Genomic DNA, 115,343 nt, shown 5'->3' with positions numbered 1-115,343 from the left:
TAAAGAGCCTGGCCCCATCAGCCAGATCCTCAGCTCCATACGCTCGCGTCTGCTTGTTGCCGCCGTTCTGGCGGCTTTGGGTTCCATGCTGACCCTGGTGCCTTTGGCAGGAGTCGCCCACATCGCCACGCTGGCGTTGGGCAATACCCCGTCTGGCGAACTGCAAGGCGATATAGGCTGGACGGTGCTCTTTAGCATCATCAGCATGTTTGCAGGCCTGGCCCTGATCTCGGCAGGCGAGCTGCTGGCCCATCTGGCCGACAACCAACTGACACGCGGCCTGCGTCTGAGCGCGGCCCAACGACTGGCCAAAGTGCCACTGGGCTGGTTTACCGGCCAGGCTTCAGGCGAAGTGAAGCAAGCCATGCAGGATGACATTGCCACCCTGCACAGCCTGACCGCCCACTTCTACACCTCGGTAGGGCGCGCTGTTGGTGCCATTGCGATCTCGGTGCTGTACCTGTTTTTCATGGACTGGCGCATGGCGATTGTGGCGTTGCTGCCCTTCCCCGGCTTCTTCCTGTTTTTGCGCCACGCCATGAAAGCCAGCAACGCGCACATGCAGGGCTTTGTTGCGAAACTGGGCCGTCTGAACAGCGCCACCGTGGAGTTTGTCAGCGGCATTCCTGTGGTCAAAGCCTTTGGTTCCAATGGGCAAGCACATGGCGGCTATAGCAAGGCCGTGGATGGCTTTGCCGACGCCTTTCTGAACTTTGCCCGCCCACTGGTGGCCCGCATGGCCCATGCACACGCCATGATCGCCCCCGTCACCGTTCTGGGTGTAGTGCTGATTTTCGGTGCCCTGTTCAGTTATCTGGACTGGATGGCGCCCGTCGATATCCTGCCCTTCGCCCTGGTAGCCCCCGGCATTTGCGCCCCCCTGCTTTTGCTGCACACCTTGCTGCACGATCTGGGCGGCGCAACAGGTGCCGCACAGCGCGTGCAAGCCTTGATGAAAACTCCCGTGCTGGAAACGCTGACCACCGATCAGCAACAAGTCCCCGCAAATCAGGAAGTGCGGGTCGAAAACGTCAGCTATGCCTATGACGAAAGCCATCAGGCACTGAGCAATATCAGCTTCACCCTGGAACCGGGCACGGTCACCGCCATTGTGGGTTCCTCCGGTTCTGGCAAATCCACCATCGCTCGCCTGCTGCTGCGCTTCTTTGACCCCAGCGAAGGCCGTATCACCCTGGGCGGTGCAGATCTGCGCCAGATTGAATCCACCCAGTTGTACCGCCGCATTGGTTTTGTACTGCAGGAAGTGCGCCTGATCAATGCCAGCGTGCGCGAGAACATTGCGCTGGGCCGTCCATCCGCCAGTCAGCAAGAGATTGAAGACGCCGCCCGCGCCGCCAATATTCACGACCGCATCTTGAGCCTGCCTCGTGGCTACGACTCTGTCGTGGGTGAAGACGCCCAACTATCCGGTGGCGAACGTCAGCGCGTCAGCATTGCCCGCGCTGTTCTGCTTGATCCGCCGATTCTGGTGCTGGACGAAGCCACCGCCGCCGCCGACGCCAGCAATGAAGTCGCCATTCAGGATGCGCTGTCGCGCTTTGCACAAGGTCGTACCTTGCTGGTCATTGCTCATCGTCTGGACACCATCATGCACGCCGATCACATTCTGGTGCTGGAAGACGGTGCCATTGTGGAGCAAGGCCATCACGCCAGCCTGCTGGCTGAGCAAGGCCGTTACGCACGGCTCTGGACCCTGGGTGGCTACGACAATCCTTCCAAGGACACATCATGCTAAAGACCCTGATTCAGTTGCTGGGTACGGATGCCCCCATTTTCCGTCGCTATAGCTGGATGGCAGTGCTATACGGCCTGCTGTGCGGCCTGACCATGACCACCTTGGTCCCCGTTTTCACTCATCTGCTCAATGGCGAACCCAAACAGGCAGGCGGCTGGCTGCTCATCTTGCTGCTAGGCGTGGCCATCTGCTGGGCATGGCGTCGCCATGTGGAGCAAGCCGGTGTGAATGTGGGAGCCGCCATCCTGCAAGGTGGCCGTCATCGTCTGGGCGAACATATCGCCCAACTGCCCGTCGGCTGGTTCTCCGCTCAAAACACCGCGCGGCTGGGGCACATCGTCACCCAGGGCATGATGTCGGTGGCCCAATTGCCTGCACACGTCTTCACCCCACTGATCGCCGGAGTTGTGACGCCGCTTGTGCTGGTCGTGGCGCTGTTCATTCTGCATTGGCCGCTAGGGCTAACTGCCTTGATCGTCTTGCCTTTGCTGGCCGCTGTCTTGGCCCTGACCGCCCATTTGGGACGCAAGGCCGATGATGCCTTCCAGGCTCATTTCGCCCATGCCAGCCAGCGTGTGGTGGAGTTTGCCCAAGCCCAATCCGTGCTGCGCGCCTTCAATGGTGAAGGCGGTGGTACACGCCTGCTGGAAGAAGCCATTGAGCACCAGCACCAGGCGGGCAAGAAACTGATCTGGCAATCCACGGCCTCGGCGGTGCTCAATGCCTGGGCGGTGCAAGCAGCCTTCGCTGCCCTGCTGATTACCGCCACGCTTTGGCTGAACAACCGTACAGGCCTGGGCATGAGCAGTGCAGAAGTCATCGCCGTCATCGTGTCCTTGCTGCTGAGCGCACGCTATATCGACTCCTTGCTGGAAGTAGCCAGCTACAGTGAAGTGCTACGCGGTGCACGCGGCCAACTGGATGCCATTCAGGAACTGTTTGCCGTCCAGCCCCTGCCCGAACCCGCCTCGCCCCAAACCCCAAGCGACGGCTCGATTGCGCTGAGCAATGTGCATTTCCGCTATGCCGCCGACAAACCGGATGTACTGAACGGCATCAGCCTGAGCATTGCAGCAGGCAGCATGGTGGCCTTGATCGGGGAATCCGGCTCGGGCAAAACCACCCTGGCCCGGCTGATTGCCCGCTTCTTTGATGTCAGCCAGGGCAGTGTCTCCATCGGTGGCGTGGATGTACGCCAGATCAGCAGCCCGGTACTGGCCACACAAATCAGCCAGATTTTCCAGGACGATTATCTGTTCGCAGGCAGCATTGCCGAGAACATCCGCCTGGGCAAACCGGATGCAACCGAGGCCGAACTGATGGAAGCGGTGAAACAAGCCGGTGTCAGCGAAATCATCGCCCGTCTACCAGAAGGTTTGAACACCACGGTAGGCGAAGGCGGGGCCCGTCTGTCCGGTGGCGAGCGTCAACGCATCGCCATTGCCCGCGCCCTGATCAAGAACGCCCCCATTTTGCTGGTGGACGAAGCCACTGCCGCACTGGATGCCGAAAACCAGGCTGCCATTGCCCAGGCATTGGCCCGTCTGCGGGGCAAACGCACCCTGATCGTGATTGCCCACCAGCTCTCTACCGTCGCCATGGCCGATCAGATCGTAGTGCTGGAAAACGGCCAGATTATCGAACAAGGCCCGCCAGCCCAACTGCGCGAAAGCCAAGGCCGCTACGCCCACTTTCTGAACCAGCGTCATGCCGCCAAAGGCTGGCGTATTGCCACCGCAGCCCAGAATAACGGTGTGTAATGCAAGCTAGATCTTTTGTGCTCTTGTTCCTGATGCTGTGCAGCCTGTCCTTGTTGATAGGCGCACGGCAAATCAACTGGGCACAGCTATGGAGCTTTTCAGGCGACGCCTGGCTGACACTGACCGCCAGCCGCCTGCCCCGTCTGGCGGCGCTGGTCTTGAGCGGCATCGGCCTGTCCGTCTGCGGGGTGATCTTGCAGCACATTGTGCGCAATAAATTTGTGGAGCCAGCCACCTCGGGCGGGCTGGATGCCGCCAAGCTGGGCATTCTGATCGCCCTGACTCTGGCTCCCAGCAGCGGCACTCTGGGCAAGCTGCTGTTTGCCCTCTTGTTCTGCTTTGCCTCCAGCCTGATCTTCATCGCCGTGGTGCGCCGTATCCGCTTCAAGAACACCGTGCTGGTGCCGGTGATTGGTCTGATGTACGGCGGCGTGCTCAGCGCCATTGCCGAGTTTTATGCCTATCAGCACCAGATTTTGCAAAGCATGCAGGGCTGGATGCTGGGCGACTTCTCCAAGATCGTGCAGGGCAACTACGAGATCATTTATCTGATTCTGCCCATTGTGCTGCTCACCTATCTGTACGCGCATCGCTTTACCGTTCTGGGCATGGGCGAAGGCATGGCCACCAGTCTGGGCCTGAACTATTCCGCCACTGTCGCCCTGGGTTTGATACTGGTCGCGATTACCGTCTCGGCCACGGTCATTACCGTAGGGGCCATCCCTTTTATCGGCCTGGTCATCCCCAATCTGGTGGCACTGCGCTACGGCGACAACCTGGGCCGTACCTTGCCCATTGTGGCGCTGGGCGGTGCCAGCCTGCTGCTGGCTTGCGACATTCTGGGCCGCCTCATTATCTACCCGTTTGAAGTCCCCATCGGCCTGACCGCCGGTGGCGTGGGTGGTGTGCTGTTTCTGTTCCTGATCTTCTGGAGGAACCGATGAAACGGCAGCATCTGGTCTGGATACTATTGCTGGTGCTGGCACTGAGCTTTGTGTTCTATCGCTCCGGCCTGGACTGGGACTACATCATCCCCAAACGCCTGAACCGCTTGGCGGCTATGGTCATTGGCGGCATCTGCATTGCCTGGTCCTCGATTATTTTCCAGACCATGACCGGCAACCGGATTCTGACGCCCGCCATCATGGGATACGAAGCGGTTTACCTGCTGTTCCAGTCCCTGCTGATATTGCTCTTGGGTACACAAAGCCTGGTGATGCTGGGGGCCAATGGCAATGTGATGCTGTCCATTATGCTGATGCTGGCTTACTCGCTGGCTATCCATCACTGGCTGTTTCGCCAGGGCAAGAACAATGTGTATTTCCTGCTGCTGATGGGGCTGGTACTGACCATGATCATCAGCACCTTCACCCAGTTTGTGCAGTTGAAAATCAGCCCCGGCGAGTTCTCCATTCTGCTGGGCTTTAGCCAAGCCTCCTTTAACCGGGCTGAGCCTTTGCAATTGCTGGTGTCCGCGATTCTGGTGGGTGGCATTTGCCTGGGCAGCCTGCGCAGCTTGCCCACACTGGACGTGCTGTCTTTAGGCCGCGAACAAGCCATTTCTTTGGGTGTCGATTACCGCCGTACCGTGCGCATCCAGTTGGCCCTGATTGCTGCCCTGGTCGCCATTTCCACCAGTCTGCTCGGGCCCACTGCCTTCATGGGGATTTTCGTGGCCAACACCAGCTATGCGCTGGCCCGCAGCTTCCGGCACAGACTTACGCTGCCGCTAGGCTGCGCCATTGCCATCATCGTGTTTTTGCTGGCACAGATAGCGGTGGAACACATTTTCAATTACCGCACGACCGTCGGGATACTCGTCAACCTGGTGTGTGGCGCGTACTTCCTGGGACTGATGGTTCGTACCCGAGGCACTGCATGATTACGATCAATCAGCTCTCCAAACACTACAAGAACAAGACCGTACTTTCCAAAGTCAGCACGCAGTTTCCTGGCGGACAGCTCAGTTCCCTGATCGGCCCCAATGGGGCCGGTAAAACCACCTTGCTGATGAGTATCGCCCGCTTGCTGGAAGCCGACGAAGGCCAGATCCAACTGGACGGCCGCAACATTGCGGATATACGTATTGCCGACTATGCACGCCGGGTAGCCACCTTGCGCCAATCTCCTGATTTCAATTTGCGCCTGACCGTAGAAGAACTGGTCGCCTTTGGCCGCTTCCCCTATAGCCGGGGCGCGCTGACGGATGCAGATCAACAAGCCATCTCCGACGCCATTCAGTTTCTATCGCTGGAACCCTTGCGCCAGTCCTATCTGGACGAGCTAAGTGGTGGCCAGCGGCAGATGGCTTTTCTGGCCATGACCATTGCCCAGCAAACGGATTACTTGCTATTGGATGAGCCGCTGAACAATCTGGACATCAAGCACGCCGTGCAGATCATGCGCGCCTTGCGACGGCTCTGTGACGAGTACGGCCGCACCGTGATTCTGGTGGTGCATGACATCAACTTTGCCGCCAACTATTCCGATCACATTGTGGCCATGAAAAACGGTGCCCTGTATTGCGCAGGTCCGGTGTCCGAGGTCGTCACCGAAGCACGGCTGGCCGAACTTTATGGTCTGGATTTCGAGATTACGTACAGCGAGCGTGGCCGCCTGTGCAATTACTTCACCCCATCAGGAGAACGAGCATGATCACCAAACACAGATACGGGCTGATAGCCCTGTTTGTGGCCGCCAGCTTTGCCTTGCAAGGCTGCGAGAAAAAGACCCAGGCAGCGGCGGAAACCCCGGCACCACAAGCCGCCGTCAGCCCTGAAACCAGTGCCCGCTATGAGCCCATCGTAGTCGAGCACAAGCTGGGCTCCACACGCATAGAAAAACTGCCACAACGCGTCGTGGCGCTGGACATGAACGAAGTGGATTTTCTGGATGCCTTGGGGGTCCCGGTTGTAGGCATGCCCAAAGACTTCATCCCGGCCTTCCTGGAAAAATATAAAAATGCCCCTGAAATCCAGGACACCGGCGCCATTGTGCAGCCCAATGTGGAGCAGGTTTATGCCGCCAAACCGGACCTGATTCTGATCACCTCCTTGCAGGCCAATCACTACAAGGAACTGAGCCAGATCGCCCCTACCATTCACTTTGATGTGGATTACCGCGATAGCCAGGTCAACCATATTGAAGTCGTCAAGAACCACCTGCTGACTCTGGGCTCGATCTTCAAGAAAGAAGAGCTTGCCAAACAAAAAGTGGCCGAGCTGGATGCCCAAGTCACCCAGGCCAAGCAAATCACCCAGGATCGCCTCGAAAAAGCCCTGATTGTTCTGCATAACAACGGCTCGTTCAGCTCCTTCGGAGTGCAGTCCCGCTACGGTTTTGTCTTCAACGCGCTGGGCGTACAGCCTGCCAGCCCAACGGTAGAAACCGGCCTGCACGGACAACCCGTGTCCAGCGAGTTCATCCAGGAAGCCAATCCGGACATTATTTACGTCATCGACCGCACTGCCGTGATGGAGCGCCGCCCCGCCCTGGATGCCGACAGCCTGAGCAACCCGCTGCTGCGTGAAACCAAAGCCTGGCAAAACGGCCGCGTGGTGTTTGCCAATGCCGAGGCCTGGTACGTGACGGCTGCCAGTGTCACCTCGCTGAAACTGATTATTGATGATGTGCTCAAGGCCTACCAACACCCATGATCTGAAGGTTTTTACACGGGCAAATAGAAAGTAACGCGACTCAATCCAATTTCTATTTGCCTTAACTAAGCAAAAGAAACACCCCCGCTACATAAAGGAAACTGGCATGTACACACCACGCCACAATGGGACGTTTGCGCCCTCGATACGCAAAAGCATCAATTCCAGCCGCTCCGGCTTTGCCCTGAACCGCACCTTCAGTGCCGTGCAAATGGCGCTACTCCTGGGTTTGGGAGCCAGCGCGCTGGTCTTGATGGCCTCGCCTGCACAGGCACAAAACCGTACGGCTGGCCAAGCTGATGAAGTCGTCACCCTGCCGTCCGTTACCGTCAAAGGTCAGCGTGACAAGACTGTCGAGAGCTATGCAGGCGGACAAGTCGCTACCGGCGGACGCGTCGGTTTGCTGGGCACCAAAGACTTCATGGAAACGCCCTTCAACACCATCAGCTATACCGAGCAATACATGGCCGACCAGCAGGCGCGTGACATCAGTGAAGTAATCGCCAAAACCGACCCCAGCGTCTTCATGAGCGGCATTGCAGGCGAGAGCAACGAAAGCTACTCCATCCGTGGCTTCCGCTCCGATGTGGGCGATGTCACCGTCAACGGCCTGGCCGGGATGGGCGGCTACTACCGCAACTCGCCCGAAGCCTACGAGCGCGTCGAGGTGCTGAAAGGCCCTTCCGCCCTGCTCAACGGCATGCCGCCCAAAGGCTCGGCAGGCGGTGCCGTCAACCTGGTCACCAAACGCGCAGGCGACGATCCCCTGTTTCGCGTCACAGGCAGCTATATGTCCGACTCGCACTTTGGTGGCCACGTGGACCTGGGCCGTCGATTTGGCGAGGACAAGCAGTTCGGTATACGCCTGAACGCGGCCTACCGCGATGGCGACATTGCCATCAAAGACCAAGACAAGAAAATTACGCAAACCTCTCTGGGCCTGGACTGGCGTGGCGAACGTGTGCGACTGTCTGCCGACCTGTTTCACAGCAAAGACCGCGCCTACGGCCTGACACGCGGCCTGACCTTGAATCCCGGTGTAGAACTGCCCAAACCACCCAAGCCCGATGTGTCGTGGAACCCGCCTTGGGCTTTTTATGACACCACGGACAAGGGTGCCATGATCCGTGGCGAATTCGATCTGAACGATCAATTCACCGCTTACGCAGCCGCCGGTATCAGCCGCACCAAATTCAGCTCCAATATGGGCGCTGGTCAGGTCATCAATAACGCGGGCGACTTCAGGATCAACTTCAGCGGCGTGGCCGACGAGATGCGGCGTAAAACCGCTGAAGTGGGCCTGATGGGTAAATTGCAAACTGGCCCGGTCAGCCACCAATTTGCCATCAACGCCACGCAGTACAACGAAGACTACGACCTGAGCGGCTTCCGCAACCTGCTGCCCAGCGCATGGGTGACCAATATCTATGATCCGGTCTGGGGTCCTGAGCCATCGCTGCCCAACAATATCCCGCTGATCAGCACGACTAAAACCCGCTTGAAGAGCATCGGCTTTGCCGACACCCTGTCCTTTGCCGATGACCGCGTACAAGTGACACTGGGCGCACGCCGTCAGCAAGTGATCAACGAGAGCTTTAACGGTGCCACTGGTCAGCGTACAGGCGAACGCTACAAAGAAAGTGCGACTACTCCCGCTGTCGCCCTCCTGGTGAAAGCGACAGACCAGGTATCGGTCTATGCCAACTACATCGAAGGCTTGTCCCAAGGCGCCATTGCGCCCAATACCGCCGCCAATGCAGGTCAAGTCTTCGCCCCCTTCAAAACCAAACAAAAAGAAGTGGGCCTGAAACTGGATCTGGGTGACTTTGCCCACACCCTGGCCTTGTACGAAATCAAGCGCCCCAGCAGCTACACCGACCCATTCACCAACGTGTTTTCCTTTGGTGGCGAGCAACGCAACCGGGGCATTGAATGGGGCTTTTTCGGCTCTCCCGTGGAAGGGGTACGCTTAATGGGTGGCGTGGCTTACTCCAACCCAGAAATCACCAAAGCCGCCAAGCCGTCAGAACAAGGCCGCCAGGCCACCGGACTGCCCAAGTGGCAAGCCAAGCTGGGCGTGGAATGGGATGTACCCAACTTGCAAGGTCTGACCGTGATGGCCAACGCCACCACCTCGTCCAAGCAATACCTGAGCGCGGACAACTCCCTGTCCATTCCCGGCCATACCGTGTTTGATCTGGGCGCACGCTATCGCACCAAGATCGCCGGCCGTCCGCTGACCTTGCGGGCCACGGTGAATAACGTAGCGAACAAGGCTTACTGGGCCAAGCCACACTTCACCAGCCTGGCCGTGGGCGCACCACGCACCTTCATGCTGTCGGCAACAATGGATTTCTAAGCTGAAAGCCTGAGTGTGATGAAAGGGCCTTGCTGCGCGATAGCAGCGCAAGCAAGGCCTTTTTCTTTCCAAAAGAAGAGGCTAAGCCTCTAATCCAGCAAACACAGCAGATGGATATCTTCCGGGTCTAGTTCAAATAAGCGGGGGTCAGGCTCTGGCGCAATGCCAAAACCATGCGCCCTATAAAAATCCACCGTATTCACTGAAGGCGTGGCCGAGGCATAGACCGCCTTCGCGCCCCATGCCACAGCCTGTTTCTTGGCCTGATCCAGCAGCCATACGCCCATGCCCTGCCCACGCAAGGAGTGGCTGACATGCAGGAAAAATAGCTGACGCCAGTCGCCTTGTGGCCCTAAAGGCAAGCTGTCCAGACCCACGGCAGCCAGCAAGGTATCACCCTTGAATACACCCATGAACCAGGAGCCGCGATGAAAGGCGTCCTCATGTTCAGGGTGATATTTCTCCGGGTCGCCTTCCGGCCAACCGCGCAGATCAATATCAGCCGCTTGCTTGTGCAACACGCCATTACGCAACTCGTACAAGCCGTCAATTCGCTCGCTACGGTCTATGGACCACAGCAGGTTCAGTTCGGATTCTTGAAGGGGACGAAACATGCAGCCGTCAGGCAGGGAGGAGTCAGGCACAGTATTCAATGCAGATGATGGGATAAAACAAGAGTTGAAACGCGTAAGGCTCGATAGTAAACAATCGCCACAGGCGCGGCTATGCAGACGTGGCCTGCTCAAGGCGTAAAAAACACATCCACATGCAGGTTCTGCACCTTCACGCCGCGCTTGAGCACCATACCGACAGCCTCATCCACCATGGAGGGTGACCCTGCCACATACACCTTCCAGCCATTCAGATCAGGCAGGTCCTGGCCCACCGCTTCAGTCACCATGCCCCTTCGGTACGGTGCCACCGGCATCCCCGACAGCACAGGCGTAAAACGCAGATTGGCATAACGTTCCTGCAAGGCCTTGAACTCGTCCTCGCAGTACAAGTCCCGCCGCTCCCGCACCCCAAAATACACATGGATAGGCTGACTCATGCCCCAGCCCAATGCGGTTTCCACAATCGACTTGATCGGTGCCAGGCCCGTTCCACCGGCCATACAAAGCATCGGCCCGCCATAGCCATCGCGCAGATAGGATGAGCCTAGCGGCACCGTCAGGCTGACCGGCTCACCTTGCTGCAAGACCGTATGTACATAGGCCGAAGCCACCCCACGCGGCACGCGGCGCACGTAAAAATCCAGCTCTGGCGCCCCCGGAGGATTGGCCATGGAATAACTGCGCACCGGAGCCTGCCCAAACTTGATATCCGCGTACTGCCCCGCAAAGAAAATCAACGGTTCCTGACCATCCAAACGTATTCGCACCAGCCGGATATCGTGGGTCAGATCCTTGATACAGGACACGGTGCCCGTCAGTTCCCGGGACGGGATCAAACCCCGAACATCATCCGTCCCTATCCAGCCCACCGTCACATCGGTTTGAGGAACCGCTCTACAGGCCAGAATCAAGCCCCTGGCCTTTTGTTCCTCGGTCAGCGCAAAGCGAGAGTACTCCATCATCTCCACCTGCCCTTTGACCAGGCGCGTCTTGCAGCCGCCACACACGCCCGTCTTGCAGCCGTGGGGATAAGAAATCCCGCGCTCCAGCGCAGCCTGCAAAATGGTGTGATGATCCTGTGCCTGAATCTGCTCTTGTCTGTGCTGGATAAGAATGGTTTTGCCAGCCATGTTTGCCTCTCCTCGCTCCTTTCGGGCCATAGTGCTGCACTCTCGCTCCCGAAGCAATCAGAAACAAAAGTCATAAGCCGGTGCGCAGACCAACTTATCGGTTCCGACGGGCCCGTTCCTTCACCACATCACCTTCCAGCATTAAAGCCGCCCGACTGCTAATCCGGTCCAGCATGCTGCTCAGGGCCGCCATTTCTGCGGCGCTCAAATCCTGGAAGATTTCCTCGTTCAAGGAGGCCACAATCGGCATGACCTCCTTGTAACGCTGCATGCCCAATTCCGTGACCGAGACATGCACCACACGCGTGTCTTTGGTATCGCGCGTGCGCTTTAACAAGCCCTTTTCACACAGAGAGCTGACCGCCCGGGAACAGCGGGCCGTATCCAGCGAGACTGCCTCCGCCAAGGCTGTGCCCGTCAAGGCGGGGTGCATGCTGGCGATAGCCAGAATGCGCCATTCCCGGCGCGTGATATTGAAGCGCCCCTCGCACAAGCGAATAAAAATCGGGTTGCCAGCAGACCAGGCCCGATACAACCGGAACATCATCATGGCCGGCAACGTCGGTGCCGGAGTACCGTCTGCCGTACTTGCCAAGGTAGAAGAGGACGTATAGGAGCTGACCATAGAAAGACCTTTAGCCTTAAAGATACTTGATTAGAACAACTATCCGCCCCCTTGGTAAGCTGCGGTAAAAACTGATAGAAATCAAAAAAAGGAGACAAATCATGACCAAGAACCACCTTCGCACCACGCTAACAAGCTGTCTGCTGTCAGGGCTGTTGTTCACTGGCTTATCCCACGCAGCCACCCCCATTGAAAACCTGACCGTCGTTGTCCCTTATGCACCCGGAGGCGCCTCGGATCGGGCTGCACGTATTGTGTCAGACAGTCTGCACCAAAAACTCGGCATCCCCGTTGTGGTCGAGAACAAAACCGGCGCGGGCGGCCGGATTGCCGCCCAGTATGTCAAAAACACAGCGGCAGACAAAAATGTGCTGATCCTGGCCAATCCCGCCATCATGGTGGTCGCCCCCTTGGTTTTCAACGACATCCCATACAAGCCCGACAGCGACTTTCAAGCGGTTTCCATGGTGACCGAGTACGGCTTTGGAGTAGCCGTCTCGGCGGACAGCGACATTAAAACCATGGACCAACTGATCACCTGGGCCAAAGAGCACCCCGGTGCTTTCAATATCGGCGTTCCCGCCACTGGCAGCCTACCCCACTTCTTTGGCCTGATGCTGTCCCAGCAAATTGGCTCCAAAGGCGAGATTATTGGCTACCGTGGCTCGGCCCCCGTCATTACCGACCTGATCGGCGGCATTTTGCCCGTGGCCATTGATACGCTGGATGTGCTGACCGCCCAGCACCAAGGCAAACGCATCCGCATCCTGGCCACCTCCGGCAGCGAGCGTGAAACCGCCCTGCCAGACGTCCCTACCCTAAAACAGTCGGGTGTTGAGCTGGAAGCCTCAGGCTGGAATGCTTTCTTCGCCCCCGCCTCCATGCCAGCCGACAAAGTGACCCAACTGGGCCTGGCGATCAAAGAGGTCACCAGCGACCCGGCCCTGCAAGAGACATTGCTAAAAAATGAATTGATCCCTGTATCTGCCGATGCAGAAGAAACCCGTGTCCGCATTGAACAGTTCCGCCAACAATGGGCGCCCGTTATTCAAGCCTCCGGCTTCAAAGTCACACAATAAATCAGCAACACAAACCACATGACACAACGCAAGAACGTCCTGTTCATCATGGCCGATCAGCTACGCGCGGATCACCTAGCCTGCTACGGGCACCCTCATATTCGCACCCCCAATCTGGATGCCCTGGCCGCCAAAGGGGTGCGTTTTGACCGCGCTTTCGTTAACTCTGGCGTTTGCGGCCCATCCCGCATGAGCTACTACACAGGCCGCTACCCCTCTACCCACGGTGCCACCTGGAACCGCGTGCCCTTATCAGTAGGCGAGGTCACCATGGGCGAGTACTTGCGCGCCGGTGGGCACAAGCTGGTGCTGGCGGGTAAAACCCACATCATGGTCGACCATAAAGGGCTGGAACGACTGGCACTGGACGGCGGCAGCGAACTGGCCCGCCTGCTGAAAACAGGTGGCTTTGAAGAAATAGACCGCTACGACGGCCACCACGAGCCGGGCGAAGAAAGCGGCTACCCCGCCTACCTGCGACGCCACGGCTACCAGTCCGATGACCCGTGGACAGACTTTGTCATCTCCGCACGCAGCCCGAATGGAGAAGCGGTCAGTGGCTGGCATATGCGCAATGCCTGCTACCCCTCTCTGGTGGAAGAAAAGCACTCGGAAACCGCCTATATGACGGATCAGGCCCTGTCCTTCATGGAACGCATGGGGGACGAACCCTGGGTCCTGCACCTGAGCTACGTCAAACCCCATTGGCCCTATATTGCCCCCGCGCCCTACCACGATATGTACAGCGCAGATCAATGCCTGCCCGTGGTCCGCAACGAGGCCGAACGCAACAACGCACACCCTGTGCTAGAGGCCTACCGCCAACAAGAAGAATGCGTCAGCTTTGCCAGTGACACCTGCGTGGAGACCGTCCGACCCGCCTACCAGGGACTGATCACCCAACTGGACGACCACCTGGGTCGCTTGTTCGACTTCATGTCCCGCAATGGCCTGATGGACAACACCCTGATCATCTTTACCGCCGATCACGGGGACTTCCTGGGTGATCATTGGCTGGGCGAGAAAGAACTGTTCTACGACACCGTGCAACGCGTGCCTTTCATCGTCTACGATCCGTCTCCAGAAGCGGACGCTACGCGTGGAACCGTCGATAACAGAATGGTCGAAGCCGTAGATGTGCTTCCCACCATGCTCTCCTGGCTGGGCCTGCCACCGGCCTCGCACCGCATTGAGGGACGAGACCTGCTGCCCCTGCTACACGGCGCACACCCTTCTTGGCGCGACTGCGTGTTTTCCGAGCTGGATTACAGCTATCGACTGGCGCGCGTGCTACGTGACAAGTCACCGTCCAATGCCAGAGCCTGGTCCCTGCGCAGCGACCGTTGGCGCTATGTGTATTGGCTGGACGAGCCTGAACAGCTTTATGATTTGCACGCAGACCCAGAACAGTTCAACGACCTGGGCCGCTCTGCCGACCATGAGCACATACGGGAGCAATGCCGGGAACGCTTGCTGCAATGGTTCACCAGTCTGAAACGCCGTACCACGGTCACAGAAGAAGAAGTCGAACGCGGCACCAATGCCTATAAAAAGGCAGGCGTGTTTTTTGGGCAGTGGTAAAGCCGACAGGCTTGGCGAGACACGCAAAGGCAAATCAGGCAGAGCCCGGAGCCCACCGGGCAGCCTATCCCCTTTTATATGCTTTGACGGGTTTGCTGCAAAATAAAGTCCACCATCGCTTGAGCAGCAGGGGACAGTGACTTCTCCCGTAGCGTCACAATCCCAATCCTGCGTACTACGGTGGGCGTCGAGAGCGGGATAAAACGCAACGTTTGGCTCTCGCGGGGAAAGGCATACCGAGGCAGCGTTGTTACCGCAAAACCCGCTTCCAGCATTGCTATCAACGAGATCATATTTGACACATAAAACTGTGATAGCTCCAACAAGGGCCTGGCCTCGCTATCCTCCAACAACCTCGAAGTACCATTGGCAATCAATCGATGTTGACAGAGTTCTTTCCAATGCAAGGTCTCTTTTTTCGCTAGAGGATGATTGACCGGACACACGACACCAATCTGATCCTCCCATATCTGCGTGAACACTTTGTCGTAATGCTCATGCTCATGAAACAGGTGACAAATACCAAAATCCACCTGCTGCATCTCTACCATTTTGAGTACAGCATCTGAACTATCGTCAAAAAAGCTCACATGTAGCTCAGGAGCTTGTTCAAGGAAACGCTCCAGCAGTGCGGGCAATACCTGACTTGCAATTGAAGGCACAGACGCCAGCCTCAAATGTCCAGTTTTGTATTTAGCCATCAGCATCATCTCGTGCGACACCCTATCGTGATGCGCGATGAGTTCTTTTGCTTTGGACAGAAAGTGCTTGCCAAAAGGTGTTAGCTCGGCCTTTGCTGTCTTGGTATTACGCTTTTCAAATAACAGCTCTCCCAGCTTATTTTCTAGGTCACGTATCGATAGCGAGATTGCAGGCTGGGTACGGCGCGCCTTGTCGGCAGCCGCATGAAACCGTTTCAGCTCTGCCACCCACACAAAATGACGTAATTGAGCAATCCTAAATTCCGGCAGCATGGCGCACCCACATTCAATATAAAAACGACTTATCAAAAGATAGAAATTGTTAATTTTTATTATTAAACAACAGAGCCTAACATAGTTCCCTATCCACTAGGGAGGTTCAAATGTCCGGTTCAGTTTTTCGTAATTACATTGCCAACCACTGGGTAGATGGCAATCAAGGCAGCATAGCCAACATTAGCCCTGCCAATGTCAAAGATGTGATTGGCCACTACGCGCAAGCAGACAGAGCACAAGCCGAAGCCGCCATTATTGCGGCCCAACAAGGTCAGCAGGAATGGCAAAAAAGCGGTTTAGAGCAACGCTACGCCGTACTGATGGCGATCGGTGACGAGCTCATCGCCCGCAAGGATGAAATCGGTGAAATTCTCGCTCGCGAAGAAGGCAAGACCTTAGCTGAAGGTATTGGAGAAACATACCGCTCAGGTCAGTTCTTTCACTACTACGCGGCAGAAGTACTGCGCCAGATGGGGGAAACCGCAGATTCAGTTCGCGTTGGGATAGAAATTGAAACCCGCCGGGAGCCCGTTGGCGTGGTAGCAATCATCACGCCATGGAACTTTCCTATCGCTACCGGCGCATGGAAAATTGCTCCTGCTCTTGCCTTTGGCAACGCCATTGTGTGGAAGCCTGCGAACCAGGTACCTGCTTCTGCCTGGGCATTAACAGAAATTATCTCACGCCAGAATCTGCCCGCAGGCACCTTCAACCTGGTCATGGGCCCCGGCTCCGAAGTGGGCGATGCTCTCATCCACTCCCGCGCCATCAATGCGCTCACGTTTACAGGCTCTTTGGAAACGGGCCGCAAAGTCGCCGCAGCCACGGCCGTCAATCTGGTGAAGTGTCAGTTGGAGATGGGGAGCAAAAATGCCTTGATCGTACTGGATGATGCAGACCTGGAAAATGCAGTGGAGTGTGCAGTGGGAGGCGCATACGGCGGCACTGGCCAAAAGTGTACCGCCTCATCACGCTTGATTGTCACTGAAGGCATACATGACCGCTTTGTCGCCGCCATGATTGAGCGCATGAAAAAACTCGTTGTTGGGCATCCACTCAAAAAGGGAGTTCACATTGGGGCCGTCGCTGACAGCGATCAAATGCAACAAAACCTGAAGTACCTCGAGTTAGCTCAGCAAGAGGGCGCACATCTGGCCTATGGCGGCGCGGTACTGCAGGAGGAAACCGAAGGCTACTACATGCAGCCCGCGTTATTTACTGGCACAAGCAACGCCATGACCATTAATCGTGAAGAGGCTTTTGCCCCGATCGCTTGCATTATCAAAGTCAAGAACTACGACGAAGCCCTGGCCACCTTGAACGACACCAATTTCGGTCTTACCGGTGGTATTTGTACGCAGTCCTTACGCTATGCATCGGACTTCAAACGCAATGCAAAAGTCGGTTGTGTCATGGTCAATCTGCCCACTGCGGGCACCGATTACCATGTGCCCTTTGGTGGTCGCAAGGACTCCAGCTTTGGTCCCCGCGAGCAAGGCACCTATGCCAAAGAGTTCTATACCGTTGTGAAAACCAGCTATATCCGAGCTTGATTCTACATACCTAAAACAATAGGTCATGCTATGCACAACACACTACACAACGAAATGATCATTATTGATGGGCTTCAGTACTCCAACTGGAACCGAACGATCTTCGAGCAACTCCATCATGGCGGCGTCACCATGGTACACGCCACCATTGTCTACCATGAGCAGATCCGGGAAACCTTACTGCGTATCGCTGAGTGGAATCGCCACTTTGAATTACACAGCGATTTAATCATGCCCATTAAAAGCACCAATGATATTCATCGCGCCAAATCGTTAGGGAAAGTTGGCATTATGTTTGGTGCCCAAAACTGTTCCCCGATAGAAGATGATGTGGGCATGATTCCAGTCATGCGTGAGCTTCACCTGATGATCATGCAACTTACCTACAACAACCAAAGCCTGCTCGCCAGTGGTTGCTATGAAGCGACGGACAGCGGTGTCACTCGCTTTGGGCGTCAAGCCATCAAAGAAATGAATAGAGTCGGCATGATTGTCGACATGAGCCATAGCGGGGAGCGCAGCACGCTGGATGCCATTGAGATCTCAGAACGTCCCATTGTCATCTCTCATGCCAACCCTTTAAGTTTTCACAAGGCCAAACGCAATAAATCCGATACGGTACTCAAGGCACTTGGCGCCTCTGGTGGACTACTGGGCTTTAGCTTGTATCCGTTCCACCTTAAAAACGGGTCGGATTGCACCCTAGACGACTTCTGCGACATGGTTGAAAGCACCGCAGAGCTCATGGGTATTGATCATATCGGCATAGGAACCGATTTATGCCAGGCACAACCCCTCTCAGTATTAGAGTGGATGCGAAATGGTCGCTGGTCCAAAACAATGGATTATGGGGAAGGCTCCCAATCCAACGCCAATTGGCCACGCCCCCTCTCTTGGTTTAACGATAGTCGTGACTTTCCAAAGCTCACACAAGGGCTTCTGCAGCGCGGGTTTAGTCATGCTGACGTCGCTAAGATCATGGGCCAAAACTGGCTTCGCCTTTTGGATGAAGGCTTGACACCCCAATAGTGCCCAAGGCCCAAGCCTGTAGCGGTCGTGTGTACCACATAGACACACTCCAGCTACAGGTGTGGCCTTAACAATAAATATAACGATTCCTCAGGAGACGATAAATGGGTAACACCTCTCATACAGTTGCCGCACAAGCAGCCCTAAAACAGCGCAACACCAAACCACTCGCAGGCATAGACTTACCAGTTCTCCTGCTCAGTGGTGGCGTATTGGTACTGTTCTTAGTCCTGGCCCTCTACGATATAAAAATGGTATCTGGCTGGGTCAATACGGCATTTGCTGCATCGACACGCTATTTCGGTGCTTACTGGCAAGTACTGATGCTACTGACCTTTGTCATTGGACTATTTCTGGCAATTGGCCGTACCGGTTCCGTTGTTTTGGGAGGTACCAAAACCCCAGAAATGTCTACATTTCAATGGATCTCGGTTGTCATGTGTACTCTGCTGGCAGGTGGCGGTGTGTTCTGGGCCGCTGCAGAGCCCATCGCACATTTCACCTCGATACCACCTGTATTTTCTGATACTGCAACCGGCACTCCCCAGGCTGCCTACCATGCCTTGGCACAAAGTTTCATGCATTGGGGATTCCTGGCATGGGCCATCCTAGGTAGCCTAACCTGCATCATCTTTATGTATCTGCATTATGAGAAAGGCCTACCCCTAAAACCTCGCACTCTGCTCTATCCCATTTTTGGCGACAAAGCGATGACAGGCCCCTTAGGTACCCTCGTTGATACCTGCTGTGTACTGGCTGTTGTAGCGGGTACCGTTGGCCCAATAGGCTTTTTAGGTCTGCAAGTAAGCTACGGTCTCGATGCGCTATTTGGCATTTCAAATAACTACACCACCCAATTGATCATTCTTGGTGGCCTGATTGCCATCTACACCCTCTCTGCCGTCAGCGGAGTCATCAAGGGCATACAACTGCTTAGCCGAGCCAATGTACTACTGGCCCTTATCTTGATGGTTTTTATACTATTTTTCGGCCCCACTGCCTTCATCATCGATGGCTATCTCCAAGGCTTGGGCATTTATATCAATCAATTTATGCCAATGGCAACGTTTCGGGCCAACTCTGCCTGGCTGGATGCATGGACTATTTTTTTCTGGGGCTGGTTCTTAGGGTATGCGCCGCTTATGGCAATGTTTGTTGCCCGTATTTCCAAAGGTCGCACCATCCGTGAAATGGTCTTATTGATCTCCATTGTTGCGCCATTGATCACCTGCTTCTGGTTCACCATTTTAGGGGGCAGTGGGCTGGCCTTTGAGCTGCAAAACCCTGGGGTCATAACCTCCGCCTTTACCCACTTTGATCTGCCTGCCGTCCTCTTGGCAATCACCGACCAGTTACCAGCGGGCTTTCTCATATCCGTGCTGTTTCTCGTGCTCACCGCAATCTTTGTGGCTACAACTGGAGACTCCATGACCTATGCCGTCTCTATGGTGATGACAGGAACTGACCACCCCAAAGCGTCCGTACGTGTTTTCTGGGGAGTCATGATGGGCATCATGGCTGCGCTCCTGATCTCTATAGGCTCGGGGGGAATTTCGGCTCTTCAATCTTTTATTGTCGTCACAGCGGTACCCGTTTCCCTGATCCTGTTGCCCTCCTTATGGATTGCTCCACGGATTGCCCACCAAATGGCCAAGGATCAAGGTCTATAACCGTTATCAACCAGGAGTGCCACGGCACTCCTACTACACACAGTATGAAAAAAGCCGTTAAAACCGATTTGTTTACTTCTACAACACCATTTGAATGGGCGGTTATTGCAAACAACCAGCTCTATACCGCACAAATTCCTATCAATGCCAACGGTCACGTAGTAGAAGGCGGTATCGAAGCGCAAGCGCGCCAAACCATGGAAAACCTCAAGCATACGATTGAGGCTGCAGATCTCAGCATGGCCGACGTAACCCAGGTCCTCATCTATGTCACTGACCGTCGCCATCTGCCCCTATTTAATCGCATTTATGCTGAGTACTTTGCGCCCCCTTTCCCCAACCGGGCCGCCGCCATTGTTGCAGGCCTGGCTCGTGAAGAAATGCTCTGCGAAATTATTGCTTATGCGGCGGTACCCAATCCCTGAAAGCCAGCAACGCTTGGCGCTGGCTGCAGACGGGTGATTCTGCCAGGCAACGCATGATCAATAGAAAAAATAGCCTATGGGATTGATAAGTTTTGCTTACTACCTGATAGAGCCTTTTCATTGGTATCAGGGCAAGCTTTTCACCGATGATGTAGGCGGTTCAATACAGATGGTCTATGTCTGTGCTGTACCCCTAGAATGAACCAAGTATAAGGATAAGCATCATGAGCATGCCAGCTGCGATACACGCAGCTCTGCGAGGAGCAAATGCACTACCACTTCGGCCAGCAAGTCAGGTTATGAACTTGGAGCGGCTGGGTTCAATACACCAAAGCCGTTTGAGTTTCATGCGAACCTTGGTACGCCGCATCATGCGTGAGCGTTGGCAAATAGAACTCGTTCACCTGGAGCTGGATGATCTGGCTTATGGCAGCGTTATTTACGAAGTAACGACGCCAAATAAAATATACAGTTTTGTCCTGTTCTCCAATTACTTATCCCCTGAAGAACGTAATGATCGCGTTATTGCCACGAAATGGGACTTGACCATGGCATTAGTGGATGGACAGGTAAATGGCGAGTATCTGGAAACCTTACGCCAACAAGTCCCGTTGCAAGAGGCCGGGCGGCTTGATGCACGTGTATTTGTGCTATCCAGAGCCAATCGCAGTGCGCGTAATTTTGATTATGTTGTTGAACAGTTAGCAAAAGGGGCGCAGCCAGATGTTAAGCAGATAGCCAAAGTTGGCTACTTATACCGCACCACAGCAGTTTATGGCAGTGGCAAGCTAGGTATGGCCGATTGGGAAAAAGTAGCAACTCGCCATGCGGACTTTGCCCGCCCATTTGCAGCAGAAATGTTCGTCTGTCTCATGTTGCGCAATTTTAGTCTGTTTCAGGCTGAATACATTGCTCAGCATCGCTCTCGCGCAACGTACTCTCCCCTGCAACCGGAAGTGAAGCGTTTCTTCGGTATCGGTAACTCGACCGGTTTAGGCATGGCTCCCTATCTGATCAATCATCCAAGACTGATCAATCAATGGATTGAAATGCGCGAACTGGCGCTCGCCAGAGTGCGTGTCCTGGGAAACATTAATGCCCGTATCCAGCAGCAACTCCCGGAGCTCATACACCGCTGTGCACGTCATACCGCTGAAACCGTCACTGAAGATGAGTGGCAAACACACAATAACAAGCAAGTGCTCAAGGATTTGGCTGCCATCAGTGCTTACATCGCGCAGGGGCTCTCTAGCTGGGACGATATCTTGCGCTGGAGTGAGGTGAACTGCTCTTTGCAAGGGCAGGAAATGCTCGTGTCAATCATGCTGGAGCTCTATCCAGAGCTGGTCGATGACCTAGAGGCTTATCACTGTGCGGAAGAATTCCTGGATCTTGACCCGGTCATGCCGTTACAAGAACTCAAGCAGCTTATTGAAGAGCGTTACGGCTGGGCATTACGTTATGACTTTAGCGCGGAAGGAGCAAAAGACACATTCTGGTATCGCTCGGAAGAAAAAATGGAGCCTAGGCTAGGCGATGTTAAGGAAGAACAGGGAAAAGATAAGGAAATGGCATTGGGCGTGGCCTATGCGGTGCGTCGCTGTTATGACCAATTACTTGAGTACATTGTCAAACACCCCGACCACGTAACGGCCCGATTCATGGTCGCCAAGCCCAAGTTACGCGGCATTGTGCGCCGTATACAAAGCATGAGTCGTTGTATCTATGGTGATATACAGGCCAATTTACTGGATCGTGACATTTTGCCTATGCATTTACTGCGTGCGAAATTGGCCTTCTTTGGTGTCGGTAAATTTGATCCACGCTCAAAACTGTGGGTGCGAAACACAATGTTTCAAGGAGCGCCATTACTAGAAGATATAGGAAAAACATTTAATGACGACTGGTTCATGCCCCTCGCTCCTGAGCAACGCGTGCCGTTAGAGGAGAACACATAATGCATGTCTCCATGACGGAATTAAAAACGGTGTTACGTCGCTGTTTTGAAGCGACTGGCTATTTTGTAGGTAACTATGAAGACGCCGCCAACATGATTCTTTGGTTAGAAAAGCACGGCTTAAACGGATTGGAAGAATTGACGCGTGCCCTGCCATACATTGATCAAGATAACGCCAGGCCATTGAGCACCGTGATTTATGAGGATAGTACTTCGGCGATCATCGACAGCCATGGACGCAGTGCGCTTAACTGTATCGCTGCTTCTGTTGACTTGGCACATGCCAAAGCTTTGGCACAAGGCGTTGCGACGGTGACGGTACACAATTGCCATAACCGTATGTTTATTCTCAAAGCCCTAACGGATTGTGGTCGTCGCGGTATTAGTGTTGCTGCTTATTGGCAAAATGGTAGCCAGACACTCATCGAACATACGGCAGCCATCAAGGCCGGGGCGAGATACCCTAGTTATAGCGTGGCGCAAACAAGCCAAAAAGTTAAGGATGAGGATAAACAGGCGCTCACCATTATTTGCAGCTCCAGAGTAGATCTGACATCCTCGTTACAACATCTCAACGCACATCACATTAGTGCGAAGCAGGTGGAATTGAACAAAGAGCAAACCGTGGATTGCGGAATAGAAATTAGTGAGCAACTCTGGGCTCATATCAACAAAATAGGCGAAGGCGTTTTGGTCGAAAGTAGTGAGCGATCTAGACAAGGCGCTGGCGGGCGTTAAGTGCGGCCCAAACGACGAACCACGGCCCCTTCACAACGCTCCCCTCAACCTTGCTCGACGAGCGTTTCAAGGGGGCCATTCGGCACATCACCAGTAAATGGGGGTCTGCCACGCACTTCTCGTCAAACGACAGACATCCCCCATGCCCCTAACCCCGCCAAAAGCACCACCACAACAGGGGGCACCCGCCCTACGGTCAGCAAACCAAACAAAAGCAAAGCCAGCGCAAAATCCGCCCGACTGTGGATGGCACTGGTCCACACCGGGTCATACAGAGCCACCCCAAGAATGCCGACCACCCCTGCATTCACACCGGCCATCGCCGTCCGCATCCCTGCCCTATGCCGCAAGCCCTGCCAAAAAGGCAGGACGCCAATCAAAATCAAGACCGCCGGTATAAAAATCACCACCAGTAAAACCAACCCTCCCAGCCATCCGTGCAAGGGCCCTTGAGCCATCGCCCCGATATACGCCGCAAAGGTAAACAAGGGCCCCGGAACCGCTTGAGCGGCACCGTAACCCACTATCAAATCCGCATTGCTGAGCACACCGCTGGGCACCACCGAGGCCTGCAACAAAGGCAACACCACATGCCCGCCCCCAAACACCAAGGCCCCGGAGCGATACACCCCTTCCAGCAACTGCGCCGTAGACGAACCCGTCGCCACAGCCCACACCGGCAAAGCAAGCAACAAGCCCGCAAACAGCAGCAAAGCCGCTATCCCCACCTTGCGCGACACCGGATACGCATGGGCCTGCTCAGCACCTGCCTGAATTGCATCCAGCCTCCACCAAGCCAGCAGACCCGTAATCGCAATAGCGACAACCTGCCCGAACGCAGAAGGCAGCAAAAGGCTCAACAACGCCGCCAGAATCGCCAAGGCTGCTCTGGCGCGATCAGGACATAAAGAGCGAGCCATCCCCAGCACCGCCTGCGCCACAATCGCAACAGCCACGATCTTGAGACCATGCACCCAAGCAGACTCGGCAACCCCCTGAAACCCGGCCACACTCAAGGCAAACAGAATCAACGCCATCGCCGAAGGCAAGGTAAAGCCCATCCAGGCAGCCAGTAAACCCAACCAGCCCGCACGCCCCAAGCCAATCGCCATCCCCACCTGACTGCTGGCCGGCCCCGGCAAGAACTGACACAAGGCGACCAAATCCGAATAGCTGCGATCATCCAGCCAGCGACGACGCTCCACAAACTCCGCACGGAAATACCCCAGATGCGCGATCGGCCCACCAAATGAGCTCAAGCCCAATTTCAGGAAGGCCCAAAAAACCTCCAGAGGCTTGCCCTGCTGCATCGCCACCTGCTGCGCTAAAGGCGTATTCCTAGAACCATTCATCGCTGTTAGCACTCCCCCGAAAGTCGTCAAATGCACTGACACGCTGCGCCTGAGTCTACTTGTCTTTTGTTATAGCTATGCGAGGTTGCTGGCAGTTAGAGTTAGCACCATCCTGATCCACGTATCTGAAACCATGACACGCCCTGGCATCCACATCGGCCTGCCCGACTTAAACAGAAAAGGTCTCAAAACCAGCTCATCCCAATAGGCTATGATTTACCAGCCATGTCAAACGGACAGAAACCGAGCAAAACCTACCAAGAAAAATAGAGATCATTCATCCAGCGCCATGAGTCAGCCACATCGTGTAGAAGTAAACCAATACCTGTTTTCAAACCTTGCTTTGGCGGAGATAAGATCCAATGCTTATGCTGCTGGGAACTGGCCCTTGGTTTACATCCTCAGCCACAAGGCCAAACGACGCGCCTATGTCGGAGAAACGACCAGTGCGCTAAACCGCCTGAACACCCACCTGCTACACGAGCATAAAAAACTGCTCAACACCGCTCATTTGATCAGCAGTTCACATTTCAACAAATCCGCTACGCTTGATATCGAGTCCACTCTGATTAAATATATGGCGGCTGATGGATGCTTCGAGCTGCTCAACGGAAATCTTGGTCTGACCGATCACAACTACTATCAAAAAGATGAGGTCTACAGTCAAATCTTCCGGGAGGTCTGGGACAAGCTACGAGGCCAGGGAATCGCCAAACACTCGCTGGAGTCGATTGATAACTCTGATGTTTTCAAATACTCGCCCTACAAAGCCTTGTCATTCGATCAACGCCAGAGCCTGATTGAAATCCTGCGCGCTTTGCTTGATGGCAACGTTCGCCACTTGCTGGTTCAAGGTGGTGCAGGCACAGGAAAATCTGTTCTGGCAATCTTCCTGTTCAAACTGATTCACACCGACGAAGCAGAACTGAATCTTCAGGAGTTCTCGGAAGAAGAAAACGAGCTCCGCACACTGCTGACTCAGTTCAAACAACGTTACCCCAATCCCCGCATGGCCCTCGTGGTTCCCATGGCCTCATTTCGGACCACGTTAAAACGCGCTTTCAAGAACGTGGCTGGCTTGCATCCTGATATGGTGATCAACCCATCTAAGCTGGCCCAGAAGGACTACGACATCGTCTTGGTCGATGAGTCACACCGACTACGCCAACGTGTAAACCTTGGATCCTACTATAAACATTTCGACCAGGCATGCGCCGCCTTGGGTTTGGACAAACACACATGCAGCGAGGTGGATTGGGTAACGCAACAGGCAAAAAAAGCGGTTTTCTTCTACGACCCTAATCAATCGATCAGGCCATCGGATGCGAATGCGGCGGACTTCCAAAAAATAAAGCAATCAGAACAGTCGAAGGTCATGACCTTGACCTCACAATACCGCGTCCAGGCAGGCCAAGACTATGTGGACTTTATTGACCGACTTCTTCATATCCAGCTCTCAGAAAACGAGCAACTGCGAACCGGGAAATATGAGTTTTTGTTCTTTGACAACGCAGCTGACTTAGTCAGGGAAATTGAGCACAAGAACCAGCAATATGGCTTGGCTCGACTAGTGGCTGGCTACGCCTGGCCATGGGACTCCAAGAAAAACCCCAAGCTTCACGACATCGAAATAGACACCGTAAAACTGCGCTGGAACCGAACCAATACAGACTGGATCAACACAATCGGCACAGAAAATGAGGTCGGCTGCATTCACACAACCCAAGGCTACGACCTGAATTACACCGGCGTTATCTTTGGGAAAGAGATCAGCTACAACAGTGCCACCAACGAAATTGTCATCGACGAAAACAACTACCTGGATCGTAATGGCAAACACTCCAAAAAAACGGCAACTGAGCTGAAGCAGTACATCCTCAATATCTACAACACAATCATGCTTCGTGGGATCAAAGGCACCTACGTGTATGCCTGCGACCCGGCGCTGCGCGAATACCTGAAAAAACATATTCCCAGCTACCGTCCCACCCAGCCCCAAGAACTGCCACCAGCACCAACACTCGTGCCGTGGGTAAATGCCGTCCCTCTCTATGATCTGCAAGCCGCAGCAGGCAGCTTCAGCGAGCAACAGCACGTAGAACAAACACAATGGGTTGGCGTGCCACAGAATGTAGAACCCAAAAAAGACATGTTCGCCTGCCAGGTTGTCGGTGAGTCCATGAACATGATCATCCCGAATGCTTCCATTTGCCTGTTCCGCCAAGATTCGGGCGGCAGCCGCAACGGCAAGATCGTCCTGGTGGAATGCCTGTCGCCCCAAGACGGCGATGAAGGCACACGATTCACCGTCAAAGAATATGAAAGCACCAAAACCCATACTGAGGACGGCTGGGAACATAAAAGGATTTTCTTGAAACCCCGCTCCAGCGACCCGAGCTATGAAGTCATCGAGCTAAATGCCGATAACGCCTATCGCTATCGGGTGGTGGGGGAGTTCGTGATGCTGCTCTGACCAGCAGCATCCACCCTCATAAGGCCACCATCAAAAAGGTTCAATGGCCTTGAACACACCTGTCCTGCTCATATTGCGCCGAAGATCAAACTGAGCCAGTGCCTCCACCACGTCAATCATCTCAAGAGCCTGGAAATTGAGCTCAGACCATTGAGCACGATCCACATTCACAGAGTACAAATAATCATCACGCAACTGCCCAGTAGCCGGGTCATGGCGCTGAGAAAAACCCGATAGCGTGATGCGCTGAGCAACGGGAAGTGCCGCAAAGGTCTCACCAATAATTCGGAAGCCTACCCCATGCACATGGGCCATATAACGCTTACGCGCCTGAACCATGGGCAAGTCCTTCACAGATAACTTCAACCAGCACCACGGCACGGGCTCCGGCCGAACAAAAGGTATGTTGTACTCACTTTCCCCATATAGCCAACATTGGATCAATCATGGAAAGGAAAGAAGCGAGGCAATACGACATGCTGATACGTTACGTTATTTTCAAGACTACGTATCCTTCAGGATCACGCCCTCCAGACGCCCCTTCTCGATGATTTCCAGCAGCACAGCGCATTGCTTTTCGGTTGGAATTTTCAAAGGAATCTGCATTGCGATCTTGAGTACACCCATTTCCTTTGGCGTGAGAACTCCTTTCTCCAGAAGTGTCCTGTTCAGGCGAATCCAATCAACAGACGGAACCGCCAATACTTTCTTCTGAGCTTCGATCCCGTCGTCGATCTTCTGTGTCTTCCTCGCACTTCGCTCGGTCTCCACTTGCTCATCGAGCGATACCAATTGATCAAAGAACCCAGAGTCCAGACGCGCAGCGATGACGTTGGATTTGGCCTGAATACGTGTCCAGCATCCCTCCCGCTTGCACCACTCACCTATATTCGAAATGCCAGGGGGCGGGTCGATGATGTCCTCATTCACCACGGATGCAGCAGAAGCAATCGCGGCCTCCAGAATTGGATCCACCTTCTGAGCATTCCAGATCGCCAAAAAATCGATCGCCCCGTTCCTGCACCTTGCGATCTCAGCAAGCACGGCAAGCGTATAAGCCACAATGTTGGCTCGATATCCGCCGTTGTACCAAGCCTGCGCGGAAACAATGCGCTCTGTGGCGCGGAAAACCATTCCACGAGCGACAGCCCTCTTGAAGTAGAGCTCGTTAAAGGTATCGGAAGATTTTTCCCACTCGCTTCCGATGCGCTTGGCATACTGCGCGAAGTTCTTCTGCGAACCAAGGTTGACCCAGCGAGGGTGCTCATCCCAGACATTCTCGAATTTTGCGAGGTCTGTCTTTGTGAACATCTGTGGCTTTGGATATTCGGCCTTGAAGCGACGCTGTTCTGCCGGCCTGAGCTTCGACTGCGCATCGGCATACTGACCACGTGCACGCTCATAAAACCAGCGCGTCTCGCGGGTGGCTCCTTTCTGTGCTGGGGCCCAGATGCGCCGTGAGAAGTCTTCCATCCGAACATGGAACGGATGATTCGAGAAGAAGTCGGCAGCATTCACCCTGTTCTGAGTATTGGCGTATTCCGAGATCTTCGGCACGACCATCTCGCTCTGCTGACTGTCGATGACAGAGAGCTTCATCTGGACGAATATTCGGGACAAATCCGCTTTGTCCCGTTTCCGCGTATGGAACAGTGATGCCGTGGTCTGCCCACCATTGACGATCTGAAGGTCGACAACCTTCGTGATCACCAGACCAGAGTCCGTTGTTTCGGTCTCGACGCGCTGTGCAGTGGCCGTAACCCCGTTGTTATAGGCCAAGAACATCTCCGGCTCATTCAGGATGGTTGCTCGGATTCCCTTGTTCACGCTGCCACGAGCCTGCAGGAACGTGCGGACGTTCTGCTCAAGCAGGCGCGCCCCGAATTTTCCGTAAAGGGTTGCAAGAAAATCTGCAGGCATGACCATGAGGAAGGACTGATAGGCATCAGCTCCCAGATGAGCCGGAAGGCTGGCGATGCCCTTGCCGAACATCTCCACGAAGTCCAGATCAAGCGGCTCCTTGTGACTTCGTGAGCTGCGCTGACGATGAAGTCGCGAGATATCCCATACGTGATAGCTGGCGGGAACACCGGCAACGTCCCCTTCAGGAAGGCTCTGCACTGTCCCGCTGAGCGTGCGTTCGGAGAGAAGAATCAGGTTAAGTGAACTGATGCCGCCCCTGCGGTCGGCAATCTGTTTGGCTAGACCGTACCCAGGCGAAGTGACCTCAAGGTCAACCGCAAGATCCCTGTCGATACTTGCCTCGAAAAACTTGGACAGACGTTTGAATGTCGCTTCAAGTTCCGTCTTCGTCAGGGAAGCCAGCTCGGCACGGGCATCGAAATCAGCGACAAAAAGATCGAGGTTCCCCTCGTCATTGAACCAGTATCCATCCACACGTATGCCACCCTGTGGCGGACGATAGTGACACAGCTCGAATCCCTCGGTGAATCCTGTTTCGACAAGTTCAGCAGCAACTGTTTCCATGAATGCATCGAGCTGAAACCCACAAACCTCAGCTTCAGCCAGCAATTCCTGTCGAAAGTCATGGAAGAATTCCTCGGTGGTCTGTTCCATCATTCCCCTCCAAAGATCACGGCCTCATCACACTGATGCGAGGAAATCGCTTCCAGCCTGATGTCGTAGGCGACGTTGGCGATCCCAGCCTGAAGTTTCGAGCGCACAAGGCGAGGAAATTCTTCACTGACGCAATAAGTGAGTGTTTCACTAACAACGAAGCGTGGTTGATCGTACTCAGGGAGCGGTGCGTAGCCGCGAGCCACAAGCTTCCTGTCGAAGGCTTCGACAGCGTCCGCCTCATCAAGCAACAGCTGAACCTCAAAGACGATTTCATTTAGCGAGCGTGCTACTGCAGAATCGGCCAGACTGCTCATCCTGTATACACGCAGGAACAGCAGGTCATTCAACGATTCAAGTTGATCTTCCGATGAAATTCTAATACTGCTTCGTTCAGTACCCGACAGTGATTTGACCTCGACCGCCGTTTTGCCAAAGATGAAGTCCTGATGCGATCGTTCCGGGCCAAGCCAAGATTCGACTGCAACTTCGCTTGGTATTTTCCGATTGATCAGCTCCATCAGAAATACGATTTCGGCGAAGATACCTCGAACATCCTCAGCAGAAAGATGCTGGCTTCTGCCGGAAAGGAATGTTTTCCAACGGCGGAGATGCAGCAGCGAAACTGCCAGGGAACTGGCCGAATCAGTGGCGTTCTCCAGCACGAGTGCAAGGCTGCGACACAGCCCCTCGAAGAGATCGCGATCAACCTCCCTTTCAAGCGCAAGGATCAGACGTTGCCGCCCGCTGTCGCCGGCGCGAAGATCGACATCGACACCGTTGACTGTGACCGCGTTCTTACGATACTGGACCGCATGATCCCCCTGAAGCTCAACGATGAACAGGCAAGAACCATTAGCATCACGTCCCCAGAAGCAGGGAACTGCAGTTTTCACAGCAACCTGACGGACATTGAAGTCCGCTCCTGGAATGGTGATTGCATCCCACGGTGAAGACTCAGGCATCGTAGTCCTCCTCATCGTCAGGGTCATCGACATAGCCTTGCATCTGCTTGAGCCAGACCTTGTTAACGACGACATTGATGGTCGTCAAATAGTCTCCGAAAGGGAAACTGATGCCGAAAGCGGCAATCGGACCTGCCACAGAATCCCCCTTGGGTTCCAGGCTGTGAATCATGAGGAGAGGTTTCTCGCGAACCTCACGGTAATGGGTATCAGAGACGGCTCCCAGGCCGTCTTTCCCTTCGGCAAGAATTTTTGCCTTCTCGCGCTGTGGATCACTGAGCCCCAGTTTCTCGTCACCACGCGAAGCAACCCTGTCTTTGTTCAGACGCCAGGAAGAGCCCGCAGGTTGATCCTTCCCAACAACTCGCACCTGATTCCGCAGTGTGAAAGGAGCATCGCCACCCGAGCCCGCTGAAGGTGATATCAACAAAACATCGGCCCAAGGGCGTTTTGCCGCTATTCTTTCAAGATAGCTCACCACATCGGACTTCTGCCCCGCAAAGTTCGAATGACATTCAAACTGAATGAGGAAGTCTTCGATCACCTGAACCGGCACGTCCTTAAAGACGAAACCCTTCTCGGTCAGCTCCTGAGGTCGTCCACCAAAACCATTTTTCCAATGATCTGTGATCAGCGAAAAATTTCTAGCATTCACTTCGGAATCTGTGGACACAATGTAGCTCTCGCGAAGTCGCCCACTGAAACTTTGTTCAACCGTTTCCTTCTTGCCAGAACGCATCTTGTTCACCGCCGTGATCAGCAGACTGTCTGGATGCGCACGAACGTAAAAACCAAAATCCTTCGGACTGAGGCGATCGCGTCGCATGCGTTTGACCTGCTGCACCAGCTCTTCGGCGGCACCAGCGATATGTGAATACCAGTTTATGGAGTCTCGGGAAAGATGCACGCGGCACAGATCCTCGAAGCCTGGTCGGTAGCCGAACCAGCGTCCCATCTGCATGAGGGTGTCGTACATCTTCGTGTTGCGGTACATGTAGCTGATGGTCAATCCCTCTATGGTCAAGCCTCGTGAAAGGCTAAGACCGCCGACCGCTACCGCCGTCAGCCCGACGCCTTCCTTCTCGTACCGGGTGTAGTCGAGCACTTCGTCACTCTTGCTATTGATGACGAAAAGATGAAGATGCTCGAAAACGTCATGGAGAGCCGACTTGACCTCCGCCCACGTGCTTCCCGCGTCGGCATATTCGTCATCGAATGCTTGTTTCAGCCCCTGCATGTAAATATTTCTTGATGAAACATCTTCCGGCATCGCGTAGTTGGCGAGAACCGCTTCCCTGATCTTCTTCTCCCTGAGACTCAGGAAGTCACGAACGGCCCTCTGTACGGGCACGAATCGCGAGACGTTAACCATCATCGAGCAATGCTTCCCTGCTTGACCGCGCAGGTTCCGGATGGCCCGGGCGACGATGAATTCGTCCAATGCGCGATAGAGACTAGGCGGCAATTCATGAGTGGAATCATCCCTCTTGTGGGAATAGGGAATAAAATTCTCACAATCATCAATCGGTCTGACGATCGAATCACTGGTTTCCTCGTTGAGAAATACCTTTTCCGCACCAAAGTAGGTGGTTGGTGCATCCAGACAATAGATGAAATCACGAGGGAAAAGCTCTTCCCGGACATCATCGCCATAGGCATCCGGATTGATGAATATATTGGCAAATGGCGTTGCCGTATATCCGACATAGCAGGATTTCGCAAAAAGCCCAAGAATTCGACGAATCATCGCATTCGTCTTGGTCGGATCCAGATCTTCCTTGTTCGTGTTGATCGAGGCATTGTCGGCCTCGTCGTCAATCAACAGCATGGGAACATCGGAGATGCGATCTCCACCTCCGGCGTTGAGCGCCTTCAGCCACTTGTGCAATGCAGTGAGCGTCGTGACGTTTTTCTTGATGATCAGAATGATCGGCTTGCTGAAATCGTTGATCTTCCAGCCACTCTTGGCTGCAGTATTCTTATTGAAGTCGCCGTTGATGTTGGTAAGGGTGGCCGGATGTGGATAGCCCGGCGTGAGACCGACACCAATGTTGCGGCGATCCTCTGGATCACTCGATCGACCGATGAAAGCCTCGTCAATTCGCTGCTGTGTCTGTCTGCGAAGGTTGTTGTGAATGCCTGCGATGACGACAATGAACTTATACCCCGCATCGGCGGCACGAGCTATCAGACCAGTGTAGTTGGCCGTCTTTCCAGACTGCACATGACCAATAACAAGGCCACGTCGATTCCAGCTCGTTCCTTCGCTCAGCGGGTCCTGAAGATGCCCCAGAATGCGTGTGGTTACATCGCTCAGCGACTGGACCATTTGCGGAGGCCAGCCCTCGTTGCGAAGGAATTCCTCGTACGCCCTGGCGTATGTCCAGTCAACATCCTCTCGCTTGTGAACCCATTGGTCATCGTGCTTTGCATCGACGTCAACAAGTGAAACTCCCGCTCCCATGCGAGTCACAACAGACTCCATGGCTTCGGCAACAATGTTGCGCAGATCTCCCTCATATCCGAATATCACGGCAATCTGTTTTGCCTTCTCCTCCACCTGCTCGCGCGTCGGCGTTTCCGGCATGTTGGCCAAGCCTGAAATCAGTGCATTGGAGATATTCCGCTCCTGAGTGACAGCCGTCATGCTCATGCAAACTCCTCACTTATGTATTTATCGATCAGGTCTGTCTGGCCGTCAAAAAGATGTGTGGATCTGACGACCTGAAGAAATGCCTTGGCATCCCCGGGGCCTGTCCCGTAAAGGGCCTGACGCAGACCCCTCAGCCTCTCCATGACTTGACTTTCATCCGCCGATCTCTGATTGATCTCACGCGGGTGCGTCGAATAGTCCGAATAGATCATTTCGACAGGCAGGGAGCCCGCAACTGATTCAAGCAGCACGCGAAGCAGCTCTGCATCCTCTGGAGGAAGCTTGTCTGCCAGGGAAGCAATGATTGGATGCTGGGCATTGATTGCGAACCGAATGCCATCATGATCGGCATAGCGTTCCCAGAGCGGGGCCTGGGTTTCCTGAAACAGTTTCTGCCCACGTCCCCGATGTACCTTCACGCTACGGCCCGTGATCTGGCTGATGATCTGACGCAAGCGCTCACGAACCATATGCGGTGGGCGTGCACGTGATTTCTTGATGTCGATTGTCCAAGCCTCATCCAGGCTGTTGGGAAAGTCAATCTGCACACGGGCCAGCTTGGTCGCTTCCCCTTTCGGCACCAGTCGGAACCAGTCTCCCCATGCCATCAGTCGGCCGTTCCGGTAGACGTAGCCCCCCTGATTCGAGATGAAGTCACTGCGATCCTGGTAGAAGTCATACTCGGACGCGGAAAGCCGACTGTGATGAGGCAACACATAAGGCTGCAGACGCACTTCGGCATCACCAACCCGGACTATCTCCTCCGGGAGCATCTGAGTGGCAGGATTTTTCCTGCAGAAAGGGTCGAACGTGGCAACAGGATGACCATTGATGGAAATCGAGATTCTGGAGTTTCCCTTGACCTCACCGGAAAGAAAACGGTGAAAAACGAGGGATAGATGCCTCCCTACCACCTCAAGCTTCTCGTTGACGATTTCCTGGCTGTGATCTCCAGCTTCATCTTCCATCAACCGGTCGAGCCTCTGCCAGATGACGGCAGTGCCTCGGCTGCCCAGGCGTTCGGTGTGTGGCAGCGCACGGACGTCAGCTTCATCGAGAATGCTCAGAACCCAGTCGTCCGCTGCATCGATACGATCCAGGTCCCATTCGGCACCGCAAACCTTGCCATCCCTCTTGCTCACAACCGTGAGGGATCGACACTGGGAGAACGATGCAGTCTTCAGTCCAAGGCCGAAGCGCCCGAGATCCTGTGGAGAACGCTGCTGTCGTGGGTTTCCGGTTCCATGACGCATTGCAGCCCGCAGCTCCACCTCGTCCATGCCTCTGCCATTGTCGAGAATGACAAGCACAGGATGTTCGCCCGAAACATCGCAGACGATATCGATCGCATCCGCGCCTGCGGAAATGCTGTTGTCTATCAGATCCGCGATAGCTGTTTCAAGTGAATAACCAAGATCTCTCATCGATGCCGAAAGGCATGCTGCACTTGGTGGATGTCTACATTCCCTCGCCATATCGATACTCCCCCTTCAACGTGCTCCGCTGTCAGCAACGTGCTAAGCTTCTGAGCATATACAGCGGCTTTTTTTCATTCAACGAATCGGCCTTCTTCGATACGCCTCTTTTTTCGCACACCCTGATATCACTCGATCCAGATCATGCGTGTACCAACGACTCCGCAGCGCAGCCGCATGATGTCGAGCATCAGAGGAAAGAACACTTGGCCGGAACGCACTCTCCGCACTATTCTTTTCTCCAGAGGATTCCGGTATAGACTTCATGTCAGGAAACTGCCGGGCTCCCCTGACATGGTGTTCCCGAAGTACAGGGCTTTGGTATTCGTCCATGGCTGTTTCTGGCATCGACATGACGGTTGCCGATACACGACCACGCCGCGAACGAATGGCAACTTCTGGAGACGGAAATTCCAGGGAAACATCGAACGCGACAGACGACACATGGATGCCCTCAAAGCTCTCAACTGGCGGGTGGCCATTGTCTGGGAGTGCGCACTGAAGCATTCGCCTGTAAAAACTGCATGTATGGTTGAGGAGTGGCTGCATGGCAATGCTCCTGTCTTGGTGGTCGGTCAATCGACCTCCGCAAGCAGCGGCATCTGACCACGCTTCGCAGGAAGGTGATGACGCTGGCTTTCCAGCTCTTCCTGGCACCAGTGAACACCTTCCTGTTTTCGCTTCTCCCGAGTCATTCTGTTCAGAATGCTGCGCACGACTTCGGCGAGTTTTCGGGCCAGCAAGGGGGGAACGGCATTCCCGACTTGGGTGTACTGTTCGGTGCGGTTGCCAGCAAAGAAATAGTTGTCTGGAAAAGTCTGCAGACGCGCAGCTTCCCTGACAGTGAGACTCCTGCACTGCGAAGGGTCGTAATGAATGTAATAGTGGCCATCCTTGGCAATGTGAGCAACCACAGTGGTTGCCGGTTCATTTCTGCACTGAACCCTGAAGCGATCATTGAATGGCATGGGCTGGTTTTCGCCCAGAACATGGACATTGATATGGTCAGGTAGAAGCTTCGGAGGAAAAATATTCAGCCTTGGCGAATATCCCTGCGAATGCGCAAAAGTGGCCGAAAAAAGATATCGCGCCAGATCGGTAGCCATGTGCGATCTCGCTTCATGCTGACATACTCCACCAAGGCTTCGATCAAGCAGCCACTTCTGAAGTTCTGTCTGATTCCTTGTCCTTTTGTATTCCTTCTCAATAAAGGCACCACCCGTTGTGACACTGGTCGCCGAGGCTGCAAAGTCTCGCATCAAGTTGATCAGGGTGGACTCGTTTTCCGTTTTCCATCCCTTGACGTAGGCTGGAGCAGCCAGGACAGCCTTTCGCCACGCGTCGAGCGAGTCGTCCCTGGACAACCGGCTTCTGATCTTCGGCAGGTCGTCAATTGCCTGGCTGACAGTTGTGGGGCTTGCAACGGGAGTCAACAGTCTGTGCTGGGGAATGCCAAGCCCTTTTCTAACGCCAAGCAGAATCACGCGCTGTCTGCTTTGAGGTATACCATAGCGTTCCGAATGAATGAGATAGTCAGCAGGCTCCAGAGAATCGCTGTTGCCGGCCTTCGTGAAGGAGCGGATCTCATACTCAAGACCTTCCTCTGGCGAGGACAGGTCGGAGATGATCTTCTCGAACATCGGATTGCCGAAGTGCTTCGACGAGAGCAGCCCCTTGACGTTCTCCATCACGAAGATCGCTGGCTTGTGCACTTGAATGATCCGCAGGTACTCCTTGTAGAGGAAGTGCTTTTCATCCTTGTGAAAATTCTTGTCGTTCGCCCGACGGGAGCGGCCAGCAAGGGAATACGCTTGACACGGCGGGCCACCGATAAGCACCCAGGTTTCCTGACCTTTCAGTGCGGCCCGTATCTCGGCATCGATGGCGGCCTCATCTGACTTGCCAAGTTCCAGACACCTTGCTTCTTTTGAGGCATGCTCGAAGGCGCTTTCTACAGCCGGGAGTGCGCGGAATTCAGACTCGTCAATCTTACCTTGCACGTAGCTGTAGTAATGCCGGATGTCCTTCGTGCCACGCAGGCGTCTGAACACTGCCCTCAATGTCAGGGTGCGATGCGCAACTGCGGTCTTCTCGATGGAAAGAGCGATCTCGAAGAACGGCTGTTGCCTGTGCCCCCTCAATGAGGCGAACCCCTCACCAAGCCCTCCCGGCCCTGCAAACAGATCGATTATCGGAACAGGCATCATCTACCTTCCATGCATTCATTGTTGAGTGCACACTCCGAAGATTGGGCGATATGAAATGTCATTCGCATCTCATCCCCAGCCTCTGGGCCTGATCGCTCAATTCCTCCATGGCCTTTTCGCTGTCCTTCTCTCTTGTTTCCTTGAACCGCATCAGATCATCCAAGCGGATGCGCCGATGCTTGCCAGTGCGATGAAATGGCAATTCCCCATCCTCCAGCAGCTTCACCATGTGAGGCCTCGATACATTAAGCAGATCAGCAGCTTCCTGCGTAGTCAGCTCAGCATGCACAGGCACGATCCGGACTGCTCTTCCGTTGGCTATTTCAAGCAATATTTCTTCCACAAGACGCAATGTCGAGGTAGACAGCTCCATCTCGTATACCCCATCACCGTCACCGAAGACCTGAATCCGCCTGGTCTTGCTCCGCCCCGAAAGACAGGAAGCAAGAACACGCTGCCCGTGGATGGCCATCTGAACCTCCCATACATCGGGCCGATTCTGGAAGAGCTGCATTGGGACATTCATTCTGAATTTTAGTGCTTCGACTATACAAAGTTACATTCTATGCCGAAACGGAGAAAAACGAAATAAACGAAATAACAGTCTCCATTCCACCCCCGCAGCCTGTCCGGCAAGGTCGGACGCGGTATGCAACCCGAAGGGGGTTGCTCCAGGCACTACACGACTCAAATCCTGTTAGCGTTCATACTCCTGGCTTGGTAACGGGTATGAGCGAGCAATGATCTCCATAAAGTTTTCGTACTCACGGCAACCGAGAGTAGAGGGTTTGGCTCCAGTGCGATTTGCAGCTAGAGTTATTTCCTCAACGTCTCTAGCGCGGCTAAAGACAAGATCAGCCTGCAACGCAGTTAAGGATGCTGGATCATTCATGCGATCCCATTGCTGTAGCCAGTGAGCAATGGGTTTGCTATCAGGAACGCCTCCCATCGACACCCGCATTAGACGCAGCAGGGCGTGGTGCTCATTGATCGTAAACATCGCTAATCTCCTTTGCTCGCAGTGCCACCTTGGCGGCCCCATTGTGTTTTCTGTAGCCGTTCCATAACGTGCTGACGGTAGGCAGGATTAAGCATCGAGTTCCCCGCGGCAAGATGGTTCAGACGACCAGCCGGGACCATTTGCCCACTTTGCAGGTCTCGCCTCGTGCTTTGCCTGTTTAGCCCATGAGTCACAGGCGATGCAGCAGCCTGGGCAACATCTCGCAGAGTGATGCCAGCCGAAGAGATGCCCCCAGCCAAGGCTGCTCCAGCCGCATATGCTCTCTGCAACAAAAAGAGCGTCACGATCAGGATCTCAAGCATGGTGGCAATCGGGTGATCAGTGGTCACCGGAAACATCAGCATTGCGATGAAAAAGAGGCCGATACCCAGCATGACAGTCAGCATGATTTTGGAGGGAATGACCATCCCCCGCTTACGGGGTAGAGCCGTAGAGCCGGACACGACAAATCGTTGGAGCACAGAACGCCCAGACAATCAGACAGATAAGCTAATTTTTTAGATTGCCCTACATAGGGCTATGACTTAAATCGCGCTAAGTGTTTGTGAACACTAGGGATTTTTAAGTGGTGCCCGGGGCCGGAATCGAACCGGCACGCCTTGCGGCGGGGGATTTTGAGTCCCCTGCGTCTACCAATTTCACCACCCGGGCTAGGTATGGCAACCTGGGAATCCAGGCTTGGAAGGAAAGATTAGTATTATACGCAGATTACTGGGGGTTTTGGCAAGTGCTGCTGCTATTTTTTTAAATTTAGCCTGGGCCCGAACAGATTGTCGTCTAAAACCTGCCTGACACCACCTTTTCCGGCTGTTTTGTCACAACTGCTTAAGCAATAGCGGGCCGTTTTAGGTGGGCAGAAAGCACGCTCGTTGCTGCCCCTACTCCAGCCAGAACCTCAAATAAAAAACAGGCCAGGTACATTGCCCTGGCCTGTTCATTTCTTGCTCTGTATACAGGGGCTAGTCCCCTGCTACTGCCTGTCCGTTACGAATCCATTCGCGCCAGATAGCGACCAGCAAGGCCATCAGGACTGGGCCGATGAACAAGCCTACGATGCCCATTGTTTGCACGCCGCCCACCAAGCCAAAGAAGGTTGGCAGGAATGGCAGTTTTACCGGGCCGCCGACCAGTCGTGGTCGAAGGGTTTTATCAACGATGAACAGCTCGATCGCGCCCCACAGGAATAGGCTGACGCCTGCAACCAGGTGACCAGAGCCTATCAAATACAAAGACACCATGGTGAATGACAGCGGGGCACCACCAGGAATCAGCGCCATGAAGCCGGTGATCACCCCCAGCAGGACGGGTGATGGAACTCCTGCAATCCAATAAGCAATCCCCAGAACAACGCCCTCGCCCAAGGCGATCAAGCCCATCCCGGTGACGGTGGAGTTAACCGTAGCCGGCACGACACGGGAGAATCGCTGCCAGCGGCCTGGCAAGATTCGCTCGCCCACAATGTCCAACTGCACCAGCAGGCGGTCGCCATCCTTGAAGATGAAAAACAGCGTGATCAGCATGAACAGCACGGTCAGCAGCAGGTGGAACACGTTGCCGGTCGCGGACAAGACCATGCGGTAGATATTGCCCAGATGCTGGCCGCTGACCATCTCGACCAGTTCGCCCAGCGCGTGGGGTTCACCCAGATAAAGCTGCCAATAGTCTGTCAGGCGTTCGCCCACTAAGGGCATGGCCTTAATCCACTCCGGGGTGGGTGTGCCGTATCGGTTGGCGGCTAGCGCCCAGGTGATGAAGCTGCTGGCTTCCTGAATGGCAAAGGACAGGGCTAGTGATAAAGGCACCACCAGCACCACGATCACGACAAGCAGTGCCAGTGTGGCCGCCAGGGCATGGCGGCCATTGCAGCGTACGACCAGTCGTTTATAAAGGGGCCAGCCGGCCAGTCCTATGATCAGCGCAGCCAGAACGGGGACCAGAAATCCCTTCAAGAAATAAACGCCTGCGGCCAGCAAAAGCAGTAATAGCCAGCGGGCAATTAAAAATGCGGGTAAGACGGGTTGCATAAACGATGGAGACCCTCGTGTCTATTGGGTGGGCATGGGTCGGTGCCCGAAAGTTTTTTGACAATAGCATGATCATCGCCCAAGGAATACCCGTTTCTAAGCGCAGGCTGGACAAGTTGTTAAGTCCAGAAAATCAGCACTCTACAAAACGGGGAAGGGCACTAGACCGCGGCCTCTCAGAACACGGGTTCTGGTGAGGCTCCCTGTTACTTGCCATTTCAACAGAACTCGGCAGGTCAGGGCGTTTATATCTTACGCCCTTCTGCTGGCGGATACCGCTAGCGTGCCCCATCCCGATCCGCTTGAACTGCACCCACAGGTAAACCCCAGTTTTTTTTAATTTTCACATACGTAAAATATTTTTCTCACACAGGAAATTAAAACATGAAAAAACCATCTTGGATTGTTAGCCCGGACGATGTGCTGCCCTACTCGCCGGCCAACCACACGGGCACGGTTAATCGTCGTTTGATCAGCCAGGCCAATGTGGGTGCCAAGCATGTAGAAGTGCTGTTGGGCGTCATTGAAAAAGATCAGGGTGCCCTACCCCATGCGCACCCTGGTATTGAGCAGGTCTGCTATCTGCTCAGCGGTACAGCCGATGTGGAAGTTGATGGCGAACGCGGCCAAATGAAAGCAGGCGAGTGCTGTTACTTGCCCCCCGACAAAAAGCATGTCTTTACCGTGACCAGTGACGAGCCAGCCCGACTGCTGGTGATTTACTCCCCCCCTTACGAAGAGCATCCCGACCGGGTCATTCGCTGACCCAGGCGCGTTTGCCAGCTTGGCTCACCGTACCAAGCCCATCCACCACAAGGAGACACCCATGACCTTCAAGAAAAAAAACCGTTTGCTATCCCTGCCCGCACGCCTCAAGACTATTCTGGCCGGCAGTGCAGCCATGCTGCTGCTAACCGGCAATGCCTTGGCTCAATACCCTGATCGCCCCATTACACTGATCGTGCCCTTTCCGGCCGGTTCCGGCACCGATGCCGTAGGCCGAATTTTTGCAGAAGAGATTGGCAAACGAGTCGGGCAAACCATCATTGTGGAAAACCGCCCCGGTGCCAATGCCACCATTGCGGCCAACTACGTCAAACGTGCCGCCCCCGATGGCTACACCTTGTTTGTCACCACCAATACGTCCCACTCAGCCGCACCGTGGCTAATGAAGAACGTTCCCTACGACCCGGTAAAGGACTTCACCCCGATTGCTCGTGGTGGCAACCTGCCGTTTATTCTGGTCACCAATCCAGAACGGCCTTACAGCACAGTCGAGCAGATGCTGCAGTACGCCAAGGACAACCCAGGTCAAATTACCTACGCCTCGGGCAATAGCACCGGTATCGTGGCCGGTGGCACTCTGGATTTCCAGACAGGCATGAAGGCCTTGCACGTTCCCTATAAAGGTACACCTCAAGCATTAACCGATCTGGTGGCCGGACAGGTTGACTTCATGTTCACCGATGTCACCTCCGGGCTACCTTTTATCAATAGCGGCCGTATCAAGGCTCTGGCCGTCTCCACGGCCAAGCGCAGCGCCCTGCTACCGGATCTGCCAGCCATGGAAGAAGCCGGTTTGTCCGACTTTGATATCACCTCTTGGAATGGGTTTTTCGGTCCGGCAGGCATGGACCCGGAACGAGTTCAATTGCTCAACCGCACGATTAATGAAGTCATTCAGGACGACGCCGTGCGCCAACGACTGGCCCAATTGGGGTTCGATGCCTTCAGCGGCCCACCTGAAGAGTTTGCCCAATTTGTTCAAGAGCAATACACGCTGTGGGGCAAATTAATTACCGACGCCAAACTTGGCCCTCAATAGTTGCCCAGGCACCTGCTATGACAGAACACAAGAAGGACAATGTAGGGCCATTAAGCGGTATCCGCATTCTGGATCTGAGCTCGGTAGTGATGGGGCCCTTTGCCACCCAGATCCTGGCGGATCTGGGGGCCGACGTGATCAAGGTGGAGTCCCCCAGCGGGGACACCATGCGGGCCGTCGGCCCAATGCGCAACACGGCGATGGGGGCCTTGTTTCTGCACCTGAACCGCAATAAACGATCTGTGGTGCTGGATTTGAAAACCCCAGCCGGTCAAGAAGCCTGCCTGCAACTGATCCAGGAATCGGATGTGCTGCTCTACAATCTGCGCCCGGCTGCCATGGCACGTCTGGGCCTGGATTACGAGCGCGTCGCCGCTGCCAACCCGGCCATTGTGTATGTCGGTGCTTATGGTTTCGGGGAAGATGGCCCCTACGCCGGACGCCCCGCCTACGATGACCTGATCCAGGGCATGACAGGGCTGGGGCATCTCTATCAGCAGCAATCCGGTGATGTTCCCCGCTACACGCCTTTGACATTATGCGACCGCACCGTGGGTCTGCATGTGGCCGTAGCAGTGCTGGCTGGTGCCATTGAGGCTCGCCAAAGTGGCCAAGGCCAGGCCATTGAAATCCCCATGTTCGAGGCAATGGCGCATTTTGTATTGGGTGACCACTTGGGCGGCCATTCTTTTAAGCCAGCACTAGGTTCCACCGGCTATGCTCGTCTGCTGGCCAAAGAGCGCAAGCCCTATCAAACCAGTGACGGCTTTCTGGTGCTGTTGATCTATAACGACAAGCATTGGACCAACTTTTTTTCCTTGATCGGCCAACCCGAACTGCAACAGGACCCGCGTTTCAGCTCACACTCGGCCCGTGCCATGCATATTGGCGAGGTCTATGATTTTGTGGCCTCGCAAATCAAGCAAAAGGACACGGCGTATTGGCTCCATGCCTTGCGCCAGGTCGACATCCCGGCCGCCCCCTTGTACTCCATCGAACAACTAATTGATGACGAGCATCTACAAGCGGTCAACCATCTACAGCATATGGATCACCCGACCGAGGGGTCTATCTGCACCCCCTCTCCCTTGGGCAAGTATTCGCGCACCCCGCTCAGCATTCGACGCCATGCACCCCGTCTGGGTGAACACACCGCCCAGGTTCTGGCAGAGCTGGGCTACAGCGAACAAGACATACAAGCCATGCTGGCCAGCGTTTCCCCCTCACCCCGAGAACAGATTGTATGAATATCGAATTAAGCGAAGATCAACGCGCCTTGGTCCAGGCTATTGAGGCCGTTTGCCAGCAGTTTGATGACGAATACTGGCTGGCCCGCGACCAGGACGGCGTCTACCCCCATGACTTTCATCAAGCCTTGGCAGACGGTGGCTGGTTAGGCATTGCCATGCCAGAACAATACGGCGGAGCGGGCTTGGGCATGATGGAAGCGGCCTTGATGATGCACACCATCTCCCGTACAGGCGCCGGGTTCTCGGGGGCCTCTGCCGTGCATATGAATATTTTTGGTCTGAATCCGGTCGTGGTATTTGGCAACGACGAGCAGCGCGCCCGCTTTCTGCCGCCCTTAATTCAAGGCAAGGACAAAGCCTGCTTTGGCGTCACCGAACCCAACTCCGGACTGGATACCAGCAAGCTGGAAACCCGTGCCGTTTTGCAGGGTGATCACTATCAGGTCCATGGGCGCAAAATCTGGATTTCCACGGCACAAGTGGCCAACAAAATCCTGCTACTGGCCCGCACGACCCCGCTATCAGAGGTCAACAAACCAACGGATGGCTTATCGCTGTTCTATACAGACCTGGATCGCAGCACTATCGAAGTGCGTCATATCGACAAGATGGGGCGCAACGCGGTGGACTCCAACATGCTGTTTATCGACGGGCTGCGCATCCCTGTCGAGGACCGCATCGGCGAGGAAGGCAAAGGCTTTGGCTATTTGTTGCACGGGCTCAACCCTGAGCGGATTTTGATCGCCTCCGAAGCCATAGGCTTGGGTAGAGCCGCCCTGGAGAAGGCCACCCTCTACGCCAAAGAACGACACGTGTTTGGGCGGCCAATCGGACAGAACCAAGGCATACAACACCCGCTGGCTCAAGCCTGGATGCAGTTGGAGGCCGCCGATCTGGTCACGTTGAAAGCGGCGGCTTTGTATGATGCAGGCAAGCCTTGCGGGGAGTACGCCAACGCTGCCAAATACCTGGCCGCCGAAGCCGGTTTCCAGTCCTGTCAGACTGCGATTCAAACCCTGGGAGGCATGGGGTATGCCAAGGAATACCATGTAGAACGCTATCTGCGCGAAAGCTTTATTCCGCGACTGGCTCCCGTCAGCCCGCAGTTAATCATGTGCTATATCGCGGAAAAAGTACTGGGACTGCCCAAGTCCTATTAAGCCGCCTGCTAGGCCTCTTCAATAAAACGGCAGGCTACACGCAGACGCTCCGCGTAACTTTGCAGGTTCTGTTCAATACGATAAACAGGACCTGCAATGGAGATGGCATACACCCCACCCGAGATCCGTATCGGCCAGGCAATACCGCCCACATCGGACATGGACTCACCCATATTGCTGTACCAACCACGCTGTGCCGCAGTTTCCAGATCAGCATTCAAACTGTCCAGGCTGGTCAAGGTCTTGCTGGTAAAGGCCTCCAAAGGCCCATCACCCAAAAGCTGGGAACGTTCTTCCTGTGTCATCTGGGACAGTAAGGCTTTACCAATGGAGTTGGCATGCACGTGACGCTGGGTGCCGGCCACCGCCACATAGCGAATGGGGTGCGGAGAAGAAATGACCTCCACATAGACCACTTTCTTATCCAAATCCAGCTTGCCGAACACCACGGTTTCCTGCGTGGTGTCGCGCAATTCTTCCAGGCTGGGGCGAACTTTTTCCAGTATCGGGTCTGCTTGAGAAATGCGCTGGGCCATCGCCAGCAAACGGCCCGTCGGGTAATAACCTTGCCTGCGTCCCGTCTCGTAGATATAACCCTGCCGAGACAAGGTACGCAGCAGCGCCAGGCAACTGGACACCGGCGCATCCAGCAAGCGGGCCATTTCAGAAAGTGCTAATGGCCGCGTCTCGCGTGCAAACAGCTCGATGATCTCAATGACGCGCAACGCCGTTTTGACATTGCTCTCGGCAGGTTTGGCGTTCATGGTCAGGGCGCCACCGGCAACGCACGTTTATGGGCCGAAGCACGGAAAGTCTTGATGATGATCTGCGTGGCTTCATCATCGATGACCTTGCCCTCCAGAAAATCATCAATCTGATCATAGCTGACACCAAAAGCGTCTTCGTCAGGTTTCAAGGGGCTGAGGCTTTCCAGATCAGCGGTGGGAACTTTGAACACCAGGGCGTCGGATGCGCCCATTGCCGTCGCCAGGGCGCGCACGCGTCGCTTATTCAAGCCCGCCAAGGGGGTAATATCAGCCGCGCCATCACCGAACTTGGTGAAAAAACCCATCAAGGCTTCGGCAGCGTGGTCAGTGCCAACCACCAAGCCCCCATTCGCCCCCGCAATCGCATACTGCGCCACCATACGCTGACGGGCTTTGATATTACCCATCAGGAAATCCTGTTGCGCCGCGTCGCGGAACGTCAGGCCGCCGGCCAGCAGTTGATCCATCATGGCATCAGAGGCGGGCTTGACGTTAACAACCAAAATCTGGTCAGGATTGATGACCTTCAGGCCATCTTGGGCGTCCTTTTCATCCGCCTGCTCACCGTAAGGCAAACGCACCGCGATAAATTGCGCCGAATGACCTTGCGCGCGCGCCTGCTCGACGGCTCGCTGCGACAGACACCCTGTTGCCAGGGAGTCCACACCACCACTAATCCCCAGAACCAGGCTACGGCAACCAGTACGCAACAGATAATCACTTAAAAAGCGGACGCGATGTTCAATTTCTTGCTGAACATCGAAATGATCCTTTACGTCCAATTCCGCACGGATACTGGCTTGCAAAGCGCGTTGATCATCAGTCATGGCGCAGGCTCTCTACATAAAGTGAACAATAGTTCGATTGTAAGGGACGAGCGGCACAGTTGGCGGTTCCATGCAGGATCAACTCGTAGCGTAAGCACGGCCCACAAGCCAAACAGACGCATCCTGATCATGGGGAATGCCTCGACATGCAACGTTCGGAACAAGACCGCGCCATTAGCATCCTGGAACCGAATTTGAGACTCGCATAGGAATAATGCCGCTTCGCATACGAATGTGAACATTAAGCATTCTCATTCGCCGCTACTATTTCAAGAGGTACCGAATACTGATCCACGATGGCCCGCCCCCATCCGCAGACAAGGAACGCATACGAGATGAAACACGCATCCCGCAGACTCCGCCCCACTCATAGACACATCCGCCTGCACGCAATCACGGCGGCATACGGCACAGCGCTCCTCCAGATGAGCCTTCCTGCACTGGGGCAGACTTTGCAGAACCAGCCCGCGGTCAACACGCCATCAGAAGCACATCAGGCCCTCGGTCTGCCCGCCATCATCGTACATGCGCAAAAGCAGGATGAAGATATCCTGACCGTACCGGCATCCATCTCCGTCGTCGATGGGCTGACACTCGAAGAAGAAGGTGCGCAAAGCCTGGAAACACTGACAAGCATGGTCAGCGGGCTGAGCTTCCAGCACATGGGACAATCCGGCCTCACCCCCCCCATCATCCGCGGCCTGAATGCCAACGTAACCTCCTTTTCTTCCTCAGTCGCACTCATCGTTGATGGGGTCGCCACACTGCGCGGACAAGGTTTCGACGATCCACTGCTCGGGGTCGAACAGGTGGAAGTCCTGAAGGGGCCACAGTCGACGCTATACGGTCGCAACGCTGAGGCGGGCGTCATCAGTATCACAACCCGCAAGCCCGACAACACACCGTATGCCTTCATTTCCGCCGAGGCGGGCAACCATAAACGGCGCGCCCTGCGCTTTGACCTCAGCCATCCTCTGGTGCAGGACCAGTTGTTTCTGGGCATTGCCGGCTCCTTCAGCCGCAAGGATGGTTTCTTGGAAAACACCTGGCTAGACCAGAAGGACGGTGGCCAGATACGGCGCAGCGGCCGGTTCGCCTTGCGCTGGACACCTGGGACACGCACCGACGCCGTTCTGCGCTACACCCAAAATGAGTACCGCGATCAAGCCTCGCTCTGGGGCTCCCCCTCCTCACCAGAACGCACCGAGATACGCTCCGGTACCGAGGGTTGGAACCGCTCCACGGCACGTGCCTGGTCGCTAGACGTCACGCACCAATTCGACTCCAATATCCGTCTGCGCTCGACCACCGCGCATAACACCTACGTGGACGACCTACAGCAAGACACTGACTTCCAGCCGGTCGACATAATGCACATCGGGCGCAGACACGAATTCACCACCCTGTCACAGGAACTGCGTCTGGAGGGAGGTGCAGCGGGCCAGACACGCTGGCTGGCCGGGTTGTACCTGGATAACGACAAGCAGGACCTGTCCTTCAGCCAGAAAACACCCATGGCCCTGACCCTGACCCAGGGACTCCAGAAACAGCGCACTGCCGCACTGTTCACACACTGGACGATTCCACTATCCGGCCCTTGGTCATTGGTCGCAGGTGGGCGCGTGGAGCAGACCCGCATCAGCTTCGACATGCCTGGCAAAGATCGGCAGTCACGCACCTATACGCAGGTTTCCCCCAAGCTGGCCATACAGTATGCAGTGAACCCAAACACCAACCTGTATGCCAGCCTGTCGGAAGGTTATCGCGCCGGCGGCTTTAACGCATTCGCCCCCCCCTCCTATCACGAATACGAGCCCGAAAAAGTATGGGCACTCGAATTCGGCGCCAAGGGCATCGCGCTGAACGAAACGTTGCGCTACAGTGCCGCGCTATACGCCATGGACATCCGACAAATGCAGGTGCAGCAGATGGGGATGCCAGGTCAGGTCTTCATCACCAACGCGGCCACCGGGCGCTCCATCGGCACAGAGCTCGACCTTGACTACCGACTGGCGCCCGGCTGGAATCTGCAAGCAGGCCTGGCGCTGAATCGCAGCACATTTCGCAAATTCCAGGACGGCGCCCACAACTACGACGGCAACGACAACGCTTTCTCGCCCCGCATCAGCGGCTATGCCGGCCTACGCTACCAGGACAAGCACGGCTGGTACGCCCAGGCACGGTTGCACGGCGCAAGCAAGGTCTATCTGGACGCTGCCAATGCGTATTCGCGCAACGGATTTGGCATTATCGACCTGAGCGCCGGCTACCTGCTCAAGGATGTGGAACTGACCGTCTACGCCAACAACGTCACCAACCGGCGCTATGACTCGGTCGGCTTCCTGAATGGCCTGGTCACCATCTACAGCCCACCTCGGGAGGTGGGCCTGCGCGTGAGCTGGAGGTTGTGAAGCCCCTGAAATATCCCTGCTCCGATCAAGGAAACCTTGATGAAAACCCTATTATCGAAACGACACACACTAGCCGTCCTCGCGACCGCCGGACTAGAAGGGGCCGCCCTTCTGCCTGCGACGGCCAGGGCGCACGGACCAAAGACGACAAAGGAGCCCGTCATGCAGCATCCCGATTTCTTTTCCCTGGTACCAGTCATCGTCATGCGTGACCCGCTAGCGGAGTTTCTGGGCGCGGCCACACACGGCACCATTCAGTACTCCTATCTGGATGCGGTCAAAATGGCGGGCCACTCCTGCGCCGTGGTGGCCAGCGCCTACCTGTTGGCACGACAGGGGCTCACGCGCCTGTATGGCACAGATATACCGGTACGCGGTGATATCCAGATCGCTATCCGTAACAAAGGCACCGAGGGGACCACAGGGGTTACCGGCGCGGTACTGACCCTGATCACCGGTGCCGCAGGCGAGACCGGCTTTCACGGCATGGGTAAGGGCCGACACTTCGCGCGCCAGAATCTGCTGGCCTACGACCAGGAAATCGATGATTTCCTGACCATGCGCCGATGCGATACCGGCAAGACCATCGGTCTGTCATTTAACATCGAGGCGGTCCCTTTTCGTCCACAGATGCAGGAACTACTCCCCATGGCCATCGCAGGCACCCTGCCCGAACAGGATCGCGGACGCTTCGCCGACCTGTGGCAGGATCGTGTCAAACGCATGCTCTTGGAGCATGCAGAAGATCCTGCCCTGATTCAAATCCGGGATCTCTGAACCTTTGTGGTCGAACCGCACATGCCTGCCCGACATGTGCTGTTCCAGGTAATACGGCAGCGATGACTGCGTTTCACGCCATCTGTACAACGGCACCCCCACAAAACTGCTGTTTGATCTTCGGATAGACAAGGTTCGCACGGCGGAAGGCCAGTTATCAATTCGGCAAGCGCATCACATGACGCATTGCGGCATTGCGGCATTGTCAATCCAGCAAGCCTGTCACAAAGCCGCTTTGTTGAGATTGAACTGGCTCTCTGACTCCCCCTGCCTAAAGCAGGGGGCAACAACAGAACTAATGCTTAACGATCCAACTGCGACACGTCACGCACAGCGCCACGATCAGCCGACGTCGCCAAGGCGGCATAGGCTTTCAGGGCTTGAGACACAACACGCTCACGGTTCACTGGCTTCCAGGCTTTGGAACCACGCGATTCCATTTCCGCACGGCGCGCCGCCAACTCTTCATCGCTGATGGCCAAGTGGATACGACGGTTGGGGATATCAATCTCGATAGTGTCGCCATCTTGCACCAGGGCGATGTTGCCACCCTCGGCCGCTTCAGGCGAAGCATGACCAATCACCAGACCAGACGAGCCACCGGAGAAACGACCATCAGTAAACAAGGCCGAGCTTTTGCCCAGACCCATGGATTTCAGGTAGGAGGTGGGGTACAGCATTTCCTGCATACCAGGGCCACCTTTGGGGCCTTCGTAGCGAATGATGACCACATCGCCCGCCTTGACCACGCCGTCCAGAATAGCGGCCACGGAATCATCCTGGCTTTCGTAAACACGAGCCGTGCCAGTGAAGGTCAAAATGCTTTCGTCCACACCCGCGGTTTTCACGATACAACCGTTGAGGGCCAGATTGCCGTACAACACAGCCAAACCGCCGTCTTGCGAGTAGGCATTGGCCTTGTCGCGGATACAGCCTTTCATGCGGTCGCTATCCAGATCCTGGTAATAACGGTCCTGGCTGAACGCCACTTGAGTAGGAATACCGCCGGGGGCCGCGCGATAGAAGTCGCTAATGGCTTTCACGTTGTCACCCTTGATGTCCCAACGCTTGATCGCTTCACGCAAGGTGCCACTGTGTACGTTGCCTACATCCAGGTTCAACAGATTGGCACGGCTCAGCTCAGCCAGAATGGCCATGATGCCGCCGGCGCGGTGGACATCTTCCATATGGAATTCAGGCGTGGCGGGGGCCACTTTACACAGGCAAGGCACACGGCGCGAAATCTTGTCGATATCGGCCATCGTAAACTCCACACCGGCTTCCTGAGCCGCAGCCAGCAAGTGCAGCACGGTGTTGGTGGAACCGCCCATGGCCACATCCAGGGTCATGGCATTTTCAAAAGCCTGGAAGGTGGCGATATTACGTGGCAAAACGGATTCGTCGTCTTGCTCGTAGTAGCGTTTGGCCAGATCCACGATCAGGCTGCCCGCGCGCTCGAACAAGCCTTGGCGACGAGCATGGGTGGCAACAATGGTGCCGTTACCGGGCAGGGACAAGCCCAGCGCCTCGGTCAAGCAGTTCATGGAGTTGGCAGTAAACATACCCGAACAGGAGCCACAGGTCGGGCAAGCACTACGTTCAACCGCTTCGGCCTGTTCATCGCTCACGTTAGGGTCAGCGGCTTGAATCATGGCATCGACCAGATCCAGCTTTTGCACCACGGTCTTGCCGTCAGGCGAGTAGACCTTGCCCGCTTCCATCGGCCCACCCGACACAAACACCACAGGAATGTTCAGGCGCATGGCGGCCATCAACATACCGGGGGTGATTTTGTCGCAGTTGGAGATACACACCATGGCATCCGCACAGTGGGCGTTGACCATGTATTCCACCGAGTCGGCGATCAGTTCGCGCGAAGGCAGGGAATACAGCATGCCGCCGTGGCCCATTGCAATACCGTCGTCCACCGCAATGGTGTTGAACTCTTTCGCCACACCGCCGACCGCTTCAATTTGACGGGCAACCAGTTGGCCCATGTCTTTCAGGTGTACGTGACCCGGTACAAATTGCGTAAAGGAGTTCACCACCGCAATGATCGGTTTGGAGAAATCCTCGTCTTTCATACCGGTGGCGCGCCACAGGGCACGCGCGCCGGCCATATTACGACCGTGGGTCGAGGTACGGGAGCGATATTGGGGCATGACTACTCTCTGAACAGGAAAATTATGTAAAGATACCTATCATAAACGTCCCAAGGCGCTTTGTGCGCGTCAAGGTCGGGCAGGCGTCTTACCGTCGGGCGACTACCGATCTGGCACCCCGAATCCTTTGCAGCAAAACCCCTTAGTTCACAGGAGATATATTATGCCGCAGGCCGTGCCTGACCTTTCCAACCTGCTTAGACAGGACATCCGCTTTCTGGGCAAGGCCCTGGGAGAGGTGATTCGTGATAGCGAAGGAAAGGCGACCTTCACGCTGATTGAAGCCCTGCGCCGGGCCGCTGTCAGTTTCAGACGTGAACACGATCCGCAGCAAGCACGGATTCTGGAAAAAGACATTCCCAAGCTGAATGATGCGCAGGCCCGCTCGGTGGCCCGCGCCTTTGCCTACTTTCTGCACCTGTCCAATATTGCCGAGGACCGCGACCAAAACCGTCGCCGCGAAGAGCAGGACCCGGAAAAACTGCTGGGCAGCCTGCAACACGCCATTCAGACCTTGATGGATCAGGGCCTGAGCGCCAAGAAAATACGCCGTTATCTGCAAGAAGCGTGTGTGATGCCAGTGCTGACGGCCCACCCCACGGAAGTTCAACGCCAAAGTACGCTGGCCGTTCATATGGCCATTGCCGATGAGTTGAACGGCTTGGATCACAAGGCCAGCGCCACACAATCGGCCCGCACGCAGGAAAAACTGACCGGCCTGGTATCCCTGCTGTGGCAAACCCGCATGCTGCGCGATCACAAGCTGACCGTGATGGACGAAATCGACAACGCCCTGGCCTATTACGGGTCCACTTTTCTGCCTACGATTCCCCAGCTCTACCACGACCTGGACCGTTTGCTGGAGCCCGGCAAGAAAAGCCTGCTGGATCAGAAAACCCGCGCTTTGCCTGCCTTTTTGCGCATGGGCAGTTGGATTGGTGGTGACCGCGATGGTAACCCCAATGTGGGCCCTGAAACCGTTGAACAAGCGGTGCTGCGCCAGTCGACACGCGCGCTCCAACACTATCTGGAACAGATCCGCCTGCTGGGTACAGAAATCTCCGTATCCGACGCGCTGAACCGCGTCAGCAAAGACCTGGCGGCCTTGTCGGCCAGCAGCCAGGACCGTTCGCCACACCGTGTAGACGAGCCTTATCGTCGCAGCTTTATTCATCTGTACGCCCGCATGGCAGCCACGGCGCAAACTTTGCTGGGCCGTGATCTGGCTGATCGCCCCACTTACGATGCTACGCCCTACGCCAGCCCACAGGAATTCAAGGCCGATTTGCAAATCATCGCGGACTCGCTGGCGGAAAACAAAGGCGGTGCCATTGCCGGCCTGCGTTTGAATGCGTTGATTCAGGCCGTAGAAGTGTTTGGCTTTCATCTGGCCACTCTGGACCTGCGCCAAAGCTCTGATGTGCATGAACGTGTGCTGGACGAGCTATTCCGCGTGGCGGGCACACTGTACAAGGATGAGCCCGTCAGTTACCGCCAGTTGTCCGAAGAAGACCGCATTACCTTGCTACGTTCGGAGCTGCGTCACCATCGCCCTCTGGTATCACCCTGGTATCGCTACTCGGAAGAAACCGAAAAAGAGCTGTCCATTCTGCGCAAAGCCGCCGAATGCCGCCGCCGCTTCGGTGCGCGCGCATTGGAACAAACCATTGTGTCGCACACCGAAACGCTCAGCGACTTGCTGGAAGTGTTGGTACTGCAGCAGGAAACTGGCCTGATCGTGCCCAACTCTAACGAGCCTGAACACCAGGGCTTGATGGTGGTGCCGCTGTTCGAGACCATCCCTGACCTGGAGCGTGGCCCGCAAATCATGCAGGAATGGCTGGACATGCCTGAAATCCGCCAGCGCGTGCGTCATGCTCACGACAGCGTACAGGAAGTGATGCTGGGCTATTCGGACAGTAATAAAGACGGTGGCTACCTGACTTCCAACTGGACGCTGTACCGAGCCGAGCGTGAGTTTGCACAGGTATTCTCGCGCCGCAAGGTACGCCTGCGTCTGTTCCATGGCCGAGGCGGTTCAGTAGGCCGAGGCGGTGGTTCCAGTTTCGACGCCATTCTGGCGCAACCTCCCGGCACCGTGAACGGCCAGATTCGCCTGACCGAGCAAGGCGAGATGATTCAAGGCCGCTACAAAGATGCAGACGTGGGCCGCTGGCATCTGGAGCTGTTTGTCGCCGCCACGCTGGAAGCCAGCCTGGGTTCACGCAAAGGCTCACCCAATGACGACGAACACTTGGCGGCCTACGGTCAGGCCATGGCCTGGATGTCCGAGCAGGCACATCAAAGCTATCGCCAGTTGGTCTACGGGACACCCAACTTTGACCAGTACTTCTTTCAGTCCACCCCTATCAAGGAAATTGCCGGCCTGAATATCGGCTCGCGTCCCTCGTCACGCAAGGCGACACAAAGCATTGAAGACCTGCGCGCCATCCCCTGGAGTTTTTCCTGGGCGCAATGTCGCCTGCCTATTCCAGGCTGGTACGGCATGGGCACGGCCTTGAGCCGCTATCTGGAGTCAGGGTTGCCCAATGACGGCCTGAACCGCAGCAAACGCTTGGCCCAACTGCAAACCATGGCGCGTGACTGGGCCTTCTTCCGTACCCTGCTGTCCAATATGGAACAGGTATTGGCCAAGACTGACCTGGATATTGGCCTGAAGTATGCCGGTCTGGTCGAGGACGAGGAACTACGTGAAGGCATCTTTGCCCAAATCCGCGACGAGTTCGAGCTGACACACCGACTGTTCCGTGAAATCACCGGCCACGAACTGCTGGCACACGATCAGGCTTTGCAGGATGCCCTGGCCGAACGCTTTGCCTACATTGATCCCCTGAACCACTTGCAGGTGGAGCTGCTGCGCCGCCATCGCCGTCAAGGTGAAAAAGCCAGCAAACCTACTCGTAGCGGCGTGAACAAGCAACACGTGATTCACCTGACGATTAACGGTATTGCGGCTGGCCTGCGTAACTCGGGTTAAGGCAAATAGCAGGAAACCAGCCCTATTAATTACTTTTATAAATAAGCTAATTTCCAAAAGAAGTTAGGAGGGTACAATAAGCCATTACTACGCTTTTTGAAAAAGGCGTGATCCCACCGGGGTCACGCCCTCTGGCTTATGGCACTCGCAATTATTCTGGGAATTCTGACTGGCCTGTCCCTGGGCTTGACTGGCGCGGGTGGCGGCATATTAGCCGTGCCCGCTCTGGTGCTGGGCATGGGCTACAGCATGACAGCGGCCACGCCTGTAGCCTTGCTGGCGGTGGGTGCAGCCGCGCTGGTGGGCGCACTGGATGGTTTATACAAACATATCGTGCGCTATCGGGCCGCCCTGTTCATGGCCGTCACGGGCGCTTTGGTGACATCCTTAGGGGTACGCATCAGCCATGCCTTGCCGGAAAAAGTACTGGTGGCCTTGTTTGTCGCCATCATGCTGTGGATTGCCACCAAGATGCTGCGCCGTCCTACGGACACAGTGCATACCCATACCCCCTGTTGCCTGAATCCGGAAACCGGCCGCCTGCGCTGGACAGCCGTGGGCACCGCCACCCTGGCCTCCATCGGCGCAGTAGCGGGTTTGTTTTCAGGCATGTTGGGCGTAGGCGGCGGCTTTCTGATCGTGCCTGCCTTGAAACGTTTCAGCGACCTGTCCATGCACAGCATTGTGGCCACTTCGCTGATGTTGATCGCCTTGATTTCCCTAAGTGCCTCGGCCATGAGCCTGGCACACGGGGCGGTAATTCCCATGAGCGGCTGGGTATTTGTGGCCTCGGCCATGGGTGGAATGGTAATAGGCCGAAAACTGGCCCCTCATATTCCTTCCTTGCGCTTGCAACAGGGGTTCAGCATTCTGACCGTTATTGTGGCTCTGTCCATGCTGGCACGCACGTATCTGTTTTAAGGCGGGATGCAGTGCTACGTGCAAACCCGCTCCAGCCACACCGGATGCGTTTCTTTGAGCCAAGCACAGCACTTGGCTCAGAACTACACACGCTTTATTCGCAGATACTGCCACCACCGTCCTGCGGGTTCAGACGGTAATCGCTGAAAGAGCCATCCTCACGCGGGCGCACCGCTACAACGCGCTGCACAATATGGTCCGGATCCGCCCGGAAACCATGCTCATACGCCACGATATCCAGCTCTGCACACCAGCGCAGCAACTCACCTGGCTGCAACAAAAAGTCCGGATTGCGCGGCGTATTGTATTGCTCGTTACCCACCCCAAAGGTTTCATAAACCAGCACCCCGCCCGGCTCCAGGCTTTCCAGCAAAGTCGGCATCAAGGGACGCCACAGATACTTGGTCACCACCAGCGCATTGAACTTGCGCCCGGCAAAAGGCCAGGGACCGTTTTCAATATCAGCCTGGATGATTTCCCCATAGGGTGATGTCGCTGCCACGGCCTCCGGGTCCCGATCTACACCGATCACGGTATTGCCGCGCTCGGCCAACCAGCGGGCATTGCGCCCCCGGCCACAGGCCACATCCAGAACCGTGCCCGGATTCGGAATCAAATGAGCCCAAGCCTGTAACCAGGCGCTGGCCTGTCCCCTGTCATTCATCCCTACCCCTTTGCTAAGCAGACAAAACGCCCATGGTAACGCAGCGGTGGGCAAGCTCAAGCACAACACGGGCCTGGGCTACAATTGGCCCCGGTTCCACGCTATTTTTTGAGGGTGTATGAAAGTTCTGCTGCAAAAACCCATATTGCTGATGGCCGTTCTGTGCCTGCCTTTATGGTTTATCTACGGCAACTTCATCCTGGCTGCTGTCACCAGCATCCTGATCGGGATGCTGGTAGGCATGATCCGCACCCTGCATCAAGTGACTGAGGCCAAGAAAGCCAGCGCCAAGAGCACCACCCCGGCTTCTTCCGAGACACCTAACGACGAGCCCAACTGACACCATGAACGTATTGTCCGCCCCAGCCCTGCCACACGGTCTACCGCCTCTGTCCGAAGAGCTGAAAAAACACGTCGCACAGGTCAACGATTATTTGCTGAGCCGCATTGAGGATGAAGGCGGTTTCCTGCCTTTCGATCAATGGATGCACCATGCGTTGTACGCCCCCCATCTGGGCTACTACACAGGCGGCAGCACCAAGTTTGGCAGCAACCTCCCTACTGGTGACTTTACGACGGCACCTGAACTCTCCCCCCTGTTTGCTCAAACCTTAAGCCGTCAGGTCATGGAGGTGCTGGAAGGCAGCCAAACCCTGAACATTCTGGAGTTTGGCGCGGGCAGTGGCGCTTTGGCCCACGCTCTGATTAGCGAACTACGCAGGCAAGGTATCGAACCGCAGTACTCAATACTGGAAGTATCGCCTGACCTGCGGGCACGTCAACAAGAGCGTCTGGCCCCCCTGCAAGCCCAGGTGCAATGGCTGGACAGCACACCCCACAGCTTCAAGGGCTGCGTGGTGGCCAATGAAGTTCTGGACGCCATGCCAGCCAGCCTGTTTACCTTTGATACTGAGGGCAAGGTGCTGGAAGTCGGTGTTATTGCGGCGGACGACAGCACGGCCCAAGGACTGCCAGCCCCTTTTTATCTGGCAACCCGCCCGGCTCCTGAGCATCTGGCTACACTGGTGGCCGAGCGTGTCCAAGCACAACCTTTTTACCTGTCGGAAATCAATCTGCAGGCTGAAGCCTGGGTGCGCAGCATGGGCTCTTGGCTAAAACGGGGCGCAGCAATTCTAATCGACTACGGTTTTCCGCAACGTGAGTACTACCACCCACAACGCGACAAAGGCACCTTGATGTGCCACTTCCGTCATTTTGCTCATGCCGAGCCGCTGGTTCTGGCGGGCTTGCAGGACATCACCGCCCACGTGGATTTCACCGCCATGGCAGATGCCGCACTGGAAGCCGGTTTGGATGTGCTGGGCTACACCAGTCAGGCACGCTTCCTGATGAACTGTGGCGTGGCCAATTTCCTGGCCTCGCCGCCGGAAGACCCGTCACCCGCCGTACAGCAGCAATGGGCGCAGACCATGAGTGCCGCCAACAAACTGCTGTCTGAGGCAGAAATGGGCGAGCTGTTCAAGGTACTGATCATTGGGCGTGATATTGCTGCCCCTGTGATAGGCACCATGAATGGAGATCGGCGCGAACGTCTGTAAGTAGACTGCCTATTCCGGGCGACCGCTACGCCACAAGGGGGATTCTGCTGATCCCCCTTCACCTTGCCTGAAAGACAAGACATCACGCTAAATAGCCTATCCACTTCATACGCCAAAGTGGAAACCCGCACACGACTTCAAACGAAAGAACAAAAGATCAGCGGCCAATAGGCCGCTGATCTACTTGTGCGCGACAGACAGTTCACACGACACTAAACCGACTGCTCCAGGGCAGCCAATCTGGCCGCCCGCACCGCCTCCCGAATTCTGCTGGGTTCAGCCTTGAATTTCGCGGCGACTGCACCTGCATCCACACTGGCCATGACTGCCCGCAACTCATCCCACTCACGCTCTGAAACCGCCCTCAGGCAGGCTGCCGCACTGATCAACTGCATGAAACGCTCAGGCTTACGCAAGGCATCCAGCGACTCCATGACTTGCAAGGCCGACTCTACATCTGCGCGCGGTTGCAACAAAGCAGGACTGGCCAACAGCACGGGCAATAAACGAGCCTGATCACGCCATTCCGAGGGAGCCCGAATCTGCTCCGCAACCTGTGCAGGCGTTTCCGAGAGATGACACAGAACGGCAAAACAGCCTGCCAGATTGAGGCATCTGTCTTTGGCGATCTGCACTTGCTGACCAACCTGATCGCTGTAGTTCAAGGCCGGCATGACACGCTCTAAGGCCCCTACTTCCCGCAGCACTTCAAACATGCGCGCGGGTTGTCTGGCAGACAAACCCTTGCTGACTTCCAGATAGATGCGCTCAGGCACCAGCTCATCCACTTCACCTTGCTCGACCAGATCACGCGCCAAGGCCCAGGTTTCGTCAGCTACGGTGAATTCAGTAAAACGGGCCGCAAACCGCGCCAGACGCAACAAACGCACCGGGTCTTCGCTAAACGCCACGCCTACATGACGGAACAGCCGAGCCTGCAAATCCGCCAGGCCATTCAAAGGGTCGTGCAGATTCCCCGCCGCATCCACGGCCATGGCATTAATAGTCAAATCGCGACGGCGCAAATCATCGGCCAAGCTCACGTCCGTGCCGGTATAAAAGGTAAAGCCCTTGTAACCACGGCCCGACTTGCGCTCGGTGCGGGCCAGCGCAAACTCTTCTTTGCTATACGGGTTCAGAAAGACCGGGAAGTCACCGCCCACAGGCACAAAACCTCGGGCGGCCAATTCTTCGGGCCTGGCTCCCACCACAACCCAGTCCTTGTCGCCTGCGGGCAAACCCAGCAAGGCATCGCGCACCGCGCCACCCACCACATAGACCTGCAAACCTTGCAGAACAGGCTCTGGCGGCCCCATCAGGGCCGCCAAGGCTGTTTGCTGTCTGTCATCAAGCATGGAGGGATTCATCAAGGCGAAATCGTACCCAAACGCCCTTTCAGGGACTGTGGCTGACCGCTGAACATCATGGAGTAGTACGTCGCATTGGAGAGCACATTCTTCACGTACAAGCGCGTTTCGGTAAAAGGGATGGTTTCAGCAAAAATAGCCCCTTCCACCGAGGCATTCAAGCGTGAGCGCCACTGCCGGGGGCGACCTGGACCGGCGTTATAACCCGCCGACGCCAGCACTTGGGAGCCATCCAACTGCCCCAGCACGATGCTCAGGTAGTTAGTACCCAGCACCGTATTCACCTCGAACTCGTTCACACGTGAAGGCGCGAAATCGTGCATATCAATCTTTTTGGCTACCCATTTGGCCGTTGCAGGCATCAGTTGCATCAAGCCAGACGCTCCGACGCCCGAGCGCGCATCGGTAATAAAGCGTGACTCCTGGCGGATCAGACCATATACCCAGGCCGGATCCAGATTGATGGACTGGGCCTGCTCAGTCACGCGGCCTTCAAAAGGAGCGATAAAGCGTTGGCTGAAGTCGATCTCGTTCTTGGTCAACAAGGAGGTATTCACTACCCGATCGTAAATATGCTGCTCACGGGCGAACTCGGCCGCGGCCCGCAGTTGTCGGTCGTTCATGCCGCGCAAGGCAAAGTTCCACTCAGGCACGGCTTCCGGACGCCAGCCCAGCTTGAACAGCTCCACCGCACGCAGCAAACCGGCATTAGTGCGGGCATCCTGCATGTCCAGAGGCGTCAACGGCTGCGGCTGAGGAGGCAAGGAGAGGGTCAGACCCAATTCTTCTGTTGCCAACTGACCATAGAAGTTCAAATCGCCAACAATGGACTGGAACTTGGCGCGAGCCTGATCTGTGTGCCCCAATGCCTGATGCGCACGTCCCGACCAGTACACCCAGACTGGCTCAGCCTTTTGCGCATCGTTCATCTTGTCGATGGCAGCAGAGACATGCTTCCAGTCAATAGTCGCCTGGCGCAATTCAGCGCGCACTTGCCAGGCATTGTTGTAATCCGTCATGGGAGTGCGGCCAGAACGTCGATACCATTTGGCCGCATCGTCTTCTACCCGCAAGGCGCTAATCAGACCAAACTGGCCCCAGACCCAGTTCAGGTTTTCCTGGGGGATTTTGCCTGCCCAGGTACGGTCTATATACGCCGCGGCGACATCACGCTGCCCGCGACCCAGACGAGACAAGGCCAGGGACACCAGCTCCGGATTGACCGAGCTATTGTTCGCGTTGCGATCCAACCACTTCTGCGGCGAGGCCATCAAAGCGGTGTAATCCTTCATTTGCGACGCCGTGAAGATAATCGCAGCCAGACGACGGGCCTGAGTTTTGCGGTTACTTTCCAAGGCCTCACGCATCAAGTCACGGACTTGATTCTTGCTGACGACTTTACTGTCATACAGTTGATCCAGTGCCGACCAGCAAGCCTGACTAGGCGAAAAGGACGCCAACAAACCCTGTACATCCACCGCTTGTCCAGTTGCATTCTGCGCCGAAGCCACTGCACATTTCACAGCCGAAGAGGGAGCATGAACCGGCGCCAGCTCACGCACCAGCGCATAGTTGCCAGCGCGCGCGGCCGCCACAATCCAATCAGACTTCAAACGGTTTTCCAGGTATTCGTCTTGATTGCTGCTCAGGAACAAACGAACTTGCTCATCGGGCACAGGCGTCGTCGTATCGTGCAAAATCTGACGCAAACGCCAGTACTGGGCATAAGAGCCCAGGACAGGATCATTGGCCGCAACGGGCGCCAAGGCATCCAGCGTTGACCAACGCTTGGCCTGCATGGCATCGCGGGCGTCAATCAAAGCCTGACGGGCCGTTGGCGGCACAGGCGGGACACGGTCCCAACGACGCACGGCCTCTTTGGCTGGTGGCAAAACGACCGCTTGCTTGGCGGTGGCGGGCTCCGGAGAGCGGGTCTGGGCCTGAGGGGACTGAGACCCCGCACAGCCGACCAAACCCAGAGCAAACACCACCAAGGCACTCAAGGACGGACGAGGCAGCGCGGGCAGCATGCCCCTGGCCGGTGTTTTCTGGTACTTTAGCTGGTTGATACCCATAGTGACGGCCTTTAGAAAATCACCCATGATTCAGAATGTAGAGCATAACGCAGCCGCGCTGCGCACGCGACTAAAAGACCTGCGTGCAGGACAGCCCGCCATCGACACCAACCGGGGCGCTTTGCTGATCCGGGGCCGCCTGTTTACCTGGCTGGCCACCAATCGCAGCCGCCTGCGCGAACAAGGCCGTACCGAACCCACCACCATTGCCGCGTTCTGGCCGATGGCCGAAGAACCGGACCTGCGCCCCTTGCTGCTTCAATGGGTGGAAGAAGAAGGCATCAATGTCTGTCTGCCTGTAGTTAAAGAAGCCGATGCCCCATTGAGCTTTGTCGAGTGGACACCCGAGACCGAAATGGAAAAGGGGCGCTACGGCATCGAAATCCCGATTTCCAACAAGACCCTGCAACCGGACATTGTCCTGGTCCCCACTCTGGGCTATACCCGCCAGGGTGATCGCTTGGGATACGGAAAAGGATACTACGACCGAACCTTGGCGGCGCTGAAAGAACAAAACCATGCTTTTACCAGCATTGGTATTGCCTGGGCCGTGGGCGACCTGTCGGGCCAATCCTACCAACCCGCCCCGCATGACCAACGCCTGGACAGTATTCTGACCGATAAAGGCTGGGCGGTACCCGCGCCGGAGCTGTAAGGCTCCTTTCCTGGTAACCCCGCGTTCGGCCACCGGGCAGCTCCACCAAAGGATCTCTGGCTCGCAAACACCGGACAATCGGCCCTGCGCTAAACCTTTGAATGGACGATCCGTTCTATAAAGCCCCAATAAAAAACCCGCCTCCTTAACTGACCAGCGTCATGGGGTCAGCCAAGAAGGCGGGTTTTTATTGAATACCAGCAATGACTAGCGCCAGGTCAGATTCGGCAAGATAGCCATGCTCGCATCAGCCCCGTTCAGGGTGTACATGTGAATACCGGGCGCACCACCGTCCAACAGGTCCTGACACAAGCGTGCCACCACATCGATACCAAAAGCACGAATCGACGCGCGATCATCGCCAAAGTCAGCCAGACGCAAACGAATCCAGCGCGGTACTTCTGCACCACACATGGTCGAGAAACGCAGCAACTGGGACGAGTTGGTAATGGGCATGATGCCCGGCGTGATCGGAATCGTAACGCCTTGGGCCTGGGCCCGTTCCACAAAGCTGAAGTAGGAGTCCGGATTGAAGAAGTACTGCGTGATCGCGCCATGCGCCCCTGCGTTGACCTTGTTCACAAAGTGACCCAGGTCGTCCCCAAAACCTGTAGCCTGGGGGTGCATCTCAGGGTAGGCGGCCACTTCGATATGGAAATGCTCGCCGTAGTTTTTACGAATGAAGGCCACCAGATCGCTGGCATAGCGCAGCTCGCCCGCATCGCCCCCCATACCCGAGGGCAAGTCACCGCGCAGGGCCACGATACGTCGTATGCCCTGGTCGCGGTAATTGTCCAGCATCTCGCTAAGCTGCGCCGGTGCCGTACCAATGCACGACAAGTGCGGTGCCACATCAAAACCCAGTTTTTGCAGCAGTGCCACCGCATCGACTGTGCCAGCCCGCGTGGAGCCACCGGCTCCAAACGTCATGCTGACATAGGCGGGGTTCAAGCCCATTAAGGTCTTGGCGGTGCGCACCAGTTTTTCCTGCGCCGCGATGTCTCGCGGCGGGAAAAACTCCAGGCTCAAGGTTTGCTTGTTGCTCATTTAATTAATAGTCCCGACAGCAGCCCGGCGACCAGACTGTAGACGATCGCCCCAATCACGGCCCACCAGAAGCCTTCAACCTGGAAGCCTTTGAGGATAGAGCCGGCAAACCAGAACACTAACGCATTGAGCACCAACAGGAACAAGCCCAAGGTCACAATAGTGATGGGCAGGGTCAGCACAACCAACAGGGGTTTGACCAGGGTATTGAGCAAGCCCAATACCAGCGCAGCTATCAGGGCCGAGCCAAACGACGCCACGACAATACCGGGCAGAATGTAGGCAACAACCAGCAAGGCAACAGCATTCAGGATCCAGACAAGTAGCAAAGTCATAATAGGGCTCCAAGAAGTGGCGTCCGAAGACGCCAGTGCATTTTAGTAGCGGTAGTGCTCGGCCTTGAACGGTCCTTGCACAGGCACGTTGATGTAATCCGCCTGCGCCTGGGACAAGGTCGACAAGTTCACACCTAATTTCTTCAAGTGCAAACGAGCGACTTTTTCGTCCAGATGCTTGGGCAGTACATATACTTTACCCGTTTCATAGTGATCACCACGAGTGAACAGTTCAATTTGGGCAATGGTCTGGTTCGTGAACGAAGCCGACATCACAAACGAAGGGTGGCCCGTGGCGCAGCCCAGATTCACCAGACGACCTTGAGCCAGCAAGATGATGCGCTTGCCGTCAGGGAAAATAACGTGATCAACCTGAGGTTTGATCTCTTCCCACTCCAGATCTTCCACCGAGGCCACGTCAATTTCATTGTCGAAGTGACCGATATTGCACACGATGGCCTGATCTTTCATGCGCTCCATGTGCGAACGATCGATCACGTGGTAATTACCAGTGGCGGTCACGAAGATGTCGGCCTTGTCGGCGGCTTCTTCCATGGTCACAACACGGTAGCCTTCCATCGAGGCTTGCAGGGCGCAGATAGGGTCAATTTCAGTCACCCAAACCTGGGCACGCAAGGCAGCCAGTGCTTGAGCACAACCTTTACCCACGTCACCAAAACCGCACACCACGGCGATCTTGCCGGCAACCATCACATCGGTCGCGCGCTTGATACCGTCCACCAGGGACTCGCGGCAGCCGTACAGGTTATCGAACTTGGACTTGGTCACCGAGTCGTTCACGTTGATGGCAGGGAAAGCCAGTTCACCTTTATTGGCCATCTGGTACAGACGGTGCACGCCGGTGGTGGTCTCTTCGGTCACACCCTTGATCTGGGCCAGACGGGTGGAGTACCAGGTTTTGTCGTTTTGCAAACGGGCGCGGATGGAGGCGAACATGACGCGCTCTTCTTCACTGCCGGGATTGTCCAGAACGGACAGGTCTTTTTCAGCACGGGCACCCAGGTGCAACAGCAAGGTTGCGTCACCGCCGTCGTCCAGAATCATGTTGGCCTGCTCACCGGGCCAATCGAAAATGTCGTGGGCGTATTGCCAGTACTCTTCCAGGGTTTCGCCCTTGACGGCGAACACGGGCACGCCGGAGGCGGCAATGGCAGCAGCAGCGTGATCTTGAGTGGAGAAGATATTGCACGATGCCCAGCGCACTTCAGCGCCCAGGGCTGTCAGGGTTTCAATCAGAACCCCGGTTTGAATGGTCATGTGCAAACTGCCGGCAATGCGCGCGCCCTTCAGGGGCTGGGAGGCAGCAAATTCCTCGCGGGTGGCCATCAGGCCAGGCATTTCGGTCTCGGCAATGGTCAGCTCGCGGCGGCCCCATTCAGCCAAGGAAATATCGGCAATTTTGTAATCGGTAAAAGTCACAGTCGGGCTCCGTTATACGGCACGCAGACTGCAGGGAGAGCAAATGAATTCTCACCAGCAGCCCGCCATGCAGGTCGTGGTGAGCGTCGTTCTCCAAGGTGGATACCACCTATCCATGCCCCGAGCCTGGCAAGACCGTGAGTCTTGTCGCAACGCCCCTCGAGGATGGCAAATGAATGTTCGTGATTGTACCCGTTTGGATTGTCTTGGGAAGACAGCCCCACGGGTAAAAATCATAATTTCTTCTCATGAGACTGGCACTTTCCCGTCCCACCCAGCGTTGCTGGCTGACTGGTTTCCCGGCCCCGACAACGCTGTCAAACTGCAGCAAACAGCCGCCCGCAAGCGGCCTTTTGCCTCTTTCTTAAATAGCCTGGCGCAAAGCCTGGGCCTTGTCCGTGGCTTCCCAACTGAACTCGGGCTCGCTACGACCAAAGTGACCGTAGGCGGCCGTCTTGGTGTAGATGGGGCGCTGCAGGTCCAGCATTTCGATGATGCCGCGTGGGCGCAGATCGAAATGTTGGCGCACCAGCTTGGCGATCTCGGTATCCGGGATCACGCCGGTGCCTTCGGTGTAGATGGTGATGTTGATAGGCTCGGCCACACCAATGGCGTAGCTCAACTGCACCTGACACTGACGGGCCAGACCGGCCGCCACAATGTTCTTGGCCACGTAACGCGCCGCGTAGGCAGCGGAACGATCCACTTTGGAGGGATCCTTGCCGGAGAAAGCACCACCGCCGTGAGGGCATGCACCACCGTAGGTATCCACAATGATCTTGCGGCCAGTCAAACCGCAATCACCTTGAGGGCCACCAATCACAAACTTGCCGGTAGGGTTCACCAGAAAGCGGGTTTTCTCGGTCAGCAGATCCGAAGGGAAGCATGGACGAATGATGTGTTCGATCACGGCTTCGTGAATATCTTTCTGCGACATTTCAGGCGCGTGCTGCGTGGACAGCACCACAGTATCCACCTCAGCAGGACGGCCATCCACGTAGCGGAAAGTCACCTGAGACTTGGCGTCAGGGCGCAACCAGGGCAGACGGCCATCTTTGCGCAGTTCGCTCTGGCGCTGCACCAGACGGTGGGCGTACCAGATGGGAGCCGGCATCAGATCAGGAGTTTCGTCGCACGCGTAGCCGAACATCAGGCCCTGGTCGCCAGCCCCCTGGTTCAGCAGCTCTTCAGGGCTGCGGTCCACGCCTTGGGCGATATCAGGCGATTGCTTGTCGTAGGCCACCAGAACGGCGCAAGACTTGTAATCGATTCCGTAGTCGCCATTGTCATAGCCAATACGCTTGATGGTGTCACGCGCTACCTGGATGTAATCCACGTTGGCGTGCGTGGTGATCTCGCCGGCCAGCACCACCAGCCCGGTATTGCACAAGGTCTCGGCAGCAACACGCGCCTGAGGGTCTTGCTCGAAAATAGCGTCCAGGATGGCGTCGGAAATCTGGTCGGCTACCTTGTCGGGGTGGCCTTCAGAGACGGATTCGGAAGTAAAGAGAAAGTCGTTGTTGCTCACAGCGTAGCTTCCTTGAATAAGGGCTGATAATCAGCACGAGGTTGAACAAACTGCGTTGCACCTCGAAGCCAGCGATGTGGATACGATAGACGGGGCGCGACGCTTTAGCGGTTTATAGTGGACAGATTGCTGCCCGATCGCTCCGCAAGTTGTCGTTTAACTCAGCGATACAATCCATTTTAAGCGAAAATACGTATTTGTTTCAGCAAAACTTCACACTAAAGGATTGCCTGGCCCATGCTCGCGGCACTTTTACGTCTGATGGCCCGCCTGCCCTTACCCGTTCTTCATGGGCTGGGCAAAGGCATTGGACGCCTGATTTACGCTTTTCCCGGACGCTACCGCCGCCGTCTGCAAAACCACTGCCGACAAGCGGGTTACGACTCCCCTGCCTTTTTCCGGCAAGCGGCCGGACAAACCGGCGCCATGATTCTGGAAACACCGCGCGTCTGGCTGCATCCGCAAGCCTGTCTGGCCCGCTGCACCGTCGATGATGTGGCCTTGCTCGAGGCCACCCATGCCGAAGGACGCGGCGTGCTGTATCTGACCCCGCACTTGGGTTGCTTTGAGATTACGGCACGTTATCTGGTGGGTTTAGGCCCACTGACCGTGATGTTTCGCCCACCACGCCAAGCCGTACTGGAACCCCTGATGGTGGAGTCACGTGAACTGCCCGGCCTGCATGCCGTCCCCGCCAACATGAAAGGCGTGCGTGAATTTGTACGCGCGTTTCGCAAAGGTGAATCGGTAGGCATGTTGCCCGACCAGGTTCCCAGCGGTGGCGATGGCGTTTGGGCCCCATTTTTTGGCCGCCCTGCCCTGACCATGACACTGGCAGGCAAGCTGGCCCGTCAGTCCAATGTGCCCGTAATTGTGACCGCTGCCGAGCGCCTGCCTAAAGGGCGCGGCTGGCATGTTCACACCTTGCGCCTGCCCGAGCCTTTGCCCGAAGATCCCACGGAACTGGCCACCCTGATCAACGAATCCATGGAAAGCTTGATACGCCGCTTCCCCACGCAATACCTGTGGGGATACAACCGCTACAAGATTCCCCACGATGCGCCCCCTTTGCCTGGCGATACCACCCCATGAGTTTTAATTCTTACCCGCTGCTCAAATCCGTTTTCACCTACTTTGGCCGTGCCTCCGTACGCACGCGTCAGCGTTGGGGGACCGTGCTAGGCGGGCTGGTGCATCGCTTTGCCTCCCGCCGTCGTCATATTGTTCGCACTAACCTGGATTTGTGCTTTCCCGACACCCCCGAAAGCACACGCCGCGAATGGGAGAAGCAGCACTTTCGCCTGCTGGCCCAATCCTATCTGGATCGGGGCCTGCTCTGGTTTGGCCTGCCCAGCACCATTCTGAACACGCTACACCTGACGGGCGAAGAACACATTACCCAGGCCCTGGAACAGGGCCGCAAGGTCATGCTGCTGGTGCCTCACTTTCTGGGTATGGATGCAGCGGGCACCCGCCTGTCCATGTCCATCTCGCCCTTGGTGGCCTTTTACACTCCGCAACGCGACCCCCATGTAGATCGCCTGATGTACGAAGGCCGTAGCCGCTTTTCCTCGGTCCCGCTGATTTCCCGCAAGGATGGTATCCGTGGTCTGATGCGCGCGCTGCAAAAAGGCCAGCCGATTTATTACCTGCCTGATATGGACTTCGGCACCAAGGGCTCGGCCTTTGTGCCCTTTTTCAATGTCCCGGCCGCCACCCTGCTGTCCACTGCCCAGATTGCCCGCAATCAGGATGCACTGGTCATTCCCGTGATTTCCCGCTTGGATGCCCAGACCGGCCACTACCATATTCAGGTGCTGGAACCCATGTCCGACTTCCCCGGCGAAGGTACTCTGGAAGAGGCCACCGAGCGCATGAATGCCCTGATCGAAAAATATGTGCGCGAGGACCCGCCGCAGTATTATTGGGTACATCGACGCTTCAAAACCCGACCTGAAGGTCAAGCCGGCATCTACTAGGCCCATCATGCACAGTCCCACCGCCCCCCAGCCCGTTTCCTCCCTTTGGCGTTTCAGCAAAATGCACGGTGCGGGCAATGACTTTGTCATGCTCGACGGTGTAACGCAGCCTATTGAACTGACACCGGAACGGGCCCGCGCCCTGGCAGATCGCCACTTCGGGATTGGAGCCGACCAGATCTTGCTGGTTGAGGCGGCCACTGAAGCAGGGGCCGACTTCCGCTATCGCATCTTCAATGCAGACGGCAGCGAAGTTGAGCATTGCGGCAACGGCGCACGTTGTTTTGTCCGCTTTGTACACGAACAAGGTCTATCGTCAGCCAACCCTTTGCGGGCACAGATCCGTACCGGCATCATCAGCCTGAATGACGACCCACAACGCGGCGTAGACGTCATGATGGGCACCACCCGCTTTGCCCCTGCCGATGTAGGTTTTGACAATAAAGGGCTGGAAACGCACGATCAAGGTGAAGACACGCTGTGGCTCTTGCCTGTGCCCGATCAAGCCGCCCCCGTCGCCCTGTCGCTGGTCTCGATTTCCAACCCGCATGCCGTGCAGGTCGTGAACGATGTCAAGCAGGCTCCGGTTGCCACGGTAGGCCCCTTCATCGAATCCCACCCTCGTTTTGCCCACAAAGTGAACGCGGGTTTCATGCAAATCGTCGACCCTCACCACATCAAGCTGCGCGTCTACGAGCGCGGAGCCGGTGAAACCCTGGCCTGCGGTACCGGCGCGTGTGCGGCTGTGGTGGCAGGCATACGGCGGGGATTGCTCCAAAGCCCGGTTGTCGTTGATACTCGTGGAGGCAGTTTGCGCATTGAATGGGACGGGCAGGCACTGCGCATGAGCGGCCCAGCCCAAACTGTCTTTACCGGACAGGTCGATATCGATGCACTATGTGCGTCCTTAGCCAGAAAGGAAACCTTCTAGACATGGATACCCCCAACAGCCTTAGCGCCGTGGAAGTGGCCCAGTTTTTGAAAGCCAACCCTGATTTCTTCGACGCACACGCCGACATTTTTGCCAAACTGATGGTGCCGCACCCGCATCAAAGCCGCGCCATTTCCCTGGGCGAGCGCCAGATCATGCTGCTGCGCGAGCGCGGCAAAAAAACCGAGCGCCAACTGGCTACACTGGTCGCCAATGCCCGTGGCAATGAAAAGATCTCGCGCCAACTGCATCAATGGAACTGCCAGATGCTGGCCGAGTCCGATCCCAACGCCCTCCCCGCTCTTATTTGCAGCAGCCTGGAGCGCATTTTTGACATGCCCGTGGTACGCCTGCACTGCTGGAATCCGGACGAGGTGCTGGCCGACGACGCACTGGCTAGCTGGGCCGACACCTTGATCACCCCCTATTGCGGAGCCCGACGCGAACAAGCGTTCTTGGCCAATTTGCAGCAAGACGCGCAATCGGTCGCTATCGTGCCTTTGAAATCCCCCGAGTCGAACACCTTTTTTGGTCTGCTTGTTTTAGGTTCACCAGAGGACACGCGTTTTACCGCCGATATGGGTACGGACTTTCTGGAAGGCATTGGTGAATTATGCAGCGCCGCCCTACAGCGTTTGCACAAGCCCAGCAGCGTTAATCAAAGCGAATGTCCGGCCTGAAAAAACAAGACCGCTCTCCTTCCGGGGACAAGTCCCCAAAGCAGCCAGCCGCCTCCCTGGCCCTCAGTCCAGCCATGCAACGCTGGCTGCATCAACTAAGCCACGAAAAACGCTATTCGGAACACACGCTCAGTGCGTACCGTAATGATCTGCGTCATTTGCTGGCGCAGTACCCAGGCGTAGACCCCGACACCCTGACTCAAAGCCAGTTGCGCCAGGCCGCCGCCTATTTGCATGCGCAGGGCCTGGCACCACGCAGCCTGGCCCGCATCCTGGCGGCCTGGCGTGGCTACTATCAATCGCGCACCAAAGAACTGGGCTGGCCCTTGAACCCAGCCGCCAGCCTGAAAGCACCCAAGATAGGCCGCCCACTGCCCAAGGCCTTGTCCGTAGACCAGACCCAGCAGCTACTGGATCACGCTACTGCCCCTATTCAGGACGACCCGATCAGGTGGCGCAATCAGGCCATGTTTGAATTGTTTTATTCCAGCGGGCTGCGTTTGGCTGAGCTGGTCAGCCTGGACACGCACTATCACCAGGACCCGCAACACCAATCCCAAAGCTGGGTACTCCTGGATGATCGTGAACTGGTGGTCAGCGGTAAAGGCGGCAAGACGCGTCGCCTGCCGGTAGGCGAGAAAGCCTTGTATGCCTTGCAACAGTGGCTGAAAAAACGCCCAACCCTGGCCTCGCTGGCGACCAGCGCCGATGCCAGGGCGGCGCTGTTTCTAGGAGCCCGTGGCGCCCGTATCCACCCGCGTATCGTGCAACAAGCACTGGAAAACTACGCCCGTGCCAGTGGCCTGCCTGTGCATGTACACCCACACAGCCTGCGCCACAGCTTTGCCAGCCATTTGCTGCAATCGGCACAAGACTTGCGAGCGGTACAGGAGCTATTGGGCCACACCAATATTTCCACGACCCAGATTTATACCCGTCTGGATTTCCAGCATCTGGCCCAGGCTTACGATCAGGCCCACCCTCGGGCACAACGCAAGAACCGGGCCAGCGACAAAGCAAATGAGTGAATCAGGGCTGTAAAGCCTTGATCAATTGATCGGTATTCGAGCGCATCATGCCCAAATAGGTATCCACGCCTGACCCAGGCACACCCAAGGCATCGGAATACAGAGTGCCACCTACCTTCGCGCCGGTTTCTCTGGCCACTTGCTCAACCAGCTTTGCGCTAACCGTATTTTCTACGAAGATGGCCTGAATCTGCTCGCTACGCGCTTGCTGGATGATCTGTGCAATATCGCGGGCAGACGGCTCCGCCTGACTGGAGACACCGACCAAGGGGATGAAACGGATGTCGTAAGCCTTGCCCATATAAGAGAAGGCATCGTGCGAGGTAATGACCTTGCGCTTGTCTACCGGCACCGCTTGCAGACGGGTTTTGATGGAATCATCCAGTTCCTGAATGCGCTGCGCGTAATCCTTGGCGCGGCGCTGGTAGTACTCGGCATTAGCCGGATCGGCTTGCTCAAGACCTTTGCTGATATTGCGGACATAGATCTGCGCCAGGCCCAGACTTTGCCAAGCATGCGGATCCTGGCTACCGTGCTGATGGCTGTGGGCATGCCCGCTGTGAGACTGTGCCTCCTCCTTGGCATGGGTCTGCTCATGATCATGAGCATGCTCGGGTTCGGAATCGTGACTGTGGTCGTGGTCGTGGTCGTGGTCGTGGTCGTGGTCGTGGTCGTGGTCGTGGTCGTGGTCGTGGTCGTGGTCGTGGTCAGCATGATCGTCATGCCCGCCTTCAAACGCCAAGGGCGTAATGCTTTCTGTCGCTACGACCTGCGGCCCCTTATAGCCCGCCGCCTGCTGCAAGCGCGGCAGCCAGGATTCAAATTCCAAGCCATTGACCACCAGCAACTGCGCGCTGGCCAAGGTCTTCGCATCACTGGGACGAGGCTCAAAAGAGTGAGCATCCCCATTGGCAGGCACAATCGTGCTGGCCATGACTTTGTCTCCCCCAATCTCCTTGACCATATCGTTCAGGATCGAGAAGCTGCTGACCACTCGCAAGGGTTCGGCCTGCACCGACAGGCTGGCTGCCAGCAAGCCCAGAGCCAGCACCATGCGGCCTGAATACATGTCTCGCATTTTCATCAATCGTGCTCCAAGAGAGAGGCCATGCGCCGACGTCGTGCGCGCCATTGGGAATAAGCACGCAGCAAACCGCCTTGGGGGCCAAAGGTGATAGAAAGAAAATAAAACGCGCCCGCCGCCAGGATGATCGCGGGCGAAGCCGGTACGTTGTAGTAGTACGAGAACAGCAGCCCCAGATAGGCGCTGATCATGCCCAGCAAGGCCGCCACCAGCATTTGTCGGCCTACGGAATACACCCAGAACCGAGCCGAGGCGGCGGGCAGCATCATGATCCCCACCACCATCAAGGTCCCCAGAACCTGGAAGCCAGCCACCAGCGTGATGACCAGCATGAACAAGAACAACATGTGAACCACCGAGCCGCGCCCACCTTGGGTGCGCAGAAAGATCGGGTCCAGGCACTCCAACACCAAGGGGCGGAACACCAGAGCCAGAATAATCAGCGTAATCGTCGTACTGCTGGTGACCAGCAGCAAAGACGCATCATCCAGCCCCAGCACCGTGCCAAACAGCACATGGATCAAATCCATATTGGAGCCACGCAGCGACACCAGCAGCACTCCCAGCCCCAGGGACACCAGATAGAAAGCCGCAAAACTGGCATCCTCGCGTTGTGGTGTCAGGCGGGCCACCAGACCGGCCAGCAAGGCCACGACCAGGCCGGTAATCATGCCGCCTATGGCCATCGCACTTAAAGACAGCCCCGCCGTCAGAAAACCCACCGCCACACCGGGCAAGATGGCATGGGCCATCGCATCGCCCATCAGGCTCATGCGGCGCAGCACCAGAAATACACCTAAAGGCCCAGCCGCTGCGGCCAAGGCAAACGAGCCCGCCAAAGCGCGTTTCATGAAACCGAAGTCCATGAAGGGGCCAAGCAACACATCCATCAACGCCGTCATAGATAGTCCCCCGCACACAAATGGCGAGCCAGATGCAGGTTCTCCGGCGTCAGCACCGCCTCGGTTTCACCCCAGCCCACCACCTGCCCAGCAAGCAGCACGGTTTGCGGAAAACAACTACGCACCATATCCAGATCATGCAGCACGGCCATCACAGTACGGCCCTGTTTGTGCCAGTCCAGAATCAGGTTCATCAACTCATCCGAGGTTGCGCGATCCACCGCAGCAAAGGGCTCATCCAGCAAGAGGATCTGGGCATCTTGCACCATCATGCGGGCAAACAAGGCGCGCTGTAACTGACCGCCCGACAAGGTGCCAATGGAACGACGCGCAAAATCAGCCAGCCCCACCTGCTCCAGCGCGTGGCTAATGCGTTCGTGCTCGACTTTGGGGAAACCGCCCCAGGCTCCCACACGCTTCCAGGCTCCCATGGCCACCAGATCATGCACCGTCACCGGAAAACTTTTGTCCAGATCGCCCATTTGTGGCAACAAGGCCAGTTGGTCCAGAAAACCGCTATCGACGGCAATGCGCCCTTTCAGGGGATTGATCTGCCCGGTCAGCCCTTTGAGCAAGGTGGATTTACCAGCACCGTTAGGCCCGACGATAGCCGTCAAGGAGCCTCGGTTAAAACAGCCGCTGATATCACGCAGAGCGATTTTGTCTTTCCAGCCCAGCGCGACATGCTCGAGTTCGATCAAGGTTTGATGTGAACTCATGCCCTTACCACGCGCCCAATGCCCAGGCAGTCAGTAGCCACAGGGCTCCTGCCACGCACAAAGCGCCCAGTACGCGCTGTCCGGCCGAGGCCAGCAAGAGCGAACGACGAGGTGCCGGACTGCGGAAAGTCGAGGGAAATTGAGGACAGGACATGAAACAGGGATAATGCGGCTAGATTTGGAATTTCATTTTTTTCCAAAGATGTTATAACATAACAAACATTCCATCAAGCGCCATGCCTGTACATATTCTTACGCCCAACGCTATTGAAGATCAGCTTGCGACCGCTGAACAGCTTTGCCTGGAACGCGGTAAACGGCTGACTTCAATTCGCCGTCAGGTACTGGAAATCCTGATTCAGGCCCAACGCAGCTTGCGCGCCTACGAACTACTGGATCTGGTTCGCGAGTTTCAACCCGGCGCCAAACCCCCTACCGTTTACCGCGCCCTGGACTTTCTGACGGAAGAAGGTCTGATTCACCGGCTGGATGCCGTCAATGCCTGGACCGCCTGTGTAGATGCCGGTGGCCACCCCCACGACTTGCTGATCGTCTGCACCCAGTGCGGTACCGTGGTGGAACTGTGCGCTCCAGACTTAAGCCAAAGGCTGGCGGACTGTGTACGCGGAGCAGGCTTTGCCCTGTCCGGCCACGAGACCGAGTTGCGCGGCCTGTGCCAACGTTGCGTTGCCGCTAAAAACGAGCGAAAACCCTTATCTGCCCCCTAAAACATGGTATTTTGCCGCCAATCGGTATATATTCCCCGATCTATTGGCAAACCTCTGTGAATTTTTACAGATCACCGTTTGCCCAACAGGCAAGGCTGTGATGTAATCGCACGTTGTTTTCGTGCGGAGCAGATGGGTGCAGGAAGCCGCGGCTGGTGCCGTGCCTTGTACCTTTCGCCCGCCACTGCGAGGCATGTTTATGAACGCGGCATCAGATCTGAACAACATGGTTCCAGTCACTGTGCTGACTGGTTTTCTGGGCGCTGGTAAAACCACGCTGCTCAAGCGCATCCTGAGCGAATATCACGGTCGACGCATTGCCGTCATCGAAAACGAGTTCGGGCCTGAAGGCATCGACAATGAATTGTTGGTGCAAGACTCCCAGGAAGAAATCGTCGAACTGAGCAACGGTTGTGTATGCTGCACCGTGCGCGGCGACCTGATGCGCACCCTGAATGATTTGCGCGTTCGCCGTCAGGCAGGCGAACTGAAGTTCGAGCGCGTCATCATCGAGACCACCGGCATGGCTAACCCCGGCCCGGTCTGCCAGACCTTTTTCATGGACGATGATATTGCCGACTACTATCGGCTGGATGCGGTCATTACCGTCGTGGATGCCAAACATGGCATGGCTACACTGGACCAACAAGAAGAAGCCCAAAAACAGGTTGGTTTTGCGGACCGCTTGCTGATCTCCAAAAAAGATCTGGTCAACGATGTAGATTACGAGGCCCTGCGTGCCCGCCTGATCCGCATCAACCCGCGAGCCACCATTACGCCGGTTCACTTTGGTGAAACCGACATCAAGGATTTGCTGGAAGTCAGTGGTTTCAACCTGAATTCCATTCTGGACATTGACCCACAATTTCTGGCAGAGCAACACCCCGATGCGGCAGACGGCCATGATCACCACCACGATCATGCCCATGGCGATGACGGCGATTGTGGTCCGGGTTGCGGACACGATCACCACCATCATCACCACGAGCACGCCGCTCACAATGACGAAATCGGAGCTTTCGTATTCCGCTCGGACCGTCCTTTCGACCCCGAACGGTTGGAAGACTTTCTGTCAGGCATTGTCCAGGTATTTGGACCAGATCTGATGCGCTACAAAGGCATTTTGTATCTGAAGGGCATCAATCGCCGTATGCTCTTTCAAGGCGTACACATGATGATGAGCGCCGAGCCTGGCAGTGCCTGGCTGGCCAAAGATAAAAAAGGCACCAAGCTGGTCTTTATTGGCCGCAAATTGCCACAAGACATATTCACCCAGGGCCTGGAGAATTGCCTGGTTTGAATTAATAATTATTCAGTAAATGCGGAGCGATTGCGCGTGACGACAGTTACAGGCTCCCAGACGTCAACAAGAGGTAAGCATCATGGCAACTAAGTCACATGACAGTACTACAACCCTGCTGACCGAGCAGGAGCTTTTGGCGATGCCTGAGTCAGACTACATGAACGCCGCCCAGCTGGAGTTTTTCAAGCATCGCTTGCGCCAGCTAGAGCAAGACATTCTGGCCAACGCGGGCGCTACAACGGAAAACCTGCGTGAAACCCAGTTCGTTCCTGACCCGGCTGACCGTGCCACGATCGAAGAAGAGCACGCTCTGGAGCTGCGTACCCGTGATCGCGAACGCAAACTGCTCAAGAAAGTGCAACAGTCCATCGCCCTGATCGATTCGGGCGAATACGGCTGGTGTGAGGAAACAGGCGAACCCATCGGCCTGCCCCGTTTGCTGGCACGTCCCACGGCCAACCTGTCTTTGGAAGCACAGGAACGTCGTGAGAAGCGTCAAAAAATGTTTGGGGATTAAAACCACCAGCGTTTGAAGTACGTCAAACCCTCCCATAAGCAAATAGGCAATGGGAGGGTTTTTTACTTACTGGACCACGAGTCGCTTCATAACAAACCAGCCCTAACTCCATCCGGCTAAAAACGTTGCCCGCAAACAAAAACTGTTCGGCTAGACCATCTACATCAGCAAATTTACAGGCCTGCACATTGATCCTTGAAATTTCCCGCCGGGCCCCCAAATGGGTACCTTAAAGGAAGGAAATCATGGAACAATTTCACGCCACTACTATTGTCTGTGTACGCCGCGGAGATCAAGTCGCCATTGGCGGCGATGGTCAGGTCACCCTGGGCAATGTTGTCATCAAGGGCACGGCCCGCAAGATTCGCCGTTTGTACAACGACAGCATCCTGGCCGGCTTTGCCGGTGCGACGGCCGACGCATTCACCTTGCAAGAACGCTTTGAAGCGAAGCTGGAAAAGCACCAGGGCAACTTGCTGCGCGCTGCCGTCGAGCTGACGCGCGACTGGCGTACCGACCGCGTTCTGCGCCGCCTGGAAGCCATGCTGCTGGTGGCGGACAAGGAACACACGCTGGTGCTGACCGGCAATGGCGATGTGCTTGAACCCGAACATGGCCTGGCTGCCATTGGCTCGGGTGGCTCCTATGCACAATCTGCAGCACTCGCGTTGCTGCAAAACACCGATATGGCTCCTGCCGACATCGTTAAAAAGTCTCTGGAGATCGCAGGTGACCTGTGCATCTACACCAACCAGAACCATATCGTCGAAACACTCTGACAGCCGGATACCCCACCATGTCTACACCTAATATGACTCCCGGAGAAATCGTCTCCGAACTGGACAAGCATATCGTTGGCCAGGGCAAGGCCAAGCGTTCTGTCGCCGTGGCCCTGCGCAATCGCTGGCGCCGCCAGCAGGTTGCCGAGCCCCTGCGCAGTGAAATCGTCCCCAAAAACATTCTGATGATCGGCCCCACTGGCGTGGGTAAAACCGAAATCGCCCGCCGTCTGGCCAAGCTGGCCAATGCGCCTTTCATCAAAGTCGAGGCCACCAAGTTCACGGAAGTGGGCTATGTGGGCCGCGACGTTGAAACCATCATCCGCGATCTGGTGGATATTTCGGTCAAACAAACCCGCGAAGTCGAAATGCGCCGTGTGCGCACCCAGGCCGAGGAAGCCGCTGAAGACCGCATTCTGGACGTGCTGGTGCCGCCCTCGCGCGATGCACACGGTCAGCCCCAGCGTGAGGACAACTCGGCACGCCAGGTATTCCGCAAGCGCCTGCGTGAAGGCAAGCTGGACGATACCGAGATTGAAATTGAAATGGCCCAGGCCATGCCTCGCATGGAAATCATGGCACCTCCCGGCATGGAAGAGATGACCGAGCAATTGCGCGGCATGTTCTCCGGTCTGGGCCAGGAAAAAACCAAGGCTCGCAAGCTGACGGTCAAGGAAGCCTTCAAGCAACTGACCGAGGAAGAAGCGGCCCGTCGCGTCAATGAAGACGATTTGCGCACTGCGGCGGTGGCCAACGCCGAGCAGAACGGCATCGTATTCCTGGACGAAATCGACAAGATCACTGCGCGTGGCGAAAGCCAGGGCAGCGGCGGCGATGTGTCCCGCCAAGGTGTGCAGCGCGACCTACTGCCTTTGGTAGAAGGCACCAGCGTCACCACCAAATACGGTGTGGTGCGTACTGATCACATCCTGTTTATTGCCTCGGGCGCGTTCCACCTGTCCCGCCCATCCGATCTGATCCCTGAGCTACAAGGCCGCTTCCCCATCCGTGTGGAACTGGAGTCGCTGAGCGCCCAGGATTTCGTACAGATTCTGTCGGCCACAGATGCGTCACTGACCAAGCAGTACGCGGCCTTGCTGGGAACCGAAGACGTCAAACTGGATTTCCGTCCAGACGGCATTCAGCGTCTGGCCGAACTGGCTTTTGATGTCAACGAACGCACCGAGAACATTGGTGCCCGTCGCTTGTACACCGTCATGGAAAAGCTGCTGGAAGAGCTTTCCTACAGTGCTGGCAGCCACGGTGAGCAAAACGTGGTCATCGATGCAGACTACGTGAACAAGCAATTGCAAGAAACCGCCGCCAGCCAGGATCTGGCACGCTACGTGCTGTAAGTTCAGCCCTGGATTCAAGGCTTATTCCGCTTGTTGTCGGACACGAAAAAGGGGCAGAAAAATCTGCCCCTTTTTCCATTCTTGTTCGGATAAGAACCAACACCGTATCAAGCAGACGATGGCACCAAGTTTTCAACAAGCTCTGACTTGGCAAAATGAATCAAGCTGACTGATCGCCAGATCACCAAACCATCCCGCCGACCAGAGCAGACTGACGGCTCCCCTGCATAAGACATAAAAAACCGGGCGAACCCGGTTTTTATCCACTTGCTGAATCTGCCTTATTTGCTGATCTTGGTGACCACGTAGTCACCACCATCACGCTTGGCAGTGAACTTTACCTTGTCACCCGGTTTGATATTGGCCAGCAAGACAGGATCAATCTTGTACACCAATGTCATGGCGGGCAACTGCAGCTCACTGATCTCACCATGCTTGATGGTAACTTTGCCGGCATCGGCGTCCAGTCGACGCACTTCACCCGACGCACTGGCTTCCTGAGCCTGGGCAACCACCACATATGCCGAGCCAGCCACCACACCCAAGGTCCCCAATGCCAAGGCCGCGCCTCGTTTCGTCCATGTCATTTTTCACTCCTGCAAATTGGGCAGAGCCACACAATTGGCTCATAATGCCTACTTTCGGACGCCTGATGCGTCTGTTTCCGATCAAGCATAACGCTAAACCTTTGCAAAAGCATGAGTGAATTTATTAAAGGGTATGTGCTGCGTCCAGCCACCCCCGCAGATATTCCGGCCATTTTGGGCCTGATGCGCGATATGGCCGCCTTTGAAAAACTGGAGCATATTTTCAAGGCGAACGCCGAGTCGCTACGCAACAGCTTCTTCTCCGATGAGCCTAGCGCCTACTGCCTGGTGATCACGCCGGAAGACCAGCCCGACACACCAATTTCTTACATTATGTGGTTTTACAACTACTCCAGCTTTCTGGATCGCCGCGGCATCTATCTGGAGGATTTGTATATCGACCCCGCCCATCGCAAACACGGACTGGGTGCGGCTGCCCTGCGCCATCTGGCTCAGTTGGCTGTTGCCCAGGGCTGTGGCCGCCTGGAGTGGGTGGTACTGGACTGGAACCAGAACGCCATCGATTTCTACAAACATCAAGGCGCTCAGGTTCTGGATGACTGGCGCGTGGTGCGCGTCACGGGCGAGGCCTTGCTCAACCTGGCCCAAGGCACTCCTATTCCTGCTGAAATATAAAGCTCCATCATGTCCACACGACTTTCCATTATCAGCACACGCACTGGCGACGACGGCACCACGGGCCTGGGTGACGGCAGCCGCCTGCCCAAAACCGCTCCCCTGATCCATGCCCTGGGAGATGTGGATGAATTGAACAGTCATATCGGTGTCTTGCGCAGCATGACCCTGCCAGAAGATATTGATACCTTGCTGTCCGACATCCAGCACGACTTGTTCGATATGGGAGCTGAACTGTGCATTCCTGGCCATCAGGTCATAGGCAGTGCCCATGTAGAGCGTCTGGATCAGGCGATTCGCCACTACAACGAGCCTTTGGGCATACTCCAAGAGTTCATTTTGCCGGGCGGCAGCCCGGCAGCGGCGCAAGCGCATGTGCTGCGCTGTGTGGCGCGTCGTGCGGAGCGTAGTGTTATTGCTGTGCCCTCCGAGGCATTGCCACAGGACGGTCCGCGCTTGTACCTGAACCGCCTGTCGGATTTGCTGTTTATATTGGCACGTACCTTGAACCGTCATGCAGGCCGCTCTGACGTACTGTGGACGCCCAAGCGCAACGCGCCTGACCAGGACTAACGCCCCATCGCGGCTGCGACTGCGACTGCGACTGCGACTATAAGAATAGGGCCCTGCATTAGCAGGGCCCTATTCCTTTTCAGGCTAGATCAATGCGAGTGGTATCCGCAAATTTCAGCACAGGCTCGTCCGTGGGGTCTTCGTAGACCTGCCACTTCAAGGACTGGCTACCCACCTGAATATCCACAGTTGCCAGGGTGTTTTCCGCGTCACTGTCCTTCGGGTCACAGCGCCAGATCGGAAATTCCGCATGGTGCTGATCCGCCAGGATCGTCAAAGGATCAAGCGCAGCACCTGCTTGTGCCAACAATTGCTCCCCACGCTCCTGCCGCAGCTCGGACGAACGGGTAATACGCTGTTCAAAGCCTTGCATGGACGGATGTACCGCATGATTGGCGTGCAGATGATTTTGCTCAATCGTTTGCACGGACACGGCCTGAGCACTGAACTCCACACTCAGCAAGCGCGGATCCCCACGCTGCGCCAGACTCAAATGAAAAGCGCCGGAACGAGGATGATCCTGCAGGATACCCACCGCCTGATCCAGACCGGGCTGATCGAGCATGGCACGGGTCAGAACCATGCGCGGCACGCCTGGGGCCACGTGACGCGCCCGCACATTATTGACCGTCATGGCCAGGCCTGCCTGCGTCACCGCAAAGCTGTGGCCTGGCAAGGAGGCTGGATACAGAAAGGAGACAAAAGACATGCCGCTATCGGGGATGAATTTGGCCACCCCGCAGTACCCGGCAAACCCTGGATCACCATCCTCGTTATGCACCAGGCGGGGTTCCCCTTGTGCAGGCATTTGCACGGTCGTGCAACCATCAGGAGCCATGGCCCACAAGTCGCCACGGCAATTCCACAAGAACACATCCTCAAAGGGAAGCTCCAGACCTAATGCCAGGCCCTGAAGCTCGGTCCATATTCGGGGAAAATAACGCTCGGTGTACTGGGCTAGCTGACTGGCTACAGCCGTTCCCTTTGATTGCATGATGCCCTGCCATGCTGCTGAGTTCAGCAAATAAGCATGCACTGCAGAGGCTCCGAAACGTCCCAAAGAATGGCCAATTTCTTTGGGACCACCACTTAACTCCAGATAGGACAACTTAGCCATTGCGTCTATTTCCAGTAGGCACCGGACTGGTGCAATTGATTTTCAAGCAACTCAATACCGCTTACCGCACGACTGCCCGCCTTGGCCAGAACCTGCTCCAGCAACACCTCCACCAGCGCCTGTGCAGCCACTAAAGAAGGGAAAAAAGACGGACTGTCGGTTCCAAACAATAATGTGGCATCGGCCTGCTGCGCAATAGGGGCAAGCAAGCTGTCGCAAATCGCCAGAATTTGTGCATCGGCCTGCCGAGCAGCCTGATGCACCAGTACCGCTTCTTGCGAATACGGTGCAAAACCGAACAAAACCAATACATCGCCCTTTTGTAACGCCCGCACATCCATATCCAGGGTCCCTGACTCGCCACGCAGCAAAACAATGGACGGTCGGAACAAACGGTACTGATAATGAAAAGAAAAAGCCGGTGCAAAAGAGGCTCGAAACCCAGCAACAAAAACCCGTTTTGCCTTGGCAAGCAGGCTGACTGCCTGCGGCAGACGGGCTTCGTTCACCTCGCGCAATAGCGCCAGATTATCCATCTGTGCGGTCAAGGCCTGGGCCAGCCGATCCTCTTTGTTTCGATTCCGAACCACCGCCCGAGCCTGATCGGCATAGCGGTGCGCACCTTGACCATGCAGAGCCTGGGTGAATACGGCCTTGAACTGTGCCCAACCGCCAAAACCCAATGACTGCGCAAAACGCAGCAACGTCGCAGGCTGTACCTGCGCCTGAGCGGCCAACTGACGCATGGACAACAAAGGCACCTGATCCGCGTGATCAAGCACATAACGTGCGCTTTGCTGGAACTGGGGCGACATGGTGGTAAATGCCGCCTGAATACGCTCAGTCAGGTTACTCAAGGAGTTCATGGGCCAACGTGCTTGAAAAGGGGACACCAAGTATATATCGGTCACCAATGCTGCCAAGACGCAACAGTGCGATCTTTATCCACCTGTAGCGACCAATCAAAGATGATTTATTTGTTGAAAGTATTATTATATATTCAACATACGTTGAAAATATTTTGGGACTACTTTCTGGATCTGCGCCATGACACATGTTTTTCATCGCAACCCCAAGCACATGCTGCCCTATGCCGTTAAAGGTGATGGCATCCGCATTATGGACAAGGAAGGCAAATCGTATATCGACGCCAGTGGTGGGGCGGCCGTGTCCTGCCTGGGCCATAGCCACCCTGCCGTCATCGCCGCCATCAAGCAGCAGCTAGACCAGATTGCCTACGCCCATACCTCCTTTTTCAGCAGCCAGGCTGCCGAAGATCTCGCGGATTTTCTCACTAGCCGATCCCCTGGTGATCTGAATCACGCCTACTTTCTATCCGGCGGCTCTGAAGCGGTAGAGGCCAGTCTGAAACTGGCTCGACAATATTTTGTAGAAATTGGCCAGCCTGAGCGCCATATCTTCATCGCCCGCCGTCAGAGCTATCACGGCAATACACTGGGTGCCTTGGCCATTGGCGGCAATGAATGGCGCCGCAAGCCCTTTTTGCCGCTGCTGGCTCCAGCCCAGCATGTCTCGCCCTGCTATCCCTACCGCGACCAACGCAGCGATGAAAGTGCCGATCAGTATGCAGACCGTCTGGCCCAGGAGCTGGATGACACGATTCAAAACCTGGGCCCCCAACATGTTGCTGCCTTTGTCGGCGAGACCGTGGTAGGAGCCACCGCCGGTGCCTTGGCCCCGGTAGGCGACTACTGGAAAAAAATCCGCCAGGTCTGCGACAAGCATGGTGTGCTGCTGATTCTGGACGAAGTCATGTCCGGCATGGGGCGCACCGGCTATCTGTTTGCCTGCGAAGAGGACGGCGTGGTGCCAGACATCATGGCGATAGCCAAGGGTCTGGGTGCGGGCTATCAGCCGATTGGGGCCATGCTGGCCAGTGACCGGATTTATCAAGCCATCCTGAATGGCTCGGGCTTTTTCCAGCACGGCCACACCTATATGGGCCACGCCACGGCCTGCGCCGGTGCGCTGGCCGTGCAGCACGTCATTGAGCAGGACCAGTTACTGAAAAACGTCCGCCAGCGTGGCGAACAACTGCGCCGGGAGCTGCATCAGGCCTTGGACAGCCACCCCAATGTAGGCGATATACGCGGTCGAGGACTGTTTGTGGGCGTCGAATTAGTCCAGGACAAGGCCAGCAAGCAAGCCCTGGACCCGAGTCTGAAAACCCACGCCAAGATCAAACAACAGGCCTTTTCCCAAGGTCTGATGCTCTATCCTATGGGTGGCACGATAGATGGGGTGCATGGCGATCATATTTTGCTGGCGCCGCCCTTTATCTGCACCGAGTCCGACATTCAAGACATCGTCAAACGTCTGACTCAAACCATCGATCACGTCCTTCCCCGTTAAATCCCGTCTTGCAGAGCGTTGAGTGGACATGGACCTGCGCCACTCAAGAACGCTCTACTGACTGCCCTGCAGCAAGCCTGCCACCAAAAACACCGCTATACATAAAGGAGAACCATGGCCCGCCTACCTTATGCTGACCTGAGCGCCCCCGAAGCCGCCCCATTGGTAGAACAGATCATTGCAGAACGCGGCAGCGTCTTGCACCTGTACCAGATGCTGCTGCACAGCCCGCCCATCGCGAAAGGCTGGCTCAATCACCTGACGGGTATACGCCACAACAGCAGCCTGCCGGGTGATCTGCGCGAGCTGGTCATCATGCGTGTGGCCTTGTTGAACCGTGCCCCTTACGAGGCCGATCAACATGCCCCTATCGCCCTGGCAGAGGGTTTGAGCCAGTCCCAACTGGATGCCCTGCCCAACTGGCAAGATGCGGATGCGTTCACACCCATCCAGTGTGCGGTACTGGCCTACACCGATGCCATGACCTTGAATGTGCAAGTGGAGCCCGCCGTTTTTCAAGCGGTACGCCAATATTTCGATGAGCGCCTGACGGTCGAGCTGACCGCCACCATTGCTACCTACAATATGGTGTCGCGCTTTCTGGAAGCCTTGCACATCCACTCAGACGACACGCGTTAAAGCGACACGCCAAGCACATCCGTCCGGCTCCCTCCCAAGCGTCTCGCCAGAAACTCCACAAACAAGCGCAGCTTGGGAGGCAGATGGCGGGTGGGCGGATACAAGGCCCACAGGGCACCGCAGTATTGAGTGCGGAACTCCCAATCAGCCAGCACACGCACAATACGCCCCTCCTGCTCAGGCTCCTTGGCCACAAAGCAAGGCAGGCTGCCTATCCCCAAACCCCGCTCCACCGCATCCAGACGCACGCCCGTATGGTTGGCCGCGTAGCGCCCGCTAACAGACACATTCAACACCCGCCCGCCTTTATTGAAGCGCCAGCGTGAATCGCTGGGTGCCTCTCCCAGATAGATGCAGCTATGTTCGCGCAGTTGCTGGGGGTGCTCGGGCTGGCTGTGTTCGGCCAAATAAGCAGGGCTGGCATACAAACCATGTCGAATATCTGTCAGATGACGACCCATCAAACCCGGTGGCGGTTGATCGGTGATGCGTATCGCCAGATCCAGTTGATCGTCGATCAGATCGGCGTAACGATCATCCAGATTCATCAGAACATTCACCTTGGGATGCGCCATCAAGAAGTCCGGCATATGGGGGTGAATCAAAAAATGCCCGACTGCTTTTGGAACACTCAAGCGAATCTGCCCCTCTGGCTCGGTCTGAAACTGCCCCGAAATCTCCATTGCGGCCTGGGCGCAAGACAGCATGTCACGGGCATGCTCATAAATCGCCTGGCCGCTATCACTTAAACGCAATTTGCGTGTCGTGCGCTGCAAAACGCGCGTTCCCAGGCCTTTCTCCAAACGCGCAATGGAGCGGCTGACCGCCGACGGGGTATAGCCAAGCTGACGAGAGGCTTCAGAAAAACTGCCTGTCTCCACCACTTTGACAAAGACCACCATGTCACTCATCAGGGAAGTGAGATTACTTGTGCTCATAGGGAATAAATTATTTCAATGAATTGCAATTATCAGGACTGCCGACAATGCCTACAATGCCTTAAAACCCACCTACAGGTAATAAAATGCAAGATAAATTATATTTGACTAGCAATAGCCTTACCTGCAGCGCAGAAATTCTGAAGTGCTATCACTCCGAAAATGAACGCTACGCTGTCAGGCTGGATAAAACCTTATTTCACCCTCAAGGTGGTGGCCAACCTTGCGACAAAGGCACCATAAATGGGCACGAGGTTCTGCATGTGGCACAAAACCGCGATGGCCATGTGCTGCACTACCTGCATGCACGCCTGCCCTTGGGCCCCGTAGAACTGCATATCGACCGCAACCATAGACTGGAACATGCCCGGCTGCACACCGCTGGTCACATGATTGGCCATCTGGTTGAGCGCATTGGCTGGCAGGCCGTAAAGGCACATCATTGGCGTGGCGAGTCGCGTGTCGTCTTCCGTAACCCCAAAAACGCCCTCCCTCCCTTCCTGGATGATTTGTCGAACCGCTGTGCCGAACAGATCCAACTGGCCCAGCCTATTTCCATCAGTTTCAAAGAAGGGCGACGCCAAGTTGCCATTGGTAGTCTGGGGCAATATCCATGTGGCGGCACCCATGTTGAAAACACATCGGAATTGACTGGATTAACAATAATTCGCATCAAAAACAAAAAAGACGAACTGAGCATTAATTATGAAATGATGACTCAATAAATAATAAAAACCCAGTCAATTTATTCATATCTTCCGTGACTGGGAAAGAAAAATTCTTTTAAAACTTCCAAGAGAAGTAAGAAATGTATTTAGAGACCAAACGATTGCAGACTGAACATATGCAGTCTCTGCTGAACGGCGAGCTCCTGGCGATCCACCTGCCCCAGTTCATTGATGCGCCCACCTCACAAAAGCTGGGTGAACAAATCATTGATAAAGGCTTTGATCGCTATGTGAATGCCCCCAGCATCGGCCGTATAGGCATGGCTTTTTACGAAGCCGAAAACCAGCCCGAACGCATGGCCTCTTACTTCGAGGGGGTTTTTGACAATATCGACGAGTTGCGTCGCCGCTGCGCTCCCTACCTGTCCCCCATTGATGTGCTGCGCTGCACGCTGGACGAGGTCTGGCCTGCAGGAGCCACGCTGGAGACACTGTACGGAAAAAAAAATGCATGCCGTCACCCCCGGCAAGGGCGATTTGCGCCTGAGCCTGTCTTGCTTTGTGGGATATCGTGGCCCGGCCATGCCGCTGACCTTTTGGAGTTAATGTGTTGCAAACCTATTGGCCAGAGTTCGCTACTCTGGCTTTGATTCATTTTTTGGCCGTTATTGCCCCTGGACCTGATTTTGCGGTCACCATCCGCCAAAGTGTGCGACTGGGCCGCCAGGCCGGGATTGCCACTGCCATTGGCATTGGTGCAGGCATTTCCGTTCATGTGATCTACACCTTGATGGGCGTGGGCGCCTTACTGCACTCCACCCCCTGGCTGATGAGCGTGGCCGAAGTCCTGGGCGGCGCTTATCTGCTGTATATAGGCTGGGGATTTTTACGGCAGGTCCATACCCCCATGGAGGTCAGCCTGGCCGAGTCCAGTCATAGCAAACCCGCTGCTGTCAGTGTGCGTCAATCCCTGACGCTGGGCTTCATGACCAATGCCACCAACCCTAAAGCCACGCTGTTCTTTCTGGCGGTGTTTACCACCGTGGTCAGCACCAGCACACCCTTGACGACCCAGATGCTCTACGGCGTCTGGATGTGTCTGGTCAATGCGGGTTGGTTTGTTATCGTGAGTCTGATTTTTACCAGCCCTCGTGTGCGCCAACGTTTTTTGCGCATGGGAACCTGGTTTGAACGGATAACAGGCGTATTGCTGCTTGGCTTTTCACTGCGCCTGCTGGTGCATGCCGGGCAACGTCTTTTGTCATAAGCTGACAAGAGCCCAATTGTGTCAAAGGTCACAGCACGTCTTTGCACTCTGGGCGGCATAAGCGACAAATAGCGTCAAGCGTGCTTGCTCTAACGCCCTAAAAAATCGCCCCGTTTTTTACAAGACGGGGCGATTTTTCATTAGACCATGGACTGGCCGGTCTTGCGGGCCCTGCGCCAATCCCGAATCAGGTTACCAACCAGCAAGGCCAGAATGATGGCCGATATGACAGGCCAGATCATAAAGTAAATCGTCATCAACATAAGATTCTCCTTTGCGTTTTTCTATCGTGCGCTCAAGCTCGGGCCGAAGCCGGTTCACCCTTCAATTCACGCTGCTTCTTACCCGACACCGACTTGTCATCGTAGTGAAAGGACTGCACGCGCTGGGCCAGTACAGAAAAATCAAAACGTTCCTGACTACGCAAACTGATTGCCACACACACCACGGCACTGACACCGTAAGCCGTCAAGGACCCCAGTAAAACAATGTACTCACGTAGAAAACCAATGAAATTAGGAAGCAAGATAGCGGTCGCCATCACCCCAATTGCAATGGCAATACGGCTGCGGAAAAACGCAAAGGTCATCAAACCAGCAACGACACCACCGCCAATCGATGCGGTCACTTCGTAGAACAAGGCCACCACACCTTCGATGGGAACCAGCTCAAAGCGCACAATCGTAAACAGCACAACGGCGCACAGAACCGACCAGGTAAACGCTTTATTGGTAACACGATCCCAGTAAAAACTGGCGATAACCGGGAACACAATTGCGCCCCACAAGGCCCCAACAAACACCAGCATCACCAGAATATCGAGACGCAAACTGGCAAAGATCACCCCCACCATTGTGGCAACAACCATAGTGGCACGGCCCCACCACAGCATGCGAGCGGGTTTGGGACGACCACGGGCAATGTTTTTGGCGTAAATATCCGTCATCACAATGGCTGACAAGGCGGCCAAGTCCGAGTCTGCTGTGGAAGACAGGGAGCCCACCACCAGGACGAAAAACAAGGCAATGCCAACTGGCGGCAGATAAGTGGACGCCATCTGCGGGATGATATTGTTCATATTGCCATTAACAGGCTGCAAGCCGGTGAACAAGGCCAGCAGACCCAACATGCCCAAACCAATCACAACCGCACCATAACCAATAGTGGCCGTCAGGAAAGTGGGCTTGATCAGATCTTCCCGCACCGCAAACAGGCGTTGGGCAATCGTCTGGTTACCAATCGCGTAAGCCAGTACGGCCACAAAATACGGCGCACCTTGCTCCAAAATAGCCTTGGTCGAATAAAAGTTGGCTTGCTCGGAATCCAGACGCCACCAATTGGCCTGAATCATCTCTGTGCCACCAGCGTTAAAGAAAATCAGCGGAATAATGACGACGGCCGACAAAATCATGGCAACCAACTGAGCAAAGTCTGTCATCACCGAGGCACGGAAACCTGACCACAAGGTGTAGGACAGCACGCCCAGACCCGCAATCAGCACACCTTGAATAAAAGTCAAAGGGCTAAGGACCGAGACCAACGCACCCGCGGCGGTGAAATTCACCATCAGGCTGATACCACTGCCTACCACGTTGGAAATCGCCATAATCATCTGACTGGACGAGCCATGCCGTGCGTGCAGCACCTCGGCCAACGTATGTGCCTGCGGGGCCAGTTGGCGAAAACGTCGCCCAAAGGGGTAGATGAACAAAATCATCAAGGCCCCCCATAGCCCGTAATGCAGAGGGCCAGATAAACCATACTTAAAACCCGAGGTCGCACTGGCGTAAAACGACGCGGCCCATATCCAGGTGGCAATCATGCTGGCCGCTGCCAGGCCAAATCCCACCGCACTGTTGGATACCATGTACCCATCTACGTTTTCTTTCTTTTGACCGATCATGATGGACATCAGGAATGTCGCACCATAAAAGCCAACCAGCAACAATATGGCCGTTGTGGTTGAAAGCGTAAAAAACTCCGCCTCTTGCATGTCTTTCCCTTTCTCGTCTGCGCAATAGCCGCTTGCAAAACAGCTCTCACTCGCATGCGTGCCGATTCCGCAGTAACGCGCTGGGCGGCACCGATCCCAGGACCAGAACCCAAACACCCGAACCGAACGCGCGCACAAACGCCTCCGCCCTTGACACAAGCCAAAGCGAGAAAAAGCAAGACACAGCGCAAAGTGCCTCACATTACGGCAAGTCTGCGGGCCTTACAGCAAATAAACATGGCCAGAGACAAGCCGCTCTGTTGCAGGCCGATGTCGTGCGAGACAGTCGGCTGGTTGTTCCGCGACCCAAGGGTCGGGCAAGGTGTTTCGGGCTAAAGCCGGGTTGTTGTGCAACAACCTGTTGAAGAACGGACCGCCATTTTTTTATGCAATTTTGTCGCACCTGAACGGTCGGTTCGAGAAGCTGATTCAATGAACCAGAGCGATCAATTATACATATTTAAAATTTTAGGGTCTATATCATGCTGTTTCAGCATCGAGAAAGGGCTTTTCAGCTCTTTTCAATGCTCTCGTAGACCTCATCAGTGCTCAAGCTGGCACGAGCCAGTTCTTGGCAGACCTCGGGTACTTTGCCTACAAATGCGTAGCCTTCCCCACGCACCGAGCGGATGGGCAGCTCCTCGCCCATCATCGTTAATTTTCGTTTCAAGCGACTGATCAAAACGTCCACAGACCGGACAGTTGCCTCCCGCCCCTCTTCCAGAGGAAACAAGCGATCACGCTCTACGGTTTGGGGACTGACTGCAAAGAGGACCTGCACAATACGCCGCTCACCGCGCGTCAACATGACCGAGTGCCCCCGTGGTGTAAGCAAAGTCCAACCGTTCTCCATCAAATCCCATCGTTGCAGCTCCGGCTCCAACTCTGTTTTTTGAGACAACAGCCCCGCACTAACAGGCTCTGCCAGATCAGTTCGCAAGCTTTGCTGCAAGGCATATCCACGACGTCGCAAGGCCTGCACGCAAGCGACCACTTCTACTGGCAAGGCATCTTGGTCAAAGCAGGCATCAGCCCCAGCAAGCAACAAATGCCCTCGCTCCAGGCCAGCCATCTTGTCACGCCGCACCACAATGACGCCTGCCGCAGGAAAATCCATCCGTAAGCGATTGATATACCAAAAAATTTTCTCTGCCTGACACACCAGGGCAAATACCATCTCCGCCCCGATCGAATGCGCCAAGGACAGGCATTGCTCTATCGTCTCTACCGTCTTTACCTTTACGCCCCACTGCTCCGACTCCATGGCGATCTGCTGCAAACTAGCCTTGTCGTTATGTAACAGAAACATTCGTTCTACCGTCATAGTCCTCACCCTTGTGGGTCCAAACTAGGCACTTTATGTTTTTTACCCTTGGACTGGCCGGTCAATTCGCCACTGGCTGCCTTGACCAGGAACGGGGTCATCAAGGAATTCGTGTGGAGATCAGAATTCAAAGTCACTGAAACCGTCCCACCCCTTTCGGTCAGTGCGATCTTGCGGCCCGCTGTCAAACAAAGGTCTCGCCAAGAATCTGTTGAACAAGGGTGGCACGGTCCCGCAAGCTCAAGCTCAAGCTCAAGCTCAGCACCCATTCCAACACCGTGCGGCTGTCGCAAGTGCCGCCCAAACTCCGTGTACTGTGCATCTTGGACTTTCCCCAACCACCCTAGATGTTGCCGTTTTTTCGTTTAAAACCGATTTATAAACTCTGTTCATCATCTCTTTGCACACAAGCGCAATTCGCCACACTCCTTCCTTGACAATCTTGTATTGGACTGACCCAAGAGAGCTTTCAAGTGCAATCCCCCTACCCTGCCATGAAGATAATTTGCCCCATCAAAATAAATGCCTACCAAACCCTCACTATTATTTGGTTTTTTATTTTCTTACTATTTTTTTTTAATTTCTTTTGAATTCATGCAAAACCTGTTTGAATCACTGCAAAAAACGCCTTGATAAACCGTTTATTTCATTTTTGTTTTAAATATTAAAATTCTTGTGCCGTCGGTAGGCTGATGGGGACAGGCCGCTATATCGGCGAAATGCGGTCGCAAAATTGGCCGGACTCACGTAGCCAGATTCGACCGCCACGTTAGTGATGGCCATCTCTGTTTGCCTGAGCAAGTACATGGCATAACGCATGCGGCTGGAGTACACAAAATCACGAACGGTCAGCCCCCCACTTTCTTTAAAAAGCTCGTTCAGGCGGCGAGCCGTTATTCCAAACGTCTCCGCCAAGCTTTCGGTCGTCAAATAATCCGACAGATTGTCCCGCACGTGCTGCTGTACTGCGTCAACCAGGCAATGCTGACCAGAGGAACGGGGGGAAGCTTCCCATTCCTTGTTTTTACTAGGTTCTTCTTGAACTACGTTCATCTCCTTCAAACCCAGATGTAGGCGAATACGCTCTATCACCAATTGCACATGGGTTTGGTACGTAATGAAATCACGAGCGCCACTACGCAAAGCCATGAGCTGGCTATCCGCACACGAGCCTGCTGATAGGAACACCACTGGAATGGAAGCAGTTTGAGGGTTGGCACGCAACATCCGCATCAATGCGTCGCCCCGCAAACCTGGCAAGTTGTACTCACTCAACACAAAATCAGGCCGTAAGAACTGACAACGTGCCAGGCCCTGCTGCGCATTCAGTGCAAAACTAATACGAGCAAAACTAGCGCGTAACAAAGCCAGTAAATCGGCTATGCCAGCAGGTTCTGGAGCAATAAGCAAAATATGAGCTTCAGACGAGGCATGCATAAACAATCCACCTATGGGGCAAATAAGTTTGTTCTATTCCAAGCTGGGGCCAATTCTAATTATTAAAAACACTTACAAATAATTCTCTAATTTTCTTGAGCTTTATATTTCCATTTATTTCCATATAAAAAGTTACATTATTTCGTTTTATTTCCTCCGAAATCCATTAAACCTTGTCTTACAATGCAAAGATGCGAAAAAAAAGCTGCATTACATTCAAATATTTTTCTTTTGTTTCAAATTAGTAAATTAAGATTCAAAACAATACTTAATCGCACAAACAGACAAATAAAAACCCCGCCGCAGCGGGGTTCATCAGATCAATCAGGGTCAGAACTCAAGGATTAAGCGCATCAGCATAGCCCGCCTGCGCTAAAACGCCCAATGGGCCAATTTGGCGTACCAGGTCGATTTGTTCGGGTGTACGCACATAGATGCAGCCTGCATACGACAAGGCATTGACCGAAATCCCGTCTACCAGCTCCACACTACGTGGCACGACCAGCATCCATCCCTGGCCAGCCAGCATGTTATGAGGCGGCAACAATCCGTCCTGTCCGGGAATCAACCCCAACTCATTGCACGCCAAGCAATAAGAATTCAAAAGGCTGCCACTCAAGGCCACTGGGTCAGACGTGTCCACCAAACGAACAAAGCAGTGCTCGAAGGCCAACGCGGGATGTTGATGCACACTGCCCACCGCAGCCTTAACAGGGAGTTTGTCCAGATACAAAGCCAGCGAACCGTTGCTATCCGCCGGCGGAATCCATTGCGTATGTTTGTGACGTTGACTGGCACCTGCCGGGCCACCACCGTTGTAAAAGCCCAAACCACCCTGCAAGGCCAGAAAATCCGCCAAAACCCGGAAATCAATATCACGCAGCGGACTGAGCTGCTCAGAGAACACCTTGTCGGCCAGCACCAGATGCAAATCACAGACGGCAAATTTGTTCAGCACAATATTGTGCGTGTTGCTGGCATCGTCTACGGTCAATACCGGAGCAGGTGGTAGAAAAGGGTTGAAGTTGGGGTCGCGCGGCCCACCCGGAATCGAGACGCTGGCGGCATCCTTGGCCGCCAGAGTGGATACCCAACGCACAAAAAATGTCAGCCCCTGATCATGCATTAGCTCTTCCTGAGCTTGCACCGGCAACAAGTCACCGCTGGCCAGCGCGGCCTGGCTTAGTTGGTCCAGGCGTTGCAAAATTTCCTTGCTCACGTCGTCTCGCTCCTCATTTGAAGTTGTATAGTGACGCCTTATTGTAGGCAAGAGACGCGAGTAAACGCGCATTGCTGCCTAGTGCACATTTCCCACCACCTCTATCAGGAGTACTCCATGTCCGGTATCCGCCGTATTGCCAGCCCACTACCACTGCCTTTCTCGCGTGCCACCATGGCTGGCGGCTTTCTGTTCTTGTCCGGCCAGATTCCTTACGACGCCCAAGGTGAAGTGGTGCGCGGCTCCATCCAGGACCAGACCCACGCCGTGTTTGACCGCCTGATCGAAGGCCTGGCTCTGGCTGACGCCACCCTGGCTGATGTCGTCAAAGCCACGGTCTGGCTATCCGATATGGCCTTGTTTGCCGACTTCAACAAAGTCTATGCCGAACGCTTTGGCGACACTCTGCCTACCCGCTCCCTGGTTGAGGCCAAGCTGGCCAAAAGCGTGGACGTAGAAATTGAAGTGCAGGCCTGGCTGGGCGATCGCGCCTAAACGGCCTTCAGACTGACGGGCCTTCACACAAATTCACGCTACCCGGTCTTGGATATGGCACACTGAATTTCCCGAGTCCAAGGAGAATCCTGATGCGTTTTTTTGCTTCGGCCCGTCACACTTTACTGGTTTGCTCTGTCCTAGGTCTGGGCACCAGCACCGCCACCTACGCAGCCAATACTGAAAAAACGGCAGAACCGACAGCGATCAAACGCTTTCTAGCCGACTCGGACCTGCCTTTTTCCCGCGCGGTGCAAGCCGGAGACTTTCTGTTCCTGTCGGGGCAGATCCCGCTGAACGAGAAAGGCGAAATCATACGCGGCAGCATTGAAGACCAAACCAATGCCACGCTGGACCGAATTGAAGAGACCCTGAAGCTAGCCGGCGCAGACCTCAGCCATGTCGTCAAAGCGACGGTTTACCTCTCTGATATGGCCTTGTACGATCAATTCAATAAAGCCTATACAGCACGCCTGGGTAGCCACTTCCCGGCACGCTCTTTGGTACAGGCCAAACTGGTCGGTGGTGTTGACGTAGAAATCGAGGTGCAAGCATGGGCAGGTGCTAAAGCCGGGCCCGCCAAACAGTAAGACAGACCACTTGCCATAGCCAATTCCTTATAAGCAACACGCCTATTGCCTGACTGTCTTGTATGGCACACTAGCACCCTTAGCCAGACCCTTTACCCGCGCCAGGCTTGCTGCCTGGCGTTTTCGTTGCCTTTACGGACTCTCTCATGATCTACGCGATTACTGCCCTTTTCGCCTTTCAGTTAATAGGCGAAATCCTGGTGCAGACACTGTCTTTGCCGCTGCCAGGGCCTTTGGCAGGCATGCTGCTTCTGGCCGCTGCCTTGCTGATTCGTGGCGGCGTACCAACCTCTTTAGAGCGCACAGCCAGTGTCATGCTGCAGAACTTGATGCTGCTGTTCATCCCCGCCGTAACCGGCGTGATGTTGTATTTTGATCGAGTCGCCAAGGAGTGGCAGCCCTTCTTGATCGCCACTTTGGGCGGCACCGTCATCACCATGGTGGTCACCGCCGTGGTGCTCAATCGCCTGCTTAAAAACCGCCAGGAAGAAGAATAATGACGGACGGACTTTTTGAAATCTGGGTCTTTCTGTCCAGTTCGCCCCTGTTGTGGCTGACCTTGACCTGCTCGGTCTACGCAGGCTCGGTCTGGATGTACCGCAAATCAGGCAGCAGCCCCTTTTTGCTACCGATTCTGGTCTCGGTTCTTGTGATTGTGTCCCTGCTCTTGCTGACGCGCACGCCCTACCCCGTCTATTTTGAAGGGGCCAAGTTCATTCACTTCCTGATTGGGCCAGCCACGGTGGCTCTGGCCGTACCGCTCTATAGCCAGCTGCGTCAGTTGCGCAAGATCTGGAAGCCGCTGACCATTGCCCTGCTGATTGGCTCGGTTACCGCTATTTTCAGCACGGTCCTGATTGCCTGGGCTTTGGGCGGATCAATTGAAACCATCATGTCGGTTGCCCCACGCTCGGCCACCATGCCGATTGCCATGGCCTTGGCAGAACAATTTGACGGTCAGCCTTCCTTGGCTGCTGTGGCGGTTGCCATTACCGGGATTGCGGGCACCATCATGGCGCGCCCGCTGCTGAACTTGCTGCGTATTGATCGACCCGAAGCCCGCGGCTTTGCAGTGGGCGTGACCGCGCACGCCATCGGCACCGCCCGTGCCTTGCAGGTTCACGAAACGATTGGGGCTTTCTCCGCCATTGGTCTGAGCCTGAACGGCATCATGACAGCGGTTCTGGTGCCCTTTGTTCCTATAGTCCTGCGCTGCTTAGGCGTGGCCTGACAAGGCAAAGCAGGCTGGCTCTAGCGCCACTCGTCCCGATAGACGAAACGGGGCATCTGCCAATTGCGGTGCAAAGCCAGCATACGGAAACCCAGGCCGATAATCATCGGGCCCAACAGGGTCACATACGGGTTCCAATCCAGATGCTGGGCACCCAAATACAAAGCGCCGGTCAGCATGGAGACGCTGGCATACATCTCCTTGCGTAGCAGCAAGGGGATGTCATTGCACAAGATGTCGCGCAGAACACCACCGGCACAACCGGTGATCATGCCGCTGAGCAGCACCACCGTAATCGGTAGCTTCATCTCCAGCGCAATCTGGCAGCCAATCACGGTAAAGACCACCAGTCCCATGGCGTCGAGCAGCAGGAACAAGCTGTGCAAGCGCCGCATGATCGGAGCGATCAAAGCAGTCAGGATGGCCGCACCCGCCGTAATCCACAGGTATTCCGGGTGCTGTACCCAGGTCAGCGGGTAATGCCCCAGAAGCACGTCCCGCACCGAGCCGCCGCCCAGGGCGGTGACACAGGCGATGGTACAGACCCCCACCCAGTCCATGTCGCGTCGGCCAGCGGCCAGCGCCGCGGTCATGGCTTCAGCGGTGATGGCAATAATGTAGAGAACAAGTAAGAGCATGATATTTTTTAAGCATCAAGCTGTTGAAGAAGACCCCGATAACAACGCAGCATCAGCAAGCCAGGCACAGCAATAAAAACGGTACAAATAAAAAAGCCCGGCCAGCCCAGGGATTGGACCAGCACAGGTGTCAAAGGCCCTGCCAGATACGTACGCCCCACTGCCGACAAAGCCGACAGCAGCGCAAATTGGGTGGCCGAGTACGTCCGATTACACAGGGCCATCAGCAAAGCCACAAAGGCCGCTGTCCCCAGGCCGCCGCACAGATTTTCCAGACCAACCACCATGCCCATCAGCCACATGGATGGCGCAGTTTCAATCGCAATCAACCAATAACCCAGGTTGGAGACGGCCTGCAACACACCAAAAATCATCAAGGCACGATACAGACCCAGACGGGCCATGATCGCCCCGCCCATCAAGGCCCCCACCACGGTGGCTGCCAGGCCAAACACCTTATTGATGGTGCCGACCTCGGACAAGGTAAAACCGGCCGCGCGAATCAGAAAGGTGGTGGACAAGGCACCCGCAAAGGCATCACCCAGCTTATAGAGCACGATCAGGGCCAGAATGCTCCAGGCGCCAGGACGCGAGAAAAAATCGGCCAAAGGCGCAACCACGGCTTCGGACAAATTGCGCGGCGGGCGGCTCTGCTCCTGTGGATCCGGCGAAATCAAGGTCACCAGCGCACACAGTGCCATGAAGCCGCCCATCAGGAAATAGGTGTTGGACCAGCCCAACCAGCGATCAGCCAGAATCAGAGCCAAACCGCCGGACACAATCATGGCGATGCGGTAGCCCATAACCTTGACCGCTGCCCCTGCTGCCCGTTCCTGCGCTTGCAGCACATCGGTGCAATAGGCATCAAAGGCAATGTCCTGTGTCGCTGACAAAAAGGCCACCCACACGGCCAGCAAAGCCAGTGCGGTCAGATTTACCGAGGGGGAAAACAAGCCCATGGCCGCAATCGAGGCGGCCAACAACAACTGAGTCAGCAGAATCCAGCCACGTCTGCGCCCCATAAAAGGCGGCGCGTAGCGGTCAATCAGGGGGGCCCACAGAAATTTCAGCGTATAAGCCGAGCCAACCAGGGTCAGGAAACCAATCTCGGTCAGCGAAACATTTTCAACCGTTGCCCAGGCCTGCAAAGTGCCTGAAACCAGGGCCAGGGGCAGGCCGCTGGCAAACCCCAGAATCAGCAAAGGCAAGACTCGGGGACTGGTATAGACACGTGACACGTCAGACCTTATTAACGCTGAGCAGCAAGAAAATGGGGGGACTCAAAACGATACATCGCCAAGGTACTGCGCCAGCCCGGCAAAAAGCGCACCGTATCGCGACCATTGAATGCAGCACGATCAAGAATACGTACACCCACCGCCTGGGCCAGATCCTGAAAGTCTTTCATGGTGCACAAATGGATGTTGGGCGTGTTGTACCACTGATAAGGCATTTCGCCGGTAACCGGCATGCGTCCGCGCAAAATGCTCCAGCCATGCGGCCAATAACCGAAATTGGGAAACGAGACGATACCATACCGCGCCACCCGCGCCATCTCGCGCAGGATGTGCTCGGTATGGTGCATGGATTGCAAGGTTTTGGACAGCACAACGGTATCAAACTGCTGGTCGCTAAATAACGCCAGACCTTCTTCCAAGTCCTGCTGAATGACATTGACGCCGCGACGCACCGAAGCGATCACGAACTGGTCGTTCAACTCTACGCCCGTGCCGACGACCTGGCGCGTATCACGAAGATGCGCCAGCAAGGTGCCATCGTTACAGCCCAGATCCAGCACACGCGAACCTGGCTCAATCCACTGCGCAATGCGCAGCAAATCCGGTCTTAACATGGCGGCATCCACCTGTGTTTGCAGCTTAGTCATTCAGCCAGCACCCCTGTTGTGCGCGTGCGCGCAGGCAAGCCCAAATTAGCGGCGATCTGGTCATAGTACCCCTGCACCACGGCATGATAACGAGGGTCTTCCAGCAAGAAAGCGTCGTGCCCGTGCGGGGCATCGATTTCAGCATAAGTGACCTGACGCTGGTTGCGCAGCAAAGCCTGCACGATTTCACGCGAACACTCGGGCGAGAAACGCCAGTCCGTGGTGAAGGACACCAACAAGAACTTGGCCAGCACCTTTTCCAGTGCCTTGACCAGGTCCCCCTGAGACTGGCGCGAAGGGTCAAAGTAATCCAGCGCACGAGTGATAATCAGGTAGGTATTGGCGTCAAAGTAACGCGAGAATTTCTCGCCTTGATAGCGCAAATAGGATTCGACCTCGAATTCCACGCCATAGTTGTAGTGATATTCGCCGCCTTGAGCTGGCGCACGCTGATTACGGCCAAATTTTTCGGCCATCACGGTATCAGACAAATAAGTGATGTGGCCCACCATGCGGGCAACACCCAGACCCGCTTTAGGCACCACACCATGCTCGTAGTAATTACCACCGTGAAACTGCGGGTCGGACAAAATGGCGCTGCGGGCCACTTCGTTAAAGGCAATGTTCTGGGCCGACAGGCGCGAGGTGCTGGCAATAACCACACAGTTCTCCACACGCTCGGGGCAACTAATGGCCCAGCTCAGGGCCTGCATGCCACCCAAAGAGCCCCCCATGACGGCCGCAAACTTGCGAATGCCAAAGTAATCCGCCAAACGGGCCTGGGCACGAACCCAGTCTTCCACCGTCAGAACAGGAAACTCGGAGCCCCACGGTTTGCCTGTGGCGGGATTGATGCTGGACGGGCCGGTAGAACCAAAGCAGGAGCCAATATTGTTGACGCCAATGACGAAAAAGCGATCGGTATCCACCGCTTTGCCGGGGCCGACCATATTGTCCCACCAGCCTATGCTTTTGGGATCATCGTCGTAATAACCGGCAACGTGGTGCGAGGCATTGAGTGCATGGCACACCAATACCGCATTGCTGCGTTCATCGTTAAGGGTGCCGTAGGTTTCGACTGCCAGCTCGTAGCTGGGCAGCACTTGCCCGCTGCGCAGGTGCAGAGGTTCGTCAAAGGCGATGAGTTCGGCTTGTACAGGGCCCACGGAACCTTCGGGGATCAATCCGCAGGATGGGCTAAGGGCGCCAGTATCGGCGCGAGGGACGGAATCAGTGGCCATCAGGACCTCTTTAGCTGGATTTATGGAGCGCCCGCAAGCGGATCAGGCAAATCGGCGCAAAACGTATAAGGCAAAATTCTAGCATCGCTGCAGCGCGGCGTCCAAATCGACCAGCCGGGATCGATTCAGAACTCTGGGCAAAGGTAACGTCAGAAAAAATACAGTGCTTTGATTTACATCATTATTTTCGTGTAAATCTGTCTGCCAGCTAAGCTAAATTTGAGTACATTGGCCCGACATTTACCACGAATGCATGAGGAATGGCTTTACCGTGACGCACTTAACTTCACGCGAACAGTCCTGCCTGAACTGGGCCGCCCATGGCAAAACCAGTTGGGAAATCAGCATCATCCTGGGCATTACTGAGCGCACGATCAACTTTCACTTCCAGAACGCCTACGCCAAGCTTGGGGTCTACAGCCGCCAAGCGGCCATTACCCTGGCTTTGCAGCAGCGCCTGATCAGCGGCGATCCCGCTAGCGAGCTAAGCCGTCAAAGAAAACCGTTGCCTGAGCCGCGTCCGGGGCCTTGCCGGAGTCCGTCATAACAAAGCCCTGCACTATCCAGCCTGGCTCCATGCGGATCATGGCCTCCAGGCGCAAGGCTACGCCCCCCACATCGCGCGTCATGAAAAACACCTGACCTGGTGGTGGCAGTTGTACCTGGCTTTTCTCGCTGACCTGCCCATCTGGTATGAATTTCCCGCGCAAAGAATCGTGCAGCGCCTCGTACAGGCGTTGGCGGGCAGCCTCGTCCTGTTGCAGCTCCATGGGCAAAATCACATGGCCTACGGTATAGCTTTGTCCACCCGCCGTCGCGGTAGTGAGGTAAAAATCCAGTTGATGCTGCTCGAAATCCAGCAATCGGTGACTGGTGGTAGGCTTGCCAGGCAACATGACCGACAGGCCAGTGTGTTCAAGCTGAACCTTGCGCCAGTTAAACTCCGGACTGCAGGCGGCCAAGGTCAAGAAGGCCGCCAGTATCGCGATAATGCGCCTGATCGTCATGGTACTAATCCCGTATCCCGTTTCATGCTTTTCATCGGCTGGCTGAACAGCCGCCTTATACTCGCCCTGCCCAATACGCCGTTTGGCGCAACTTAACAAAGCAAGTGTGGTCGGACTACTATTTATAGACGGGGCCCAGCCCCTTTGAACAGTCCCGTATCTTGCACCCGATTTCGAAAGTGGGAAACACCACCATGAACACCAGCCACGAACGTCGCCTTGCCCTGCAACAGAATCCCGAGATTTTGCAGGGAATCTTGCGCGGCATCGAAAAAGAAGGACTGCGCGTTGATGCGCTGGGCCAATTGGCAGCGACCCCCCATCCCAAAACCATTGGGTCGGCCCTGACCAACGGCCACATCACAACCGACTACGCCGAGGCCCTGCTGGAGCTGATCACCGAACCGCAAGCCCGGGTCGAGGACGTGTTGCAAGAACTGACCGACATCCACACCTTTGTCGCCGGCAAACTGGACCAGGAAATAATCTGGAACCAGTCCATGCCTGCGCTGCTGCCCGCCGAACAAGATATTGCCATTGCCTGGTACGGCAAATCCAACACGGGCATGCTCAAGCATGTGTACCGCCGTGGTCTGGCTGAACGCTATGGCAAACCCATGCAATGCATTGCCGGGGTGCATTACAACTTTTCCTTGCCTGATGGTATCTGGCCCTTGTTAAACGTCTGTGGCGACAATCTGCAAGACCAGCGATCCAACGGGTATTTGGCACTGATCCGCAACTTCACGCGCTATTCCTGGCTGTTGATGTACTTGTTTGGTGCCTCGCCCGTGCTGGATGCGAACTTCCTGCAAGGTCGTAGCAACAATCTGGACAAGATCGACGACGACACACTGACCATGCCCTGGGCAACCAGCCTGCGCATGAGTGATCTGGGCTATCACAACAAGGAAGCCCAAGCCGAGCTTCAGCTTTGCTACAACGACCTGGACACCTTTGTGATGCGCATGTATCACGCTGCCGTGACCCCTTGGCCGGATTACGAAAAGCTGGGCACCCACCGCGATGGCGAGTGGATTCAGCTCAACACCCATATTCTGCAGATTGAAAACGAGTACTACTCCAGCATTCGCCCCAAGCGCACAACGCAGCGCAGCGAACGTCCAGCCACCGCCCTGGCCCAACGCGGTGTGGAATATATCGAAGTACGCTGCCTGGATATCGACCCAGAATCGCCCACCGGCATTTCCGAGCAAACCTGCCGCTTCCTGGATACGTTCCTGCTGTTCTGTACCATACAAGACAGCCCCTTCTTCCCGGATGGTGGCTACTGCCAGGACAGCAAAAACAACTTTGCCACTGTTGTGCGCGAAGGCCGCCGCCCAGGCCTGATGCTGACCAATCAGCAAAAAGAAAGCGTCAGCCTGCAAGACTGGGGCCACGAGATTCTGGAATCCTTGCTGCCTTACGCACAAATGCTGGATCAGGCCCTGAATACCCAAGGTCACACAGAAGCCGTACAAGCCCAAATCCGCAAGCTGGAGAACCCAGAGCTAACTCCGTCTGCCCAGTTACTAAACCAGTTACGTGAAACCGGCTTGAGCTTTCACGACTACGCCTTGCAACGCAGCCGCGAGCATCACGAAACCTTGCTGGCCCATCCTTTGTCTGCCTCCAAGCAAGCCGCCTTCGAGCAACAGGCTCAAGAGTCTGTGCAAGCCCAGCTTGATATCGAAGCGCAAGACCAGGAGTCCTTTGAGGACTACGTCCATCGCTACGAGCGCAATCTGATTCCACCCGCCGTGAACAACAGCTAAGCCAAGCCGCCCTACGGGGCGGTTTTTTATTCCACATCGTGACAGCTTGGCCCTTGTTCTGCCCCTCAACAGAGCGATAGTCGATATCGCCACCGTTACTTCATCACACCCGCAGAGTTCACAAGACGTATCAGCTCCAGCCAACGCCTGCACGCTTGCCGGCCTGCGATTGTATCAACCTAGCCAAGCCCCTTTGGCCTGAAAGGGTTTCTTTTACTAAACCCAAAAATTATTGTTATGTTATAACGTATCGAAAATTAATCAACTGGAAGATGAGATGCGTTTCCAACCCCGTCCCCTGCCACTAGCCCTGGCTCTGATTTTGTGTGCCTCTGCCCAAGCCAATGAAATTGAAGAAGCTGTCCCAGAACTGGCCCCTATCCGGATCTCCGCCAGCCCCCTGGCCTTGCGACAAACAGAACTGGCCACCGCCAGCACGGTCCTGCAAGGCCCCAAACTGGATTTGCGCCGCAGCAGCACCTTGGGTGAGTTGCTGGACGGTGAGGTCGGCATTCATGTAGACAGCTTCGGTAGCGGCGCCAGCCGCCCTGTCATTCGCGGCCAGACCGCTCCCCGCGTCAAAGTCTTAAGCGATGGTGCGGAGGTCATGGATGCTTCGGCCATCTCGCCCGACCACACCATCACAGTCGACACCTGGCTGGCAGACCGCATTGAGGTACTGCGCGGCCCATCCGCCCTGCTTTACGGCGGTGGTGCCATTGGCGGTGTCGTCAATGTCTTGGACCGCAAAATCCCTACGGCCATCCCCGAAAAGGGTTTTGAAGGCTCGGTGCGCGCCCAAGGCTCCACAGCGGACCGTGGCAGAATCGGCGCAGTGGAAATGACAGCGGGTGAAGGCAATATCGCCTTGCATGTGGAAGGAGCCTCGCACCGCAGCCGCGACTATCGCGTCCCCAACTGGACTGACAGCCGGGTCAAGGACTCGGACTCCAGCACGGACACCGGCAGCATCGGTCTGTCCTTTATTGGCGACCGTGGTTATATAGGTGCGGCTTACTCTTACCGCGAGGGCAGCTACGGCCTGCCCGGTCACAGCCATGAATATGAGGACTGCCACCCACACGGTGCCACCCTGCATTGTGGCGGCCATGGTCATGACCACGGCCATGACCACGATCACGGGCACAATCACGATCATGACCATGATCACTCGGCCACGGCTCACCTGCGCACCCAGCGCTTCGATATACGCGGCGAATTGCGCGATCCTTTACCCGGCTTCAAGCGTGCTCGCCTGCGAGCCGGTGCCACCGACTACCAGCACGTAGAAAAAGATGGTGATATAGCGGGCACTCGCTTTACCAATCGTGGCTACGACACCCGCCTGGAGCTGGAGCACGATTCTTGGGGGCCCTTCGAAGGCGTGATCGGCCTGCAGACCAGCCAGTCTGACTTTGCGTCCCGCGATGGCACAGAAAACTTCATCCCACCTACCCGAACTCGCAGCCATGGCTTGTTCCTCTTGGAAAGCGTGAACTGGGACGATTGGCGTCTGGAGCTGGGTGCGCGTCAGGAATGGCAAACCGTCTCCCCTGACTCGCAAACGCTGGAGCGCCGCAAAGGCACGGCCACCTCCTTCTCCCTGGGTACTGTCTGGGACTTTGCCCCTGAGTACGCGGCCAGCCTGTCCATTTCCCGTTCGCAACGCCTGCCCACCGCCCAGGAGCTATTCGCCAAAGGCGTACACTTTGCCACGCTCAGCTATGAGCGCGGCGACCCGAATCTGGATCGTGAGACCAGCCATACGGTTGATCTGGGCCTGCAAAAACATCTGGGCGATCTGCGCTTTGATCTGCGTACCTTCTACACACACAGCTCAAACTACATTTATGGCCGCAGCCTGGACCGTCACGAAGACTTCCAGTTGATTCAATACAGCCAGGACAAAGCCCAATTCTGGGGCCTGGAAGCCGAGGCCTCCTATCCCGTCACTTCCTGGGCCTCGGTCAGCGTATATGGCGATCTGGTGCGCGGTAAACTGCAAGATCCCGGCCGCAACCTGCCTCGCATGCCTGCCGCCCGCCTGGGCATTCGCACGGATCTGAACTGGCAGAACTGGTCCGGTTTTGTGGGTTACACCCATACCTTCGCCCAAAACCGCGTCGCTGAACATGAAGAAGGTTCACCGTCCTACGGTTTGCTCAGCATGGGTTTAAGCTACCGCCTGCATATGGACCAGAACACCTACACCCTGTACCTGAGAGGAAATAACTTGCTGAACAAGTTGGCCTACCGTCACACCTCCTTTATTGCCCGTCAGGCCCCCTTGATGGGACGCAACATTCTGGCTGGGATACAGGTGGAGTTTTGAGCAAGACCGCCCTACACACCGGTAGCCGTCTCTACCAGATCGTGGCCGACATGCAGGGCGACCGTCCCTGGGGCAACTTTCTGGATGCCGGCACCGGCAAAGGCTCGCTGCGCTGGTTGCTGACACTGGACACCGAACGCTGGACGGCCATTACCGCCTCCCCCGGTATGGCCGAACAGGTGACCCATGAGCTGGGCGATCAGAAACGTCCCGAGGACCGTCTGCTGGTGGGCAACTGGAGCGACCCGGAGTTTCTACAAGGCGAACGCTTTGATACGGTTCTGGCAGACTATCTACTCGGTGCCATAGACGGCTTTGCCCCCTACACCCAGGACCAACTGTTCAGCCGCCTGCGGCCGCTTACCGGCCAGCGTCTCTACATTATTGGTCTGGAGCCTTACGTGCCCTATAGCAGCACGGACCCGGCGGGCAAATTGATTGTGGAAATAGGCCGTTTACGCGATGCCTGCCTGCTACTGGCAGGCGAGCGCCCGTATCGCGAATACCCGATGGACTGGGTACTGCGTCATTTGCGGCAGTCCGGCTACCGTTGTGTGGATGCGCAACGCTTTGGCATTCGTTATGGCGACAGCTTCATTCACGGTCAACTGGATATGTGTGACGGGCGTCTGCGCCGTCTGAAGGACCGCAACCTGGCCCTGGCCTTGTCCGAGCATGTCCAGGCCCTGCGCAAGCAAGCCCTGGCCTTGAATCAGACCTTGGGAGGTCTGCGTCATGGTCATGACTATGTGATTTGTGCCGAAGCTATTTAAACCAGACCGCCGTACAAAATAAAGGGGCCTTATCAGCCCCTCCCCTTTATCTTTTTCAATACTCCACTGCCACACACCGTGTCGTAGCAAGCCCCCCGAAGCGCCACCTGGCTCCGTGTTCTCTTATCAGGTACGGCCCTGCTTGCTTCAGTCATCCTCTCTAGCTGATTGACCTGATAACACCTTGCTCTCACCTCCAGACAAAGGCTGAACATACAAATACAGATGGACATCTCTTTTTTGTCCCAGGCCAAATGATCGAAATCAATAGTTAGCCGACTTCATCCGAATCTCTCTTGGAACCCTCTTTAGGCAAACAGCGGACACAAAAAAAGCAGCCCACGGCTGCTTGCAATATGACGCGTTATAACTGGAAATTCACACCAGCCCTTGAAGCACGGCCCTAAAGAGCCGTATAAACAAGGAATTCTGGCGCGTCCGACAGGAATCGAACCTGTATCGAGGGCTTCGGAAACCCTAATTCTATCCATTGAACTACGGACGCCAAGCTCACTATTGTAGCGCGAGTTTGGAGTTTTTTTCAGCATCTATTGGGCAATTATGAGTATGCCAAATCAAGAGTCAGATACAAGAGCGATACACTCCGCTATAATCCATGGTTGCGCGATCTGGGTCGGTGGCTTGGTAGACACGTCCTTGCGCACACCCATTAGGTAGGCGCAAGCCTTTATTGGTGGCCGTCAAAGGCCCTCCCGTCATTTCTTGTACGAACTCGCAGGATCCGATAATGAGCAACACGGAACAAAAACCCGAAGAACACAACGAGGGTCACTCAGCCATGATCAAAACCCCTAAACAATTGCTTGTGACCGTGGCTCTGGCTTTCTTGGTGCCCATCGCGATTATTGTCATGCTGGTCAGTCTGGTTACCTCCACCATGGGTGCAGGTGCTGGCTCCGCCGCCCTTTCCCCTGAAGCCATCGCTGCCCGCATTCAACCGGTTGCCGGTTTCAAACTGGTTGACGTCAATGCCGTTAAAGAACTGAAGACGGGCCAGCAAGTGTACGAAACCACCTGTACCGCCTGTCACGGCACCGGTGTGGCCGGTGCGCCCAAGTTTGGCGACGAAGCTGCCTGGGGCGAACTACTCAAACAGGGCCAGGACGAGCTGATCAAGAACGCCATTCACGGCATTCGAGGCATGCCTGCCAAGGGCGGCAACCCATCGCTGGACGATATCGAAGTGGCCCGTGCCGTTGTTTACATGGCCAATGCAGCTGGCGCAGACTTCAAAGAGCCCGAAGCGCCTGCCCCGGAAGGTGAAGAAGCTGACGTCAAACCTGAAGCCGCGGCTGCAGATACTCAATCCGCCGAGGCCCCTGCCACGGAAGCCCCTGCCGCCACACAAACGGCAGCCGCTGACGACAGCAAAGTCGACCCAGCAGGCATCAAACTGTACGACACCATTTGCTTTGCCTGTCATGCAGCCGGTGTCGCCGGTGCGCCCAAGTTTGGCGATCAGGCTGCCTGGAAGCCCTATATCGAGTCCGGTATGGATACCATGCTTCAAAAAGCGATCCACGGTGTCGGCGCCATGCCTCCACGCGGCGGTTCGCAAGCCTCTGACGACGAAATCCGTGCTGCTATCCAACACATGGTTAACGCCGCCAAGTAAGCCTTGCACCAAGGCTCTGTCCTGGCACAGGGCCTGCGAATACAAAAAGCCCAATGAACATTCATTGGGCTTTTTCTTTGCCTGGACCTGTCGACAAAGAAGCGATACAGAAACAGCCCCTTCCGCCGATAAAAAAAGCCTGAGTCCGGTGACATCCCGAATTCAGGCTTACTCATCGCCTTGTTGATGGCTCTGCCTCTAGAACACTCTATGAGGCCTCATAAAGCGCCCAGGACTGCAAACTGAAACGCCTTACTGCGCCTTGCACTGAGCCAATGCCGTCAAGGACATACCCAGTTGAACACGGCGTTGCAGCCAGGGGCTGGCGCGATAACGCATATCGCCGGTGACAGCTTGCAGGGTGTTCAAGACATCCAGCAAATCACGCGAGCCCACGGCATCACCCATGGACAGCGGGCCATTGTGCGGGTAACCCAGACCCAGACGCACCGCAGCGTCAATGTCGGACGGTGTCGCAATCTGCTGCTGAGCGATATCGCTGGCAATGTTCACAATGGTGGCCACCAGACGCTGGGCCACAAAACCAGCAGAGTCTTCGATCACGCTAACCGCCGTACCATCGCTGGCCAGCATGGCCCAGGCCTGGTCACGCCATTCGGGTGTGGTTGCAGCCGAACACATCAGCACGCGGCGGCGGCCTTTTTCCAGACCGAACAAGGTATCCAGCGCCACGGTACGGGCAGGGTCCAGGCCATGCAGGGACACCAAAGTCGCCACGTCTTCACCGTAAGGCGTCAACAGAATCAGCGCATCAGCAGGCGGCTGGTCGCCTTCCACCACTTTCACCTCCAGTTCATTCAGCAATTGCAGAGCACGAGCCTGACCTTGCTCGTGATAAGGCGAAACCCACACAGGCGCAAAGGAGGTGACAACAGGAACAGTTGGCTCTTGCGGAACCTGTTTCTTGCCATCTTCATACTGGTAGAAGCCTTCGCCGTTCTTGCGGCCAAACAATTTACCGGCGTGGCGTACCGCCGTGATGGGCGAAGGACGGAAGCGCGGCTCGTCGTAGAACTGACGGTAAATGGATTCCATCACCGGATGGGACACATCCAGCGCAGTCAGATCCAGCAGTTCAAAGGGGCCCATGCGGAAACCGGCCTGCTCGCGCATGATAGCGTCGATCTGATAGAAAGGCGCCACGCATTCCTGGGCGATTTTCAGGCCCTCGATGTTCATGCCACGACCGGCGTGGTTCACGATAAAGCCAGGCATATCCTTGGCGCGCACAGGCGTGTGGCCCATATCGCGCGACACTTGCATCAGAGCATCACCCACTTCGGGCGATGTGCGCAAGCCATCAATAACCTCGACCACTTTCATCAGCGGTACGGGGTTGAAGAAGTGATAGCCAGCCACGCGCTCGGGGTGGCGGCAAGCTTGAGCAATGGCGGTAATGGACAGTGAAGAGGTATTGGAGGCCAACACACAATCAGCCGACACAATCTCTTCCAACTCTTGCAGCAAGCCTTGTTTAACGTCCAGGCGCTCCACAATAGCTTCCACTACCAGATCGGCAGGGGCCAAGGCTGGCAGATCGCTGGCGGTTTGCAAGCACGCTTTGGCCGCATCCACCTGTTCAGCCGTCATGCGGCCTTTGTCCTGCAAACGGTTCCAGACGGCGTGTACGTCCGCCAACGCCGCCTTGACCGAGTCTGCATTCAGGTCATAGAGCAAGACCTGCTTGCCTGCCTGAGCGGCAATCTGGGCAATGCCCCGCCCCATAGCACCTGCGCCAACAATAGCAATGGTTTGTATCTGTTTCATGATTCACAACCTGATCGAAAAGCAATAAAAATTAAGCCTGTTCAACAAAGCCGGACACCAGGGTCTCGACCTGATCGGGCGACAGCTCCAGCACTCGTGCCAGGACCTCGCGGGTGTGCTCTCCCAGACGTGGGGGCGCGCTGCGATACTGCACCGGCGTAGCCGACAAACGCAAAGGGCTGGCCACCGAAGGCACACTGCCACCCTGCCCGGTCGGCAAGTCCAGCCGCAAACCACGCACCAACACCTGCGGGTCCTGATAAACCTGCTCCATCGTATTAATAGGCCCGGCTGGAATACCCACGGCTTCCAGCGCCTGCAACCAGCTATCACGCGTCCGGCTCAACATGACCTGCGCCAGCAGGGGCACCAGCTCGTCCCTGTGCATGACGCGTCCGGCATTGCGCGCAAAACGGGGATCATCCGCCCACTCGGGGTGACCCAGCTCCTGCGCAAAACTGCGAAACTGAGCATCGTTACCCACCGCCACAATCAAATGCCCGTCACTGGCCTCAAAGACCTGATAAGGCACCAGATTCTGATGTGCATTGCCGGGACGCTGCGGAGCCTGACCGGTACACAAGTAATTCATGTTCTGATTGGCCATCATGGCCACCTGGCAATCCAGCAAGGCAATATCCAGATGCTGGCCCAGGCCACTACGATGGCGTTCTACCACCGCGGCCAATACGGCCACCGTGGCATACATGCCTGTCATGACATCAGCCACGGCCACACCCGCTTTTTGCGGTTCGCCATCGGGTTCCCCGGTCAGAGACATCAAGCCCCCCAGCCCCTGGATCATGAAGTCATATCCTGGCCGACTTGCATAGGGGCCACTCTGGCCAAATCCGGTAATCGAACAGTAAATCAGGGCTGGATTAATGGTTTGCAGGCTGTCGTAATCCAGCCCGTACTTTTTCAAACCACCCACCTTGAAATTTTCCACCAGAATATCGCAGCGCCTGACCAACTGACGCACCACCTCTGCGCCTTGTGCAGTGCCTATATCCAGGGTGATGGACTCTTTGTTGCGGTTGGCAGCCCCAAAATAGGCCGCATCTTCCGTGTCCGCCCTGTGACCATCCTGCAAATAGGGAGGGCCCCAAGCACGGGTATCGTCTCCGGCCCCAGGACGTTCCACCTTAATGACCTCCGCCCCCAAATCAGCCAGGTTTTGGGTACACCAAGGTCCGGCCAGCACGCGCGTCAAGTCCAGAACACGCAATCCCGCCAAGGGCGCCTTTCGTTCAGTCGTGGTCATAGCAAACAAAAATCCTTCAAGTCGCTTATTGTGCACTACGTCTTCTTAGTCCGGTCTACGGACAGAAAAAGTGCTCAAACCATGGTCATTTTCGGGCCCGGAGAAATTTGTGCAACGCACCAGACCGGGCAACGACAAACCGTCCTAGAATAGGTGACGATAGATTATCAGCGGCAGATCTTCCTTGCAGGACCCCACCCCTTCAAAAGGCGGGGCACATCTTTCGATAATAGGAGACCGACCTTATGCCATCGGCATTAACGCAGCAGCTTTATCAATCTATGACCCTGCCTGTGATGGCAGCACCCATGTTCATTGTCTCGAACCCGGCTCTGGTAATTGCACAATGCGCCAGCGGCATTATCGGTTCCGTCCCCGCTCTGAACGCGCGCCCCCAGGAAAAGCTCAAAGACTGGTTGGACCAGATCGACGACACCCTGGCCGAACTGCGCGAGCGCCATCCCGAGCGCCGCATCGCCCCCTACGCCATCAATCACATCATTCATCAGTCCAACGACCGCCTGGAACAGGATCTGCGGGTGTGCGCCGACCATAAGGTGCCACTGGTGATCACCAGCCTGCGCGCCCCACAGGATATTGTGCCGCACGTGCACGCCTGGGGCGGCAAAGTATTCCACGATGTCACCACCTTGCGCCATGCCGAAAAAGCCTTGGAAGCCGGCGTCGATGGCCTGATCGTGGTGGCCGCAGGGGCAGGCGGCCATGCCGGTACCTTGAGCCCCTTTGTACTGGTCAACGAAATCCGTCAGATTTTTGATGGCCCGATTGCCCTGTCAGGCGCCATGAGCCATGGCCGCGACATTCTGGCCGCTCAGGCCATGGGTGCCGACATGGCCTACATAGGCACCCGCTTCATTGCCAGTACCGAAGCCAATGCCTCGGACGATTACAAAAACATGATCGTCAAGGGTAGTGCCGCCGATATTGTCTACACCCCGCTGTTTACTGGCATCCCCGGCAACTATCTGAAGGACAGTATCCGTGCTGCCGGCCTGGACCCGGACAAGCTCGATAGCCAGAAAGCGGCCGACACCGCCTTTGGCTCGGGCTTGAGCAAGGCTTGGCGCGATATCTGGGGTGCTGGCCAAGGCATTGGTGGCATTGATTCGGTAGAGCCTACTGCCGATATCGTTGCGCGTTTACATCGTGAATATCAGGAAGCCAAGGCAGCACTGCTGGCCTCCCCCTTCGCCTGAACAGGAGCACACCATGATACGGACTCATGATGCAGGTCATTGGCTGGAGGTCATTCTGGATCGCCCGGAACGACGCAATGCCTTGACTGGCCCCATGTACGAAGAACTGGCCAACATCATCGACCAGGCCAATCAGAACCAGAAATATCGTGCCCTGATTCTGACCGGCGCAGGCGAACATTTCTGTGCAGGCAACGACATTTCCGAGCTGTCTGCTGTGCGCAATAGCGACATGCCGCCGCCGATCAAATTCCTGCGCAGTCTGGTCAAAGCCGACATCCCATTGATCGTGGCCGTGGAAGGCCACGCCGTGGGTATTGGCGTGACCTTGCTGCTGCATGCGGACTTTGTGTACGCGGCCCGTGACGCGCGTTTGCGCATGCCCTTCACCGCATTGGGCCTGTGCCCGGAAGGTGCCTCCAGCCACCTGCTGGCGCAGTACGTGGGGCCACGCCGTGCCAACGAATGGCTACTGCTGTCACAAGCCTTCAGCGCCGAGCAAGCCATGGAAGACGGCCTGCTCACTGAACTGACCGATCACGGCAATAGCCTGGAAGCCGCCCGTGCCTGCGCCCACGCGCTGTCCGAGCAGCCGCCCATTGCCTTGCGCACCAGCAAGCGTTTGCTCCGTGAGCCCCAGCGCGAGATTTTGCTGGAAGTCCTGGAGCGCGAGCGCACGCTATTTTCCAAACTACTGGAAGGCGACGAAGCCCTGCAAATTCTGGGGAAAATGAGCCAAAACCGCAGCGAGAAATAGCCGCTCTGATGGCCTGATTTCTACGCAAACCGGCATGTGCAGCGATCTTGCCACACTACACCCGACTCAGACGGGTTATAAGGGGCCTGTGAGAGCAGGTCCCTAATTTTTTTTTGCTGTATTCGAAAAAAATTCTTGCGTATAAAAAAAAAATCGCTGTATTTTATTTTTTGCGCTGCAACAAATGCACCGCTTTAACACGTTCTTTGCGGATACGCCCATGACCCACTCCTGTCCCCCTCAAGCGCAAGGCTTGTACCTTCCCGCTAATGAACACGACGCCTGCGGCGTCGGATTTATCGCACACATCAAAGGCCAGGCGAGCCACGCCATCATTACCCAAGGCCTCAAAATCCTGGAAAACCTCGATCACCGTGGCGCTGTAGGCGCAGACCCCTTGATGGGCGACGGTGCAGGCATTCTGATCCAGATTCCCGACCAGCTTTACCGCGAAGAAATGGCCGCTCAGGGCGTAACCCTGCCGCCCCCTGGTGAGTACGGCGTAGCCATGGTGTTTCTGCCCAAGGAAACCGCGTCCCGTCTGGCCTGTGAACAGGAGCTGGAACGTGCAGTACGCGCCGAAGGTCAGCACATGCTGGGCTGGCGCGACGTGCCCGTGGACAGCACCATGCCCATGTCGCCCACCGTCAAGGCCAATGAGCCAGTCATTCGCCAGTTGTTCATTGGCCGCGGCCCGGATGTGATGGTGCCCGACGCGCTGGAGCGCAAGCTGTACGTGATCCGCAAGACCGCCAGCCACGCCATCTACCGCATGGACCTGGCCCACGGGCAGGAATACTTTGTAACCTCGGCCTCCGTGCGTACCATCGTCTATAAAGGTCTGCTGCTGGCGGACCAGGTTGGCCGCTACTACCGCGATCTGGCCGACCCACGTGCCTGTTCCGCCCTGGCTCTGGTGCACCAGCGATTTTCCACCAACACCTTCCCCGCCTGGCCTCTGGCCCACCCTTACCGCCTGATCGCCCACAACGGCGAAATCAACACGGTACAGGGCAACTTCAACTGGCTGCGTGCCCGTGAAGGCGCCATGGAATCGGCTGTGCTGGGCTCGGATCTGCAAAAACTCTACCCTATCGTGTACGAAGGCCAGTCCGATACGGCCACCTTCGACAACTGTCTGGAACTGCTGGTGATGGCCGGCTACTCCTTGCCTCACGCCATGATGATCATGATGCCCGAGGCCTGGGAACAGCATGCCGAGATGGACGAAAGCCGTCGCGCCTTCTACGAGTACTACGCGGCACAGATGGAACCCTGGGATGGCCCCGCTGCCGTCGCCTTTACCGACGGCATTCAAATCGGTGCTTTGCTGGATCGTAACGGCCTGCGTCCGGCCCGCTACGCCATCACGGACGACGATATGATTGTGCTGGCGTCTGAAGCCGGTACGCTTCCTATTCCCGAGCACCGCATTGTCAAAAAATGGCGTCTACAGCCCGGCAAGATGCTGCTGATCGACCTGGAGCAAGGCCGCATCATTGATGATGCCGAGATCAAGTCACAACTGGCCAATACCCACCCCTACAAGCAGTGGATTGAACGCCTGCGCTTGCGCCTGGACTCCCTGCCCAACGTGCCCGGCGTGCGACCCCAATTGGCAACCCGTGACCTGCTGGATCAGCAACAAGCCTTTGGCTGGACTCAGGAAGACATCAAGGTCGTCTTGCAGCCCATGGCCAGCAAGGGCGAAGAGGCAACCGGCTCCATGGGTAACGACGCCCCTTTGGCCGTGCTGTCCAACAAGTCCAAACCCTTCTACAACTACTTTCGCCAACTATTTGCCCAAGTCACCAACCCGCCGATCGACCCGATTCGCGAGCAGATGGTGATGTCGCTGGTGTCCTTTATTGGCCCTAAGCCCAATCTGCTGGACATCAATAACGTCAACCCGCCGCTGCGCCTGGAAGTCTCCCAGCCAGTATTAAGTCCGGCTGACATGAACCAGATCCGGCGCATTGAAGCGGCCAGCAATGGCAAGTTCCGCAGCCAGGAGCTGGACATCGTTTACCCCAGCGCCTGGGGGCCGGAAGGCATTGAGGCCAGCGTAGCCGCCCTGTGCGCCCGCGCAGCGGATGCCGTTCGCGATGGCTACAACATCCTGATCCTGACTGATCGTCATTGTGACGCCGAACATGTGGCCATTCCCGCCCTGCTGGCAACCTCGGCCATCCACCAGCACCTGATCCGCAACGGTCTGCGTACCCGCACCGGCCTGGTCGTGGAAACCGGCTCGGCCCGCGAAGTACATCACTTTGCGCTTCTGGGAGCCTACGGTGCCGAAGCCATGCACCCCTGGCTGGCGTTTGAAAGCCTGGAGCATCTGGCCCAGGACCCCATCAACCAGATCGACGCCTCCCAGGCCGAGGGCTACTACATCAAGGCCATCAACAAGGGCTTGTACAAAGTCATGTCCAAAATGGGCATCTCCACCTACATGTCCTATACCGGCGCGCAGATTTTCGAGACCATCGGCCTGTCGCGCTCGCTGGTGGACAAGTACTTTGTGGGCACTGCCTGTCCGGTGGAAGGCATTGATATCTTCACCGTAGCCGAAGAGGCACTGCGCCAGCATCGTGCCGCCTACAGCAAAGATCCCGTTCTGGAAAACCATCTGGACGCCGGTGGCGAATACGCCGTGCGCGTGCGTGGCGAAGACCATATGTGGACGGCCGACTCCATTGCCAAGCTGCAACACGCCACCCGCAGCCAGAACTACAGCACCTACAAGGAATACGCCCAGCTCATCAACGAACAAAGCCGCCGTCACATGACCCTGCGCGGTTTGTTCGAGCTGCGTCTGGACCCGGCCCAAGCCATTCCCCTGGACGAAGTGGAGCCAGCCAGCGAAATCGTCAAACGATTTGCAACGGGCGCCATGTCACTGGGTTCGATTTCGACTGAGGCCCATGCCGTACTGGCCGTGGCCATGAACCGAATTGGAGGCAAGTCCAACACCGGCGAAGGTGGCGAGGACGAGCTGCGCTATCAGCATGAAATGCAGCATGGTAAAAGCGCCATCCGCCAGGGTGACACCTTGGCCAGCGTCTTGGGCCAGGATCGCGTGTTTGCCGACATTGACCTGCAAGAAAACGACTCGCTGCGCTCGCGCATCAAGCAGGTTGCGTCCGGCCGCTTTGGCGTGTCGGCCCAATACCTGTGCAGTGCAGATCAAATCCAGATCAAGATGGCACAAGGTGCCAAGCCCGGCGAGGGTGGCCAGTTGCCCGGTCATAAAGTGTCCGAGTACATCGCCAAGCTGCGGTACTCCGTGCCTGGCGTGGGTCTGATTTCGCCCCCGCCCCACCACGACATCTACTCCATTGAGGATTTGGCTCAACTGATTCACGACCTGAAGAACGTGAACCCGCAGGCAGATATCTCCGTCAAGCTGGTATCCAAAGTAGGTGTAGGTACTGTGGCTGCCGGTGTTGCCAAAGCCAAGGCCGATCACCTCGTCATTGCCGGCCACGACGGCGGTACAGGCGCCTCGCCCCTGTCCTCCATCAAGCATGCCGGCACCCCCTGGGAACTGGGCCTGGCTGAAACCCAGCAAACCCTGTTGCTGAACCGCTTGCGCAGCCGCATCCGCGTACAGGCCGATGGCCAGATGAAAACTGGCCGCGATGTCGTGATCGGTGCCTTGCTGGGTGCCGATGAATTTGGCTTTGCCACCGCCCCACTGGTCGTGGAAGGCTGCATCATGATGCGCAAATGCCACCTGAACACCTGTCCCGTTGGTGTTGCCACCCAGGATCCCGTGCTGCGCCGCAAGTTCAAGGGCAAGCCCGAACACGTTGTGAACTACTTCTTCTTTGTTGCAGAAGAAGTGCGTGAGCTGATGGCCAAGTTGGGCGTGCGTCACTTTGACGATCTGATCGGCCGCAGCGACTGGCTGGATATGCGCAGTGGTATCGAGCACTGGAAAGCCCAGGGTCTGGACTTCTCGCGCTTGCTGCATAAAGTTGACAACGACGAGTCGCCACGCCAGATCGCAACCCAGGATCATGACCTGGATCACACCCTGGATCGTCAACTGATCGAGCGCAGCGCCGTCACCCTGAACCAGGGCACTCCGCTGTCCTTCATCACCCCCGTACGCAATCGCAACCGCAGTGTCGGCGCCATGCTCTCGGGCGTATTCACCAAAAAATATGGCCATCAAGGCCTGCCTGACGACAGTCTGCACATTCAGTGCAAAGGCACGGCGGGCCAAAGCTTTGGCGCGTTCCTGGCTCAGGGAATCACCCTGGACCTGGTTGGCGAAGCCAATGATTACGTGGGTAAAGGTTTGTCCGGTGGCCGCATTATCGTGCGTTCACCCAACGACTTCCGTGGCTACGGCCCGGACCACATCATCGTGGGCAATACCGTGCTTTATGGTGCCTTGGCAGGTGCAGCCTATTTCAACGGCGTGGCCGGTGAACGTTTTGCCGTCCGTAATTCCGGAGCCAGTGCAGTCGTGGAAGGCGTAGGCGATCATGGTTGCGAAT

Annotated in this window: 103 protein-coding genes, 2 tRNA genes and 2 riboswitches (2 of these 107 running past the window's edge); of the genes, 57 read left to right on the top strand and 48 right to left on the bottom strand. The window is 56.0% G+C overall.

Features of this window, described 5'->3' with window-relative positions:
- From ACDI13_RS12535 to ACDI13_RS12505, 7 genes are all read left to right on the top strand, one after another.
- Positions 1–1,756: the 3' portion of an ABC transporter ATP-binding protein gene (locus tag ACDI13_RS12535; RefSeq protein ID WP_316990134.1), read on the top strand. It extends 32 nt beyond the left edge of the window; the window shows 1,756 of its 1,788 coding nt (coding positions 33–1,788); the start codon falls outside the window, past its left edge; it ends in the stop codon at positions 1,754–1,756.
- Positions 1,750–3,516, top strand: a complete 1,767-nt coding sequence (locus ACDI13_RS12530; RefSeq protein ID WP_316990135.1) for an ABC transporter ATP-binding protein — start codon at positions 1,750–1,752, stop codon at positions 3,514–3,516. Before ACDI13_RS12535 ends, ACDI13_RS12530 begins: the two co-directional genes overlap by 7 nt.
- Positions 3,516–4,460: an iron chelate uptake ABC transporter family permease subunit gene (locus tag ACDI13_RS12525; protein ID WP_316990136.1), complete on the top strand. Its 945-nt coding sequence runs from the start codon at positions 3,516–3,518 to the stop codon at positions 4,458–4,460. The genes ACDI13_RS12530 and ACDI13_RS12525 overlap by 1 nt, the downstream gene beginning before the upstream one ends.
- Entirely contained in the window at positions 4,457–5,398 is a 942-nt protein-coding gene (locus ACDI13_RS12520) for an iron chelate uptake ABC transporter family permease subunit (RefSeq protein WP_316990137.1), read from the top strand. The genes ACDI13_RS12525 and ACDI13_RS12520 overlap by 4 nt, the downstream gene beginning before the upstream one ends.
- Entirely contained in the window at positions 5,395–6,171 is a 777-nt protein-coding gene (locus ACDI13_RS12515) for an ATP-binding cassette domain-containing protein (RefSeq protein WP_316990138.1), read from the top strand. The genes ACDI13_RS12520 and ACDI13_RS12515 overlap by 4 nt, the downstream gene beginning before the upstream one ends.
- A complete protein-coding gene (locus ACDI13_RS12510) occupies positions 6,168–7,172 on the top strand; it encodes a siderophore ABC transporter substrate-binding protein (RefSeq protein WP_316990139.1) in 1,005 nt (334 codons plus the stop codon). Before ACDI13_RS12515 ends, ACDI13_RS12510 begins: the two co-directional genes overlap by 4 nt.
- A gap of 106 nt (positions 7,173–7,278) precedes the next feature.
- Complete coding sequence (locus tag ACDI13_RS12505; protein ID WP_316990140.1) at positions 7,279–9,531, top strand: TonB-dependent siderophore receptor; 2,253 nt, start codon at positions 7,279–7,281, stop codon at positions 9,529–9,531.
- Positions 9,532–9,620: 89 nt separating this feature from the next.
- On the opposite strand, the gene ACDI13_RS12500 is transcribed toward ACDI13_RS12505, so the two are convergent.
- The 3 genes from ACDI13_RS12500 to ACDI13_RS12490 all read right to left on the bottom strand — a co-directional run bounded on the left by ACDI13_RS12500 (position 9,621) and on the right by ACDI13_RS12490 (position 11,900).
- The gene (locus tag ACDI13_RS12500; RefSeq protein ID WP_316990141.1) at positions 9,621–10,145 is read right to left on the bottom strand and encodes a GNAT family N-acetyltransferase; all 525 of its coding nucleotides are present in this window, start codon (positions 10,143–10,145) and stop codon (positions 9,621–9,623) included.
- Positions 10,146–10,273: 128 nt separating this feature from the next.
- Entirely contained in the window at positions 10,274–11,275 is a 1,002-nt protein-coding gene (locus tag ACDI13_RS12495; RefSeq protein WP_316990142.1) for a 2Fe-2S iron-sulfur cluster-binding protein, read from the bottom strand.
- Between the two features lie 94 nt (positions 11,276–11,369).
- Entirely contained in the window at positions 11,370–11,900 is a 531-nt protein-coding gene (locus ACDI13_RS12490) for a MarR family transcriptional regulator (RefSeq protein WP_316990143.1), read from the bottom strand.
- A 101-nt stretch (positions 11,901–12,001) separates the two neighbouring features.
- On the opposite strand from ACDI13_RS12490, the gene ACDI13_RS12485 reads away from it, so the two are divergent.
- Positions 12,002–12,979: a tripartite tricarboxylate transporter substrate-binding protein gene (locus tag ACDI13_RS12485; protein WP_316990144.1), complete on the top strand. Its 978-nt coding sequence runs from the start codon at positions 12,002–12,004 to the stop codon at positions 12,977–12,979.
- Positions 12,980–12,997: 18 nt separating this feature from the next.
- Positions 12,998–14,560: a sulfatase-like hydrolase/transferase gene (locus ACDI13_RS12480; protein ID WP_316990145.1), complete on the top strand. Its 1,563-nt coding sequence runs from the start codon at positions 12,998–13,000 to the stop codon at positions 14,558–14,560.
- 74 nt (positions 14,561–14,634) lie between these two features.
- On the opposite strand, the gene ACDI13_RS12475 is transcribed toward ACDI13_RS12480, so the two are convergent.
- Positions 14,635–15,534 carry a LysR family transcriptional regulator gene (locus tag ACDI13_RS12475; RefSeq protein WP_316990146.1) on the bottom strand — a complete coding sequence of 300 codons (900 nt, stop codon included), beginning with the start codon at positions 15,532–15,534 and terminating at the stop codon, positions 14,635–14,637.
- Positions 15,535–15,644: 110 nt separating this feature from the next.
- Here ACDI13_RS12475 and ACDI13_RS12470 point away from each other — a divergent pair, with 110 nt between their 5' ends.
- From ACDI13_RS12470 to ACDI13_RS12445, 6 genes are all read left to right on the top strand, one after another.
- Positions 15,645–17,090 (top strand): aldehyde dehydrogenase family protein, encoded by a 1,446-nt coding sequence (locus tag ACDI13_RS12470; protein WP_316990147.1) that lies wholly within the window; start codon positions 15,645–15,647, stop codon positions 17,088–17,090.
- Between the two features lie 30 nt (positions 17,091–17,120).
- The gene (locus ACDI13_RS12465) at positions 17,121–18,119 is read left to right on the top strand and encodes a dipeptidase (protein ID WP_316990148.1); all 999 of its coding nucleotides are present in this window, start codon (positions 17,121–17,123) and stop codon (positions 18,117–18,119) included.
- A 104-nt stretch (positions 18,120–18,223) separates the two neighbouring features.
- Positions 18,224–19,789 (top strand): BCCT family transporter, encoded by a 1,566-nt coding sequence (locus ACDI13_RS12460; RefSeq protein ID WP_316990149.1) that lies wholly within the window; start codon positions 18,224–18,226, stop codon positions 19,787–19,789.
- 44 nt (positions 19,790–19,833) lie between these two features.
- Positions 19,834–20,214: a RidA family protein gene (locus ACDI13_RS12455; protein ID WP_316990150.1), complete on the top strand. Its 381-nt coding sequence runs from the start codon at positions 19,834–19,836 to the stop codon at positions 20,212–20,214.
- Positions 20,215–20,438: 224 nt separating this feature from the next.
- Entirely contained in the window at positions 20,439–22,172 is a 1,734-nt protein-coding gene (locus tag ACDI13_RS12450; protein WP_316990151.1) for a hypothetical protein, read from the top strand.
- Positions 22,172–22,909 (top strand): DUF3726 domain-containing protein, encoded by a 738-nt coding sequence (locus ACDI13_RS12445; RefSeq protein ID WP_316990152.1) that lies wholly within the window; start codon positions 22,172–22,174, stop codon positions 22,907–22,909. The genes ACDI13_RS12450 and ACDI13_RS12445 overlap by 1 nt, the downstream gene beginning before the upstream one ends.
- A gap of 122 nt (positions 22,910–23,031) precedes the next feature.
- On the opposite strand, the gene chrA is transcribed toward ACDI13_RS12445, so the two are convergent.
- Entirely contained in the window at positions 23,032–24,261 is a 1,230-nt protein-coding gene (gene chrA / locus ACDI13_RS12440; RefSeq protein WP_372372471.1) for a chromate efflux transporter, read from the bottom strand.
- A 289-nt stretch (positions 24,262–24,550) separates the two neighbouring features.
- Here chrA and ACDI13_RS12435 point away from each other — a divergent pair, with 289 nt between their 5' ends.
- Positions 24,551–26,734, top strand: coding sequence for a DNA/RNA helicase domain-containing protein (locus ACDI13_RS12435; RefSeq protein WP_316990153.1), 2,184 nt, complete (start codon positions 24,551–24,553; stop codon positions 26,732–26,734).
- 30 nt (positions 26,735–26,764) lie between these two features.
- Here ACDI13_RS12435 and ACDI13_RS12430 read toward each other — a convergent pair whose 3' ends face one another.
- The 5 genes from ACDI13_RS12430 to ACDI13_RS12410 all read right to left on the bottom strand — a co-directional run bounded on the left by ACDI13_RS12430 (position 26,765) and on the right by ACDI13_RS12410 (position 34,353).
- Positions 26,765–27,100, bottom strand: coding sequence for a hypothetical protein (locus ACDI13_RS12430; RefSeq protein WP_372372470.1), 336 nt, complete (start codon positions 27,098–27,100; stop codon positions 26,765–26,767).
- A 138-nt stretch (positions 27,101–27,238) separates the two neighbouring features.
- Positions 27,239–29,314: an AIPR family protein gene (locus ACDI13_RS12425; protein WP_316990155.1), complete on the bottom strand. Its 2,076-nt coding sequence runs from the start codon at positions 29,312–29,314 to the stop codon at positions 27,239–27,241.
- Positions 29,311–30,276, bottom strand: coding sequence for a PD-(D/E)XK motif protein (locus tag ACDI13_RS12420; RefSeq protein ID WP_316990156.1), 966 nt, complete (start codon positions 30,274–30,276; stop codon positions 29,311–29,313). Before ACDI13_RS12420 ends, ACDI13_RS12425 begins: the two co-directional genes overlap by 4 nt.
- A complete protein-coding gene (locus ACDI13_RS12415; RefSeq protein ID WP_316990157.1) occupies positions 30,269–32,929 on the bottom strand; it encodes a Z1 domain-containing protein in 2,661 nt (886 codons plus the stop codon). Before ACDI13_RS12415 ends, ACDI13_RS12420 begins: the two co-directional genes overlap by 8 nt.
- The gene (locus ACDI13_RS12410) at positions 32,926–34,353 is read right to left on the bottom strand and encodes an ATP-binding protein (RefSeq protein WP_316990158.1); all 1,428 of its coding nucleotides are present in this window, start codon (positions 34,351–34,353) and stop codon (positions 32,926–32,928) included. The genes ACDI13_RS12415 and ACDI13_RS12410 overlap by 4 nt, the downstream gene beginning before the upstream one ends.
- Positions 34,354–34,548: 195 nt before the next feature.
- On the opposite strand from ACDI13_RS12410, the gene ACDI13_RS12405 reads away from it, so the two are divergent.
- Positions 34,549–35,010, top strand: coding sequence for a very short patch repair endonuclease (locus ACDI13_RS12405; protein ID WP_316990159.1), 462 nt, complete (start codon positions 34,549–34,551; stop codon positions 35,008–35,010).
- Here the strand turns inward: ACDI13_RS12405 and ACDI13_RS12400 are convergent.
- The 6 genes from ACDI13_RS12400 to ACDI13_RS12375 all read right to left on the bottom strand — a co-directional run bounded on the left by ACDI13_RS12400 (position 34,980) and on the right by ACDI13_RS12375 (position 39,656).
- The gene (locus ACDI13_RS12400; protein ID WP_316990160.1) at positions 34,980–36,611 is read right to left on the bottom strand and encodes a DNA cytosine methyltransferase; all 1,632 of its coding nucleotides are present in this window, start codon (positions 36,609–36,611) and stop codon (positions 34,980–34,982) included. The genes ACDI13_RS12405 and ACDI13_RS12400 overlap by 31 nt on opposite strands.
- A 58-nt stretch (positions 36,612–36,669) precedes the next feature.
- Complete coding sequence (locus tag ACDI13_RS12395; protein ID WP_372372468.1) at positions 36,670–37,137, bottom strand: helix-turn-helix domain-containing protein; 468 nt, start codon at positions 37,135–37,137, stop codon at positions 36,670–36,672.
- A gap of 171 nt (positions 37,138–37,308) precedes the next feature.
- Entirely contained in the window at positions 37,309–37,611 is a 303-nt protein-coding gene (locus ACDI13_RS12390; protein WP_316990162.1) for a hypothetical protein, read from the bottom strand.
- Positions 37,612–37,613: 2 nt separating this feature from the next.
- A complete protein-coding gene (locus ACDI13_RS12385) occupies positions 37,614–38,039 on the bottom strand; it encodes a hypothetical protein (protein WP_316990163.1) in 426 nt (141 codons plus the stop codon).
- Between the two features lie 159 nt (positions 38,040–38,198).
- A tRNA-Leu gene (locus ACDI13_RS12380) sits at positions 38,199–38,283 on the bottom strand.
- A 308-nt stretch (positions 38,284–38,591) separates the two neighbouring features.
- Complete coding sequence (locus ACDI13_RS12375; protein WP_094195494.1) at positions 38,592–39,656, bottom strand: AI-2E family transporter; 1,065 nt, start codon at positions 39,654–39,656, stop codon at positions 38,592–38,594.
- A gap of 384 nt (positions 39,657–40,040) precedes the next feature.
- On the opposite strand from ACDI13_RS12375, the gene ACDI13_RS12370 reads away from it, so the two are divergent.
- The 4 genes from ACDI13_RS12370 (at position 40,041) to ACDI13_RS12355 (ending at position 43,891) form a co-directional block, all read left to right on the top strand.
- Positions 40,041–40,421, top strand: a complete 381-nt coding sequence (locus tag ACDI13_RS12370; RefSeq protein WP_316990164.1) for a cupin domain-containing protein — start codon at positions 40,041–40,043, stop codon at positions 40,419–40,421.
- A gap of 61 nt (positions 40,422–40,482) precedes the next feature.
- Complete coding sequence (locus ACDI13_RS12365) at positions 40,483–41,481, top strand: Bug family tripartite tricarboxylate transporter substrate binding protein (RefSeq protein WP_372372467.1); 999 nt, start codon at positions 40,483–40,485, stop codon at positions 41,479–41,481.
- A 17-nt stretch (positions 41,482–41,498) separates the two neighbouring features.
- Positions 41,499–42,728, top strand: coding sequence for a CoA transferase (locus ACDI13_RS12360; RefSeq protein ID WP_316990165.1), 1,230 nt, complete (start codon positions 41,499–41,501; stop codon positions 42,726–42,728).
- Complete coding sequence (locus tag ACDI13_RS12355; protein WP_316990166.1) at positions 42,725–43,891, top strand: acyl-CoA dehydrogenase family protein; 1,167 nt, start codon at positions 42,725–42,727, stop codon at positions 43,889–43,891. Before ACDI13_RS12360 ends, ACDI13_RS12355 begins: the two co-directional genes overlap by 4 nt.
- Positions 43,892–43,899: 8 nt before the next feature.
- On the opposite strand, the gene ACDI13_RS12350 is transcribed toward ACDI13_RS12355, so the two are convergent.
- Together ACDI13_RS12350 and nadE are read right to left on the bottom strand one after the other, a co-directional pair.
- Positions 43,900–44,655 (bottom strand): IclR family transcriptional regulator, encoded by a 756-nt coding sequence (locus ACDI13_RS12350; RefSeq protein ID WP_316990167.1) that lies wholly within the window; start codon positions 44,653–44,655, stop codon positions 43,900–43,902.
- Between the two features lie 2 nt (positions 44,656–44,657).
- A complete protein-coding gene (gene nadE, locus ACDI13_RS12345; RefSeq protein ID WP_316990168.1) occupies positions 44,658–45,485 on the bottom strand; it encodes an ammonia-dependent NAD(+) synthetase in 828 nt (275 codons plus the stop codon).
- 335 nt (positions 45,486–45,820) lie between these two features.
- Between nadE and ACDI13_RS12340 the strand changes: the two genes are divergently transcribed.
- Together ACDI13_RS12340 and ACDI13_RS12335 are read left to right on the top strand one after the other, a co-directional pair.
- A complete protein-coding gene (locus ACDI13_RS12340; RefSeq protein WP_316990169.1) occupies positions 45,821–47,896 on the top strand; it encodes a TonB-dependent receptor in 2,076 nt (691 codons plus the stop codon).
- 162 nt (positions 47,897–48,058) lie between these two features.
- Complete coding sequence (locus ACDI13_RS12335) at positions 48,059–48,673, top strand: hypothetical protein (RefSeq protein ID WP_316990170.1); 615 nt, start codon at positions 48,059–48,061, stop codon at positions 48,671–48,673.
- A gap of 302 nt (positions 48,674–48,975) precedes the next feature.
- Here ACDI13_RS12335 and ilvD read toward each other — a convergent pair whose 3' ends face one another.
- A complete protein-coding gene (gene ilvD / locus ACDI13_RS12330; protein ID WP_316990171.1) occupies positions 48,976–50,835 on the bottom strand; it encodes a dihydroxy-acid dehydratase in 1,860 nt (619 codons plus the stop codon).
- Between the two features lie 163 nt (positions 50,836–50,998).
- Between ilvD and ppc the strand changes: the two genes are divergently transcribed.
- Positions 50,999–53,833, top strand: a complete 2,835-nt coding sequence (ppc, locus tag ACDI13_RS12325) for a phosphoenolpyruvate carboxylase (RefSeq protein WP_316990172.1) — start codon at positions 50,999–51,001, stop codon at positions 53,831–53,833.
- A gap of 138 nt (positions 53,834–53,971) precedes the next feature.
- A complete protein-coding gene (locus ACDI13_RS12320) occupies positions 53,972–54,754 on the top strand; it encodes a sulfite exporter TauE/SafE family protein (RefSeq protein WP_316990173.1) in 783 nt (260 codons plus the stop codon).
- A 94-nt stretch (positions 54,755–54,848) separates the two neighbouring features.
- Here ACDI13_RS12320 and ACDI13_RS12315 read toward each other — a convergent pair whose 3' ends face one another.
- Positions 54,849–55,418, bottom strand: coding sequence for a class I SAM-dependent methyltransferase (locus tag ACDI13_RS12315; RefSeq protein ID WP_316990174.1), 570 nt, complete (start codon positions 55,416–55,418; stop codon positions 54,849–54,851).
- A gap of 118 nt (positions 55,419–55,536) precedes the next feature.
- Here ACDI13_RS12315 and ACDI13_RS12310 point away from each other — a divergent pair, with 118 nt between their 5' ends.
- On the top strand, positions 55,537–55,758 hold the full coding sequence (locus tag ACDI13_RS12310) for a hypothetical protein (RefSeq protein ID WP_316990175.1): 222 nt from the start codon (positions 55,537–55,539) through the stop codon (positions 55,756–55,758).
- Between the two features lie 4 nt (positions 55,759–55,762).
- Positions 55,763–56,977 (top strand): SAM-dependent methyltransferase, encoded by a 1,215-nt coding sequence (locus tag ACDI13_RS12305; protein ID WP_316990176.1) that lies wholly within the window; start codon positions 55,763–55,765, stop codon positions 56,975–56,977.
- A 212-nt stretch (positions 56,978–57,189) separates the two neighbouring features.
- Here the strand turns inward: ACDI13_RS12305 and ACDI13_RS12300 are convergent, their stop codons facing one another.
- Together ACDI13_RS12300 and ACDI13_RS12295 are read right to left on the bottom strand one after the other, a co-directional pair.
- Positions 57,190–58,332 carry a tRNA CCA-pyrophosphorylase gene (locus tag ACDI13_RS12300; protein WP_316990177.1) on the bottom strand — a complete coding sequence of 381 codons (1,143 nt, stop codon included), beginning with the start codon at positions 58,330–58,332 and terminating at the stop codon, positions 57,190–57,192.
- A gap of 11 nt (positions 58,333–58,343) precedes the next feature.
- Positions 58,344–60,446 (bottom strand): transglycosylase SLT domain-containing protein, encoded by a 2,103-nt coding sequence (locus tag ACDI13_RS12295; RefSeq protein ID WP_316990178.1) that lies wholly within the window; start codon positions 60,444–60,446, stop codon positions 58,344–58,346.
- Between ACDI13_RS12295 and ACDI13_RS12290 the strand changes: the two genes are divergently transcribed.
- On the top strand, positions 60,445–61,074 hold the full coding sequence (locus ACDI13_RS12290; protein ID WP_316990179.1) for a 5-formyltetrahydrofolate cyclo-ligase: 630 nt from the start codon (positions 60,445–60,447) through the stop codon (positions 61,072–61,074). The genes ACDI13_RS12295 and ACDI13_RS12290 overlap by 2 nt on opposite strands.
- 207 nt (positions 61,075–61,281) lie before the next feature.
- On the opposite strand, the gene metF is transcribed toward ACDI13_RS12290, so the two are convergent.
- The 4 genes from metF to metK form a co-directional block, all read right to left on the bottom strand.
- Positions 61,282–62,121, bottom strand: coding sequence for a methylenetetrahydrofolate reductase [NAD(P)H] (metF, locus tag ACDI13_RS12285; RefSeq protein ID WP_316990180.1), 840 nt, complete (start codon positions 62,119–62,121; stop codon positions 61,282–61,284).
- Positions 62,118–62,456 carry a phage holin family protein gene (locus ACDI13_RS12280; protein ID WP_316990181.1) on the bottom strand — a complete coding sequence of 113 codons (339 nt, stop codon included), beginning with the start codon at positions 62,454–62,456 and terminating at the stop codon, positions 62,118–62,120. The genes metF and ACDI13_RS12280 overlap by 4 nt, the downstream gene beginning before the upstream one ends.
- Before the next feature lie 42 nt (positions 62,457–62,498).
- A complete protein-coding gene (gene ahcY, locus ACDI13_RS12275) occupies positions 62,499–63,896 on the bottom strand; it encodes an adenosylhomocysteinase (RefSeq protein ID WP_316990182.1) in 1,398 nt (465 codons plus the stop codon).
- A 74-nt stretch (positions 63,897–63,970) separates the two neighbouring features.
- Positions 63,971–64,063: riboswitch (S-adenosyl-L-homocysteine riboswitch) on the bottom strand.
- Between the two features lie 197 nt (positions 64,064–64,260).
- Positions 64,261–65,424 carry a methionine adenosyltransferase gene (gene metK, locus ACDI13_RS12270; RefSeq protein ID WP_316990183.1) on the bottom strand — a complete coding sequence of 388 codons (1,164 nt, stop codon included), beginning with the start codon at positions 65,422–65,424 and terminating at the stop codon, positions 64,261–64,263.
- A gap of 237 nt (positions 65,425–65,661) precedes the next feature.
- Between metK and ACDI13_RS12265 the strand changes: the two genes are divergently transcribed.
- From ACDI13_RS12265 to ACDI13_RS12245, 5 genes are all read left to right on the top strand, one after another.
- Positions 65,662–66,516 carry a lysophospholipid acyltransferase family protein gene (locus ACDI13_RS12265; RefSeq protein ID WP_316990184.1) on the top strand — a complete coding sequence of 285 codons (855 nt, stop codon included), beginning with the start codon at positions 65,662–65,664 and terminating at the stop codon, positions 66,514–66,516.
- On the top strand, positions 66,513–67,403 hold the full coding sequence (locus ACDI13_RS12260; protein ID WP_316990185.1) for a lysophospholipid acyltransferase family protein: 891 nt from the start codon (positions 66,513–66,515) through the stop codon (positions 67,401–67,403). The genes ACDI13_RS12265 and ACDI13_RS12260 overlap by 4 nt, the downstream gene beginning before the upstream one ends.
- A 7-nt stretch (positions 67,404–67,410) precedes the next feature.
- A complete protein-coding gene (gene dapF / locus ACDI13_RS12255; RefSeq protein ID WP_316990186.1) occupies positions 67,411–68,334 on the top strand; it encodes a diaminopimelate epimerase in 924 nt (307 codons plus the stop codon).
- A gap of 2 nt (positions 68,335–68,336) precedes the next feature.
- A complete protein-coding gene (locus ACDI13_RS12250; RefSeq protein ID WP_316990187.1) occupies positions 68,337–69,014 on the top strand; it encodes a DUF484 family protein in 678 nt (225 codons plus the stop codon).
- Positions 69,015–69,088: 74 nt separating this feature from the next.
- A complete protein-coding gene (locus ACDI13_RS12245; protein ID WP_316990223.1) occupies positions 69,089–70,042 on the top strand; it encodes a tyrosine recombinase XerC in 954 nt (317 codons plus the stop codon).
- 1 nt (position 70,043) lies between these two features.
- On the opposite strand, the gene ACDI13_RS12240 is transcribed toward ACDI13_RS12245, so the two are convergent.
- The 4 genes from ACDI13_RS12240 to ACDI13_RS12225 are packed head-to-tail and all read right to left on the bottom strand — an operon-like array spanning position 70,044 to position 72,901.
- Positions 70,044–71,126 (bottom strand): metal ABC transporter solute-binding protein, Zn/Mn family, encoded by a 1,083-nt coding sequence (locus ACDI13_RS12240; protein WP_316990188.1) that lies wholly within the window; start codon positions 71,124–71,126, stop codon positions 70,044–70,046.
- A complete protein-coding gene (locus ACDI13_RS12235; protein ID WP_316990189.1) occupies positions 71,126–72,028 on the bottom strand; it encodes a metal ABC transporter permease in 903 nt (300 codons plus the stop codon). The genes ACDI13_RS12240 and ACDI13_RS12235 overlap by 1 nt, the downstream gene beginning before the upstream one ends.
- Positions 72,025–72,747 (bottom strand): metal ABC transporter ATP-binding protein, encoded by a 723-nt coding sequence (locus ACDI13_RS12230; protein WP_316990190.1) that lies wholly within the window; start codon positions 72,745–72,747, stop codon positions 72,025–72,027. The genes ACDI13_RS12235 and ACDI13_RS12230 overlap by 4 nt, the downstream gene beginning before the upstream one ends.
- A 4-nt stretch (positions 72,748–72,751) precedes the next feature.
- A complete protein-coding gene (locus tag ACDI13_RS12225; protein WP_165589481.1) occupies positions 72,752–72,901 on the bottom strand; it encodes a hypothetical protein in 150 nt (49 codons plus the stop codon).
- Between the two features lie 82 nt (positions 72,902–72,983).
- Here ACDI13_RS12225 and ACDI13_RS12220 point away from each other — a divergent pair, with 82 nt between their 5' ends.
- From ACDI13_RS12220 to hslU, 5 genes are all read left to right on the top strand, one after another.
- Positions 72,984–73,475, top strand: a complete 492-nt coding sequence (locus ACDI13_RS12220) for a Fur family transcriptional regulator (protein ID WP_009462608.1) — start codon at positions 72,984–72,986, stop codon at positions 73,473–73,475.
- Positions 73,476–73,674: 199 nt separating this feature from the next.
- On the top strand, positions 73,675–74,775 hold the full coding sequence (locus ACDI13_RS12215; protein WP_316990191.1) for a GTP-binding protein: 1,101 nt from the start codon (positions 73,675–73,677) through the stop codon (positions 74,773–74,775).
- 82 nt (positions 74,776–74,857) lie between these two features.
- Positions 74,858–75,295: an RNA polymerase-binding protein DksA gene (dksA, locus tag ACDI13_RS12210; protein ID WP_026484112.1), complete on the top strand. Its 438-nt coding sequence runs from the start codon at positions 74,858–74,860 to the stop codon at positions 75,293–75,295.
- A gap of 245 nt (positions 75,296–75,540) precedes the next feature.
- The gene (hslV, locus tag ACDI13_RS12205; RefSeq protein WP_003804273.1) at positions 75,541–76,074 is read left to right on the top strand and encodes an ATP-dependent protease subunit HslV; all 534 of its coding nucleotides are present in this window, start codon (positions 75,541–75,543) and stop codon (positions 76,072–76,074) included.
- A 17-nt stretch (positions 76,075–76,091) separates the two neighbouring features.
- Positions 76,092–77,429, top strand: a complete 1,338-nt coding sequence (gene hslU, locus ACDI13_RS12200) for an ATP-dependent protease ATPase subunit HslU (protein ID WP_316990192.1) — start codon at positions 76,092–76,094, stop codon at positions 77,427–77,429.
- A gap of 281 nt (positions 77,430–77,710) precedes the next feature.
- Here hslU and ACDI13_RS12195 read toward each other — a convergent pair whose 3' ends face one another.
- Positions 77,711–78,016, bottom strand: a complete 306-nt coding sequence (locus tag ACDI13_RS12195) for a copper-binding protein (protein ID WP_316990193.1) — start codon at positions 78,014–78,016, stop codon at positions 77,711–77,713.
- Between the two features lie 111 nt (positions 78,017–78,127).
- Between ACDI13_RS12195 and ACDI13_RS12190 the strand changes: the two genes are divergently transcribed.
- Both ACDI13_RS12190 and ACDI13_RS12185 read left to right on the top strand, forming a co-directional pair.
- The gene (locus ACDI13_RS12190) at positions 78,128–78,652 is read left to right on the top strand and encodes a GNAT family N-acetyltransferase (protein ID WP_316990194.1); all 525 of its coding nucleotides are present in this window, start codon (positions 78,128–78,130) and stop codon (positions 78,650–78,652) included.
- A 9-nt stretch (positions 78,653–78,661) separates the two neighbouring features.
- The gene (locus ACDI13_RS12185; protein WP_316990195.1) at positions 78,662–79,225 is read left to right on the top strand and encodes a cob(I)yrinic acid a,c-diamide adenosyltransferase; all 564 of its coding nucleotides are present in this window, start codon (positions 78,662–78,664) and stop codon (positions 79,223–79,225) included.
- 79 nt (positions 79,226–79,304) lie between these two features.
- Here the strand turns inward: ACDI13_RS12185 and ACDI13_RS12180 are convergent, their stop codons facing one another.
- Both ACDI13_RS12180 and ACDI13_RS12175 read right to left on the bottom strand, forming a co-directional pair.
- A complete protein-coding gene (locus ACDI13_RS12180; RefSeq protein ID WP_316990196.1) occupies positions 79,305–80,342 on the bottom strand; it encodes a C45 family peptidase in 1,038 nt (345 codons plus the stop codon).
- A gap of 5 nt (positions 80,343–80,347) precedes the next feature.
- Positions 80,348–81,208, bottom strand: a complete 861-nt coding sequence (locus tag ACDI13_RS12175; protein WP_316990197.1) for a MurR/RpiR family transcriptional regulator — start codon at positions 81,206–81,208, stop codon at positions 80,348–80,350.
- A gap of 181 nt (positions 81,209–81,389) precedes the next feature.
- On the opposite strand from ACDI13_RS12175, the gene ACDI13_RS12170 reads away from it, so the two are divergent.
- Both ACDI13_RS12170 and ACDI13_RS12165 read left to right on the top strand, forming a co-directional pair.
- Positions 81,390–82,715 (top strand): aspartate aminotransferase family protein, encoded by a 1,326-nt coding sequence (locus tag ACDI13_RS12170; RefSeq protein ID WP_316990198.1) that lies wholly within the window; start codon positions 81,390–81,392, stop codon positions 82,713–82,715.
- A gap of 114 nt (positions 82,716–82,829) precedes the next feature.
- Positions 82,830–83,354, top strand: a complete 525-nt coding sequence (locus ACDI13_RS12165) for a carboxymuconolactone decarboxylase family protein (protein ID WP_316990199.1) — start codon at positions 82,830–82,832, stop codon at positions 83,352–83,354.
- Here ACDI13_RS12165 and ACDI13_RS12160 read toward each other — a convergent pair.
- On the bottom strand, positions 83,351–84,292 hold the full coding sequence (locus ACDI13_RS12160) for a LysR family transcriptional regulator (RefSeq protein WP_316990200.1): 942 nt from the start codon (positions 84,290–84,292) through the stop codon (positions 83,351–83,353). The genes ACDI13_RS12165 and ACDI13_RS12160 overlap by 4 nt on opposite strands.
- 86 nt (positions 84,293–84,378) lie before the next feature.
- Between ACDI13_RS12160 and ACDI13_RS12155 the strand changes: the two genes are divergently transcribed.
- The 3 genes from ACDI13_RS12155 (at position 84,379) to ACDI13_RS12145 (ending at position 86,227) form a co-directional block, all read left to right on the top strand.
- Positions 84,379–85,017, top strand: a complete 639-nt coding sequence (locus ACDI13_RS12155) for a threonine--tRNA ligase (protein WP_316990201.1) — start codon at positions 84,379–84,381, stop codon at positions 85,015–85,017.
- 83 nt (positions 85,018–85,100) lie between these two features.
- Positions 85,101–85,610: a hypothetical protein gene (locus ACDI13_RS12150; protein WP_316990202.1), complete on the top strand. Its 510-nt coding sequence runs from the start codon at positions 85,101–85,103 to the stop codon at positions 85,608–85,610.
- Entirely contained in the window at positions 85,571–86,227 is a 657-nt protein-coding gene (locus ACDI13_RS12145; RefSeq protein WP_372373123.1) for a LysE family translocator, read from the top strand. Before ACDI13_RS12150 ends, ACDI13_RS12145 begins: the two co-directional genes overlap by 40 nt.
- A 140-nt stretch (positions 86,228–86,367) precedes the next feature.
- Here ACDI13_RS12145 and ACDI13_RS12140 read toward each other — a convergent pair whose 3' ends face one another.
- The 6 genes from ACDI13_RS12140 to ACDI13_RS12115 form a co-directional block, all read right to left on the bottom strand.
- Complete coding sequence (locus tag ACDI13_RS12140) at positions 86,368–86,490, bottom strand: putative transporter small subunit (protein WP_316990204.1); 123 nt, start codon at positions 86,488–86,490, stop codon at positions 86,368–86,370.
- Between the two features lie 32 nt (positions 86,491–86,522).
- Positions 86,523–88,220, bottom strand: a complete 1,698-nt coding sequence (locus ACDI13_RS12135; RefSeq protein ID WP_316990205.1) for a sodium:solute symporter family protein — start codon at positions 88,218–88,220, stop codon at positions 86,523–86,525.
- 511 nt (positions 88,221–88,731) lie between these two features.
- Positions 88,732–89,544: a winged helix-turn-helix domain-containing protein gene (locus tag ACDI13_RS12130; RefSeq protein ID WP_316990206.1), complete on the bottom strand. Its 813-nt coding sequence runs from the start codon at positions 89,542–89,544 to the stop codon at positions 88,732–88,734.
- A 184-nt stretch (positions 89,545–89,728) separates the two neighbouring features.
- Entirely contained in the window at positions 89,729–89,866 is a 138-nt protein-coding gene (locus ACDI13_RS12125; RefSeq protein ID WP_316990207.1) for a hypothetical protein, read from the bottom strand.
- A gap of 335 nt (positions 89,867–90,201) precedes the next feature.
- Positions 90,202–90,981, bottom strand: coding sequence for a helix-turn-helix domain-containing protein (locus tag ACDI13_RS12120; RefSeq protein ID WP_316990208.1), 780 nt, complete (start codon positions 90,979–90,981; stop codon positions 90,202–90,204).
- A gap of 337 nt (positions 90,982–91,318) precedes the next feature.
- Complete coding sequence (locus tag ACDI13_RS12115) at positions 91,319–92,200, bottom strand: phosphorylase (RefSeq protein ID WP_316990209.1); 882 nt, start codon at positions 92,198–92,200, stop codon at positions 91,319–91,321.
- Between the two features lie 117 nt (positions 92,201–92,317).
- On the opposite strand from ACDI13_RS12115, the gene ACDI13_RS12110 reads away from it, so the two are divergent.
- The 4 genes from ACDI13_RS12110 to ACDI13_RS12095 all read left to right on the top strand — a co-directional run bounded on the left by ACDI13_RS12110 (position 92,318) and on the right by ACDI13_RS12095 (position 94,516).
- Entirely contained in the window at positions 92,318–92,695 is a 378-nt protein-coding gene (locus ACDI13_RS12110; protein WP_094195448.1) for a RidA family protein, read from the top strand.
- Positions 92,696–92,787: 92 nt separating this feature from the next.
- On the top strand, positions 92,788–93,285 hold the full coding sequence (locus ACDI13_RS12105; protein WP_316990210.1) for a RidA family protein: 498 nt from the start codon (positions 92,788–92,790) through the stop codon (positions 93,283–93,285).
- Positions 93,286–93,431: 146 nt separating this feature from the next.
- Positions 93,432–93,782 carry a CidA/LrgA family protein gene (locus ACDI13_RS12100; protein WP_316990211.1) on the top strand — a complete coding sequence of 117 codons (351 nt, stop codon included), beginning with the start codon at positions 93,432–93,434 and terminating at the stop codon, positions 93,780–93,782.
- Positions 93,782–94,516, top strand: a complete 735-nt coding sequence (locus tag ACDI13_RS12095; protein ID WP_316990212.1) for an LrgB family protein — start codon at positions 93,782–93,784, stop codon at positions 94,514–94,516. The genes ACDI13_RS12100 and ACDI13_RS12095 overlap by 1 nt, the downstream gene beginning before the upstream one ends.
- Before the next feature lie 20 nt (positions 94,517–94,536).
- Here the strand turns inward: ACDI13_RS12095 and ACDI13_RS12090 are convergent, their stop codons facing one another.
- The 4 genes from ACDI13_RS12090 to ACDI13_RS12075 all read right to left on the bottom strand — a co-directional run bounded on the left by ACDI13_RS12090 (position 94,537) and on the right by ACDI13_RS12075 (position 98,280).
- Positions 94,537–95,154, bottom strand: a complete 618-nt coding sequence (locus ACDI13_RS12090) for a trimeric intracellular cation channel family protein (protein WP_094195444.1) — start codon at positions 95,152–95,154, stop codon at positions 94,537–94,539.
- Between the two features lie 8 nt (positions 95,155–95,162).
- Positions 95,163–96,362 carry a muropeptide transporter gene (locus ACDI13_RS12085; RefSeq protein WP_372373122.1) on the bottom strand — a complete coding sequence of 400 codons (1,200 nt, stop codon included), beginning with the start codon at positions 96,360–96,362 and terminating at the stop codon, positions 95,163–95,165.
- Positions 96,363–96,403: 41 nt separating this feature from the next.
- Positions 96,404–97,039, bottom strand: a complete 636-nt coding sequence (metW, locus tag ACDI13_RS12080) for a methionine biosynthesis protein MetW (RefSeq protein ID WP_316990214.1) — start codon at positions 97,037–97,039, stop codon at positions 96,404–96,406.
- Positions 97,036–98,280, bottom strand: a complete 1,245-nt coding sequence (locus ACDI13_RS12075; protein ID WP_316990215.1) for a homoserine O-acetyltransferase — start codon at positions 98,278–98,280, stop codon at positions 97,036–97,038. The genes metW and ACDI13_RS12075 overlap by 4 nt, the downstream gene beginning before the upstream one ends.
- A riboswitch (SAM riboswitch) is annotated at positions 98,270–98,348 on the bottom strand. Its footprint overlaps the gene before it by 11 nt.
- Positions 98,349–98,551: 203 nt before the next feature.
- On the opposite strand from ACDI13_RS12075, the gene ACDI13_RS12070 reads away from it, so the two are divergent.
- The gene (locus tag ACDI13_RS12070; protein ID WP_316990216.1) at positions 98,552–98,827 is read left to right on the top strand and encodes a helix-turn-helix transcriptional regulator; all 276 of its coding nucleotides are present in this window, start codon (positions 98,552–98,554) and stop codon (positions 98,825–98,827) included.
- On the opposite strand, the gene ACDI13_RS12065 is transcribed toward ACDI13_RS12070, so the two are convergent.
- A complete protein-coding gene (locus ACDI13_RS12065; protein ID WP_316990217.1) occupies positions 98,757–99,287 on the bottom strand; it encodes a hypothetical protein in 531 nt (176 codons plus the stop codon). The two genes, ACDI13_RS12070 and ACDI13_RS12065, sit on opposite strands and share 71 nt — an antisense overlap.
- 194 nt (positions 99,288–99,481) lie before the next feature.
- On the opposite strand from ACDI13_RS12065, the gene gshA reads away from it, so the two are divergent.
- From gshA to ACDI13_RS12050, 3 genes are all read left to right on the top strand, one after another.
- The gene (gshA, locus tag ACDI13_RS12060) at positions 99,482–101,065 is read left to right on the top strand and encodes a glutamate--cysteine ligase (RefSeq protein WP_316990218.1); all 1,584 of its coding nucleotides are present in this window, start codon (positions 99,482–99,484) and stop codon (positions 101,063–101,065) included.
- A 277-nt stretch (positions 101,066–101,342) separates the two neighbouring features.
- A complete protein-coding gene (locus tag ACDI13_RS12055; protein ID WP_316990219.1) occupies positions 101,343–103,397 on the top strand; it encodes a TonB-dependent receptor domain-containing protein in 2,055 nt (684 codons plus the stop codon).
- Entirely contained in the window at positions 103,394–104,170 is a 777-nt protein-coding gene (locus ACDI13_RS12050) for a class I SAM-dependent methyltransferase (protein ID WP_316990220.1), read from the top strand. The genes ACDI13_RS12055 and ACDI13_RS12050 overlap by 4 nt, the downstream gene beginning before the upstream one ends.
- A gap of 430 nt (positions 104,171–104,600) precedes the next feature.
- Here the strand turns inward: ACDI13_RS12050 and ACDI13_RS12045 are convergent.
- Positions 104,601–104,675: transfer RNA gene (locus ACDI13_RS12045), tRNA-Arg, on the bottom strand.
- A gap of 243 nt (positions 104,676–104,918) precedes the next feature.
- Between ACDI13_RS12045 and ACDI13_RS12040 the strand changes: the two genes are divergently transcribed.
- A complete protein-coding gene (locus ACDI13_RS12040) occupies positions 104,919–105,806 on the top strand; it encodes a c-type cytochrome (protein ID WP_316990607.1) in 888 nt (295 codons plus the stop codon).
- 252 nt (positions 105,807–106,058) lie between these two features.
- Here ACDI13_RS12040 and ACDI13_RS12035 read toward each other — a convergent pair whose 3' ends face one another.
- Positions 106,059–107,594 carry a 3-hydroxyacyl-CoA dehydrogenase gene (locus ACDI13_RS12035; RefSeq protein ID WP_316990606.1) on the bottom strand — a complete coding sequence of 512 codons (1,536 nt, stop codon included), beginning with the start codon at positions 107,592–107,594 and terminating at the stop codon, positions 106,059–106,061.
- A gap of 31 nt (positions 107,595–107,625) precedes the next feature.
- The gene (locus ACDI13_RS12030) at positions 107,626–108,858 is read right to left on the bottom strand and encodes a CaiB/BaiF CoA-transferase family protein (RefSeq protein ID WP_316990605.1); all 1,233 of its coding nucleotides are present in this window, start codon (positions 108,856–108,858) and stop codon (positions 107,626–107,628) included.
- Positions 108,859–109,103: 245 nt separating this feature from the next.
- Here ACDI13_RS12030 and ACDI13_RS12025 point away from each other — a divergent pair, with 245 nt between their 5' ends.
- The 3 genes from ACDI13_RS12025 to ACDI13_RS12015 all read left to right on the top strand — a co-directional run.
- Positions 109,104–110,075, top strand: coding sequence for a nitronate monooxygenase family protein (locus ACDI13_RS12025; protein ID WP_316990604.1), 972 nt, complete (start codon positions 109,104–109,106; stop codon positions 110,073–110,075).
- A gap of 13 nt (positions 110,076–110,088) precedes the next feature.
- Positions 110,089–110,832: an enoyl-CoA hydratase-related protein gene (locus tag ACDI13_RS12020; RefSeq protein WP_316990603.1), complete on the top strand. Its 744-nt coding sequence runs from the start codon at positions 110,089–110,091 to the stop codon at positions 110,830–110,832.
- A gap of 220 nt (positions 110,833–111,052) precedes the next feature.
- Positions 111,053–115,343 carry the 5' portion of a glutamate synthase-related protein gene (locus tag ACDI13_RS12015; RefSeq protein WP_316990602.1) on the top strand. It continues 443 nt past the right edge of the window, so only the first 4,291 of its 4,734 coding nucleotides appear in the window; it begins with the start codon at positions 111,053–111,055; the stop codon falls past the right edge of the window.

The organism is Alcaligenes faecalis (assembly GCF_041521385.1).
Lineage (GTDB): Bacteria > Pseudomonadota > Gammaproteobacteria > Burkholderiales > Burkholderiaceae_B > Alcaligenes > Alcaligenes faecalis_E.
This window is presented reverse-complemented; position numbering and strand designations above follow the sequence as displayed.

What these genes read in the sequence shown, in the direction of transcription:
- dapF (WP_316990186.1), top strand. Translation starts at nt 67,411, where the DNA reads ATGCACAGTCCCACCGCCCCCCAGCCCGTTTCCTCCCTTTGGCGTTTC.
- ACDI13_RS12230 (WP_316990190.1), bottom strand. Translation starts at nt 72,747, where the DNA reads ATGAGTTCACATCAAACCTTGATCGAACTCGAGCATGTCGCGCTGGGC.
- ACDI13_RS12280 (WP_316990181.1), bottom strand. Translation starts at nt 62,456, where the DNA reads ATGACTTTGCTACTTGTCTGGATCCTGAATGCTGTTGCCTTGCTGGTT.
- ilvD (WP_316990171.1), bottom strand. Translation starts at nt 50,835, where the DNA reads ATGCCCCAATATCGCTCCCGTACCTCGACCCACGGTCGTAATATGGCC.
- ACDI13_RS12190 (WP_316990194.1), top strand. Translation starts at nt 78,128, where the DNA reads ATGAGTGAATTTATTAAAGGGTATGTGCTGCGTCCAGCCACCCCCGCA.
- ACDI13_RS12290 (WP_316990179.1), top strand. Translation starts at nt 60,445, where the DNA reads ATGATTCAGAATGTAGAGCATAACGCAGCCGCGCTGCGCACGCGACTA.
- ACDI13_RS12125 (WP_316990207.1), bottom strand. Translation starts at nt 89,866, where the DNA reads ATGCACAGTACACGGAGTTTGGGCGGCACTTGCGACAGCCGCACGGTG.
- ACDI13_RS12140 (WP_316990204.1), bottom strand. Translation starts at nt 86,490, where the DNA reads ATGTTGATGACGATTTACTTTATGATCTGGCCTGTCATATCGGCCATC.
- ACDI13_RS12040 (WP_316990607.1), top strand. Translation starts at nt 104,919, where the DNA reads ATGAGCAACACGGAACAAAAACCCGAAGAACACAACGAGGGTCACTCA.
- ACDI13_RS12355 (WP_316990166.1), top strand. Translation starts at nt 42,725, where the DNA reads ATGAATATCGAATTAAGCGAAGATCAACGCGCCTTGGTCCAGGCTATT.
- ACDI13_RS12225 (WP_165589481.1), bottom strand. Translation starts at nt 72,901, where the DNA reads ATGTCCTGTCCTCAATTTCCCTCGACTTTCCGCAGTCCGGCACCTCGT.
- ACDI13_RS12250 (WP_316990187.1), top strand. Translation starts at nt 68,337, where the DNA reads ATGGATACCCCCAACAGCCTTAGCGCCGTGGAAGTGGCCCAGTTTTTG.
- ACDI13_RS12475 (WP_316990146.1), bottom strand. Translation starts at nt 15,534, where the DNA reads ATGCTGCCGGAATTTAGGATTGCTCAATTACGTCATTTTGTGTGGGTG.
- hslV (WP_003804273.1), top strand. Translation starts at nt 75,541, where the DNA reads ATGGAACAATTTCACGCCACTACTATTGTCTGTGTACGCCGCGGAGAT.
- ACDI13_RS12360 (WP_316990165.1), top strand. Translation starts at nt 41,499, where the DNA reads ATGACAGAACACAAGAAGGACAATGTAGGGCCATTAAGCGGTATCCGC.
- ACDI13_RS12465 (WP_316990148.1), top strand. Translation starts at nt 17,121, where the DNA reads ATGCACAACACACTACACAACGAAATGATCATTATTGATGGGCTTCAG.
- ACDI13_RS12520 (WP_316990137.1), top strand. Translation starts at nt 4,457, where the DNA reads ATGAAACGGCAGCATCTGGTCTGGATACTATTGCTGGTGCTGGCACTG.
- ACDI13_RS12110 (WP_094195448.1), top strand. Translation starts at nt 92,318, where the DNA reads ATGTCCGGTATCCGCCGTATTGCCAGCCCACTACCACTGCCTTTCTCG.
- ACDI13_RS12100 (WP_316990211.1), top strand. Translation starts at nt 93,432, where the DNA reads ATGATCTACGCGATTACTGCCCTTTTCGCCTTTCAGTTAATAGGCGAA.
- ACDI13_RS12195 (WP_316990193.1), bottom strand. Translation starts at nt 78,016, where the DNA reads ATGACATGGACGAAACGAGGCGCGGCCTTGGCATTGGGGACCTTGGGT.
- ACDI13_RS12240 (WP_316990188.1), bottom strand. Translation starts at nt 71,126, where the DNA reads ATGAAAATGCGAGACATGTATTCAGGCCGCATGGTGCTGGCTCTGGGC.
- ACDI13_RS12180 (WP_316990196.1), bottom strand. Translation starts at nt 80,342, where the DNA reads ATGGCTAAGTTGTCCTATCTGGAGTTAAGTGGTGGTCCCAAAGAAATT.
- ACDI13_RS12490 (WP_316990143.1), bottom strand. Translation starts at nt 11,900, where the DNA reads ATGGTCAGCTCCTATACGTCCTCTTCTACCTTGGCAAGTACGGCAGAC.
- ACDI13_RS12365 (WP_372372467.1), top strand. Translation starts at nt 40,483, where the DNA reads ATGACCTTCAAGAAAAAAAACCGTTTGCTATCCCTGCCCGCACGCCTC.
- ACDI13_RS12300 (WP_316990177.1), bottom strand. Translation starts at nt 58,332, where the DNA reads ATGCTTGATGACAGACAGCAAACAGCCTTGGCGGCCCTGATGGGGCCG.
- nadE (WP_316990168.1), bottom strand. Translation starts at nt 45,485, where the DNA reads ATGACTGATGATCAACGCGCTTTGCAAGCCAGTATCCGTGCGGAATTG.
- ACDI13_RS12385 (WP_316990163.1), bottom strand. Translation starts at nt 38,039, where the DNA reads ATGGTCATTCCCTCCAAAATCATGCTGACTGTCATGCTGGGTATCGGC.
- ACDI13_RS12460 (WP_316990149.1), top strand. Translation starts at nt 18,224, where the DNA reads ATGGGTAACACCTCTCATACAGTTGCCGCACAAGCAGCCCTAAAACAG.
- ACDI13_RS12120 (WP_316990208.1), bottom strand. Translation starts at nt 90,981, where the DNA reads ATGCATGCCTCGTCTGAAGCTCATATTTTGCTTATTGCTCCAGAACCT.
- ACDI13_RS12135 (WP_316990205.1), bottom strand. Translation starts at nt 88,220, where the DNA reads ATGCAAGAGGCGGAGTTTTTTACGCTTTCAACCACAACGGCCATATTG.
- ACDI13_RS12260 (WP_316990185.1), top strand. Translation starts at nt 66,513, where the DNA reads ATGAGTTTTAATTCTTACCCGCTGCTCAAATCCGTTTTCACCTACTTT.
- ACDI13_RS12150 (WP_316990202.1), top strand. Translation starts at nt 85,101, where the DNA reads ATGTATTTAGAGACCAAACGATTGCAGACTGAACATATGCAGTCTCTG.
- ACDI13_RS12320 (WP_316990173.1), top strand. Translation starts at nt 53,972, where the DNA reads ATGGCACTCGCAATTATTCTGGGAATTCTGACTGGCCTGTCCCTGGGC.
- ACDI13_RS12175 (WP_316990197.1), bottom strand. Translation starts at nt 81,208, where the DNA reads ATGAACTCCTTGAGTAACCTGACTGAGCGTATTCAGGCGGCATTTACC.
- ACDI13_RS12395 (WP_372372468.1), bottom strand. Translation starts at nt 37,137, where the DNA reads ATGAATGTCCCAATGCAGCTCTTCCAGAATCGGCCCGATGTATGGGAG.
- ACDI13_RS12220 (WP_009462608.1), top strand. Translation starts at nt 72,984, where the DNA reads ATGCCTGTACATATTCTTACGCCCAACGCTATTGAAGATCAGCTTGCG.
- ACDI13_RS12425 (WP_316990155.1), bottom strand. Translation starts at nt 29,314, where the DNA reads ATGATGGAACAGACCACCGAGGAATTCTTCCATGACTTTCGACAGGAA.
- ACDI13_RS12170 (WP_316990198.1), top strand. Translation starts at nt 81,390, where the DNA reads ATGACACATGTTTTTCATCGCAACCCCAAGCACATGCTGCCCTATGCC.
- ACDI13_RS12515 (WP_316990138.1), top strand. Translation starts at nt 5,395, where the DNA reads ATGATTACGATCAATCAGCTCTCCAAACACTACAAGAACAAGACCGTA.
- ACDI13_RS12350 (WP_316990167.1), bottom strand. Translation starts at nt 44,655, where the DNA reads ATGAACGCCAAACCTGCCGAGAGCAATGTCAAAACGGCGTTGCGCGTC.
- ACDI13_RS12315 (WP_316990174.1), bottom strand. Translation starts at nt 55,418, where the DNA reads ATGAATGACAGGGGACAGGCCAGCGCCTGGTTACAGGCTTGGGCTCAT.
- ACDI13_RS12405 (WP_316990159.1), top strand. Translation starts at nt 34,549, where the DNA reads ATGCGTGTACCAACGACTCCGCAGCGCAGCCGCATGATGTCGAGCATC.
- ACDI13_RS12160 (WP_316990200.1), bottom strand. Translation starts at nt 84,292, where the DNA reads ATGAGCACAAGTAATCTCACTTCCCTGATGAGTGACATGGTGGTCTTT.
- ACDI13_RS12165 (WP_316990199.1), top strand. Translation starts at nt 82,830, where the DNA reads ATGGCCCGCCTACCTTATGCTGACCTGAGCGCCCCCGAAGCCGCCCCA.
- ACDI13_RS12295 (WP_316990178.1), bottom strand. Translation starts at nt 60,446, where the DNA reads ATGGGTGATTTTCTAAAGGCCGTCACTATGGGTATCAACCAGCTAAAG.
- ACDI13_RS12415 (WP_316990157.1), bottom strand. Translation starts at nt 32,929, where the DNA reads ATGAGCATGACGGCTGTCACTCAGGAGCGGAATATCTCCAATGCACTG.
- ACDI13_RS12020 (WP_316990603.1), top strand. Translation starts at nt 110,089, where the DNA reads ATGATACGGACTCATGATGCAGGTCATTGGCTGGAGGTCATTCTGGAT.
- ACDI13_RS12375 (WP_094195494.1), bottom strand. Translation starts at nt 39,656, where the DNA reads ATGCAACCCGTCTTACCCGCATTTTTAATTGCCCGCTGGCTATTACTG.
- ACDI13_RS12480 (WP_316990145.1), top strand. Translation starts at nt 12,998, where the DNA reads ATGACACAACGCAAGAACGTCCTGTTCATCATGGCCGATCAGCTACGC.
- ACDI13_RS12485 (WP_316990144.1), top strand. Translation starts at nt 12,002, where the DNA reads ATGACCAAGAACCACCTTCGCACCACGCTAACAAGCTGTCTGCTGTCA.
- ACDI13_RS12500 (WP_316990141.1), bottom strand. Translation starts at nt 10,145, where the DNA reads ATGTTTCGTCCCCTTCAAGAATCCGAACTGAACCTGCTGTGGTCCATA.
- ACDI13_RS12435 (WP_316990153.1), top strand. Translation starts at nt 24,551, where the DNA reads ATGAGTCAGCCACATCGTGTAGAAGTAAACCAATACCTGTTTTCAAAC.
- ACDI13_RS12495 (WP_316990142.1), bottom strand. Translation starts at nt 11,275, where the DNA reads ATGGCTGGCAAAACCATTCTTATCCAGCACAGACAAGAGCAGATTCAG.
- metW (WP_316990214.1), bottom strand. Translation starts at nt 97,039, where the DNA reads ATGACTAAGCTGCAAACACAGGTGGATGCCGCCATGTTAAGACCGGAT.
- ACDI13_RS12505 (WP_316990140.1), top strand. Translation starts at nt 7,279, where the DNA reads ATGTACACACCACGCCACAATGGGACGTTTGCGCCCTCGATACGCAAA.
- ACDI13_RS12305 (WP_316990176.1), top strand. Translation starts at nt 55,763, where the DNA reads ATGAACGTATTGTCCGCCCCAGCCCTGCCACACGGTCTACCGCCTCTG.
- chrA (WP_372372471.1), bottom strand. Translation starts at nt 24,261, where the DNA reads ATGAATGGTTCTAGGAATACGCCTTTAGCGCAGCAGGTGGCGATGCAG.
- ppc (WP_316990172.1), top strand. Translation starts at nt 50,999, where the DNA reads ATGCCGCAGGCCGTGCCTGACCTTTCCAACCTGCTTAGACAGGACATC.
- ACDI13_RS12215 (WP_316990191.1), top strand. Translation starts at nt 73,675, where the DNA reads ATGAACGCGGCATCAGATCTGAACAACATGGTTCCAGTCACTGTGCTG.
- ACDI13_RS12335 (WP_316990170.1), top strand. Translation starts at nt 48,059, where the DNA reads ATGCAGCATCCCGATTTCTTTTCCCTGGTACCAGTCATCGTCATGCGT.
- ACDI13_RS12105 (WP_316990210.1), top strand. Translation starts at nt 92,788, where the DNA reads ATGCGTTTTTTTGCTTCGGCCCGTCACACTTTACTGGTTTGCTCTGTC.
- ACDI13_RS12030 (WP_316990605.1), bottom strand. Translation starts at nt 108,858, where the DNA reads ATGACCACGACTGAACGAAAGGCGCCCTTGGCGGGATTGCGTGTTCTG.
- ACDI13_RS12450 (WP_316990151.1), top strand. Translation starts at nt 20,439, where the DNA reads ATGAGCATGCCAGCTGCGATACACGCAGCTCTGCGAGGAGCAAATGCA.
- ACDI13_RS12390 (WP_316990162.1), bottom strand. Translation starts at nt 37,611, where the DNA reads ATGTTTACGATCAATGAGCACCACGCCCTGCTGCGTCTAATGCGGGTG.
- ACDI13_RS12370 (WP_316990164.1), top strand. Translation starts at nt 40,041, where the DNA reads ATGAAAAAACCATCTTGGATTGTTAGCCCGGACGATGTGCTGCCCTAC.
- metF (WP_316990180.1), bottom strand. Translation starts at nt 62,121, where the DNA reads ATGAGCAACAAGCAAACCTTGAGCCTGGAGTTTTTCCCGCCGCGAGAC.
- ACDI13_RS12445 (WP_316990152.1), top strand. Translation starts at nt 22,172, where the DNA reads ATGCATGTCTCCATGACGGAATTAAAAACGGTGTTACGTCGCTGTTTT.
- ACDI13_RS12470 (WP_316990147.1), top strand. Translation starts at nt 15,645, where the DNA reads ATGTCCGGTTCAGTTTTTCGTAATTACATTGCCAACCACTGGGTAGAT.
- ACDI13_RS12075 (WP_316990215.1), bottom strand. Translation starts at nt 98,280, where the DNA reads ATGGCCACTGATTCCGTCCCTCGCGCCGATACTGGCGCCCTTAGCCCA.
- ACDI13_RS12065 (WP_316990217.1), bottom strand. Translation starts at nt 99,287, where the DNA reads ATGACGATCAGGCGCATTATCGCGATACTGGCGGCCTTCTTGACCTTG.
- ACDI13_RS12420 (WP_316990156.1), bottom strand. Translation starts at nt 30,276, where the DNA reads ATGCCTGAGTCTTCACCGTGGGATGCAATCACCATTCCAGGAGCGGAC.
- ACDI13_RS12245 (WP_316990223.1), top strand. Translation starts at nt 69,089, where the DNA reads ATGCAACGCTGGCTGCATCAACTAAGCCACGAAAAACGCTATTCGGAA.
- ACDI13_RS12155 (WP_316990201.1), top strand. Translation starts at nt 84,379, where the DNA reads ATGCAAGATAAATTATATTTGACTAGCAATAGCCTTACCTGCAGCGCA.
- ACDI13_RS12310 (WP_316990175.1), top strand. Translation starts at nt 55,537, where the DNA reads ATGAAAGTTCTGCTGCAAAAACCCATATTGCTGATGGCCGTTCTGTGC.
- ACDI13_RS12095 (WP_316990212.1), top strand. Translation starts at nt 93,782, where the DNA reads ATGACGGACGGACTTTTTGAAATCTGGGTCTTTCTGTCCAGTTCGCCC.
- ACDI13_RS12400 (WP_316990160.1), bottom strand. Translation starts at nt 36,611, where the DNA reads ATGATGCCTGTTCCGATAATCGATCTGTTTGCAGGGCCGGGAGGGCTT.
- ACDI13_RS12055 (WP_316990219.1), top strand. Translation starts at nt 101,343, where the DNA reads ATGCGTTTCCAACCCCGTCCCCTGCCACTAGCCCTGGCTCTGATTTTG.
- dksA (WP_026484112.1), top strand. Translation starts at nt 74,858, where the DNA reads ATGGCAACTAAGTCACATGACAGTACTACAACCCTGCTGACCGAGCAG.
- ACDI13_RS12130 (WP_316990206.1), bottom strand. Translation starts at nt 89,544, where the DNA reads ATGACGGTAGAACGAATGTTTCTGTTACATAACGACAAGGCTAGTTTG.
- hslU (WP_316990192.1), top strand. Translation starts at nt 76,092, where the DNA reads ATGTCTACACCTAATATGACTCCCGGAGAAATCGTCTCCGAACTGGAC.
- ACDI13_RS12340 (WP_316990169.1), top strand. Translation starts at nt 45,821, where the DNA reads ATGAAACACGCATCCCGCAGACTCCGCCCCACTCATAGACACATCCGC.
- ACDI13_RS12510 (WP_316990139.1), top strand. Translation starts at nt 6,168, where the DNA reads ATGATCACCAAACACAGATACGGGCTGATAGCCCTGTTTGTGGCCGCC.
- ACDI13_RS12525 (WP_316990136.1), top strand. Translation starts at nt 3,516, where the DNA reads ATGCAAGCTAGATCTTTTGTGCTCTTGTTCCTGATGCTGTGCAGCCTG.
- ACDI13_RS12025 (WP_316990604.1), top strand. Translation starts at nt 109,104, where the DNA reads ATGCCATCGGCATTAACGCAGCAGCTTTATCAATCTATGACCCTGCCT.
- ACDI13_RS12235 (WP_316990189.1), bottom strand. Translation starts at nt 72,028, where the DNA reads ATGACGGCGTTGATGGATGTGTTGCTTGGCCCCTTCATGGACTTCGGT.
- ACDI13_RS12090 (WP_094195444.1), bottom strand. Translation starts at nt 95,154, where the DNA reads ATGCTCTTACTTGTTCTCTACATTATTGCCATCACCGCTGAAGCCATG.
- ACDI13_RS12410 (WP_316990158.1), bottom strand. Translation starts at nt 34,353, where the DNA reads ATGAGAGATCTTGGTTATTCACTTGAAACAGCTATCGCGGATCTGATA.
- ACDI13_RS12530 (WP_316990135.1), top strand. Translation starts at nt 1,750, where the DNA reads ATGCTAAAGACCCTGATTCAGTTGCTGGGTACGGATGCCCCCATTTTC.
- gshA (WP_316990218.1), top strand. Translation starts at nt 99,482, where the DNA reads ATGAACACCAGCCACGAACGTCGCCTTGCCCTGCAACAGAATCCCGAG.
- ACDI13_RS12455 (WP_316990150.1), top strand. Translation starts at nt 19,834, where the DNA reads ATGAAAAAAGCCGTTAAAACCGATTTGTTTACTTCTACAACACCATTT.
- ACDI13_RS12265 (WP_316990184.1), top strand. Translation starts at nt 65,662, where the DNA reads ATGCTCGCGGCACTTTTACGTCTGATGGCCCGCCTGCCCTTACCCGTT.
- ACDI13_RS12035 (WP_316990606.1), bottom strand. Translation starts at nt 107,594, where the DNA reads ATGAAACAGATACAAACCATTGCTATTGTTGGCGCAGGTGCTATGGGG.
- ACDI13_RS12185 (WP_316990195.1), top strand. Translation starts at nt 78,662, where the DNA reads ATGTCCACACGACTTTCCATTATCAGCACACGCACTGGCGACGACGGC.